This is a genomic window from Burkholderia sp. KCJ3K979, from assembly GCF_016759955.1.
GTDB lineage: Bacteria > Pseudomonadota > Gammaproteobacteria > Burkholderiales > Burkholderiaceae > Burkholderia > Burkholderia orbicola.
Genome location: NZ_JACFYV010000007.1, coordinates 1 through 84,333 on the forward strand (window position 1 = coordinate 1; position 84,333 = coordinate 84,333).

At 65.2% G+C, this 84,333-nt stretch carries 70 protein-coding genes; 44 read left to right on the top strand and 26 right to left on the bottom strand.

Translation table 11 applies throughout. The features are described from left to right. Positions 1 to 729: 729 nt before the first annotated feature. The 5 genes from H3O04_RS03070 (at position 730) to H3O04_RS03090 (ending at position 8,869) form a co-directional block, all read left to right on the top strand. Complete coding sequence (locus tag H3O04_RS03070; RefSeq protein ID WP_202587116.1) at positions 730 to 1,731, top strand: FHA domain-containing protein; 1,002 nt, start codon at positions 730 to 732, stop codon at positions 1,729 to 1,731. Then, positions 1,728 to 5,777, top strand: coding sequence for a TOMM system kinase/cyclase fusion protein (locus tag H3O04_RS03075; protein WP_202587117.1), 4,050 nt, complete (start codon positions 1,728 to 1,730; stop codon positions 5,775 to 5,777). The genes H3O04_RS03070 and H3O04_RS03075 overlap by 4 nt, the downstream gene beginning before the upstream one ends. Before the next feature lie 33 nt (positions 5,778 to 5,810). Then, positions 5,811 to 6,155 (top strand): BMA_0021/BMA_0022 family TOMM bacteriocin, encoded by a 345-nt coding sequence (locus H3O04_RS03080; RefSeq protein ID WP_124477385.1) that lies wholly within the window; start codon positions 5,811 to 5,813, stop codon positions 6,153 to 6,155. 16 nt (positions 6,156 to 6,171) lie between these two features. Further along, complete coding sequence (locus tag H3O04_RS03085) at positions 6,172 to 6,534, top strand: BMA_0021/BMA_0022 family TOMM bacteriocin (RefSeq protein WP_023474948.1); 363 nt, start codon at positions 6,172 to 6,174, stop codon at positions 6,532 to 6,534. A 94-nt stretch (positions 6,535 to 6,628) separates the two neighbouring features. Then, complete coding sequence (locus H3O04_RS03090; protein WP_124477386.1) at positions 6,629 to 8,869, top strand: TOMM precursor leader peptide-binding protein; 2,241 nt, start codon at positions 6,629 to 6,631, stop codon at positions 8,867 to 8,869. A 67-nt stretch (positions 8,870 to 8,936) separates the two neighbouring features. On the opposite strand, the gene H3O04_RS03095 is transcribed toward H3O04_RS03090, so the two are convergent. From H3O04_RS03095 to H3O04_RS03115, 5 genes are all read right to left on the bottom strand, one after another. Beyond that, positions 8,937 to 10,028, bottom strand: a complete 1,092-nt coding sequence (locus H3O04_RS03095) for a porin (RefSeq protein ID WP_124477387.1) — start codon at positions 10,026 to 10,028, stop codon at positions 8,937 to 8,939. A gap of 182 nt (positions 10,029 to 10,210) precedes the next feature. After that, positions 10,211 to 10,933 carry an SDR family NAD(P)-dependent oxidoreductase gene (locus tag H3O04_RS03100; protein WP_124477388.1) on the bottom strand — a complete coding sequence of 241 codons (723 nt, stop codon included), beginning with the start codon at positions 10,931 to 10,933 and terminating at the stop codon, positions 10,211 to 10,213. Then, positions 10,911 to 12,032, bottom strand: coding sequence for a 2,3-butanediol dehydrogenase (locus H3O04_RS03105; RefSeq protein ID WP_202587118.1), 1,122 nt, complete (start codon positions 12,030 to 12,032; stop codon positions 10,911 to 10,913). The genes H3O04_RS03100 and H3O04_RS03105 overlap by 23 nt, the downstream gene beginning before the upstream one ends. Position 12,033: 1 nt before the next feature. Continuing rightward, a complete protein-coding gene (locus tag H3O04_RS03110) occupies positions 12,034 to 13,338 on the bottom strand; it encodes an MFS transporter (RefSeq protein ID WP_202587119.1) in 1,305 nt (434 codons plus the stop codon). A 16-nt stretch (positions 13,339 to 13,354) separates the two neighbouring features. Then, a complete protein-coding gene (locus tag H3O04_RS03115; RefSeq protein WP_006480150.1) occupies positions 13,355 to 13,888 on the bottom strand; it encodes a 2,4'-dihydroxyacetophenone dioxygenase family protein in 534 nt (177 codons plus the stop codon). 175 nt (positions 13,889 to 14,063) lie between these two features. Between H3O04_RS03115 and H3O04_RS03120 the strand changes: the two genes are divergently transcribed. Beyond that, on the top strand, positions 14,064 to 15,044 hold the full coding sequence (locus tag H3O04_RS03120; RefSeq protein WP_202587120.1) for a helix-turn-helix domain-containing protein: 981 nt from the start codon (positions 14,064 to 14,066) through the stop codon (positions 15,042 to 15,044). 216 nt (positions 15,045 to 15,260) lie between these two features. On the opposite strand, the gene H3O04_RS03125 is transcribed toward H3O04_RS03120, so the two are convergent. Next, positions 15,261 to 16,208 (bottom strand): aldo/keto reductase, encoded by a 948-nt coding sequence (locus tag H3O04_RS03125; RefSeq protein ID WP_124477391.1) that lies wholly within the window; start codon positions 16,206 to 16,208, stop codon positions 15,261 to 15,263. A gap of 355 nt (positions 16,209 to 16,563) precedes the next feature. Between H3O04_RS03125 and H3O04_RS03130 the strand changes: the two genes are divergently transcribed. The 4 genes from H3O04_RS03130 (at position 16,564) to H3O04_RS03145 (ending at position 22,491) form a co-directional block, all read left to right on the top strand. After that, positions 16,564 to 19,068, top strand: coding sequence for a type VI secretion system Vgr family protein (locus tag H3O04_RS03130; RefSeq protein ID WP_202587121.1), 2,505 nt, complete (start codon positions 16,564 to 16,566; stop codon positions 19,066 to 19,068). 13 nt (positions 19,069 to 19,081) lie between these two features. Then, positions 19,082 to 19,987, top strand: coding sequence for a DUF4123 domain-containing protein (locus tag H3O04_RS03135; RefSeq protein WP_124592190.1), 906 nt, complete (start codon positions 19,082 to 19,084; stop codon positions 19,985 to 19,987). Positions 19,988 to 20,109: 122 nt separating this feature from the next. Continuing rightward, positions 20,110 to 20,721, top strand: a complete 612-nt coding sequence (locus H3O04_RS03140; protein ID WP_337249611.1) for a DUF3304 domain-containing protein — start codon at positions 20,110 to 20,112, stop codon at positions 20,719 to 20,721. Positions 20,722 to 20,757: 36 nt separating this feature from the next. Then, positions 20,758 to 22,491 (top strand): T6SS phospholipase effector Tle1-like catalytic domain-containing protein, encoded by a 1,734-nt coding sequence (locus tag H3O04_RS03145; RefSeq protein ID WP_023474936.1) that lies wholly within the window; start codon positions 20,758 to 20,760, stop codon positions 22,489 to 22,491. Between the two features lie 79 nt (positions 22,492 to 22,570). Here the strand turns inward: H3O04_RS03145 and H3O04_RS03150 are convergent, their stop codons facing one another. Beyond that, positions 22,571 to 23,191, bottom strand: a complete 621-nt coding sequence (locus tag H3O04_RS03150; RefSeq protein ID WP_124477394.1) for a LysE/ArgO family amino acid transporter — start codon at positions 23,189 to 23,191, stop codon at positions 22,571 to 22,573. Between the two features lie 109 nt (positions 23,192 to 23,300). Between H3O04_RS03150 and H3O04_RS03155 the strand changes: the two genes are divergently transcribed. Beyond that, positions 23,301 to 24,194: a LysR family transcriptional regulator ArgP gene (locus H3O04_RS03155; RefSeq protein ID WP_006480142.1), complete on the top strand. Its 894-nt coding sequence runs from the start codon at positions 23,301 to 23,303 to the stop codon at positions 24,192 to 24,194. A gap of 48 nt (positions 24,195 to 24,242) precedes the next feature. Here the strand turns inward: H3O04_RS03155 and fnr are convergent, their stop codons facing one another. The 3 genes from fnr to H3O04_RS03170 form a co-directional block, all read right to left on the bottom strand. Further along, the gene (gene fnr / locus H3O04_RS03160; protein ID WP_027809557.1) at positions 24,243 to 24,989 is read right to left on the bottom strand and encodes a fumarate/nitrate reduction transcriptional regulator Fnr; all 747 of its coding nucleotides are present in this window, start codon (positions 24,987 to 24,989) and stop codon (positions 24,243 to 24,245) included. A gap of 103 nt (positions 24,990 to 25,092) precedes the next feature. Beyond that, positions 25,093 to 25,560, bottom strand: coding sequence for a universal stress protein (locus H3O04_RS03165; protein ID WP_006480140.1), 468 nt, complete (start codon positions 25,558 to 25,560; stop codon positions 25,093 to 25,095). Between the two features lie 528 nt (positions 25,561 to 26,088). Further along, positions 26,089 to 26,496, bottom strand: a complete 408-nt coding sequence (locus tag H3O04_RS03170; RefSeq protein ID WP_043886575.1) for a DUF3005 domain-containing protein — start codon at positions 26,494 to 26,496, stop codon at positions 26,089 to 26,091. 278 nt (positions 26,497 to 26,774) lie between these two features. Between H3O04_RS03170 and H3O04_RS03175 the strand changes: the two genes are divergently transcribed. Both H3O04_RS03175 and epsC read left to right on the top strand, forming a co-directional pair. Further along, positions 26,775 to 27,008, top strand: a complete 234-nt coding sequence (locus H3O04_RS03175) for a hypothetical protein (protein ID WP_043886573.1) — start codon at positions 26,775 to 26,777, stop codon at positions 27,006 to 27,008. A 137-nt stretch (positions 27,009 to 27,145) separates the two neighbouring features. Further along, entirely contained in the window at positions 27,146 to 28,066 is a 921-nt protein-coding gene (epsC, locus tag H3O04_RS03180) for a serine O-acetyltransferase EpsC (protein WP_023474928.1), read from the top strand. 163 nt (positions 28,067 to 28,229) lie between these two features. Here epsC and H3O04_RS03185 read toward each other — a convergent pair whose 3' ends face one another. The 3 genes from H3O04_RS03185 to H3O04_RS03195 all read right to left on the bottom strand — a co-directional run bounded on the left by H3O04_RS03185 (position 28,230) and on the right by H3O04_RS03195 (position 30,691). Continuing rightward, positions 28,230 to 29,033: an SDR family oxidoreductase gene (locus H3O04_RS03185; protein ID WP_202587123.1), complete on the bottom strand. Its 804-nt coding sequence runs from the start codon at positions 29,031 to 29,033 to the stop codon at positions 28,230 to 28,232. Further along, entirely contained in the window at positions 29,033 to 29,668 is a 636-nt protein-coding gene (folE, locus tag H3O04_RS03190) for a GTP cyclohydrolase I FolE (protein WP_011548713.1), read from the bottom strand. Before folE ends, H3O04_RS03185 begins: the two co-directional genes overlap by 1 nt. A gap of 96 nt (positions 29,669 to 29,764) precedes the next feature. Then, positions 29,765 to 30,691 (bottom strand): LysR family transcriptional regulator, encoded by a 927-nt coding sequence (locus H3O04_RS03195; protein WP_202587124.1) that lies wholly within the window; start codon positions 30,689 to 30,691, stop codon positions 29,765 to 29,767. A 116-nt stretch (positions 30,692 to 30,807) separates the two neighbouring features. Here H3O04_RS03195 and pobA point away from each other — a divergent pair, with 116 nt between their 5' ends. From pobA to H3O04_RS03230, 7 genes are all read left to right on the top strand, one after another. Then, complete coding sequence (gene pobA, locus H3O04_RS03200) at positions 30,808 to 32,040, top strand: 4-hydroxybenzoate 3-monooxygenase (RefSeq protein ID WP_202587125.1); 1,233 nt, start codon at positions 30,808 to 30,810, stop codon at positions 32,038 to 32,040. A gap of 144 nt (positions 32,041 to 32,184) precedes the next feature. Then, positions 32,185 to 32,901: a 3-oxoacid CoA-transferase subunit A gene (locus H3O04_RS03205; protein ID WP_124592193.1), complete on the top strand. Its 717-nt coding sequence runs from the start codon at positions 32,185 to 32,187 to the stop codon at positions 32,899 to 32,901. Positions 32,902 to 32,921: 20 nt separating this feature from the next. Continuing rightward, positions 32,922 to 33,578 carry a CoA transferase subunit B gene (locus H3O04_RS03210; RefSeq protein ID WP_006482308.1) on the top strand — a complete coding sequence of 219 codons (657 nt, stop codon included), beginning with the start codon at positions 32,922 to 32,924 and terminating at the stop codon, positions 33,576 to 33,578. 88 nt (positions 33,579 to 33,666) lie between these two features. Beyond that, positions 33,667 to 35,025 (top strand): 3-carboxy-cis,cis-muconate cycloisomerase, encoded by a 1,359-nt coding sequence (locus tag H3O04_RS03215; RefSeq protein WP_202587126.1) that lies wholly within the window; start codon positions 33,667 to 33,669, stop codon positions 35,023 to 35,025. Between the two features lie 16 nt (positions 35,026 to 35,041). Beyond that, entirely contained in the window at positions 35,042 to 35,827 is a 786-nt protein-coding gene (gene pcaD / locus H3O04_RS03220; protein WP_011548708.1) for a 3-oxoadipate enol-lactonase, read from the top strand. Positions 35,828 to 35,837: 10 nt separating this feature from the next. Next, positions 35,838 to 36,227 carry a 4-carboxymuconolactone decarboxylase gene (gene pcaC, locus H3O04_RS03225; RefSeq protein ID WP_011356714.1) on the top strand — a complete coding sequence of 130 codons (390 nt, stop codon included), beginning with the start codon at positions 35,838 to 35,840 and terminating at the stop codon, positions 36,225 to 36,227. A gap of 193 nt (positions 36,228 to 36,420) precedes the next feature. Further along, positions 36,421 to 37,779, top strand: a complete 1,359-nt coding sequence (locus tag H3O04_RS03230) for an MFS transporter (RefSeq protein WP_023474922.1) — start codon at positions 36,421 to 36,423, stop codon at positions 37,777 to 37,779. 132 nt (positions 37,780 to 37,911) lie between these two features. Here the strand turns inward: H3O04_RS03230 and H3O04_RS03235 are convergent, their stop codons facing one another. From H3O04_RS03235 to H3O04_RS03245, 3 genes are all read right to left on the bottom strand, one after another. Beyond that, positions 37,912 to 38,160: a hypothetical protein gene (locus H3O04_RS03235; RefSeq protein WP_011548706.1), complete on the bottom strand. Its 249-nt coding sequence runs from the start codon at positions 38,158 to 38,160 to the stop codon at positions 37,912 to 37,914. A 108-nt stretch (positions 38,161 to 38,268) separates the two neighbouring features. Continuing rightward, a complete protein-coding gene (locus tag H3O04_RS03240) occupies positions 38,269 to 38,886 on the bottom strand; it encodes a LysE family translocator (RefSeq protein WP_124592195.1) in 618 nt (205 codons plus the stop codon). A gap of 521 nt (positions 38,887 to 39,407) precedes the next feature. Next, entirely contained in the window at positions 39,408 to 41,693 is a 2,286-nt protein-coding gene (locus H3O04_RS03245) for a TonB-dependent receptor (RefSeq protein WP_124477400.1), read from the bottom strand. 338 nt (positions 41,694 to 42,031) lie between these two features. Here H3O04_RS03245 and H3O04_RS03250 point away from each other — a divergent pair, with 338 nt between their 5' ends. From H3O04_RS03250 to H3O04_RS03265, 4 genes are all read left to right on the top strand, one after another. After that, positions 42,032 to 43,180, top strand: coding sequence for an efflux RND transporter periplasmic adaptor subunit (locus H3O04_RS03250; RefSeq protein WP_124477401.1), 1,149 nt, complete (start codon positions 42,032 to 42,034; stop codon positions 43,178 to 43,180). Between the two features lie 13 nt (positions 43,181 to 43,193). Beyond that, the gene (locus H3O04_RS03255; protein ID WP_124477402.1) at positions 43,194 to 46,286 is read left to right on the top strand and encodes an efflux RND transporter permease subunit; all 3,093 of its coding nucleotides are present in this window, start codon (positions 43,194 to 43,196) and stop codon (positions 46,284 to 46,286) included. Next, positions 46,273 to 47,742, top strand: coding sequence for an efflux transporter outer membrane subunit (locus H3O04_RS03260; RefSeq protein ID WP_226240849.1), 1,470 nt, complete (start codon positions 46,273 to 46,275; stop codon positions 47,740 to 47,742). Before H3O04_RS03255 ends, H3O04_RS03260 begins: the two co-directional genes overlap by 14 nt. A gap of 124 nt (positions 47,743 to 47,866) precedes the next feature. Then, on the top strand, positions 47,867 to 48,439 hold the full coding sequence (locus tag H3O04_RS03265; RefSeq protein WP_124477403.1) for a Fur family transcriptional regulator: 573 nt from the start codon (positions 47,867 to 47,869) through the stop codon (positions 48,437 to 48,439). A gap of 103 nt (positions 48,440 to 48,542) precedes the next feature. Here the strand turns inward: H3O04_RS03265 and H3O04_RS03270 are convergent, their stop codons facing one another. Next, entirely contained in the window at positions 48,543 to 49,382 is an 840-nt protein-coding gene (locus tag H3O04_RS03270; RefSeq protein WP_059559890.1) for an AraC family transcriptional regulator, read from the bottom strand. Positions 49,383 to 49,608: 226 nt separating this feature from the next. On the opposite strand from H3O04_RS03270, the gene H3O04_RS03275 reads away from it, so the two are divergent. From H3O04_RS03275 to H3O04_RS03300, 6 genes are all read left to right on the top strand, one after another. Next, positions 49,609 to 50,019, top strand: coding sequence for a hypothetical protein (locus tag H3O04_RS03275; RefSeq protein WP_124477404.1), 411 nt, complete (start codon positions 49,609 to 49,611; stop codon positions 50,017 to 50,019). A gap of 81 nt (positions 50,020 to 50,100) precedes the next feature. After that, a complete protein-coding gene (locus H3O04_RS03280) occupies positions 50,101 to 50,673 on the top strand; it encodes a cupin domain-containing protein (RefSeq protein ID WP_124477405.1) in 573 nt (190 codons plus the stop codon). 1,623 nt (positions 50,674 to 52,296) lie between these two features. After that, entirely contained in the window at positions 52,297 to 53,487 is a 1,191-nt protein-coding gene (locus H3O04_RS03285) for a KamA family radical SAM protein (protein ID WP_023474919.1), read from the top strand. 47 nt (positions 53,488 to 53,534) lie between these two features. Continuing rightward, the gene (locus tag H3O04_RS03290) at positions 53,535 to 54,896 is read left to right on the top strand and encodes an ATP-grasp domain-containing protein (protein ID WP_202587127.1); all 1,362 of its coding nucleotides are present in this window, start codon (positions 53,535 to 53,537) and stop codon (positions 54,894 to 54,896) included. 28 nt (positions 54,897 to 54,924) lie between these two features. Beyond that, complete coding sequence (locus H3O04_RS03295; protein WP_226240853.1) at positions 54,925 to 55,629, top strand: 2OG-Fe dioxygenase family protein; 705 nt, start codon at positions 54,925 to 54,927, stop codon at positions 55,627 to 55,629. Positions 55,630 to 55,635: 6 nt separating this feature from the next. Further along, the gene (locus H3O04_RS03300; protein WP_124477406.1) at positions 55,636 to 56,895 is read left to right on the top strand and encodes an MFS transporter; all 1,260 of its coding nucleotides are present in this window, start codon (positions 55,636 to 55,638) and stop codon (positions 56,893 to 56,895) included. 232 nt (positions 56,896 to 57,127) lie between these two features. Here H3O04_RS03300 and H3O04_RS03305 read toward each other — a convergent pair whose 3' ends face one another. Further along, the gene (locus H3O04_RS03305) at positions 57,128 to 57,907 is read right to left on the bottom strand and encodes a TetR/AcrR family transcriptional regulator (RefSeq protein WP_043886556.1); all 780 of its coding nucleotides are present in this window, start codon (positions 57,905 to 57,907) and stop codon (positions 57,128 to 57,130) included. A gap of 118 nt (positions 57,908 to 58,025) precedes the next feature. On the opposite strand from H3O04_RS03305, the gene H3O04_RS03310 reads away from it, so the two are divergent. The 8 genes from H3O04_RS03310 to H3O04_RS03345 all read left to right on the top strand — a co-directional run bounded on the left by H3O04_RS03310 (position 58,026) and on the right by H3O04_RS03345 (position 68,143). Continuing rightward, the gene (locus H3O04_RS03310) at positions 58,026 to 59,720 is read left to right on the top strand and encodes a bifunctional 3-(3-hydroxy-phenyl)propionate/3-hydroxycinnamic acid hydroxylase (protein WP_337249612.1); all 1,695 of its coding nucleotides are present in this window, start codon (positions 58,026 to 58,028) and stop codon (positions 59,718 to 59,720) included. A 7-nt stretch (positions 59,721 to 59,727) separates the two neighbouring features. Further along, the gene (locus tag H3O04_RS03315) at positions 59,728 to 60,798 is read left to right on the top strand and encodes a VOC family protein (protein ID WP_124477409.1); all 1,071 of its coding nucleotides are present in this window, start codon (positions 59,728 to 59,730) and stop codon (positions 60,796 to 60,798) included. A 36-nt stretch (positions 60,799 to 60,834) separates the two neighbouring features. Further along, positions 60,835 to 61,791: a fumarylacetoacetate hydrolase family protein gene (locus H3O04_RS03320; RefSeq protein ID WP_124592197.1), complete on the top strand. Its 957-nt coding sequence runs from the start codon at positions 60,835 to 60,837 to the stop codon at positions 61,789 to 61,791. Beyond that, positions 61,788 to 63,749, top strand: a complete 1,962-nt coding sequence (locus H3O04_RS03325) for an acyl-CoA synthetase (protein ID WP_124477450.1) — start codon at positions 61,788 to 61,790, stop codon at positions 63,747 to 63,749. The genes H3O04_RS03320 and H3O04_RS03325 overlap by 4 nt, the downstream gene beginning before the upstream one ends. 101 nt (positions 63,750 to 63,850) lie before the next feature. Continuing rightward, on the top strand, positions 63,851 to 64,576 hold the full coding sequence (locus H3O04_RS03330; RefSeq protein WP_124592198.1) for an OmpW/AlkL family protein: 726 nt from the start codon (positions 63,851 to 63,853) through the stop codon (positions 64,574 to 64,576). Between the two features lie 501 nt (positions 64,577 to 65,077). After that, positions 65,078 to 66,100: an IS110 family transposase gene (locus tag H3O04_RS03335; RefSeq protein ID WP_062884173.1), complete on the top strand. Its 1,023-nt coding sequence runs from the start codon at positions 65,078 to 65,080 to the stop codon at positions 66,098 to 66,100. A 280-nt stretch (positions 66,101 to 66,380) separates the two neighbouring features. Continuing rightward, positions 66,381 to 66,890 carry a DUF2844 domain-containing protein gene (locus H3O04_RS03340; protein WP_237666158.1) on the top strand — a complete coding sequence of 170 codons (510 nt, stop codon included), beginning with the start codon at positions 66,381 to 66,383 and terminating at the stop codon, positions 66,888 to 66,890. A gap of 17 nt (positions 66,891 to 66,907) precedes the next feature. Then, a complete protein-coding gene (locus tag H3O04_RS03345) occupies positions 66,908 to 68,143 on the top strand; it encodes a DUF3443 domain-containing protein (RefSeq protein ID WP_202587128.1) in 1,236 nt (411 codons plus the stop codon). A 120-nt stretch (positions 68,144 to 68,263) separates the two neighbouring features. Here H3O04_RS03345 and H3O04_RS03350 read toward each other — a convergent pair whose 3' ends face one another. Genes H3O04_RS03350 through H3O04_RS03360 form a run of 3 tightly spaced genes read right to left on the bottom strand, consistent with a single transcriptional unit; the run spans position 68,264 to position 70,734 of the window. Next, on the bottom strand, positions 68,264 to 68,998 hold the full coding sequence (locus H3O04_RS03350; RefSeq protein WP_202587129.1) for a polysaccharide deacetylase family protein: 735 nt from the start codon (positions 68,996 to 68,998) through the stop codon (positions 68,264 to 68,266). A gap of 24 nt (positions 68,999 to 69,022) precedes the next feature. Then, positions 69,023 to 69,583 (bottom strand): hypothetical protein, encoded by a 561-nt coding sequence (locus H3O04_RS03355; RefSeq protein WP_011548679.1) that lies wholly within the window; start codon positions 69,581 to 69,583, stop codon positions 69,023 to 69,025. Then, the gene (locus H3O04_RS03360; protein WP_023474905.1) at positions 69,580 to 70,734 is read right to left on the bottom strand and encodes a glycosyltransferase; all 1,155 of its coding nucleotides are present in this window, start codon (positions 70,732 to 70,734) and stop codon (positions 69,580 to 69,582) included. The genes H3O04_RS03355 and H3O04_RS03360 overlap by 4 nt, the downstream gene beginning before the upstream one ends. 294 nt (positions 70,735 to 71,028) lie before the next feature. Here H3O04_RS03360 and H3O04_RS03365 point away from each other — a divergent pair, with 294 nt between their 5' ends. The 4 genes from H3O04_RS03365 (at position 71,029) to H3O04_RS03380 (ending at position 76,839) form a co-directional block, all read left to right on the top strand. Beyond that, positions 71,029 to 71,685, top strand: a complete 657-nt coding sequence (locus H3O04_RS03365; protein WP_237666159.1) for a TetR/AcrR family transcriptional regulator — start codon at positions 71,029 to 71,031, stop codon at positions 71,683 to 71,685. Between the two features lie 350 nt (positions 71,686 to 72,035). Next, a complete protein-coding gene (locus H3O04_RS03370) occupies positions 72,036 to 73,334 on the top strand; it encodes a dicarboxylate/amino acid:cation symporter (protein WP_023474903.1) in 1,299 nt (432 codons plus the stop codon). 455 nt (positions 73,335 to 73,789) lie between these two features. After that, on the top strand, positions 73,790 to 75,724 hold the full coding sequence (locus H3O04_RS03375; RefSeq protein ID WP_202587130.1) for an SMP-30/gluconolactonase/LRE family protein: 1,935 nt from the start codon (positions 73,790 to 73,792) through the stop codon (positions 75,722 to 75,724). A gap of 284 nt (positions 75,725 to 76,008) precedes the next feature. Further along, the gene (locus H3O04_RS03380) at positions 76,009 to 76,839 is read left to right on the top strand and encodes a peptidylprolyl isomerase (protein WP_011548674.1); all 831 of its coding nucleotides are present in this window, start codon (positions 76,009 to 76,011) and stop codon (positions 76,837 to 76,839) included. Positions 76,840 to 76,870: 31 nt separating this feature from the next. Here H3O04_RS03380 and H3O04_RS03385 read toward each other — a convergent pair whose 3' ends face one another. Then, positions 76,871 to 77,308 (bottom strand): GNAT family N-acetyltransferase, encoded by a 438-nt coding sequence (locus H3O04_RS03385; RefSeq protein WP_023474900.1) that lies wholly within the window; start codon positions 77,306 to 77,308, stop codon positions 76,871 to 76,873. Positions 77,309 to 77,350: 42 nt separating this feature from the next. Continuing rightward, a complete protein-coding gene (locus H3O04_RS03390) occupies positions 77,351 to 78,307 on the bottom strand; it encodes a hypothetical protein (RefSeq protein ID WP_202587131.1) in 957 nt (318 codons plus the stop codon). A 305-nt stretch (positions 78,308 to 78,612) separates the two neighbouring features. Here H3O04_RS03390 and H3O04_RS03395 point away from each other — a divergent pair, with 305 nt between their 5' ends. Together H3O04_RS03395 and H3O04_RS03400 are read left to right on the top strand one after the other, a co-directional pair. Continuing rightward, a complete protein-coding gene (locus tag H3O04_RS03395; protein WP_202587132.1) occupies positions 78,613 to 79,905 on the top strand; it encodes an MASE1 domain-containing protein in 1,293 nt (430 codons plus the stop codon). A 13-nt stretch (positions 79,906 to 79,918) separates the two neighbouring features. Then, positions 79,919 to 80,734, top strand: coding sequence for an alpha/beta hydrolase (locus tag H3O04_RS03400; protein WP_078041182.1), 816 nt, complete (start codon positions 79,919 to 79,921; stop codon positions 80,732 to 80,734). Positions 80,735 to 80,741: 7 nt separating this feature from the next. On the opposite strand, the gene H3O04_RS03405 is transcribed toward H3O04_RS03400, so the two are convergent. From H3O04_RS03405 to H3O04_RS03415, 3 genes are all read right to left on the bottom strand, one after another. Then, positions 80,742 to 81,764 (bottom strand): MerR family transcriptional regulator, encoded by a 1,023-nt coding sequence (locus H3O04_RS03405; RefSeq protein WP_124477418.1) that lies wholly within the window; start codon positions 81,762 to 81,764, stop codon positions 80,742 to 80,744. 88 nt (positions 81,765 to 81,852) lie between these two features. Next, a complete protein-coding gene (gene xylB / locus H3O04_RS03410; RefSeq protein WP_202587133.1) occupies positions 81,853 to 83,319 on the bottom strand; it encodes a xylulokinase in 1,467 nt (488 codons plus the stop codon). Further along, the gene (locus tag H3O04_RS03415; protein ID WP_124467244.1) at positions 83,316 to 84,257 is read right to left on the bottom strand and encodes an AraC family transcriptional regulator; all 942 of its coding nucleotides are present in this window, start codon (positions 84,255 to 84,257) and stop codon (positions 83,316 to 83,318) included. The genes xylB and H3O04_RS03415 overlap by 4 nt, the downstream gene beginning before the upstream one ends. Between the last annotated feature and the right edge of the window lie 76 nt (positions 84,258 to 84,333).

The following is an 84,333-nucleotide window of genomic DNA, read 5'->3' on the forward strand; positions in this document are numbered from 1 at the left end:
CTGTAGTGGAGGGCTTGTGCTGGCGTGGTTCGTGGGCGCGCTCCGTCGAGGGCGTCGGTGGATGGCTCCTCGACAAACAGAGGGCGCGATGCCGCATCACGTGTCGCTGCGGTCGGGTGACCATTCGCGATGCACGATCGTGCCGACACCCCCTGCGTTCGCCGACTATATCGCGGGATATTTGCTGCGGCACGACGTGATTCATGAATAAGTTAAACGGCGGCGATTATAAAAACACCAGAGAAAATTATTTATAAAATCGAAACGGTTTTATTTTATTTTCGACCGGCCAAACAAAACTTCCGCGCGTGCAAAGATCAATTATCCCGCTCCGTCGTTCAATGTCGTCATGCCGGCGTTGCGCATGAATGGCGGCATCTCGCCCGGCGATGAAGAATTTCGACCCTTTATTCGCACCCCGAAAATTCATCGAAAAGGTAAAGCATTGCAATATAAAATCGTTATCCAGGTATGCCGGTTGCGGTGCGTGATTTTATTTGTCAGGATTTTCATCGAGGCGCTCGGTTTTAAAACAACAAAGTAATCGACCATTCAATTTACTGAAATGACGCGCGGCGCGCGGGTAACACCCGGCAAGGCAACTGACCAGAAAAACAGGTAACGAGGCGGCGAACGGGCGGCACTGTTCGCGATCATCGAATCAATCGCTTGCCCGGCAGCGTCGATGCGTCACTCGAACGATCCGGGCGAATCCGACACGGGGCGGCCATGGCGATACTCAAGAACGACGCTTCCGGAGACGCATGCCTGCTCCGCGCGTATCACGTGTTCGGCCGCGACGACGCGCGCTGCGACACGGTCATCCGGGACGGCTCGGTGTCCCGCGTCCATGCCCATATCCGCTGGGTCGGCGGGCTCTGGGAACTCCACGATCACAGCAGCAACGGCACGTCGGTATCGGGCGTATCGTTGCGCGACGGCGAGCATGCGGTGCTGCAGCAAGGCGACGTGATCCGCTTCGGCAGGGCCGGCACCGCGCCGTGGCGGGTCGAGTCGCTCGACGATCCGGCCGATACGCTGTGGCCGATTCGCGGTGCCGCCGCGCCGATCGTGCTGGCGCCGCGCCAGATCCTGCCGGTCCCTGCCGCGCAGCCGGTCACGATCGTCCGTTCGCCGGCCGGCGAATGGCTGTGCGACGACACGTTGCCGCCGCGCGCGCTCCATGACGGCGACGAAGTGTCGACCGGCGACTTCGCGTGGCGCCTCGCCCTCGCGCGCCATGGCTCGACGGTGATGCTTGCCGCCCCCGCCGATCCGGCCGCGCCGGCGCCATTGCTCGAATTCCTCGTCAGCCGCAACGAGGAGCACGTGCGCATGCTGCTGCATGTCCGCGGCGGCGCGGTCGACCTCGGCGAGCGCGCCCATCACTACAGCCTCGTCACGCTCGCCCGCGCCCGCTCGGCCGACATGCAGGCCGGCTACGACGCCGCCACGCAAGGGTGGATCGAACTCGACCGGCTCGCGCGCATGCTCGGCATCGATGCGTCCCATGTCAACGTGCAGATTCATCGCGCGCGGAGCCAGTTCGCGGCGCTCCCGGGGCTCGGTGCGAGCCAGCTCGTCGAGCGCCGACGCGGCAGCGTCCGTTTCGGCGATGTGCCGTTCCGGGTCATGCGCGGCGAGCATCTCGAATGCGAGTCGGTGCCGGCCGCCGGGCCGCGTATCGGCGTGCCGCGCGCGGCGCCGGGCCCGATCGTTCATTGCCCGTGAACGCGGAAGAACCGGCCGTGCTGCCGACCGTATCCCGCGCCCTCGCCCGGCCGGATGCACCTGAACCACCGAAGTACGCGGCGCCTTTTGCGACGCTCGCCGGCAAATGGCATTACCGGCTCGGCCCGCTGCTCGGCGAAGGCGGCAACGGCGTGGTGTTTCGGGCGACCTGCGACGAGACGGGGCACGCCGTCGCCATCAAGCTGATGCGCGACGATGCCGCGCTGACCGCGCCGGAGCGCATGCACCAACGTGCGCGCTTCCGGCGCGAGACGAGCCTGTGCGAGGCGCTGCGGCATCCGAACATCGTGGCGCTGCTGGACCGCGGCGAAGCGCCCGACGGCCGGCTGTTCGCCGTATTCGAACTGGTCGAGGGCCGGACGGTGCGCGACCGGCTCGCGGCGGACGGGCCGCTGTCGGCCATCGACACGGGGCGGCTGATGACGCAGGTGCTCGACGCGCTCGCGGCCGCCCATCGGCGCGGCATCGTGCATCGCGATCTGAAGCCGCAAAACATCGTGATCGCGATCGCCGACGACGGGCCGCACGCGAAGCTGCTCGATTTCGGCATCGGCGCGTTGCTGCCCGGTACCGAAGACATCGCGCGCCGGACCGCGACGCTCGCGACCGAGGTACTCGGCTCGCCGCCGTACTGCGCGCCGGAGCAACTGCGCAACGAGCCGCCGACGCCCGCCAGCGACCTGTATGCGTGGGGCCTGATCGTGCTCGAATGCCTGACGGGCGAGGTCGTCATGCAGGGCGCCAGCGTGGCCGAGATCCTCTATCAGCAACTGAGCCCGGTGGATGTCGCGCTTCCGCCGTCGATCGCGGCGCTGCCGCTCGGCGCGGTACTGCGGCATGCGCTGAACAAGAATCCGCGGCAGCGTGCCGCGTCGGCCGAGGCGCTCGCGGCGCAGTTTCGTGCGCTCAACTTCGCCGCGCTGGTCGGCCAGTTCGACGCCCGTCGCGCCGGCCGGCAGGCGCGTTCGCACCCGCTTGCGCCGCGCGGAGAAACGCTCGCCGAAGTGGGCGAGTACCGGCAGATCACCACGCTGTGCTGCTGCGTGACGATCGCTGGAGAGGGCCGCCAGCGCCATGCCGGCACCGAGCATGGCGTGGCGCTCGACGGCTACGAGGAACAGTGGCTGACGAAGTGCGCCGATATCGCGGTCGGTTACGGCGCACACACGGGCGGACGGCTCGGCGACACGCTGCTGTTCCATTTCGGCCTACAAGGCGACATCGACCGGCCCGCCCGCCGCGCGGTGCGGGCGGCGCTCGACATGGTGCGCGTCGCCGGGCGCGCGCGGTTGCCGGCGCCGCCGGCCGCCGGCGGCCGTGCTGCCGAGGGCGAAGAGGGCTGGCGGGTCGAAGTGGCCGCCGCGATTCACGTCGGGCAGGTGCTCGCGCATGCGTCGCACATGTCGGGCGTGTCGACGCCCGCCGCGGCGTCGCGGCTGCTGCGGCTGGCCGGCCCAGGACAGATTCTGATCAGCGACGATGCGCGGCTCGTGCTCGAACGGCATGCCGATTCGCGGCCGACCGCGTTGCGGCTCGCGCGGGCGGGCCTGGTGTCGCAGCCGGTTCATGAATTGCTCGGCGAGCGGCACGCCGATACGCCGTTCGATTCGCTCGACGCCGGCCGACGGACGCCCATGGTTGGCCGCGCGCGTGAGTTCGACGCACTGCTGCGCGCGTGGCAGGACACGCTCGGGCGGCATCGTCGCGCGCTGCGCGGCGAGCCGGCGCCGCTCGGCGTGCCGCGGCTCGTCGTCGGCGATGCGGGCTTCGGCAAGTCGCGGCTCGTGCACGAGCTGTGCGAGACCGTGCGGACCCGCGGCCACGCGTTCGCGCAGTGCGGCTGTCTGCCAGAACGCGAGAATCATGCGCTGTTTCCGGTCCTGCGGTTCATCGCCGCGCACTGGCACGTCGATGCCGATCGCGCGCCGGGCGTGGCGCTCGCGGCGATCGACGCGATGATCGCGCCGCTCGATTGCGACCATGCGGCGGCGCGTGTCGCGCTCGCGACCTGGCTCGGGCTGCCCTGCGACGCGAACGGGCTCCTGTGGTCGAGCGCGCGCGAACAGCACGCGCTGTTCGACGTCCTCGAGCAACTGCTCGTATCGCTCGGCAACGGCGCGCCGGTGCTGCTCGTGATCGAGGACGTTCAGTGGCTCGATCGTTCGACCGAGGAGTTTCTCGCGTATCTGCGGCGCTCGCCGCGCGCGGCGGCCCTGTGCATCGTGCTCACGTCGCGCCCCGACAAGCTCGCGCGCTGGCGCGGCGCGGCCGACCGCGTGGTGCTGCGCCGCCTGCCGCGCGACGACGCGCAACGCCTGATGTCGGCGCATCTCGGCCCGGGCGCGTTCGATCCGGCGTGGCTCGACCGGCTCGCGGATCGCACCGCGGGCATCCCGCTGTTCATCGAGGCCGTCGCGCGAGAACTGACGGTGAGCGGCGCGGACGGTCCGCTTGCCGGGCCATCGGCAACGGACCCTTATCCGCTGCCGCTCAGTCTTGGCGGCATGCTCGGTCTGGCCTTCGACCGGATCGACGACGCACGCGACACCGCGCAGCTTGCCGCGACCATCGGGCTCGAAGTGGATGCGCAACTGCTCGCCGATGCATCGCCGCATGATCGTGCCACGCTCGATGCCCATCTGCGGCTGCTGCTCGAAGAGCGGATCGTGTACGCGCAACATCGGCGCGATCGCGTGTTCTATGCGTTCCGCCATGCGCTGATTCGCGACGCCGCATACGAATCGATGCCGCCTGCGGTGCGGCGCGGCAACCACGCGCGCGTCGGCCGTGCGTTGCTCGCGCGGGCCGATCGCGGCGCCGGTGCGCACGCGTTCGGCGTCGCCGGGCACTTCGCGCGCGCCGGCGCGTGCGCGGACGCGATCGCCCAGGGCATCGATGCGGCGCGTCGCGCGCTCGAACGTTCGCGATACGACGACGCGATCCGCTACGGGCAGGCCGTATTCGACTGGCTCGCGACCGCCGATCACGCGCAGCGCGAGCACGACAGTGCGCGCATTCGCGCCACGTTGACGCACGCGACGATGGCGCGATTCGGCTGGGCCGATCCGCAGGTACGCGAGCATGCGGAGCAGTTGTTGCGGCAGACCCGGACGCTCGACGACCCGGAGCTCGAGATCAGCGCGTTGTGGACGCTGTCGACCTACTACCACGTCGCCGGCGATCGCTCGACCGTGCGCCGGATCGGCAAGCGGCTCGACACGCTCGCGACCGAGCGCGGCGAGGCGGGCGTGCAGGTCGCGGCGGACGCGATGCGCGGCATGAGCCTGTGGGTCGACGGCGACTATGCGCGCGCCCGTGCCGCGTTCGACGCGGTGCTGGCCGGCTACGACGCGCGACGCGACGCGGGCCACCGGCGCATCCTGGGGCTCGATACGCGCGCGTGGACGATGGCGTCGCTCGCCAGCGTGCGCTGGTGCATGGACGACGATCCGCAACCGTCGCTCGCGATGGCGCGCGAAGCCGTGTATTGCGCGACCTGCCTCGACCATCTGCCGACGCTCGGCGTCACGATGATGTACCTCGCGCGCACGCATCAGCTCGCGGGCGACCGCGACGCGGCGCGAGCCGTGTCGGAGGCGATTCTCCGGCTGGCGGATGCGCACCGGCTGCGCGCGGTCGGGCACTACGCCGCGATCATTCATGCATGGACGCAACGCGATCGCGCGGGCGTCGTCGCGCATCTCGACGCACAGCGGCAGTCGGGCGGCCTGCTCGGACTCACCTACTACGCGTCGCTGCTTGCCGAGCTGGATGCCGAACGCGGCGACTACGACGCGGCGCTCGCGCAGGTCGGGCAGTGCCTCGCCTGGTGCGAAACGAGCGGCGAACGGTATTACGAAGCCCAGCTGTTGCTCAAGCAGGGCGAGTACTTGCGCCGCGCCGATCCGCGTTGCGGCGGCGTGGCCGCGCTGGACGCATGCCGGCGCGCAGTCGAAATTGCAACGACGGCGGGCATGGGCCGGATCGCCAGGCTCGCCGAAGCGACGTTGCAGTCGTTGCCGTAAGCAGTTCAAACCGTCATTCAGGAGAGCATAAAGATGAGCAAGGATCTTCGATTACCGACGTACGAACAGTTTCTCGAATACCGCGCGACCGTCATCCGGGCAATCGCCCTCGCCTGGCATTCGCCGGCGTTTCTCGACAAGCTCGAAGCCGATCCGGTCCACGCATTGCGCGAGCAGTTCGACTATCACTTTCCGTTCAAGCTCGACCTGAAGGTGCAGCTCAAATCGTCGGAGTGGACACCGACCGTCAACGGCGACTGGACAGCCGGCCAGAAAAACAGGCTCACGCTGTACCTGCCGCCCGCGCCGGCGGACGAGGCGCAGTTCGCGCAGGCGCTGGCCGCGTACAACGCGGACCACATCACCATCATGGAATGACTCCGGGGAAACCGACATGGCAAAGGACAACGCTAATCCGACGCTCGAATCGATGCTGGAGTTTCAGAAGGTCTATCTGCGCGCGATCGCGCTCTCGTGGCGCGACCCGGCGTTCAAGGCCGAACTGCTGGACCGGCCGCTGGATACGCTCGCGAAATACTTCGGCTATCAGTGCCCGTGGATCATCGACATCGATATCGAGAAGACGGGCGGCGATCATGGCTGGACGAGCGACGGGAAAGGCGGCGGGAGCTGGAACCTGCCGCGCAACGTGATGACGGTCGGCATACCGGAGCAGCCGGCGCACCTGGACGAGGAGGCCGTGGCGCTCGCGGCCTACTGCGACGCGGGGCCGTGTTACCTGTTCACCTGCTGTTGAGCGGGCGCGGCCGACCCGCGCACCGTCGCATGGCCTTGGGCGGTTGCCCGGGGCCGCGCGACGTTCGTCCGACCCGTCGCACGGAACCCGACGCATGCTCGATGACCTTTCGCGCGTATTGCGCTTCAAGCCGCACCTGCTCGTGCTCGATGCCGGGCCCGATACGCTGTTCGTCGTCGACGAATTCAGGCGCGCGATGCTGTCCGGAGCGATCTTCGTGCGGATCGCAGCATGTCTGCGGGCGCGCATGACGATTGCCGAGATCGTGACGTCGCTGGCCGGCACGTTCGGCGAATGGGACGTGCTCGCGCGGCTCGATCACCTGGTGCGGCGCGGCTACGTACGCGCCGATCCGCCGCACGGCGACGATGCGGCGCGCGGCTTCTTCGAACGGGCCGGGCTCGACGGCGACGCCGCGTGCGCGCGCATGGCCCAACTGCGGGTCGCGGTGGAGACGTTCGGTGCGGACGGTACGGCGCTCCGGCGCGCGCTCGACGCGGCCGGTATCGGCATCGCAAAGGAGGCCGAACTGACGGTCGCGATCGTCGATACGCACGACCGCGACGATCTCGCCGCGTGCGCCGCCCGCGTGGCGGCGCGCGGCGGTGCGCTGCTCGTCGTGGCGACCGGCGGCGTGCAGACGCTGATCGGACCGTTGCTGACCGGCGGCGCCGACGCGCTTGCCGAGGCGCCGTGCATCGAATGCGTGCGCTACTGGATGCGCGTCAACCGGCCGGTCGAGGCGTTGCTGGCGCGCCATCACGGCAGCGACGCGACGCGTGTACCGGTGGCCGCCTCGCGTGCGGCCGCCGCCGCCGCGGCCGCGCTCGTGGCCGCGACGGTCGAGCAGCTCGCGGTCAACCGCGTGGTCGCGGAACGTGCGCAAACGCACATCGTCGCGCATCGACTCGACACGCTGGCCGTCGAACGTCACCGTGTGGTCAGGCGGCCGCAATGCCCGTGCTGCGGGAATCCCGCGTGGATGCGCGAGCAGGCGGCGCGCGCGCCGCGGCTCGCCGGGGATGCGCCGCTGGCGCGGACGGACGGCGGCTACCGGAGCGCCGATCCGCAACGGGTGTTCGCGCGTCATGCGCATCTGATTTCGCCGGTCAGCGGCGCGATCGCGTATCTGCATCCGATGCCGAAGCGGCACGCGGGCCTGCGCAAGGTCTACGCGTCGGGCTTTCTCGTATGCCCGGCCGCCGTGCCGGACAGCAACCGGTTCGACCGGCTCTGCTCCGGCAAGGGCCGCACCGACGAGCAGGCCCGCACCAGCGCGCTGTGCGAGGCGCTCGAACGCTTCAGCAGCGTGTATCAGGGCGACGAGGCGACGGTGACCGGCAGCCTCGACAGCCTGCGCGCCGATCCGGCCTGCGACGCCGAACCGATTCATGTGAACGCGCTTCAGCAGTTCAGCGAACGGCAATTCGACGCGCGCGACGCGATCAACGCGTTGAGCCGCGATGTCCGCAAGCAGGTGCCGCCGCGCTTCACGTCGCGCGACGTCATCGACTGGACGCCTGCGTGGTCGCTCGTGAACGGCCGGCGTCGCCTCGTGCCGCTGAGCTACTGCTACGCGGAAACGCCCGACAGCGCGCAGGCCATGGCCGCCTGCGTGCACAACCCGAACGGCTGCGCCGCCGGCTCGAGCCTCGACGAGGCGATTCTGCAAGGCATGCTCGAGCTGATCGAGCGCGATGCGGTCGCGATCTGGTGGTACAACCGGATCGCGCGCCCCGGCATCGATCTCGCGGCTTTCGACGATCCGTATTTCGACGCGCTCGTGCACGAATACGCGACGTTCGGATGGCGCGTATGGGCGCTCGACATCACGACCGATCTCGCGGTGCCGACCGTGGTCGCGCTCGCGGAGAATCCGCGGGACGGGCGTTTCTCGATTGGCTTCGGCTGTCATCCCGATGGCCGGATCGCGGTGCAGCGGGCGCTGACCGAAGTCAACCAGTTGCTCGATATCGCGGCGGATGCGCCGCATCCGTGGGATCGCGACACGCTTTCGTCGACCGGATTTCTGTATCCGGCGGCAGGTATGCCGGCAACGACGCCTTCGACGTGGCGGCGGGCCGATGCCGCGTCGTTACCGGCGGTGATCGCGGAGTGTGTCGGGCGCATCGCGGCAGCCGGCATGGACGTGCTCGTCGTCGACAAGACGCGGCCCGACATCGGCTTGTCCGTGGTGCAGGTGATCGCACCGGGGCTGTGCCATTTCTGGCCGCGCTTCGGCGCGCGGCGACTGTATTCGGTGCCGGTGGCGCTGGGTTGGCGCGCGCAGCCGTGCGACGAAACGGCGTTGAATCCGGCGCTGCTGTTTCTGTGACCTGCGCGCGCAATCGCGTTGTCGGCGAACAGCGCGGGTTGCCGGAACGCCGACAGCCCGCGCCGCATCAGAACCGCGTACTGAACCCCACCCGCGCGATCGACTGCAACGCGCCGCTCGACGCGCCGTTCGCGTCCATCACGCCGTTGATTTGCGCGTTGCCGCCGTGGCTCGCGCGTTGATGCACACCCGCCACGTACACCATCGTGCGCTTCGACAGCCAGTACTGGATGGCGGCGAGCAACTGGTGCGCGTGCGCGTCGTCGAGCGTGTCGTTGCCTTTCATGTACGTGTAGCTCGCGCCGATCACCCATACCGGCGACGGCCGCCACGCCGCACCGGCTTCCGCCGACCACGCGCCCGCGCCGTTGCGCGCGTTGTGCACGGTCGTGAAGAGCGCCTTGCCCGTGACCGTACCGACCGTGTAGTGCACGCCCGCGCCCCAGTTGCGCACGCTGGTGGGCGGCAGTCCGTCGGCCGCGCCGTATTTCTGGTTCGTATAGGCGGCGCCCGCGCCGAACGGGCCATGATCGTAGCTCGCGCCGATGCTGACCGTGTTGTTCGCGCCGATCGATTCCGCGACGTTGCCGAAGCCGTACAGCGCGCCGATGGTCAGGCCCGACAGCGACGGGCTCGTGTACTTGACCGAATTCGCGACGCGATTGCTGCCCGCGACGCGGTCCCAGTCGAATGCGCCGGTCGGGTTGTTCGGCAGCGCGAGCCGATCGAACGGCCCGTTACGAAAGCCGTACAGGCCGACAAGATCCTGCGCGATCTCGTTGCCGCCGGCGGCCAGCGCATCGACCATGAATTCGTACTGGTTGCCGAGCGTCAGCGTGCCGTACCGGTCGTTCTGCAACCCGACATAGGCGGTGCGCGAGAACAGTCCGCCGCCGATGATCGAGCCGTTGCCGAGCGAATACTGGTCGACGAGCCGGAAGATCGCACGCGTGCCCGCGCCGAGATCCTCCTTGCCCTCGAAGCCGAGCAGGTTCGGAAAGAAGATGTTGTCGTCGAATTTAGCGGCGCCGTGGCCGCCTTGATTGCTGACGTAGCTGATGCCGGTATCCATCAGCCCGAACATCGTCACGCTGCTCTGCGCAAACGCCGCGGCCGGAAGCGCGCAGGCCGCGAACGCCAGAAAGGTCTTTTTCGTCATCTCCAAAGTGCTCCTCACATGATCCGGTCGAGCCGGATATTTTTAATTGGACTACTGATTGATATGAAGAAAAATGAACCGGGCGAACCCGGTTCGGCGACGGTCAAAGGGAGCGGTGGCGCGCAACGGGCATCGGCAGGTCGCGTCGATCCGGCGACCTTCCGCGGCTCGCGCGCCGCGCGCTAGACCGTCGAATACCCGCCATCCACCGGCACGACCGCGCCGGTGACGAACGACGCGCCGGGCGAGCACAGGAACAGGATCACTTCCGCGATTTCGTCGGCCGTGCCCCAGCGCCCGAGCGGCGTGCGCTCGAGGATGCGGCGCGATGCCAGTGTGTCGGCCATCAGAGCGCTGCTGAGCGGCGTGTCGATCCAGCCCGGCGCGACCGCGTTCACGCGGATACCGTGATCGGCCCACGCTTGCGCGAGCGAACGCGTGAGCTGTGCGATACCGCCCTTGCTCGCGCTGTACGCGGGCCGGTCCTTGCTGCCGAAGTACGTGTACATCGACGCGATATTGACGATGCTGCCGCCGTTGGCCGCCAGCGCGGGCCGCGCCGCGTCGGATGCCCGCATCACCGACGTCAGGTTCACGTTCAGCACGTGCTCGAACTGGTCCATCCGGTATTCGCCCGCGTGCCGGCTGATGCCGACGCCGTTGACGAGCACGTCGAGCCGCGGCAGCGCGGCGATCGTGCGCGTCAGCGCCGCGCCGTCGGCCACGTCGAGTTCCACGCATCGGACACCGGCATGCACGGGCGCATGCGGGCCGGTGGCGTCGAGCCCGAGCGCGACGACCGATGCGCCGGCCTGCGCGAACCGCAGCGCGGTGCGCGCGCCGATGCCCGATGTGCCGCCCGTCACCACGACGGACTGCCCGTCAAACGCCCACTGACGACTCATGCTCGACGCTCCCGGTGGCGGACGCGCGACGGGCCGGCCGTTGCGTGGGCGAAACGAGGATCTTGATCTGCGCGCGATCGGCGAGCAGCGTGTCGAAGCCGTCGGCGACGGCATCCTCGAGCGACACGGTGCGCGTGACGATCGACGTGAGGTCGAGCGCGCCCGACGCGACGATGCGCAGCAGATCTTCGTACGCATGCCGGTAGCCGACGCTCGTGGTGACGGTCAGCTCGTCGTTGACCGCGCGGAACGCGTCGAAACCCGCGTGCGGCATCAGGCCGACCATCACGACGCGGCCGCCCTTGCGCAGTGCCCGCATCGCCGATTCGAACGTAGCCTGCAACCCGGCCGCCTCGAAACTCGTATCGACGCCGAGCCCGCCCGTGGCCGCGCGAATCGCGTCGTGCAACGCGGCGGCATCGAGCGTGCAGGCATCCAACGCATGCGTCGCACCGAACCGCGTGGCGGCCGCAAGCCGTTCGGGCGACACGTCGACGGCCACGATCGTGGTCGCGCCCTGCAGCTTCGCGAGCATGATCAGCAGCAGGCCGATCGGCCCGAGCCCGAACACCGCGCAGGTCTCGCCGAGCCGCAGTTCGCCGCGCCGCAGCGCGTGCAGTGCAACGGCGGCCGGCTCCATCACCGCGGCCTGTTCGAGGCTCACGCCGTCGGGCAGCCGATGCAGCATGTAGGCCGGCACGACCGCGAAGTCGGCCATCCCGCCGTCGCCCATCAGCCCGGCGAAGCCCATCGACACGCACAGGTTGTACGACCCCGAACGGCAGTACGCGCACTGGCTGCAGCGATACTCGGGCTCGACCGCGACGCGGTCGCCCGCGCGCAGCGTCATCACGCCCGCGCCGACTTCGACGACGGTGCCGCAGAACTCGTGGCCAAGCGTCAGCGGCGCAGTGCGGCGCGACAGCGGATGCGGCGCATCGACCGGAATCGCGTGCGGGCCGTCCGCGTATTCATGCAGGTCGCTGCCGCAGATCCCGCAATACGCGACCGCGATGCGCACGTCGCCGGGGCCGACGCGCGGCGTGTCGATTTCCACGAGACGGACGTCGCGCGGGCCATGCCATTGAAGTGCGCGCATGTCAGCGTCCTCCGAGGTTGTGCGTATCGAGGCGGCCGGCCGCGGCGCCTGCGAGCGCGCGCTTGCGCAGCACGGCCGGCGCGGTTTCGACGAGGCCGAACGACAGCACGCATGCGAGGATCGCGCCGGTAGTCGAGGTCCACATCGCGAATTGCAGGCCGTACCTGTCCGCCGCGAAGCCGGCGACGGTCGGCGCGACGAAGCCGCCGATCAGCTCGCCGGCGCCCATGATCAGCCCGAGCGCGCTCGCGATCGCTCGCGGCGGCACCGTTTCGGCCGGGATCGTCGCCATGAACAGCGTGAAGCAGCCGAGGCCCGTGTACGTGACGAACACGATCGCGCCGAGCGCCCAGACCGAGCCGACGTGGATCAGCGCGACCGGGCACATGGCCGCGATCAGCGCGAACCCGATCATCGTCGGCTTGCGGCCGATCCGGTCGGAGATCGCCGGCACCGCGAAGCCCCAGAACACCCACGCGGCGCCGAGGCAGGTCATCACGACGCCCATGTCGGACGGCGCCAGGTGGCGGCTTTCCACAAGGAACACCGGCGCGAACGAGATGATCACGACGAACCACGTGAGGAAGAAGCAGCTGATCAGCACGCAGAGCAGGATGTTGCGCTCCTTCAGCAATGTCCAGCGGCTGAACTCGGCGCCGCTTGCGGCCGGTACCGCGGCGGTATCGGCCTGCACGTGGCGCACGCCGCCGGGCGGCACTTCGCGCACCCAGCGCCAGATGCAGAACGCGATCAGGAAGCCCGGAATGCACGACACGTAGAACGCCTCGCGCCAGCCGTACGCGGTGGCGATGCCGATCACGACCGGCGGGCCGATCATCGCGCCGAGCAGGCCGGCGGCCGAGCCTTGCAGCAGGCCCATGTTCAGCCCGCGGCGGCTCGGCGTCGAACTCTCGACCATCAGCGATTGCGACAGCGGCAGCACGGGGCCTTCGGCGATGCCCATCAGCGCGCGAAACGCGAGCAGGCTCGCGAAGCCGCCGACGAGCCCCGACAGCGCCGAGCACACGGAAAAGCCGAGCACGGCCGCGACCAGCAGCGGCTTGCGGGTGCCGCGTGCGTCGGACCACGCGCCGGTCGCGGCGCCCGACAGCGCCCACGTGAGCGCGAGCGCGGACGACACCATGCCGAGCTGCGTGTTCGTCAGGTGCAGCTCGGCCGACATGAACGGGAACAGGAACGACAGCGCGAGGCGGTCGAAGAACACGAAGCCGAACGTCATGAACAGGATCAGCAGCAGCCTGTTCTCGTACGTCCAGGCGCGCCGGAAGGAGGAAGGGGACGTCATCGTGAGCCTCGCCGCGTCAGCGGAACAGCTTCTCGACTGCTTGCGCGCCGAGGCCGACCTTCTCGTAATGCGCCTTGCACATCGCGATGTACGAATGCACGTCGAAGTAGCCGTCGGGATTGCCTGCGTCGTCGAGCCAGATCAGCGGGCCCTTGACGATGAAGAACGCGCGCATCGGCTCGGGGTGATCGAACGCGACGAGCGTGTGGCCCTCGCCCGGCGTCTCGTACACGAAATCGCCGCGCGTCGCTGTCCATTCGTGTTCGAGGTAACCCCATTTCCCCGACAGCGTGTACGCGAACACCTCGTGCGGGTGATAGTGCCGGTTCACCAGCCCGGCTTCCTTCGCCATCAGGATGTCGCACCATTTGTTCTGCGACGGCGAGATCCACAGCGGCCGCGACGAAACCGTTTCGGTGAACGGAACGTAATAGCGCTCGTCGTCGGTGGCCGCGTTCGGGATGTAGGCCTCGGGCAGCGCATCGGGCTTGAACGGATTGGCAATCGCCGGAATGTTTTGCCAGAATTCGGATACGGCTTTGTCGACCACGGGGTGTCTCCTTCATGGGTTGTCGTGGGCTCGACTTTAGCCAGCCGGCGCGCGCCGCTCTTGACTGGGCGGGACGCATTGCTTGACCGCGCCGGACATTGCATCGCACCAGAATCCAGACGAACCATCCCCCAATCCGTGCCGCTCCGCACGACAGGCGCCAGCAGGAGGCGACGTGACGAATTCGACCGTTTTTTCACGCACGCGAGGCTCGACGGCCGACGTGCCGGCGCGCGACCGGATGGCGTACTGGGATGCGTTCAACGCGGCGACGCTGGTCGGCCTGCGCTGCTCGTCGCTGTCGCCGGCCGGGCTGGAAGCCGAGAAGACCGATATCGCGCTGCCGGGCCTCGGCATCGCCGACATCAGCGGGCAGGATCACGTGATCGAGCGCAGCCCCGCGCTGGTGCGCCAGTTGCCGAAGGAGTCGCTGTTCGCTTGCCAGATCCTGAGCGGGCGCGCGTATTTCATCCAGCACGACCGGTGCCTGCTCGCGGAGGCCGGCGATCTCGTCGTGTACGACACCCGCGTGCCGTATCTGTTCGGATTCCTCACGCCGATGCGGCAGTTGCTGATCGATATCCCGATCACGACGTTCGACGACCGTCTCGATGCCGAACTGTCCGCGCTGCCGCTGCGGATCGCGCCGAAGCCGGGGGCGGGCGCGATGCTCGGCGCGACGTTGCGCGCGAGCGTCGAGCGGTTCATGAAGGCGCCGGTGGAGCGCGACGCCGCGCGGTTCGCCGAGCACACGCGCACGCTGATCGCGGAACTCATCGACGCGGAAGTGAACGGTGCGGGCGCGTCGCGCGCGTCGTTGTCGTACCTGCTGACCGCGAAGCAGTACATCGCGACGCATCTGGGCGAGCCGGAGCTCGGGCCGCAGGCCGTCGCCGACGCGGTCGGGCTGTCGCTGCGGCATCTGGGCCGCCTCTTCGCGGCCGAAGGCGAGTCGATCACGCAGCACATCTGGTCGGAACGGCTGTCGCACGCGCATCGCGAGCTGACGGATGCGCGGCTGCGCAAGACGAGCATCGGCGAGATCGCATTTCGCTGGGGGTTTTCGAGCCAGGCGCACTTCAGTCGCGCGATCCGCGAGCGCTACGGCGCGTCGCCGATGGCGCTGCGCGATGCGGCGCGCGAGGCCGCGGGCTGACGACGGTTCGCGGATGGTTCGGCGGCGGCGCGTGCATCACGCGCCGTTTTCGTTTGCGGTGCGGCGAGGGTGTGGTCAGGTTCGGCGCGAGGAAGCGCGGTCGAACCGCGCGGCCATCGGCTGCCCGCCATTGCATTCGTTCACCTGGCGCGCATCGCAGGCAGGCCGTGGAACCGCGATGCGGTTCCACGGCCTGCGCTGCCAGTGCCACGGACTTCAGGGCGCGCTGGCTTCGTCGATCTGGCGGACGTCGTCCTGATCGAGCGTGACGCGGATCGCTTCACCGAGCAGCGCGAGCTGCTCGAGCGACGTCGCGCTCGCGATCGGCGCGGTGATCGTCGGCCGCGCGATCTGCCAGGCGAGCGCGATCGCGGCCGGCTGCGTGCCGTGCTTCGCCGACACGGCGTCGAGCGTCGCGAGGATGCGCAGCCCGCGTTCGTTCAGATAGCCGGCGACGCGATCGCCGCGCACGCTCTTCTTCAGGTCGGCTTCACTGCGGTACTTGCCCGACAGGAACCCACTCGCGAGCGCGTAGTAGTTGACGACGCCGAGCTTCAGCTCGCGCACGACCGGCTCGAGATCGCGTTCGTAGTCGGCGCGGTCGAGCAGGTTGTATTCGGGCTGGATGACCTGGTAGGCGGGCAGTCCGTCGCGCGCGCTGATGGCGGCGGCTTCGCGCAGGCGTGCGCCGCTGTAGTTCGACGCGCCGATGATGCGCACCTTGCCCGCGTCGATCAGCGTTTGATACGCGCCGAGCGTTTCTTCGAGCGGGGCCGTGTCGGCGAGATCGCGGTGCGAGAAATACAGGTCGATGTAGTCGGTCTGCAGGCGGCGCAGCGAATCGTCGACGGCCTTCAGGATGTTGTCTTTCGACAGCCCGGCGCGCGTGCCGAGGAGCCCGACCTTGGTCGCGATCACGACCTGCTCGCGCTTGCCGGAGCGCTTCAGCCACTTGCCGATGATCGTTTCCGATTCGCCGCCGTGGTTGCCGGGAACCCAGGCCGAATAGACGTCGGCCGTGTCGATGAAGTTGATGCCGGTATCGGCGAGCGCGTCGAGCAACGCGAACGATGCGTTTTCGTCGACGGTCCAGCCGAAGACGTTGCCGCCGAACGCGAGCGGCGAAACCTGGATGCTGGATGTACCGAGGGTGCGATGTGCCATGTTCTGCTCCGTAAGCTGCGGGTGACGGGAGGGGACTGCGGGACGTGAAGCCGGTCGCGTTGAGACGGCGAGCACGTGGCGAGGTTCCGCCGCCGGTGCACCAACCGGCGGGTTTCGCGCGCGTGCGCCGGCATGCCGGACGCGGTGACGTCATCACGGCGGCGACCTCCGTTCGAGCGCTGGTCCCGCCGCGCGCAAGACACTGTATTTATTACCGATTTTCCGTGCCAGGTTAGGGAAATGACGCATGGCGTCAACGTTGTCGCGGCGCGTTGTCTACGATATCCTTTCATCCCAAAATTAAGGGAGGCAGCGGGCCGCTGCCACACGAACGAAAAATCATTCTGAGGCGGTCATGGCTGATCTGGCGGCATTCATTCGAACCCCGTTTTTCCTGCAGGACAAACGCCTGCTCGCGCTGTCCTTTCCTCACGACGACGCGCCATCGGTGACCGACGCGTACGGGCGGCAACGTCCGGCGCGGCTGGTCGCCGAGCGACTCGTCGCGCACGAAGGGCTCGGGATCGATTTCACGTTCGAGGTGACGCTGTTGTCGGGCGAGGCGGGCGTCACGCTGGCCGACATGCTGGGCAAGCTGCTCGCGGTGTCGATGGTGCGCCCCGACGGCGGCCTGCGTTATTTCACCGGTTACTGCACCGAGTTTTCGCTGGTCCGCAACGACGATTCGATTGCGGAATATCGCGCGGTGCTGCGCCCGTGGAGTCACTTCCTGCGGACCCGCGTGAACAACCGCCTGTTCCTCGGCCAATCGCTGCAGCAGCAAATCGGCACGCTGCTCGCCGACTACCAGGGGCTCGCGCCGTCGTGGGAGTGGCGCGTGCGCGGCGACGATCCGGCGCGCACGATGAACGTCCAGGGCGGCGGGCTCGGCGAAAGCGACTGGAACTACATCGTTCGCCATCTGGAAGCCGTCGGGTTCCTGTACTGGTGGGAGCACGACGAGAAAGGCCTGAAGCTGATCGTCGGCGACGACAGCACGGTGCAGTGCCCGGCCGTCGACGGCCGCTCGCCGCAGATCCGCTTCCAGACGCACGACGGCCCGATGGCCGCCGACGCCATTTCGCAATGGTCCGCGGTACGGTCGCTGTCCGCCGGCAGTTACAGCGCGACGGCGTTCGACTTCAAGGCGCCGCATGCGGCCAACGCGCAGATTCCGACGCTGCATCCGCCGGGCGTCGCGCCGCAGGTCGAGCATCACGAATACGTGGGGCACTACGGCTTCGCGAAGCAGACGCGCGCCGGCGACGCGCTCGCGCGCGTGCGGATGGAAGAGATCGAGGCGGCCGCGACGCGTTTCGACGCGGCCGGCAATCATCACGGCATCCTGCCCGGGCGCTGGTTCCAGCTGTCCGATCACTTCAGCGTGGCGTCGGGCAGCCCGCAGGATCACGAGTACCTGATTCTCGAAGCCCGTCACGAAGCGGCGAACAATTACCTGCAGGCCGACGGCAAGCCCGAGTATCGCAACCGCTTCGTCGCGGGCCATCGACGTACGCCGTGGCGACCGGGGCGCGGGTTCAACAGCGAACCGGTGCGCGTGCTGGCGCCGCAAACCGCGACCGTTGCCGGCGCGAAGGGAGCCGGCAGCGTCGACGTCGACGAGTACGGCCGCGTCTGCATCGTCTATCACTGGGATCGTGCGGCGCAGATCAGCGCGCGGATTCGCGTGGCCGCCGGCTGGGCGGGTGGCGAGAAGGGCATGATCGCGCATCCGCGCGTGGGCAGCGAGGTGCTCGTGATGTGCCTCGACGGCAATCCCGACCGGCCCGTCGTGTCGGGCACCACGTACAACGCGGAACGGATGCCGCCGTGGGCGCTGCCCGACCAGCACGTGCTGACCGGCCTGCGCAGTCGCGAGCTGTCGGGCGACAGCGGCAATGCGGCGGGCGGACGCTCGAACCACGTGCTGCTCGACGACACGCCGCAGCAGCTCCAGCTGAAGCTGCGCAGCGATACCGACGCGAGCGAACTGACGCTCGGGCACAACGTCCGCATCGACGCGACCCAAGGGCGCACCGATCAGCGCGCCCGCGGCTTCGAATTGCGGACCGACGCGCATGGCGCGGTACGGGCGGCCAAGGGCCTGCTCGTGACCAGCGAGGCGCGCTACGACGCGCGTGCCCATGCGACCGACATCGGCGAGACCGTCGCGCGCCTCGACAAGGCGCACGACCTGCACGAATCGTTGTCGGGGTCCGCGCATGACGTGAAGGCGCAGGAGTCCGGCGATCAGGATGCCGTTCATCAGGCGCTCAGGACGCAGAACGACGGCCTGAGGGGCAGCGGCGGCAATCCGCAGCAGGGCGAGTTTCCGGAGTTCGCGCAGCCGTTCCTCGCGCTCGCGAGCCCGGCGGGGATTCTGGCGACGACGACGGGGTCGACCCATGTCGCGAGCGACCAGCACGTCGCGTTGACGAGCGGCGCCCACACGAGCATCGGCGCGGGCAAGAGCATGCTGGTCAGCGCGCAGGAGGCGGTGCGCGTCGCCGCGTTCGAGAAGGGCATCCGGCTCGTGGCCGCTGCCGCCGATATCGACATCCAGGCGCTCAAGGACAGCGTCAACGTGCTCGCCAAGCTGGACGTGAAGGTCGATGCGAACCGCATCACCATCACCGCGAAGGAAGAAGTCCTGATCAACGGCGGGACCAGCTATACGCGCTGGAACGGCAGCGGCATCGTGCACGGGACCAAGGGTGAATTCACCGCGCATGCCGCGTCGCATACGTTCATCGGGCCGGACAGCCTGCCCGTGCCCGCGCGCGCGTTCCCCGGCACGGCGTGCGCGCCATGCATGATCAACGCGGCATCGATGGCGTCGCCGTTCGCGGCCAAGGCGTGAGGCAGGGCCGCGCATGACGAATGACCTGATCGCCGCGCAGACGGCCGACGCGCTGCAGGCGGCGCTGTCGTCGCAGGACGGGCTGCGCGCTTACGTCCTGATCGACGGCGCATTGCTGGATACCTTGCCCGACGATGACAAGGCGTCGTGGCCCGCGTTCGTCGCGGCCTCGCTGCTCGGCGACGACACCGACGACGAGGCGAGAGTCGTCGGGCCGCTGCTGTTCGAATGGCAGCCCGCCGCCGACAGCGCCGAGGCTGCGGACGCGATCGAGCCGCGCAGCATTCCGTGGCCGGCGGCGAGCGTGCTCGTATCGCCGCTGTCGCTCGAGCGACTGGCCGCGCATCTGGCGCCGATGGTCGATGTCCAGCTCGAGCAGATGGAGAGCGTGATGCTGATGCGCTTCTTCGATCCGCGCGTGCTGCCGTTCTGGCTCGACATGCTGCCCGCCGCCCATCGCGCGTATCTGGCGCAGGGCGTGCGGCACTGGATTCACCGCGATACCGCGCTGCAGCTCCGGACGGCGGACATCGCCGCGCCCGCCAACGTCAGGCAGGCCGCCGAGTTTCCGCTGCAGTTGACCCAGGCGCAGGAAGACGATCTGCTCGCCGCCTGCTATCCGTACACGATGCTCGAGCGGCTGCGTGTCGAAAAGCCCGCGCTGCTGGCGTCATTGCCGGCCGCGCAGCACTACGGCTTCGTGCGCGATCAACTGGCGCGCTGCCAGGCGCACGGCGCCGAAAGTGCGGCGTCGCTGCTGATCTATTGCGAACTGGCGTTACGCTACGGCGCGCGCTTCGACGAGGATCCGGCGATGGCCGCCGTGTTCGACGCGGTGGCGCAGGGAGAGGCGTTCCCGGAGGCGCTGGCTCGGGTGCCGGCGGAGGACTGGCGGCGGATGCAGGAAGCAGCCGGGTGATGGCGCGTGCGCGACGTGACTCGAATGAAATCGACTGGAAGAGAAGGAAGTTCAATATGAACCGCTGCTGGATCACTTTGCTGTCCGTGATGGTTTTTTCCACGGCTGCGTGCAGCAAGAGCGTGAACGATGCCGAAAAGGACAGCCTGGCGCCGGGCGAAGTGAATAAATGGAACGACCCGAACTACGACGTCATCACGGCCGGGTCCTTCAACTATACGGATTACGACATCTACGGCGTCTATCTGCTGCCGCCCGACAAGAACAGCCTCGACGAAGCGGCGAGCGCCGACGGCGCGCACGCCACGCCGCGGAGCGCGAAATACTGGTCCGGTGGCGGCGGCTCGCGCCCGAGTCTCGCGTGGGATTTCCGCTGGAAGACCCCGAAGACGTTCAAGGTGTGGTGGGAGCGTGTGGTCGACAAACGCGCGATGGAAGCGTCGTCCGCGAACTACGACCCGTACACGCACCGGGAAACCCAGCCGGGTATGGCGTGGTGCGAAGGCGAGATCACGATCACGCGCCCGCCCGTCAAGGACAAGAGCGGCGGTATCGTGCTGCACTTCTTCCCCGATGGCCGCGTGGAAGGCGACATGGATTTCGGCGCCGACGGCCCGGACCCGAAGGTGGCCCTGTCGAAGCGCGACGCGCAGCGCAAGCTGACCGACCGCGCGTGCCTGAAGGAAATTCCCAATCCGTTCTATGGGCGCAAGAAGCCGGCCCAGTGGAATTGACGCTGGACGCGTGACCGGAACAGGAGCGTAACCGCCATGAGCAATCCCCCCCTCATTCGACGCATCACCGATATCACGCCGGTCGAGGACTCGATCCGCAACGGGCATCGCGAGGCGCTCGATCCGCTGCGGGTCGAGCAATGCAAGGAGTGTCCGAAACCCGTGTGGTTCACGGCCTTCTTCGACGGCACGGGCAACAACTACGGCGAGGACGGCAACGGTTCGACAGACGTCGCGAAGACCAAGTACAGCAACATCGCCAAGCTTGCGATGTTTGCCCATGTCCCGTTCAACAAGGCCAATCCGCGCACGATGGGCCGGTACGTCGAGGGCGTCGGCACCCCCTGCAGCAAGGTCGGCGATTCGGGCAAGGGTATCGACGGTGCGCTCGGCATGGCGGCCGCGAGCAAGGGCGAGGCGCGCATCCGCTGGATGCTCCGCGAGCTCGAAAAACACGTGGCGAACCACATGCCGGCCGTGAGCCAGATCAACGTGGCCGCGTTCGGCTTTTCGCGCGGCGCCACGGAGGCGCGGGCGTTCGTCCGCATGCTGACCGAGCAGCTGGCCGAGAACATCGGCGGCCGGCTCTGGTGGAACAAGAAGAACATGAAGGGGATGCGTCCCGAAGTGGTCGTCTACTTCATGGGCATCCTCGATACGGTGGCGTCGACAGGCTTCGGCGGCAGCCGCCTGGAGAAGGCGGCGCCCTACATCGTCGGCGCGATCCTCGGGCCGGTCTATGGCGGTATGCTCCACAGCATCGACAAGGGCGGCCATGCGGAATGGGCGAACGACATCCGCATTCCGGACTACGTGCGGGAGTGTGTTCACTATGTCGCATCGCATGAAGTCCGGGAGAAATTCCCCGGCGACTCGGTGCGTGAGGATCAGAAGCTTCCCTCGAACTGTCGCGAGGTGTATTACCCCGGCATGCACTCGGACGTGGGCGGCGGCTACGAGCGCAACTATCAGGAAGGGCGCACCAACGAGCTGGCCAACGTCGCGTTGAACAATCTCTATATCGACGCGTGGAAGGCCGGCGTGCCGTTTCGCGAGCCGAAGGAGATCGTGGAATCGGCCGGCGGGCTGTTCGCGATTTCCGCCGAGCTGGAGACGGCCTGGAACGTGTACATGGGGCAGGGCAACGAGCGGCGCGCGGGCGTGGCGTCGAACAGCGGCCGGCTCGAGTCGCAGATCATCTGGCACATGAACCGCTACTACCAGTGGCGCGCCAGCCGCAGCCGGCGCCTGCACGACGGCCGGCTGAAGCCGCCGGGCGGCGTGAATTCCTACATGGCGATTACCGACCGCGAATGGAACGAGGATGCGGATCTCATCCGTCGCGCCAACGGGGGCGTCCTGACGCGGACCATCTCGGAGCAGTACAAGGCGATCGACGCGGCCACGCGGGTCACCGGCAACTGGCTGGGGGGCATCGATCCGGCGGCGCGCGCGACGTTCGACCGGTTCTTCGATCACTACGTGCACGACTCGATCGCGGGTTTCAAGAAGCAGATGGAAGACGGTCACGTCGGCTTCGCCGAATCGAGCCGCTGGTCGGTCAACCGTCAGTACTTCATGGGCAAGCGCGGCAAGAAGTTCCTGTACTGGCGCTACGAGGGCGACAAGGCCGAGCAGGCCGCCACGCAACTCGCCAAGGTCGATCCGGCGAAGCAGCAGGACCCGACGGCAGCCAACGAACCGCAACTGGCGAGCAACCAGCCCGCGGCGATCGGCGGCGCGCTGCCCGACGCGACCTCGACGGCCTGACGCCGACCCCATACCGGTCGCGACCGCGGCCGACTGCCTGACGTCGCGGCAGACAGGATCTGCCGCGACACATCCCTCTCTACCGCAACTGCACGGCCGCGAGAAACAGCACCATGCTGCCGATCGCGCCGTCCAGCACGCGCCACGCGACCGCCTTGCGAAACCACGGCGCCAGCAATCGCGCGCCATAGCCGAGCCCGAGGAACCACACGACGCTGACCGTCATCGCGCCGATCGCGAACGCGAGCCGCGCGCCTTCCGGCTCGCGCGCGCCGGCCGTGCCGATCAGCAGGAACGTGTCGAGATACACGTGCGGGTTGAGCCACGTGAATGCGAGCGTCATCAGCACGATCGCGAGTGCGCTCTGCGGCGGCGGGGCGACCGCGTCGCCGCGCACGTCGAGCGCGTCGTGGCCCGGCTTGAACGCACGGCGCAGCGCGTTGATGCCGAACCACGCGAGATACGCGAGGCCCACGTACAGCACCGCATGGACGAAGGTCGGATAGCGCTCGACCAGTACCGATGCGCCGCCGACGCCCGCGCCGATCAGGATCATGTCGGACACCGCGCACAGCAGCACGATCTTGCCGACGTGCGAGCGCATGATGCCCTGGCGCAGCACGAATGCGTTCTGTGCGCCGATGGTGACGATGAGCGACGCGCACAGTGCGGCGCCGTGGGAAAAAGCGAGCCAGTTCATGATGGGGACAGCCGTGGAAGCAGTAGACGGATGAATCGGGTAGCGCTAGTCTGCGATCGGGGCGGGAATAAGAGAAGCTAAATCACCTAATGCAGATTAAGGAAATCTAATGCTCGACTACGCGTTGCTCGATGCCCTCGCGGCCGTGATCCGGCACGGCTCGTTCGAGCGGGCGGCCAAGGAGCTGAACGTCACGCCGTCGGCGGTGTCGCAGCGCGTGAAGCTGCTGGAGGAGCGGGTCGGCAGCGTGCTCGTCAAGCGCGGGCAGCCGTGCGTCGCGACCACGTCGGGCGCGCTGCTGTGCCGGCATACCGAACGCGTGCAGCTGCTGGAGGCCGAACTGGGCGGCCGGATGCCCGCGTTGCCGGGCCAGATCGCGAGCGCCTGGCCGACGCTGCGCGTGGCCGTCAACGACGACAGCGTCGCGACGTGGTTCATCGACGCGGTCGGGCCGTTCTGTACGGAGCGCGAGACGCTGCTCGACCTCGTGATCGACGATCAGGATTACACGGCCTCGCGCATTCGCGACGGCAGCGTGCAGGGCGCGGTGACCGCGCAGGCCGAGCCGATCCAGGGATGCCGGTCGGAGCGGCTCGGGCGAATCCGCTATCGCGCGGTGTGCTCGCCGGCGTTTTACGCGCGTTATTTCGATGCGGGGATCACGCGCGATGCGCTGCGCCGCGCGCCGTGCGTGATGTTCAATCCGAAGGACGGGTTGCAGGCGCGTTTCATCCGGCGCGTGACGCGCGCGGATCTCGATCCGCCGCAGCACTGGATACCGCACGTCGCAGGCTATCTGCGCGCGTGCGAAACGGGATTGGGATGGGGGATGTGCCCCGACCGGATGGTCGACCGGCAACTGGCGGCGGGCGAGCTGATCGACATGTCGCGTGGCCGAACCATCGACATCGATCTGTACTGGCAGAGCTGGCGTCTGTCGATCGGCTGGCTCGACGATTTCAGCGCGGCGCTGAAGGCGCGTGCCGCGCTGTTTCTCGATTGACCGGCGACGCCACGCGGGCGGCGCGCACGCGGTGCGCGCCGTGCGACGTCAGAGGTGTTGCAGGCCGTCGAAGTCGACGATCTGCACGTGGCGGCCCTGCATTTCGATCAGGCCGCGCTTCTGGAATTTCGACAGCGTGCGGCTGACCGTTTCGAGCGTCATGCCGAGATAGCTGCCGATGTCCTCGCGCGTCATCCGCAGGTTGAATTCCGACGGCGAGTAGCCGCGCTTCAGGTAGCGCGACGAGACGTCGAGCAGGAAAGCGGCGACGCGCTCCTCCGCATTCAGCGAGCCGAGCAGCATCGTTTGCGACGTTTCGCGCACGATCTGTTCGCTCATCAGCTTGTGCATGCGCAACTGCATCGAGCCGGCTTCCGAGCACAGCGCCTTGAGCGCGCTGTACGGAATCACGCAGACGGAACTGTCTTCCAGCGCGACCGCGGTGCGCGGGTGCGTATCGTCGCAGATGCCGTCGAGGCCGAGAGCCTCGCCGGCGAGGTGCAGGCCCGTGACCTGTTCGCGGCCGTCGTGGCGTGTCGCGACGGTCTTCAGCGAACCCGAGCGCACCGCGTACAGGTTGTCGAATGCGTCGCCTTCGCGGAACAGCGCTTCGCCGCGCTTGACCGGGCGTGCCGCGCAGATGACCGACTCGAGGCGACTGAGCGCTTCGGGCGCCAGGCCCTGCGGCATGCACAGGTGCCGCATCGCGCACGACGAGCAGTGCGGGGCCTGACGGGGAGCCCAGCTACCGGCATGGGGCGTGGCGGCGGGGCGGGTGGCGACGGGCGTCAGCATGATCGTTTACTCCGGCGTTGAATCGACGAAATCATTGTCCCACCGCAAGTTGCCGCTGTCGGGTGACAAAACGTCGCGACCGGGCGCACGTGCCGAACGCCGCTCAGGCAGCCGGTTCGTCCGCGTTGGCGGCGGCCGGAATCAGCAGCACCGGCAGCGTTGCGTGGCGCACGCATTGTTCGGCGATGCTGCCGAGCACGAGGCGGCGGAAGCCGCGGCGGCCGTGCGTGCCGAGTACGAGCAGATCGGCGCCGAACGCTTTCGCGCCGTCGAGGATCAGCGACGACACGTCGTTGAGCGACGTCGCTTCGTTCAGCTGCGTTTCGCCCTTCACGCCGGCGGCCTGCATCAGCTTCGCGAAATCCTGCGCGAGCGCGTTGCCCTGCGCGAGGAGCTGATCGCGCAGCACGGACGGATCGTAGCCGGGCACGTTGTAGTAGATCGCGGCGTTCTCGACGACGTAGAACGGCTGCAGCTCCGCGCCGTGTGCTTTCGCGAGCGCCAGTGCGGCATCGAACGCATGGCGGGACGTGTCGCTGCCGTCGACGGCAACCAGAATACGCTTGTACATAGTGTCTCCGAGTGGCGGGTTGAAACGAAGTCGGCCGGATGGCCGAGCGGGCCGGGCAATGCTGCGAGGCAGAGTAAACCAACGGGCACGATCGTGCAGCGAGGTACCCGCCGTGCCGCGCGGCCGCGTGGTTCCTGTCGCTGTCGCGCATGGCCATGCGCGCGACGCATGCTGCGCCGCGCGACGCGTGTCGTGGGATGCGGCATGCGTCGCGCCGCACCGCCGGCGCAAACGCATGCGCACGCATCGATCCGGCGCGGCTGCAACCCTGCCGATGCGCTGCACGCACCACCATTCAATCGCAATCGCGCTGTGGCGCCATGACTTCGGTCAATGCCTGTGCGTCGATGCGATGCGCGGCATGCATGACTGCGAAGCCGATGCCAGGGCGCGGAGTCGTTCGTTGTGACAACGTGCGAGCGGGTATCGGCGTGCAGTTCGATCGCACGCGCCGGTTCATCGCCATCGATCATCGTGACCGGCCGATAGCGCCTCTCAAACGAACGACCGATTCAAACGCCGCGCCGGCTATCTCGGCACGACCGTCAGCTCGATGACGCGCTCCGGCCGGCGGCTGTGGCCGGGCCAGTATGCGCTGCCGTACATCCGGTGAACGGGGCCGAACGGCGCGTCGCCCGCGGGCGGCGTGTCGAAGCCTTTCTCGATCACCGTGTAGCCGGCGCGCAGCGCAAACGCCGGATGGTTGCCGTCGGGGCGGCTGTCGAAACCGGCGAAGCCGTCGCCGGCCTCCGGCATCGCATTGACGAGCGACGCATTGCTGCGCGTGATCTCGTCGGGCGAGATCGGCCCGACCCCGGCGAGCCGCGACGCTTCGCGGTGCTTGCCGTCGGTGTCGACCGTGCTGTCGTGCGTGTCGTCGTTGTCGAGTTCGATGCTGCGCGGATGCGCACGACCTGTTTGAGCGGAGGATTCCATCGCGGCTCTCCTGGCGGCGACACGCTCCGGATCGAAGCAAATCCCGTTCCGGGCACGACGGGAAAAGGCGCGCGGGCGATCGCCGCGGTCGCGCGACGCGCACTGATTTGTCATGATTTATTTCAGCTAGAAGACGCGTTTTCTACAGAGTATGATTCTTTTCCTGCGAAGCGGCGACAGGGGATGAAGTCTCGCCGCCTCTGCCCGCGCCGGGGCGCCGCAGCACCCTTAAAGACGGGTAGCGAACAACAAAGCAAGGGACTAGAGGTGGCGGATTCATGCAAGCGACTACTGCTTTCACGCACCGCGGTTATCTGTTGAATTGCGCGCCCGCACGCGCCAGTGACGGTTCATTCAAGCCCTACGTCGTGATCTCCCGATCGAGCGACGGGGAGCTCGTGGCGAACCGGTTTTTTCCGATCGAGCTCCAGTTCAACGACGAAGGCGACGCGATCGCGCACGCGCGCGACTGGGCCGTGCGCTGGATCGACGCGAGCAGCGTCTCGATGTGACGCCGTCGCACGCGTGCGGCGCTGGCCGTCCGGCCGATCCCCGGGGTGCCGCTCCCGGACAAAAAACGCGGTAATCTTGCGGAACCCGTCACTTTATTAGCGGCCGCGCATCCGCGCGCGGCTGCCCGCATTAGCTTATGTCGACATCACCCGCCCGTCAGTGGGGCCTCGAAGAAATCGTCGCCGGCTTGCGCGAGTCGCGCGAGGAACTCCATCGCACGCGCCATCCGCGCGGCATCCGCGAACTGCCGTCGCGCGATGCGATCTGCAAGATTGTGACCGGCCTGCGCGCGTCGATGTTTCCGACGCACTACGGCGCGCCCGACCTGACCGACGAAAGCGTCGACTTCTACGTCGGCCACACGCTCGAAAGCACGCTGCGCATCCTGTCCGAGCAGATCCGCCGTGCGCTGCCGTTCCTGCCCGAGCATGTCGATACGCCGTTCGCCGAGCTCGACGAACGCGCGTTCGAGATCGCGCGCGAGTTCGGCCGGCAGTTGCCGGCGATCCGCGCGCTGCTCGTCAGCGACATCCAGGCCGCGTACGCGGGCGATCCGGCCGCGCAGCACATCACCGAGATCCTGCTGTGCTACCCCGGCGTGTTCGCGATGATGCACCATCGGCTCGCACACGCGCTGCACCAGCTCGGCGTGCCGCTGCTCGCGCGGTTCATCAATGAAATCGCGCACTCGGCCACCGGCATCGACATCCACCCCGGCGCGCAGATCGGCCCGAGCTTCTTCATCGATCACGGCACCGGCGTCGTGATCGGCGAAACCGCGATCATCGGCGAGCGCGTGCGCGTGTACCAGGCCGTCACGCTCGGCGCGAAGAGTTTCCCGGCCGATGGCGAAGGCGCGCTGGTGAAGGGCAATGCACGGCACCCGATCGTCGAGGACGACGTGGTGATCTATGCGGGCGCGACGATCCTCGGTCGCGTGACGATCGGGCGCGGCTCGGTGATCGGCGGCAACGTGTGGCTCACCCACAGCGTGCCGCCCGGCACGAGCGTCGCGCAGGGCAAGGTCCGCGAAGGCGGGAGCGCCGAGAAGCCGTAACGCGGTGGGCGAATGCGCGGGCGTCGTTCCGCGCAACGCGGCGGATGACGCGCAATGGTTCGGCGGCCGGGCCGCCGTCGCGCGCGCTCGGGCGTGAGCGGCGCGAAGCCGGCTCGTCCCGGCGCACGAAGGCGGCGTGCAGCCGCCTGCGTTCATCGAAGCCTCAGTGCTTGCCGTCCGGCGAGCGGTGCTTGTACAGCACGTCCTGATCGACGCGGATCAGGTTCTGGCCCGCATCGACGACGAAATCCACGCCGTTGTACGCATTGCCCGTGAGCAGCAGGATCGCGCTGGCGACGTCGTCGGGGCCCGCGATGCGCGCGAGCGGCGTCGATGCGCGGCTCGCGTGTTCGAAGTCGGCCTGCGTCTGGTCGTCGCTCGGCAGCATCAGCCCCGGGAACACCGCATTCACGCGCAGCACCGGCGCGGACGACAGCGCGAGCATCTGCGTCAGGTTGCCGAGCGCGGCCTTCGCGACCGTGTAGCTGAAATGGTCGCGGTGGAAGTTTTCCTTGATCTTCTGGTCGACCACGTTCACGACGACGCCCTGCGTGCCGGCCGCGCGAGCCCGCTCGTAGAACGCGCGCGTGAGCAGGATCGGCGCGCGGCAGTTGACGGCCCACGCCTGGTCGAACGCGGCGAGATCGAAGCTCGGGAAATGGTCCTGCCAGAATACCGACGCGTTGTTGACCAGCACGTCGAGGCGGCCGAAGCGCGCATAGACCGCATCGATCAGCGCGGTGATCTGCGCGGCATCGGACAGGTCGGCCTGCAGCGCCACCGAATCGTGCCCGCGTTCGGCAATCGCGCGGGCGGCGGCGTGCGCGGCATCGGCCGAACGGTCGTAATGCACCGCGGTGCGATAGCCGTGCGCGGCGAAATACTCGGCGAACGCGCGCCCGGCCCGGCGCGCGGCGCCGGTCACGAGCACGACGGGCGCGTGCGCCGTTTGCTTCGTCTGCTCCATCAGGTATTCGTCAGGTTGACCGAGGAAGGATTCGCGACGATCGACAGGAATTCGCGACGCGTCGACGGATCGGTGCGGAACGTGCCGAGCATGCGCGACGTGACCATCTCGACGCCCGGCTTGTGCACGCCGCGCGTGGAGATGCACTGGTGTGCGGCTTCGAGGATCACGCCGACGCCCTTCGGCTGCAGTACGTCGAACAGCGTGTCGGCGATCTGCACGGTCATCTTTTCCTGGATCTGCAGGCGCTTCGCGAACGCGTCGACGAGGCGCGCGAGCTTCGAGATGCCGACGACGCGATGGTTCGGCAGATACGCGACGTGCGCGCGGCCGATGATCGGCACCATATGGTGCTCGCAGTAGCTCTCGAAGCGGATGTCCTTCAGCACGATCATTTCGTCGTAGCCGTCGACTTCGCTGAACGTGCGCGCGAGGATGTCGCGCGGCTCCAGCGCATAGCCGGCGAAGAACTGCTCGTATGCGCGCACCACGCGCGCGGGCGTGTCGAGCAGGCCTTCACGCGCGGGATCGTCGCCGGCCCAGCGCAACAGCACGCGGACGGCGTCTTCGGCTTCTTCACGGCTCGGCCGCGAGGCGACCGGCTGGGGCTGTGTGGTTTTCTTTCCCTTACCCATGTAGTGGCTCCATCGAAGGCCGCCTGCGGCGGCCGATATCCGGCCATTGTTTCATGCTTTCGCCGCTCGTGCGTGCGTGCCGCCGCGCCTCCTTCCTCACTTCGGCCATTCGTCCTGTTCGTCGTTGAACAGCGACGCGACGACGCCACGCAGCCACGCGGTGCGCGGGTCGTTGTGGTACTTGCGATGCCAGTGCTGTTTCAGGTCGAAGCGCGGCAACGCGAGCGGCGGCTCGACGGGCACGATGAACGCGTGCTCGGCCGCATACGCATAGCCGATCGCGTGCGGCACCGTCGCGATCAGGTCGGTGCGGCTCAGGATGAACGGCAGGCTCATGAAGTGCGGCGTTTCGAGCACCGCGCGGCGCTGCATGCGCTGCTTGGCCAGATATTTCTCGAGCACCTCCTGGCTGCGGCCTTCGGCGCGCACCACCGCGTGCCCGCACGCGAGGAACTGCTCGACCGTGAACGGCGGCGTCTGCTCGAACGGATGGCCGCGTCGCATCAGGCAGACGAACCGGTGCGTGAACAGCCGCTGCTGGAAGAAGTTGTTGCCGTCGAGATCGGGGAAGTAGCCGACTGCAAGATCGATCGACCCGGCTTCGAGGCCGCGTCCGACTTCGTCGTGCGCGAGCGAGACCGAACGCAGGTTCGCGTGCGGCGTGTGCATCGCGAACGCCTGCAACAGCTTCGGCAGGAACACGATCTCGCCGACGTCCGACAGCGCGATCGAGAACGTATGCGTGCTCGCGGCCGGATCGAAGTCGTGCGGCGCGACGAGGCCGCGCTCGATCTGCGCGAGCGCGTCGCGGGCGGCCGGCAGCAGCGCCAGCGCGCGCGGCGTCGGTTCCATGCCGCGCGACGTGCGCACGAACAGCGGATCGCCGAAGTATTCGCGCAGCCGGCCGAGCGCCGTGCTCACGCGCGGCTGGCTCACGCCGAGCAGGTCGCCCGCCCGGCTCACGTTGCGCGTGTCGTCGAGCGCGACGAGGTAGGGAATCAGATTCAGATCGAGCGTTTCCATGGCCGGGCCGGTATCTCCAAAACGTATACAACATATCTCCTGAATCGCGTTGCCGCATAGTCGGGAAAGCGCTCAAATGTGTTCCACGATTCGAATTAATGTTCTGGAGACGAACAATGCGCACCCAAGTCGCGATCATCGGCGCCGGTCCGTCCGGCCTTCTGCTTTCCCACCTGCTGCGCCTGCAAGGCGTCGATTCCATCCTCGTCGAGGCGCGTTCCCGCGAATACTGCGAGAACCGCATCCGCGCCGGTGTACTCGAGCAGGGCACGGTCGACACGCTGAACGAAGCCGGCCTCGGCGACCGGATGCGCCGCGAGGGGCTCGAACATCACGGTATCGAGCTGCTGTTCGACGGCCAGCGCCACCGTATCGACCTGTCCGAACTGACCGGCGGGCGCGCGATCACCGTCTATAGCCAGCACGAAGTCGTGCGCGACCTGATCGCGGCCGGCATCGAGCACGGCCATCGGATGCACTTCGAAGTGAGCGACGTCGCGCTGCACGACGTCGAAAGCGAGCATCCGTTCGTCACGTTCAAGCACGCGGATGGCCGCGCGGACCGCATCGACTGCGATTACATCGCCGGCTGCGACGGCTTCCACGGCATCGCGCGCCAGACGATTCCCGCCGAGCGGCTGAACACGTTCGAGCGCGTCTACCCGTTCGCATGGCTCGGCATCCTCGCGGACGCGGCGCCGTCGCTCGACGAGCTCGTGTACGCACATCACGACAACGGTTTCGCGCTGTTCTCGATGCGCTCGCCGACGGTCACGCGCCTGTACCTGCAATGCAAGCCGGATGAAGACCTCGCCGAATGGTCCGACGCACGGATCTGGGACGAACTGCACACGCGCTTCTCGAACGACACCGGCTGGACGCCGACCGAGGGCCGGATCACGCAGAAGAGCGTGACGCCGATGCGCAGCTTCGTGTCGGAGACGATGCAGCACGGCCGCCTGTTCCTCGCCGGCGATGCCGCGCACATCGTGCCGCCGACCGGCGCGAAGGGGATGAACCTCGCGGTGGCCGACGTCCGCGCGCTGTCCCGCGCGCTCGGCGCGCGCTACCGGACGGGCGACGCGACGCCGCTCGAGCGCTATTCGGCGACCTGCCTCGAACGCGTGTGGCGCGCCGAGCACTTCTCGTACTTCATGACGAACATGCTGCATGCGTCGCCGGACGACTCGCCGTTCGTCAATCGCCTGAAGGTTGCGGAGCTGAAATACGTGACGCGTTCGCGAGCGGCCGCGCAGTCGCTCGCCGAAAACTACGTCGGTTTGCCGTTCGACGACGCGACGGCCCCCGAGGGAACCCGCCTTGACAACGCGCTGTGCGCGACTCTATGATCGGCCCATCGTTCGCTAATCGAATCTAGGTTCGAATAGCGAACAAAAGCCGAGGGTCGACGACGGCCTCCGGCGCGGCACGCGACACGCGCGTGTCCCCTCGACAGGCCGCGCACGAGCCGCGGGTTCGCATCAGGAAGAGACATGGTCAACAAGATTTTCGAATCGCTTCAGTCGGCGGTTGCCGACGTCCACGATGGCGCGACAATCATGATCGGCGGCTTCGGCACGGCCGGCATGCCGTCCGAACTGATCGACGCGCTGATCGAACAGGGCGCGCGCGACCTGACGATCGTCAACAACAACGCGGGCAACGGCGAGACGGGTCTCGCAGCGCTGCTGAAGGCGAAAAAGGTGCGCAAGATCATCTGTTCGTTCCCGCGCCAGAGCGACTCGCAGGTGTTCGACGCGCTGTACCGCGCGGGCGAGATCGAGCTGGAGCTCGTGCCGCAGGGCAACCTCGCCGAGCGCATCCGCGCGGCGGGCGCCGGCATCGGCGGCTTTTTCACGCCGACCGGCTACGGCACCAAGCTCGCCGAAGGCAAGGAAACGCGCGTGATCGACGGCAAGCCGTATGTGTTCGAGACGCCGATCCACGCCGATTTCGCGCTGGTGAAGGCGTACAAGGGCGATCGCTGGGGCAATCTCGTGTATCGCAAGACCGCGCGCAACTTCGGGCCGATCATGGCCAGCGCCGCGAAGGTCGCGATCGTCCAGGTGTCGGAAGTCGTGCCGCTCGGCGCGCTGAACCCGGAACACATCGTGACGCCGGGCATTTTCGTGCAGCGCATCGTCGAGGTGCCGCAGGCCGCGCACGCGACCGAGCTGGCCGCCGAGCACGCTGCATCGCAAGCCGCCTGACCCACCTGGAGCAAACCGACATGAAACGACTGACTCGCGATGAAATGGCCAAGCGCGTCGCCCAGGACATCCCCGAAGGCGCGTACGTGAACCTCGGCATCGGCGTGCCGACGCTGGTGGCGAACCACCTCGACCCGAGCAAGGAGATCTTCCTGCACAGCGAGAACGGCCTGCTCGGCATGGGCCCGGCGCCCGCGCCCGGCGAGGAAGACGACGAACTGATCAACGCCGGCAAGCAGCACGTGACGCTGCTCACCGGCGGCGCGTATTTCCACCACTCGGATTCGTTCGCGATGATGCGCGGCGGCCACCTCGACTACTGCGTGCTCGGTGCGTTCCAGGTGTCGGCGAACGGCGACCTCGCGAACTGGCATACGGGCGCGCCCGATGCGATTCCGGCCGTCGGCGGCGCGATGGACCTCGCGATCGGCGCGAAGCAGGTGTTCGTGATGATGGAGCACCTGACGAAGCAGGGCGAGAGCAAGATCGTCGCGCAGTGCTCGTATCCGGTCACCGGCGTGCAATGCGTGAGCCGCATCTATACGGATCTCGCCGTGCTCGACGTGACGGCCGACGGCCTCGCGGTGAGCGAGATCTTCACCGACCTGTCGTTCGACGAGCTGCAGAAGCTGACCGGCGTGCCGCTGATCGACGCGACGCAAAAGGCCGCCGCCTGAACGGCAAGCATGCCGGTGCGCGCATTCGAGCGCACGCCGGCACGCTTGGGTAGACAATAGGCGCACGCCGTTTCCCCATTCCGATGCCATGCTCGAAGACAGCGCCCGCCTGACCTCCCTGATTTGCGGCACCGAGCCGCTCAACCGGATCTGGTCGCCCCGCGCGACGATCCAGCGGATGCTCGACGTCGAGGCCGCCCTCGCGCGCGCGCTCGCCGCGCAGCAGGTGATTCCCGCCGCCGCGGTCGAGCCGATCGAACGTGCGTGCGACGCCGGTCGGCTCGACGCCGAGGCCCTCGCGCACGGCGCGGCGCTCGGCGGCAATCTCGCGATTCCGCTCGTCAAGCAACTCACCGCGCAAGTGAAGGCCGACGACCCCGAGGCCGCGAAGTTCGTGCACTGGGGCGCGACGAGCCAGGACATCATCGATACCGCGACCGTGCTGCAGTTGCGCGACACGCTCGACGTGCTCGAGCCGCTGCTCGACGAAGCCTGTGCATCGCTCGCGGCGCTCGCGCGCACCCATCGCGCGACGCCGATGATCGGCCGCACGTGGCTGCAACAAGCGCTGCCGATCACGCTCGGCCTCAAATTCGCCCAATGGCTCGATGCGCTGCTGCGCCATCGCGCGCGTTTTGCCGAGCTGCGCGAGCGCGCGCTCGTGCTGCAGTTCGGCGGCGCGGCCGGCACGCTCGCGAGCCTGCGCGAGCATGCGGCCGGCGTGAGCGCCGCGCTCGCGGCCGACCTGAAGCTCGCGCTGCCGGCCGTACCGTGGCATACGCAGCGCGACCGCATCGCGGAAGCCGCGTCGTGCTTCGGGATGCTGACCGGCACGCTCGGCAAGATCGCGCGCGACGTGTCGCTGCAGATGCAGACCGAAGTCGGCGAGCTCGGCGAACCGGCGGCTGCCGGCAAGGGTGGCTCGTCGACGATGCCGCACAAGCGCAACCCGGTCGGCTGCGCGGCCGTGCTGACGGCCGCCGTGCGTGCGCCGAACCTCGTCGCGACCGTGTTCGCGGGGATGGTGCAGGAGCATGAGCGCGCCCTCGGCGGCTGGCAGGCCGAATGGGATGCGTTGCCCGATCTCGCGCGCCTGACCGGCGGCGCGCTCGCGCAGATCGCGCAGATCGTCGCGGGCCTCGACGTGAACACCGACCGCCTCGCCGCGAACCTCGACCTCACGCACGGGCTGATCCTCGGCGAAGCGGTGATGCTCGCGCTCGGTGATCGTATCGGCCGGCTCGATGCGCATCACGTCGTCGAGCATGCGTCGAAGGAAGCCGTGCGCACCGGGGCGACGCTGTTCGACGTACTCGCCGCCGATGCGACCGTGTCGGCGCACCTGTCGCGCGACGCGCTGGCGCGGCTGCTCGATCCCGCACATTACGTCGGCGAGGCGCAGGCCTATGTCGACGCCGTGCTCGCGCTGCACGCGGGTGCGAAATAACCAGGAGAACCTTGAGATGCCTTTCGCCACTGTCAACGGCGTGAAACTGCATTACCGGATCGACCGTGCCGCACGCGACGACGCGCCGTGGCTCGTTTTCTCGAACTCGCTCGGCGCCGATCTGCAGATGTGGGCGCCGCAGATCCGCCCGCTCACGCAGCACTTCAACATCCTGCGCTACGACACGCGTGGCCACGGCCATTCCGACGCGCCGGCCGGTTCGTACACGATCGAGCAACTGGCGGGTGACGTGATCGGCCTGCTCGACCACGTCGGCATCGACTGCGCGCATTTCTGCGGCATCTCGATGGGCGGGTTGACGGGCGCCGCGCTTGCCGCGCGCTACCCGTCGCGCATCGTGCGCGCGGTGCTGTCGAATACCGCCGCGAAGATCGGCTCGCCGGAAGTGTGGGCGCCGCGTGCGCAGAAGGCGCGCGCCGAAGGGATGGCCGCGCTCGCCGACGCCGTGCTGCCGCGCTGGTTCACCGACGCATTCGTCGAACGCGAACCGCGCCTGTTCGATGCGATCCGCGATACCTTCGTGCATACCGACAAGGACGGCTATGCGGCGAACTGCGACGCGCTCAACGCGGCCGACCTGCGCGAGGAAGTGAAGGGCATCGCGTTGCCGGTGCTCGTCGTGACCGGCGCGAAGGACATGTCGACGCCGCCCGACCAGGGCCGCGCGCTTGCCGCCGCGATTCCCGGTGCGCTGCACGTCGAATTCGACGCCGCGCACATTTCGAACATCGAGTGCACCAGCGGTTTCAACCGCGCGTTGCTCGATTTCCTGACTGCGTGAGGCACCGGCGATGGACGACCAGGAACGTTATGAAGCAGGAATGAAGGTGCGCCGCGCGGTGCTCGGCGACGCGCACGTCGACCGTTCGATCGAGAACCGCACCGAGGTGACCGACGAATTCCAGAATCTGATCACGCGCTATGCATGGGGCGAGATCTGGACCCGCGACGGGCTGCCGCGTCATACGCGCAGCCTGCTGACCATCGCGATGATGGTGGCGCTGAACCGCGGCGAGGAATTGGCGCTGCACCTGCGCGCCGCGCGCAACAATGGCGTGACGCGCGACGAGATCAAGGAAGTGCTGCTGCAGACCGCAATCTATTGCGGCGTGCCGGCCGCGAATTCCGCGTTCCATCTCGCGGACAAGATCTTCAAGGAACAGGATGGCGCTGCTGGTTAAGCGCCGGCAGTGATCCGATCGCGCGGCCCGCTGATGCTGGCGAGCCGTGACGATCAACGAGCGCACCGGCAGCGAATCGGTGTGTGAACGAAGGAAAGGCGCGGCCATGAGGCCGCGCTTCTTGCATATATCAATGTTGGATGCGACCGATCGAGCGCTGACGCGCCCACTTCGGCCGACAAGGAGACTAGCGATGAATCGCACACCCGTGGTCGATGTCCAGACCTTCATCAACGAGCAGCCGTTCGGCGGCTTTCAGTGGCTCGTGTTCCTCATGTGTTTCGTGATCGTGCTGCTCGACGGCTTCGATACGGCCGCGATCGGCTTCATCGCACCGTCGTTGCTGGGCGAATGGAACCTCACCAAGCCCGATCTCGCGCCCGTGTTGAGCGCCGCGCTGTTCGGCCTCGCGTGCGGCGCGCTCGTGTCGGGCCCGCTGTCCGACCGCCTCGGCCGCCGCTCGCTGCTGCTCGGCTCGGTGTTCCTGTTCGGCGTCGCGTGCCTGATGTCGGCGTTCTCGAACACGATCGGACACCTGACCATCCTGCGCTTCATCACGGGCGTTGGGCTCGGCGCGGCGATGCCGAACGCGGTCACGATGATGGGCGAATTCTGCCCGGACAAGCGTCGCGCGACCGTGATCAACCTGATGTTCTGCGGCTTCCCGCTGGGCGCCGCGTTCGGCGGGTTCCTCGCTGCGTGGATGATTCCGCATTTCGGCTGGCGCAGCGTGCTGATGCTGGGCGGCGTGACGCCGCTGCTGCTCGGCGTGTTGTTGCTGCTGAAGATGCCGGAATCGGTGCGCTTCATGGTCGCGAGCGGCCAGTCCATCGACAAGATCCGCGCCACGCTCGCGCGCATCTCGCGCGACGCGCTGAACGCCGGCTCGTTCGCATTGACCGAAGCCGCGCCGCAGACGGGCGGCAAGGGCCTCGGCGTCGTGCTGTCGCGTTCGTACATCGTCGGCTCGGTGATGCTGTGGCTCGCGTACTTCATGGGCCTCGTGATCTTCTACGCGTCGATCAACTGGATGCCGATTCTGCTGAAAGATGCGGGGCTGACGCCGAAGAGCGCGACGCTGATCTCCGCGCTGTTCCCGCTCGGCGGCGTGGGCGCCGTGCTGTGCGGCGTGCTGATGGACCGCTTCAACGCGAACCGCGTGATCGCCGTGTGCTATGCATTGACGGCGGTGAGCGTGTATGCGATCGGGCAGGCGGCCGGCAACGTCGGCTTGCTGGTGCTGGTCGTGTTCGTGGCCGGCGTGCTGATGAATACCGCACAATCGTCGATGCCGGCGCTGGCCGCCGCGTTCTATCCGACCGAAGGGCGCGGCACGGGTGTCGCGTGGATGCTCGGCGTCGGCCGTTTCGGCGGGATCGCCGGGTCGTTCCTCGTCGCCGAACTGACGCGCCGGCACTTCTCGTTTGCGGGTGTGTTCGCGACGATCGCCGTCGCGGGCGTGCTCGCGTGTGTCGCGCTGTTGATCAAACAAATGGCGCGGCCGCATGGCGTGGCGCACCCGGCAGGCAAGATCGAGTCGCTCGGGCATTGAGCGACGGGCGGGCCGGTGCGTGGCGCCGGCCCCGTGCATGATCGATTCAGGCTGGTCGCGAGCAGATCGACCGGCGGACGACAGCAGACCGGGCCGCTTTCGCGGCCCGTCGACATTTCGGCCGTCGTACCGTTACTCCTCCGCGTCGTGTTCCTTGACGAAGTTGCGCAGATACGCGCGCAGCGCGGCTTCCCGGCCGCGATGATCGTCGTGGTTCGCGGCGCCCATGCCTTCCTCGTCGCCGAACAGCGTCGGTGGCGCGCAGTAAGTGCCGACTTCGATGTTCTCGCGCAGCACGCGGATATCGTGCGTGAGCGGGTGATATTCGGCGATCCAGTGCATGCCTTCGATGTGCTCGCCCGCTCTCAGCATTGGCTTCATCAGCAATCTCCATGCAGAGCAGCGGTGCAACCGCCGAAGCGGCTGCACGCGCCCGTACCGAAAGGGTACGCCTGCATCACGTGAAGCTCAACGGGCGCTTGTGAGCGCTCACTGCGGCAGCAAATGGGCGACGAGCGGATACAGCGACAGAATCAGCAGCACGGCCATCGTCACGTTGAAGAGGTGCAGCGCGCGGGGATTCGACAGGAAGCGCCGCAGGCCGAGGCCGAACGCGGCCCACAGGCAGATGCACGGGAAGCCGATCAGGATGAACACGACGGACATCCATGCGGCATTCATCCCGTAATCGGCGGACAGCCGGATTGTCGTCGCGGCGGTCAGCACCATCATCCACGCCTTCGGATTGACCCACTGGAACGCGGCGGCTTCGATGAACGTCATCGGCCGCGGCTTGGCGCCGTGCGCCTTCACTTCGCCCGACGTGCCGATGCGCCACGCGAGGTACAACAGGTACGCGACGCTCGCGGCTTCGAGGATCGTGTACAGCAGCGGCAGGCGCTTGAACGCTTCGCCGAGGCCGAAGCCGACGCACAGCATCAGGATCGCGACGCCGATGCTGATGCCGAACAGGTGCGGCATCGTGCGGCGGAACCCGAAGTTGACGCCGGATGCGAGCAACATCGTGTTGTTCGGGCCGGGCGTGATCGACGTGACGAGCGCGAACAGCATGCCGGCGGGCAGCGCGCTGAGGGTGAGGAATTCCATCGCGGATTCTCCATTCGGTTCGAGGCTGGGATGGAGATCAGTGTAGCGATGGTTTTCTGTACAGTACCGGTACAGTTGTGTTGTCGATTGCCGGTACGGGGATGTTGAATCCCTTTGTGTGTACGAAAGGGGTGTTGTTTCTCAGAAAAGATGTCCGCAGTCTCAATAGGTTGTCTTCGAATAATTGGCCGCCTTCTGCACATTAAGGGTGTAACCTACCTCCCTATGCGGGAATGATCGTGGAAAATTTTCCAATATCGGATTTTTCATGCATGTTTGGCCGAACTCGCCCTGTTGTTGTTTTCGTATTGGAGGCGCTTACCTGCCCGTTTAACGTTTGAAGTTCGTCCGCGCAAACTTACGGAGAAATCGATGCTCCGGCACGTTGAGTCGGATGTAGCATGCAATTGTCCTTCGAGTGTTTCGCTCGGCATCACGGGGGGGATGGCATCGGCTCCCGCAATCGTGTGAATCTTGTGGAGAAGCGAAGGTAGATGACAAGATGCCCATACTGACGGCAATCAAAAGCTTTTGGTCAGACCTACCCCCAAAGTACGGCCGCGACCGACCGAAACCAGCTGCATGCCCGAGTACAGGCTGCCGAAGGTTTCATAGCGCTTGTCGAAAAGATTGCGGCCGAACAGATAGACTTCGAGATCCTTGTTTTTCCATCCAATCTGGGCATTCACAAGGCTATAGGCATCAAGGTAATAAGATTTGTCGATATCCGCGGTGCGCTTGCCTGTGTATTGGTATTGAAGGTCGGCAGAGAGCTTGCCGGGCAAATGAATCGCCTTGGCTGAGGTTTCGTATTGCAGCCCGGCCGTCGCCGTCCATTTCGGTGTGTTCGGAACAGGATTGCCAGTGACCGTATTGACCGCGGCGCCGTTGGCTCCGAGTTCGCTATGGATGTAGCCGACGCCCCCGGAGAAGCTCAAGCCTTCAGCGATGAGCGCGCGCGCCTGCAATTCGAAACCACTGGTCTTGTAGTCCTGGTATGTCGTCCGAAAGGCGCCAAGCGACGGATCGAGATAGGACATGACACCGTTCTTGATGTCGTTGTGATAGACGCTGGCATCGATCTGAAGACGATGGCTGAGAAGATCGGCCTTGACGCCCGCTTCGTAAGTCCACCCCAAAGCGGCCGGATAGGGGTTGCCCACGATGCCATCGACCGGATAGCTAAAGAGCGGGTACACCCGTGACGCGTGACCACGAGCCACCGACACGTAGCTTTGAATGTCGTTCGTCCACTTGAAGGACAGTGCTACCCGACCTGTCGGATAGGTTTGCGACGTTGAATTGGAGCCGGTCAGCGAAGCGAGGCCCAGGGAGTTGTCCTGCTTCATCTCGATATTGTCATGGCTTACCCGACCGCCGATCGAGAACTCCCAGCGGTTCGCAAAGGGGATCGAAACGTCCCCGAACAGTCCTAGATTGGTCGTGTCGAGATTGCTTTTCATCGCGACTGAGCCGGAATACGGAGGCGGCGCGCACTGCGTACTGCTGCACCAGCGTATGCCGTTGGTTCGCATGGCACTGGCACCGACGACCCAGCGAACCGGGGCACCCTCGAGTGAATTCAGCCGAATCTCCTGGCTGAAGATGTTCTCCTGATCCGTCGAGTGGCCCACGTTACTGGATGCGGGGAACCCGATCGCGTCATAGACAAGTTTGTCCACGAGATCGAGTTCGCTTTCCAGCTTGTTGTGCTGGTAGGAACTGATGGAAGTGAGCTGGAAATTCTTGAAAAAATGCTCGACGGTCACGGTGGCGCCCGCTTGCGTTGTCTTCAAGTCCGGCTCGGTCAGGATGCCACTGGTCGGAAACTGACTGGCGCTACGCAGGACATAGAGCGGGGAGTTAGCCTGATCATGCAAATAGTTACCCGTCACTGTGATGAGCGTGTCGTCCAGCCCCGTGAAGCGTAGTCCTCCACGGAATGCGCCTATGTCGCGCTTGCCCAGCTTGTCGGTGTAACGGCTACTGATATCGCCATTCTCATGGCCATAACGGATCGCCATCCGTCCATCAAGTTGTCCGGGCACGATATTGCCGCCAAGAACTGCCTCGCCCATGCGATAGCCGTGATCGCCGACCTCGGTTGTCACGTGAACATCCCGAGTTCCGTCAGGCTGCTTCGTGACAACGTTGATGGCGCCGCCCAGCGCATTGGTTCCCCATAGCGTGCCTTGGGGACCGCGCAGCACTTCGATATGGTCGACGTCGAGCAACATGTTCGACGCGCTCATCATGCTGTTCGGCACACCATCGACATTGAATGCGATCGTGCCATCGGAGTAGTTGGCAGGCGTCCCAAGTGAACTGACACCGCGAATCGAGAACCACTGGGAGCCTGTGGCGCGGCTGACCCATTGCACATTGGGCGCATGGCCGGCGATAGCCACACCTGGGTCGAAGGGCGATTCCTTCAAGGTCTTCGCCTGCAGAACCGTGATGCTTTCAGGCACATCCTGAAGGCGTTCGGTTGTTTTCCGGGCGGTGACCGTGACGGGCTCAAGGACAGTGCTCTCTGCGCTCGATGCCGACGTGCCGCTATCCGGCGACTCAGTGGTTGATTGCGCTTGCTTTCCTTCGGTAGCGAACACGTCTGGAGCAGCGACGGCGACGGCTGCGGCAATCGTTGCGTTGAGCAATGTATGTCGGACGGTACGGACGACACGCAAGCCACACGCCGGGAGCCCTTCGCGCATCGCATCGATCGAGCCTGAACTTCTGCCAAGGGATTGATGAAAGGGAGAGCGATGTACCGCGCATTGCCCTTCAATATGAGGCGTGTTAGACATTAAACGAGACTCATTTGCATTATCGGGATCATCAATTTACCGATTCGCCGACACACCTCCGTAGCGAGATTTGGCCAATTCCTTGTTCAATCAGGCCAAGTGTATGTCTTTCCATCGAGATGGCCGTATTGCGAAATAAATTGACTAGATTTCGCAGTGTAGAAGTGTGGTTGCACGGGTAGGCTGCGCCTCATCGTGGCCTGCCATGCCTGTTCTCTGGCCGGCCGAGTACTTCGTCCTACCCGAGGAATACCCGTGCACTCACATATCATCGGTAGATCGGCCATGCGTGGCCGTTCAAGCGCCATCTCGATCCCCTTTGCTCAAGCGGGGCGCGCATGAGCACCGCCGCTATCTCCCGTACCAAACCCATTGTCATAAGCGTTGTTGGGCTGGTCATTGTCTTCGGCCTGCTGTATGCCTGGCGCGCTGTTCGAAGCGGCGGCGCAGAACAACAGGCCATGCCGCCGATGCCTGTCTCGACGATCCGCGCAGAGCCTCGCAGTGTGGCCGACGAGTGGCAGGCCGTTGGCAGCCTGCAAGCCGTGCATGAAGTGCTGCTGGCTCCCGATACCTCGGGGCGAGTGACCGCCGTCAATTTCGACGCAGGCCAGTCCGTGAAGGAAGGGGCGGTGCTGATTCAGCTCTACGATGCCCCCGAACAAGCAGATCGTGCCGCTGCCGTGGCCAAAGCCGATTTCGCCCAGTTGCAACTCAGGCGTTCGCAAGCGTTGGCGCCTACCGGTGCGGAACCGCGCGAATTGCTCGAACAACATATGGCGGACGCTGCCCAGACTGCGGCGGCAGTCCGGCAACTGGACGCACGCATTCAGCAAAAGTCGATTCGCGCGCCGTTCTCCGGTCGGTTAGGTATCCGACGGATCAACCTGGGTCAGTATCTCAATGCCGGTGACGCGATCGCCACGCTGACCCAGCTCGATCCGCTCTATGTCAACTTCACGTTGCCGCAGCAGGATATGTCCAGGCTGACGTCGGGCGCACCTGTTCAGGTAACGGTGGATGCTGTGCCGGGGAGGGTATTCACCGCCAGGATCAGCGCCATCGAACCGCGTATCGATGGAGAAACCCGCAATGTGGCCGTTCAGGCGCTGTTGCCCAATACCGACCGGTTGCTGAAACCCGGCATGTATGTGACGGCGCGGCTGGTATTGCCCGCCACGACGGACAATATCGTATTGCCGCTGACGGCGATCCAGACTTCGGCCTCTGGTGACAGTGTGGTGGTCGTGAAAGGGGCCGACGCGCAGGGAGTCGGCAAGGCGGTTGCCGTGCCGGTCATCACCGGCCGCCGGCTCGGGGAGGAGGTTCTCGTATCCCAAGGCGTCAAGCCTGGCGACATCGTGGTGATGGCTGGCCAGAACCGTCTTCCGCTCGGTGCGATCGTAAAAATCAACAGCACGCCCCCTTCGGCAACGGCGACACCTGACGCCCCGGCCGTTGTGTCCTCCAGCGCCAGCGCGCGGTAAAGGAAACCACGCCATGCGCTTTACAGACATCTTCATCCGTCGGCCCATCCTGGCACTGGTCGTCAGCCTGCTCATTCTGCTGATGGGCGCCACGTCGATTTTCCTGTTGCCGGTGCGGCAATACCCCTATCTCGAAAACGCCACCATCACGGTCAGTACCACGCTGCCTGGGGCAACCCAGGACGTGATGCAGGGTTTCGTGACCACGCCGATCGCGCAGTCCATCGCCACGGCCAGCGGTATTGAATACCTGAGTTCGACCACCACGCAAGGCAAGAGCGAGATCAAGGCGCGATTGGTGCTCAACGCCAACGCCGATCGCGCGATGACCGAGATCCTTGCCAAGGTGCAGCAGGTCAAGTACCAGTTGCCGGCGGGCATCACCGATCCGGTCATCAGCAAGTCCACCGAGGGCGGTACAGCGGTGCAATACATCGCCTTCTACAGCAAGACGCTGTCGATCCCGCAAGTGACGGATTTCGCATCGCGGGTTGCACAGCCTCTGCTCACCAGCATTCCGGGGGTGGCCTCGGCGGACGTCTATGGCGGCCAGACGCTGGCCATGCGCATCTGGATCGACCCGGTGCGGTTGGCCGCGCGCGGGCTGTCGGCCGGCGAGATATCGGCCGCGCTGCGCGCCAACAACGTGCAGGCCGCGCCGGGCCAGCTCAAGAGCGCGCTGACCGTCACCAACATTAGCGCCGCCACCGATTTGCGCAGCGTCGAGGACTTCCGCCAGATGGTCGTGAAGTCGAGCCCCGGCGGAGGCGTAGTGCGGTTGTCGGATGTCGCCACCGTGGAAATAGGCGGCCAAAACTACAATAGCCTCTCGTTCGCCACCGGCATACCCGCGATCTTCGTCGCTATCCAGCCCACGCCGGCCGGGAACCCACTGGAGATCGTCAAGCAGGCCAACGAACTGCTGACCAGGATTCGTGCAATGGCGCCCCCAGGACTGACGGTAGCGCCTAACTACAACGTAGCGCGCTTCGTCAATGCTTCGATCGAGGAAGTAAAACACACGCTGGTGGAAGCCATCGTGATCGTGATCGCGGTGATCTTCCTGTTCCTCGGCACTTTCCGCGCGGTGATCATTCCGGTCGTCACCATTCCGTTGTCGCTGGTCGGTACCGCTGCGTTGATGCTGGTCTGCGGTTTTTCGATCAACCTGTTGACACTGCTGGCGATGGTGCTGGCGATCGGTCTGGTGGTGGACGATGCCATCGTCGTGGTGGAGAACATCCATCGACACATTGAGGAGGGGCTGACACCTGTGCGCGCGGCCCTGCTCGGCGCACGCGAAATCGTCGGGCCGGTGATCGCCATGACTATCACGTTGGCGGCGGTCTATGCGCCAATCGGCATGATGGGTGGACTGACCGGCGCGCTGTTCAAGGAGTTCGCCTTCACATTGGCGGGCTCGGTCATCGTCTCGGGAGTGGTCGCGCTGACGCTCTCGCCGGTGATGAGCTCGATGCTGCTCAGTTCCAGGCAGGGCGAGGGACGGCTGGCGAAGCGGGTCGAGCACTACATGGAAGGGCTGACGGCATTCTATGGGCGCCTGCTGGCCCGCACGCTAGCCGCTCGCGGTGCGGTGCTGCTGGTCGGTGTGGCCGTGCTGGCCGCCATCGCGGTGCTGTTCACCGGCACTCGCCGCGAACTGGCGCCGACCGAGGATCAAGGCGCCGTCATCGTCGTCACCAAGGCCCCGCAATATGCGGGCGTCGGCTACACCGCCCGCTATGCTCAGCAGATCGAAAAGCTGTTCGAGCAGATTCCCGAGTTCGACAGCAGTTTCATGAATATCGGTGACTCCGCCGGTGGCCAGAACATGATGCTCGGTGGCGCGATCCTCAAGGACTGGTCGAAACGCAAGCGGTCGGCCACCGAGATCCAGGGGCAGATTCAAGCCGCCGGCGGCGCCATCGACGGCGAGACGTTGACCGCCGTGCAGTTGCCCCCGCTACCGGGTTCCAGCGGCGGCCTGCCGGTGCAGATGGTGCTGCGCTCGCCCGACGACTTCAGGACGCTGTACGAGACAGGCGAAAAGATCAAGGCAGCGGCATATGCCAGCGGTCTGTTCCTCTACGTGCAGAACGACCTGTCCTACGACAGCCCGCAGGCGCACATCACGATCGACAATGCGAAGGCCAGCGAAATGGGGGTAACCATGCAGTCTGTCGCCGATACCCTTGCCGTGCTGGTCGGCGAAAACTACGTCAATCGCTTCAACTTCCACGACCGCTCCTACGACGTGATCCCGCAAGTGCGCGGCGCCGAGCGTATGACACCGGAAGACCTCGGGCGTTTCTATGTCAAAACGACCTCCGGCGCGCTGGTGCCATTGTCAACCGTGACGCATGTCGAGATGCGCCCGCAAGCGAACCAGCTCACCCAGTTCGGCCAGATGAATTCGACCACGCTCGAAATGCTGCCGGCGCCGGGCGTGAGCATGGGCGAGGCCGTGAAGTTCCTGCAATCGCAGCCGCTGCCGCCCGGCACCAGTGTGGACTGGCTCAGCGACAGCCGCCAGTTCGTGCAGGAAGGCAACCGTCTGCTTGTCTCATTCTGCTTCGCGCTGGTGGTGATCTTCCTGGTGCTGGCGGCGCAATTCGAGAGCCTGCGCGATCCGCTGGTGATCCTGGTGACCGTGCCGCTGGCAGTCTGCGGTGCGCTGGTGCCGCTGTGGCTGGGCTTTGCCACGCTCAATATCTACACCCAGATCGGATTGGTCACCTTGATCGGCCTGATCTCCAAGCACGGCATCCTGATGGTCACTTTCGCCAACCATATCCAGCACCATGAAAACCTGAGCCGCATCGAGGCGATCGAGAAGGCGGCGGCGGTGCGGATGCGTCCTGTCTTGATGACCACCGCGGCAATGGTTGCCGGCCTTGTGCCGCTGTTGTTCGCAGACGGCGCAGGCTCGGCCAGCCGGTTCTCCATCGGAATCGTGGTGGTGATGGGCATGATGGTCGGTACCTTCTTCACACTGTTCGTACTCCCAACCATCTACAGCTTCATCGCCAAGGATCACCGGGTAACGGCGGAAAGTTCTCGCGCCCGCGAACTCGCTACTGCGGAGGCTCCCGATGTCGCCCTTTAAACCGGTTCCTGCGATGCGTATTGTGTCGCGTCCGGCGACGCTTCCCTCTCCGCGCGCTGCCTTCATGGCGGTGGCCGTCGCCGTGATCACCGCAGGTTGCGCCAGCGGCCCCGATTACCACGCGCCGGCCTTACCAGAAACCGCAGCAGGCCCCTTCGTCAGTCACCCGTCCAATACGGCTGTTGCCGAAGCGCTGCCCGCGAACTGGTGGAAGCTGTATGACGACCCCGCGCTCGACAAGCTGGTGCAGGAAGCCTTGTCGGCCAATACCAACCTGCGCGTGGCGATGGCCAACCTCGATCGCGCGCGGGCCATCTACACGGAAGCGCGCAGCGGGCAATTCCCTTCGACCAGTATGTCAGGCGGCGTGGGATACGGGCGCGATCAGACCACGTGGTCCGGCACCGGCCAGGTCCCCGCGCAATGGAGCTACAGCGCAGGCCTCGACGTCTCCTATGAACTCGACCTGTTCGGTCGGGTCAGGCGCGACATCGAGGCTGCTCGCGACGACACCGATGCAGTCGCCGCCGCCTACGATGCCGCCAGGGTAGTGGTTGTTGCGGAGACGACGCGGGCCTATGTGGACGCCTGCAGCTACGGTGAGTCCGTCGGCGTGGCGCACTCGTCCGTCGAGCTGGCACAGCGCAGCCTGGATCTCATCGACAGCCAGGCGCACGCTGGCTCGGCGTCGCATCTGGATGTCGAACGGGCTGGCGTCACGCTGGCTCAGGCCCAGGCCGCATTGCCGCCCTTGCAAGGCCAGCGCGAAGCCGCACTGTTCGAGCTGGCCGCGTTGACGGGGCGCACGCCCTCGCAAGTGCCTGAACCGGCGCGTGCCTGCACCAAGGCTCCCGAGATTTCCGGTGCGTTGCCGGTTGGTGATGGCACTGCGCTGCTGCGTCGTCGCCCCGACGTGCGTCAGGCCGAGCGCCAACTGGCGGCGGATACCGCCCGCATCGGCGTGGCCGTGGCGGATCTCTATCCGCGTGTCACGCTGGGCACCTCGGGTAACTACCTGCGCAACGACTACCTGAAAGGCAATCGCACCTTGTCCTTCTCTTTCGGGCCGCTCATCTCGTGGACGTTCCCCAACATGATGGTGGCTCGCAGTCGCATTGCGCAGGCGAAGGCACAAAGCGCGGCGTCGCTGGCCAGCTTCGACGGTGCCGTGCTGAATGCACTGAAGGAGTCGGAGCAATCGTTGAGCGCCTATGGCGCGGCGATGCAACAGCGCGATGCGCTGGTAGAGGCGCGTGACCGGGCCGAGAATGCCTTCCGGCTGGCCGACCAGCGTTACCGCGCCGGCTCCATCAGCTATCTCGACGTGATCGTCGCACAGACCAGTCTGATCGACGCGAAAGCCCAGGTGGCCGCTGCTGACCAGCGAGTCGGTTCTGCGCGAGTCAGCGTATTCAAGGCGCTTGGTGGTGGCTGGGACCAGGCCAGTACGCAGTAATGCTTGAGGGCATCGGCGCGTGGGCGATCTCACCGTCGCGCCGATGTCTGATGCCAACCATTGGCCACGCGGCTCCGCGTTGTCGCGAACAACCGGAAGTTCTGCATAACGAAGGAATACGGATATGGACTCGCACGACGACCCGCCTCGGATCATTGACCTGATTACATCATTCGGTGGCAAGCGCCTGCCGTCTGGCAAACACACGATGAAGCACACCACGGCAGTCTGTCCGGCGACCACACCGCCGATGTCGTCCCAGGAACAACGATTGGCGGCCAGCCGACTGCGACCGACGATCGCTCGTACCCGTGTCCTGTCCGTACTGGAACAGGCGGCGCCGCGCTGTCTCGATGCCAGTCAAATGTATCGCATCCTCTGCACGCAACTCGACAGCCTCAAACCGGCCTCCATCTACCGTGCGCTGAATGATTTATGGACCTCCGGCTTGCTGGTCCGTACGGAGGGCGCTCAAGGCCGCGCACTCTACGCGCTCAAGCCGGACAGCAAGAACCTTCAGAACGACACCGTGCGCTGCCGCTGTGGCGCGCGGTTGGTTTTTATCGAGGATCGGGCATTGCACGAGCATCTCCGATCACTGGCGACCAAGGAAGGCTTCGATCTCGACAACGAGCCAGCCTTTACCATCACCGTGACGTGTGCGGAATGTCGGTCGTCCCGCAGGGGAAGAGCGTAGGTGACCTTAAAACAAGGTCGCCCGATCTGACAGCGGCTCGCCGCTTTTTGCCGCCAGGCTTCCATGCTCGGTGGACGACGGCACGCTCCACTCGAGGTGAGACTCATTCGGGAAGCACGATGCCGCGTACGGCATCAGACTGCGCGTTTGTCGTTCGATCGGAAAGGTATCGTGCTGGCGGCTTGCCTACCGCCTTGCGGAACATGGTGATGAACCCGCTGGCATTTTCGTAGCCCAGTTCCAGCGCCACCGTTTGCACGCTTTCGCCGATGGTCAGGCGTTGAAGCGCCAGGATCACATGCAGTTGCCGGCGCCAGCGTCCGAAGCTCATGCCGATTTCGTGCAGCAGAAGCCGGCTCATGCTTCGCTCGCTCATGCCAATGCGGGTGGCCCAATCGCCCTTTGAGGTTTTGTCGGTAGGATCGGCCAACAGCATTTCCGCGAGTCGGCGCAATCGCGGATCACGCGGCATCGGCAAATGCAGGTCTTCTACCGGAGCCGCCGCCAACTCATCCAGCAACGCGGCAATCAGCCGGTCTTCCCGGCCTCCCGACGGGTATAACGCGGGGAAGCCGGCCACCTTCAGAAGCAACTCGCGCAGCAATGGCGAGACCGAGATCGTGCAGCAGGTTTTCGGAAGATCCGGTGCGGCATCAGGCTCCACGAACAGGCAATGACATTCGGTTTCACCGGATCCGCGTGCCGAGTGGGGCAAGTCTCCCGGTATCCATACCGCACATTGCGGCGGCACGATCCAGACACCGTTTTCGATTTCGCAGTTGAGGATGCCGCGGACGGAGTAAAGCAGTTGCGCTCTGCGGTGCCGATGCCTCGCATGTTCCCAGCCCTTGGCTACCGACATGGCACTCAGGGCGACAACGGGCCGGGGCAGGTTATCCACGTCCTTGGCCGCGGTCGGATCGGTGATGGCAATGCTTGACATGATGCGTATCCGGCTTCGGATCCAAGATGAGGCGCTGGCCTAATTGAAAAATATTATGGCCAACTTGTGCAATGACGTCCAGTCATTCCGTCGGTATCGTGTGATTGACCATGCTGGTCGTTCTGCTCGCCAGGGCTATTGTGCTTCCGGCCCGGAGGGGTATCCCGTTTTCTTGACGAAGTGGGGCTGCCAGCTATTTTCCGTGATGCGCCGAAGGAGTATTGGCATGTTGATTGACGCCTCGAAGTTCCCCCTGGTCTGGATGCGACTAAACGCGCCAGGCACCGAGCCCACAGCCTCGCCTTTTGCCGAGTTCGAGGGATTGCTCGCACGGAAGGAAGTTTTCGTCTTACTCAACGACGAGGGGCTTGATACAGGCGAACACGAACATTCGCCGGAAGAAAGGAAGCAAACCTCGCTTTGGATGAAACGCCACAAGAGCGAATTGCAGACCTTCGTCAAGGCAGGGATCTACATCGAACCGAATGCCGCCAAGCGACTGGCGACCAAGGCGTTCGCTCTGGTGTACGAAAAATTTTGGGGCTATCCCATGCTCACGGTTGCGACGAAAGACGAGGCACTGGCCCTGGCGCGGAGGTTGTTGCTGGGCGAGCAAACGGATGCATGGTCACACTAGACCCGACTAATGAGGTCGGTCGGAATCTGGAGGCCGGCGCGTTAAGAGGCGGTACGCGCACCGAAGAAATGAGGCAGGTCAATGGCATCGAAAACGGTCGAAACCCAGCGCTCCGTCTCCGTCGGCAGCAAGATTCGCTTGCTGCGCCAGCGCCAGGGTCGCACGTTGGACGACGTTGCGACCGTCTCGCAGCTTTCCAAGCCCTTTCTTTCGCAGGTCGAGCGAGATCACGCCAGCCCGTCGATCACTTCGCTCGCGAGCATCGCGAAAGCGCTGGGCGTGTCAGCCAGCTATTTCATCGATACGCCGACCGAGGAAAGTTGCGTGCGACGCCGTGAGGATCTGCGGTACTTCGCCTTCGCCGATTCCGCCGATCTGCTCGCGCGCCTGTCGATTCGGCCGGGCGACCGCCAACTCGAAGCGATTCTCGTGCGCATGTCGCCCGGCGAGCGACCAGGCAAAGCAACCACGCACGCGTGCGAGGAATTCGTGCATGTGCTCAGCGGTGAAGTGACGATCACGCTGGAAGGCAAAACGTTCGTGCTCGGTGTGGGCGACAGCGCGCACTATGAATCGACAATTCCGCCTATCTGGACCAACACGCGCGACGACGAGGCCGTGCTGGTCTGGGTGGGCACGCCGCGGCTGCTTTGACCGGCGCGCGGCGCGCACATGGACGCGCGGCGACTTTTGCGGGGCCGTAGACGCCTTTTTGTGCCCCCGCCGTCGCTTCCGGCCCCCCCTCCGATCCGTACCTCGACTCCTTTCCCCCGCGAATGGCGTTTCCGGCAGACCCAAGCCATGATGGTTGAGCGAGATCATGTTGCTTTCTGGGTCACGGGAGAGATCCACAAGAGTTGATGGGTGATGCGTCGCGCGTGTTCAGCGGCCGGCGTCGTAAGGCGAACGGCGCCGGCGCCGCGTGGTGGGGCAGAGGGAAATTCGCTGATGTCACGATACACGGAACTTGTGCTCAATTCCGGCGATATGCTGGCGCCCCCATCATCGCGCCAGTTACGCCGCCATCGACATACAATTCGGCGGCTTGCACGTAAGACGATTCATCCGAGCATATAGCACGAGGAGTGCTGACTGCGCTTGCCGCTGAAACGCTCATTCATTGCGCTGCTGGTTGCCCAGTTCCGTCGAGACACCTAGGCAGGGCCGCGACATTCCCAAGGACGACTTTTCTGAGAATTCCCAGGGCCACGGACATCTTTTCTGAGAAGAGAGGCATGTAAATTTCTCAAAAAAGATGTCCAAGCCCTTGATCTGTCTAGGGGACCAACGACACGTTTTCTGAGAGCCCACAGGGGGGCGCGCAGCAGGGATACTTCCTCTTCATTTGGGACGGACATCTCTACATTTCCGGCGCGTTGCGACACGCGTCCGGCCTATCCACGCACACCCGCATTCAGAAAGGTGGGCAACTTGCCTATCAAATTGTAAGAAATGATGCCCGGATGAGCTCGATATTGGGCTTATTCAAAGCCGCATCGACGAGGGGTATTTTCAAAATTTGGGAGAAGCTGAATATTCTATTTTCTAGGCGGGCGTTAAACCTGATGTTTTTACGAGGTGCGCAATTCCTTGAGTATCGAATGATGTCGATTGGTAATTGTAAAAATGCGAGCTGTATGTGCGTTTCCAAATTGAAAGCACGACAGAGGCGTCCGGCAAAGTAGACGTGTGGGAAGGGACTGTTATGGATGGCTAGTGAAATTCTTCTTGCGCTACTTAAATTTGTTAACTTAGGATTGAGACTCGTCGAATCAGGAATGCTTATATCCAGAACGGGAAATCTTTCAAATTCCTTTGGCTTGGCCGCCGCGAGAAATGGTCTTGCACGGACGTAATAGCTCGCATGAATCACGATCGGACGGGGAGCGGGAACTGTCGTTTTCGCATGCTGAAGCGAAAGCAAATAAATTTCTTCGAAATATTTAATCGATGCCTCTCCATGTTCGTGAGTAGGCTGAGCAGAGTTGCGTCCATATTTCTTTGTTGGGCGGTACTGTGGCTTAGGCTTTCTGCATCGCGTAACTATATCGACGATATGGCTCGATGGGATATTTCAGATGTCAGTTTGTGTATGTCCCGTGATCGATGCTTTCATGGTTTGATGGATTTGCAGTTTGCAGTGTTGTATGGGCCATATTCCGGTTGAGTGTAGTGTCGATGGTTTTCTATCCGGCGCTCGGATCATGGGTCGTGTTGAATTCATGAGCGTAACGATACGTTGATCGCATTTCGTTGGTCTAGAGAGGGCTGAATAAAATGTTGATTGGAAATTCTGATGGCAAAAAAAAATATTCGGACAACTATCGGATTTTTGATGTCGCGTCGGCCGAATGGCGCGACTGGCGCTGGCAGCAACGGAACACCATCCGGGAAGAAGCATCGCTACGCGAGGCCTGCGGGGGCTGGTCCGACGAACTGAGTTCGCACATTCAAAGCAATCTGAACGGCCGCAAGCTACAGATCACGCCCTATTACCTCCGCTTGATTCGCGAATCGCAGGGCGACACCGACGCCGACATCGTCCGGAATCCGCTATGGCGTCAGGTCGTTCCGTTCTGGAGTGACGAAATCGTCGGAGGATACGATGGCGAATCGGAAAACTGGGAACTGGCGCATGAAATGAAGACGCCGATTTGTCAGCACAAGTACGACAATCGCGTCATTTTGCGCATGGTAAACACGTGCAATTCGTATTGCCAGTTCTGCTTCGAGGCGCTCCGCACGCTTGAAGTCAATAGCGAAAAGACCAACGCCAGCCGGGACACGTTCGGCGAAAGCGTGGCCTATATCAAGCAGAATCCGGCAATCGAGGAAGTTATTCTGAGCGGCGGCGACCCGTTGATGCTCTCCGACGCCAAGCTCGACGAGCATCTGTCCGCCCTGCGCGACGTCGGACGCGATCTCCTGATCCGAATTCACTCCAGATCGCTCACCTTCAATCCGTACAGGGTCACCGATCAGTTGGTCGCAATGCTCGATCGGCATCGGGTGAACGCATTCGGCGTTCACGTTTGCCATCCGGACGAACTCAGTCCGGCCTTCACGGACGCAGTGAAGCGGATTCGGTCGGCGGTGCCGATCGTATTTTCCAACATGCCATTCCTGCGCGGCATCAACGACGACGAGGAGACGCTGCATCGGCTCTTCATCGAACTGTATCGCCGCGGCGTCAAACCGTACTACCTGTATCACTTCATGCCGTTTTCGCCGGGCGCGTCGGTCTACAAGGCCTCGATCCGCGACGCCATCCGCATCATGAACCGACTGAAGCGGCGCGTTTCGAACGTTGCGATGCCCGAGTATGTGCTGCCTCATGCGAAAGGAAAGTTTACGGTGCCGCTGTTCGAAGGCCAGGGCGACATCCCGCAGTTTGTAGAAACCGGCGAACAACGCATCTACCGGTTCGTCAACTGGCAGGGCGAAACGTGCGACTGGATCGACAACTGAACGGGCGCTGAGCGGTGTGCGGACTGATTTCTCATCCAGGTGAAAACATGCGACAAGACGCGGTTTTGTTTGTGCAAATCGAGGGCTCCTTGCTGTCGTTGACCAGCTATCGGGATTATCACTTCGAGGTCGCTCGCAAGATGGGTCTCGCGTGCCTGACGGCCGTCGTGCGCCGGCACGTGCCGACGGACGGCGATGCACGCGCGGCGCGCGACGACACGTGGTGGCTCGATTCGCTTTCCGTCGAGTCGCTGCTGAGATTGCTCGAGCGTCTGGACGCGCACTATGAAGTGAAGGCCGTCTTTTGCTATGCGGGGCAGGCGTCGGCCTATGGGGAAGTGGGCGCGGTGGTCGCCGAGATTTGCCGGATGACCGGCCGAGTCCATTCTCCGTCGGCGGCCGTCGCCGCCTGCAACAACAAATTCCTGATGCGTGCGGCGCTGGAGGAACGGGGGGTACGGTCGATTCGACACGCAATGTGCAGCGATGTCGACGCATTGCGAGAAGCCGCCGACACAGTGGGCTATCCGCTGATCGCGAAACCGCCTTACGGCGCGGGCTCAGCCTTTACCGCGAAGTGTCGCGACTGGAACGAATTGCGCGATCACTATCAGCGATTCACCGCGCAACATGGTCAGGCAGTGGTTTCGGACTACTACGGCATGCCGCACGACGTCCACGCCCGTGACGGCGCCCCGGTTCACTATGAGCCGGGCAAGAGCATTCTGCTTGAACAGTACATCGACGGCGTCGAAGGCAGCGTCGAATGCGTGATCGTCGACGATCAGGTTTATCCGGTGCTGATCAACGAAAAGCTGATCCTGACGGAGAAGCGCGGCACGGTGCTGGAAAACCTGCTGATCTCGCCGCCGGTGTCCTTTCCGGCGCCCGCGATTGCCGAGATCAATCGGTATGCGATCGATTGTCTCGAAGCGATCGGCCTGCGCAACGCGATCGTCCACCTCGAGTTCCGTCTGTCGCCGACCGGCCCGATCGTCATCGAGATCAATCCGCGGCTCGGCGGCCTTTATGTGAACGCGGCGCTCAAGGACATCGCGGGCCTCGACCCGTACGAGCTCTATCTGCTGATGCTGACACGGGCTTCCGGGCTGCACGAACGCTTGCGAAGCGCCTGCGAACGCGCGGCGGACGGGCGCCAGCATTACTCGATGTTCGCGCTGTTTCCAGAGGCTAGCGGAACATTCAACGGAATCCGCGGGCTCGATTCCGTCGTCGGCGATCCGGCGATCATCGAATGCAAGGTCGCCTGCCCGGTCGGTAGCGAGGTCCGGGCGGACATCGAGGAAAATTATCTGCTGAAGGGCTGGGCGGCAGTGAATGGGCGCGATCATGCGATCGATCTCTATGACCGGATCGTTCGCGATCTCGAGCCGGAAATCGTTTCCTGAACGAATGGCCCGACTCACGGGAGACACGATGTCCATCGATACCATCATTGACGCGTTGAATCGCAACGGCTATTGCCATGCACCACGCTTCCACGGCGTGATCCGCTGCGATGATGACGAGGTCGTTGCGTTCAAGCGCCACTGGGAGCGCCTTGTCGTCGACGAGAACTATAAGCGCTACACGCGACGCGAACGGCGCTTCCTGCTGTATCGCTTCAAGCCGGGCCAACCGTTGGAAATTGACCGGAACACGAATTTCGAGCCAACCGCGACCTACGATGTGGACTACGTGTCGGGCGTCAATCGCTTGACCTATGCCGAGGACTCCTTCATAGAAAGTGCGATTCTCCGCCAGTTGCTGGACGTCGACATCGCTATCCTGGGGGAGCGGCTGGTTGCGGGGTGGGAGTACAAGATCGATGTCCATCTGTTCCGGATCATTGCGGAACAAGGTGAGGTCAGTCCGACCACATCGGGGATTCACCAGGACGGGTTGGAATGGGTCTTCATGCATTTCATCGACAGTCGCAATATCCGGCCGGTCGTATCGGAGATCCACGCGTCGAAAGTTTCCACCGTTCCCTTGTTCGCACGGCCGCTGACGGATTTCCTCGATACCGTGATCGTGAACGATGCCGTGCTGTACCACAGTGCCAATGCTGTTCAGCAAGCCAACCCGGACGAACTCGCGTTCCGGGACATGTTGCTGATTTCCTTTTCCTCAGCGAGATGAGCTGCCATGAAATCCGAGCTGGTTCTAGAAAAACGCGCTTCGTCTTCGTTGGCGCAGTTGTACGTCTGGTTGTCGTTCAAGACGATCTCGGACATCAGTTCGACGATGATCAGCATCGTTCTGGCGACCTATGCGCTCGAGGTCACGGGCTCCGCCGCGCTGCTCGGCTTGACGATGGCGTCGCGCCTGCTGGGTGCGGTCGCGGGCGGCGCCGCGGTGCCGCGGCTGAGCCGGTTCTCCCGCCGTACCCTGATCTTCGCCGCGGAAGCGGGCAGTGCACTGGCGATCGGCGTGCTGGCGATGTCGTCGCGTGCCGCCGACGCGTCGCTCATCTATTTCGTGCCGTTCTTCATCGGCCTTTTCCAGGGGATCTACCGGGTGTCCATCATGTCCGAGGTGCCGGAAATGGTCGGGCAGGAGGGGCGGCATCGTTTCAATGCGGTCCTCAGTGCGACCGATGGGGTGTCGGTGGTCGGCGGTAGCCTGCTCGCATCGGTGATTACGCAGTACCTGGCCTACAAGAGCGTATTCCTGATCGATTCGATCACGTTCGCGATCTCCGCCATCGCATTTCTGATGCTGGTGGGCAACATGCCGCGCCGGCATCGACCGGCCGAGGAGACACACGCTGCGGCCGAGGCCGGTGCACTGCCGCGCGGGGCGCGTTATCTGTCGGTCATCGTGATGCTGGTGATCTGCGCGCGCTTCGTCGAAGCGTTCGGCTCGGGTACGCACAATGTCGGCTTCCCGATCAGGTCGCAGCTGTTCGACCCGAATCAGCCCGCGTTTCTGTACGGCTGGCTGATGGCGGTGTGGGGCGTCGGACGGCTCGTTTCCGCGGCAGTGACGCCGCGCTTGCTGGAGCGTCTCGAATCGCGTCACCAGCCACTCGAGCCGTATTTCATCGCGTTGCTGATCCTGACCTTCGCGTGCTTCCTCGGCGTCTTCGAGGTGCGTGGCATGTCGGGGATGTTGGGCTTCGTCTTGCTGGCGGGCATTTTCGACGCCGCCACGGAGACGATCTACTATTCGCTCCTGCAATCGACGCCGGCCGCGTCGCGCGATCGCGTGATCGGTATCTCGTACGTTGCCGAGCGCACCGGCCTCGGATTGGGCATGCTGGCGGTCGGGTTCGTGTTCTCCCGGCTCGGAACGGACGTGACGGCACTGCTGTTCTACGGTGGCTCCATTGCGCTGGCCGGCGTGGCGTTCGTGGGCGTCAAAAGACGGCTGGCGCAGGGGGCAGCGGTCGGGCAGGTCGACTGATTCCGGATGTGTTCCCTGGTTCGTCAAGGCGACCCGAGACATCTTCTCCGAGCGCCCGCAACGGGCGGACGAGCGTCAAACAATCAAAGAGGCTTCCGCCGCTGCCCTGCCGTCGGCGAGGTCATGAGCCTGCATGCCCCCGCGCTGCGCAGCCGGCACAGGGTGACGACGGCCGTCAGCGCTACGCAGGTACCCGGCAGGGTTCTACCTATCCCAGACGAACGATAGATCGCTAGCGCTCCGGCGACTCCTCGGGCGCAGACGTCACGGCGGGCGGCAATGGGCGATTCGCAATCTCTGTCGCTTCAGTTCGCGGCACACCCAAGGTCTGCAACAGGGATGAAGCTGCCCGCTCGGCAAAGCCGTTCTGACTGTACCCGATCATGTTCAACATGTCGGTAACCGGCTTCTCGTCCGCATCGAATCGGAGCTCGATCGCAATGGCGGTCAGTACCGCGCCCCCGACCGTGATCACGCTCATCAGCGGGTCACTGGCCGAGAATCTCCCCGCGAGGATGCCTTTCTGAATATCCCTCAACAACCGCGGTCCGAGGCCGCGGCTGAGCGCTCGCATGGACAACCCTTCGCGCAGGAGAAATTGTCCCCAGACCGGCTCGCTTCTGGCTCGCAGCAATGTATGGCGCAGCGACACGGAAATGATCTCGGCCGGGTCGGTGAGGCTGCCTGCGATACGGTCCAGGGTATCCGCGAACTCCTCGAACACGATTTCCAGAACCGCGGCATGAATCGCTTCTTTCGATTCGAAGTGGTTGTAGAACGACCCGAAGCCCACGTCCGCGGCTTCCGTGATTTCATTGATCGCGACGCCTTCCATCCCCTTTTGCGCCATGAGTACGAAGGCGGCGTCCAGCAGGCGCGCCCGCGTCTCGCGCTTTCGGCGCGCGCCTCGCGGCTCACGAACCTCGGGGCTCGACGGCGCTTGCCCGTTCGGGGCGGCCGGCGACGGTGTTCTGGTGCGACGGGAGGTAGTGTTGGGCATCGGCATGCGCATGGGTTCGATGTTCGAGTATACGTTCGAACGTCAAAATTGACAAAGTTATCAGTTATGACTCTAATGTCATCGAGACGGCCTGCAGCGGCCAGTCCGAAGAATTGGAGGCAGAACGGTGGTGGAGACAAAACTGACGTGCGAGCCGGGCGTCCATGAAGGCAACGACAACGCGAGCTGTGCCAGCGGCCGCGACTTGCCATCGGATGTAGACGTGCTTGTGGTGGGCTGCGGCCCCGTCGGCGCGGCGATCGGCGCGCTTCTTGGCCGGGATGGCGTGCGTGTGCTTGTCGTCGACCGGGCGGCGGAGATCTTCATGGCGCCGCGTGCGATCGCGCTCGACAACGACGCGCTTCGCATCCTGCAGTACATCGGGGTGAGCGAAGCCGACCTCGATACGGTGGCGATCCCGTACGTCCGGATGCGCTCTCCCTGGTTCGGCGAGTTCGGGCGCATCAATACGCTGGGGAGCGTGGATGGCCATCCGAAGCTCGTGACGTTCTATCAACCGGACCTGGAGCGATGCTTGCGTGCCCGACTGGCCGCGCACCGCACCGCCCGAATGGCGCTGGGTGTGACGCTCGTCTCGCTCGACGAGCACGCCGATCACCTCGCCGCCACGCTCGACGGCGGGCAGGGCGCGCGGCACGTCGTGCGCGCTCGCTACGTCGTCGGTGCCGATGGTGCCAGCTCGATCGTGCGCCAGTTGATCGGACAGGATTTCAAGGGCAAGACGTTCGCGGAAGACTGGTTGATCGTCGACGCGCGAAACGTGCGCCGACCCATCGACCATGTCGAGTTCATCTGTGACCACCGGCGGCCGACGCCTCATATGACCGCTCCCGGTGGGCGTGAGCGTTGGGAATTCATGCTCCATCCCGGCGAGACGCGAGAGGAAATGGAATCCGACGAACGCATCCGCGAGCTGCTCGCGCCGTGGGGCGGCATCGAGGACATCGTGATCGAACGCAAGGCCGTGTACCGCTTTCATGCCCGAACCGTCAGGGCCTTCAGCAAAGGACGCGTTTTTCTTGCAGGCGACGCCGCTCATATCACTCCGCCGTTCGCTGGCCAGGGGCTCGTCGCCGGTCTGCGCGATGCCGCAAATCTCGGCTGGAAACTGGCGTGGGTCGTCAAAGGCCACGCAACCCAGAAAATTCTGGACTCCTACGATAGGGAACGCCGGCCGCACGCGAAGGCGATGATCGGCGTCGCGAAATTCATGGGCAAGCTCGTGATGCCGCGAAATGCCGGGATCGCGTTGTTCACGCATGGTCTGATGCGATTGACACGGCTCGTTCCGCCGCTGCGGAATCACTTCGACGAGCTCGGAATCAAGCCGAAGAATGCGTTCCGGAGCGGTCTGTTCGTCCCCGGCCATTCATCCACGCGGCTCGTACGCGGCGCGGCGCTGCCGCAGGGATGGCTGCGCAAGCACGATGGCGCGATCCGCCTGAGCGACGACGTGTTCGGTAGCGGTCTCGCGTTGATCGGATTCGGACGGGACCCAGGCGTCGAACTCGACGCCGGCGCGCGAGCCGCGTTCATTGCGGCGGGGGGCGTCGTGGTGCGGGTCGTGCACCGCGGGCAACGCCTTCATCGCATCGACAACGACGGATGGGAAGACCTGGACGGTACGTTCATGCCGGGTGTCGTGCGGTTTGGCTGGGCGGCCGTGATTCGGCCGGACAAAACGGTCCTGCACGAAGGCCCGGTAGCCGATTCGACCCGTCTCGTTCTCGAATCCCTGCGATTGCTTGGTGCGCGCACGTCGTTGTCGTCGCTGACTGATCACATTGCCCAGCCGATCACCTGAGGCCCCCATGAAGCTCACTACTGCACAACCCGCACGGAGCCCCCAGCCGACGACGAAGGCCCGGGCGCTTTCCTATCTGATGTTCGAGCGTCCCGATCTCGAACGGGCCGAACGATTTCTCAACGATTTCGGCCTGCGGACGGTATCCCGTGACGGCGACCATCTGTTCCTTCGGGGCACGGCCGCCACGCCGTTCTGCTACGTCGTCCGGCGGGCTGAAAAAAACAGCTTCGTCGGCTTCGGGCTCGAAGTCGACGGCATCGATGCACTGCGAAAGCTTGCCGACGTACCGGGCGCGTCGGACGTGGAGCCGTCGCCGTGGCCCGGTGGCGGGCATCGCGTCACGCTCGTCGATCCGTCGGGTTTTCGTGTCGACGCAGTCGCGGGACAAGCGCGGGCCGGCGCCCTGCCGCACCGGTCGGCGTTACCGTTCAACTCGCCCGATTCCATCGTTCGCGTGAACGATACCCAGCGTCCGCCGCTGGAAGTGCCGGAAGTGATTCGCCTCGGTCATGTCGTGCTCGAACTCGCCGATTTCCAGGCGACCTGCGCGTGGTACACGTCTCACTTCGGCTTCATCCCGAGCGACGTTCAGGTGTTGCCGGATGGCTCGCCCGCCGTCGCGTTCCTGCGACTCGATCGCGGGGCGACACCCGCCGATCACCATACCCTGGCATTGGCACAGGGATTCGCAGCGCTATACAGCCACTCGGCATTCGAGCTGGTTGACGCGGATGCCGTGGGGGTCGGGCAGCGTGTGCTGAGCGAAAGAGGATGGACGCACGCATGGGGAATGGGGCGCCACATTCTCGGAAGCCAGGTCTTCGACTATTGGCAGGACCCGTGGGGCGACAAGCACGAACACTATTGCGATGGGGACATGTTCACGGCGGACGTGGCGACGGGCATCCACGAAGTCAGCCGTGAAGCGATGTCGCAGTGGGGCCCGCGGATGCCGCGCAGCTTCACCAAACCGAAGATCACCGCGGCGAGCATCGCATCGCTCATCCGAAACCTCCGGACCAGTCCGGACGTCACGTTCGCGAAGCTGCGCACGCTCGCGAAGCTGTTTGCGTGACCTTCATCTTCACTCAGACCTGTTCGAGGCATCTTCATGGCATTGCACGTCTTGCACTACCGGCATCAGGGGCGCGCCCAATGGGGCGTGGTGAGGCATCACCGGATCACACCGATACCGGGCGACTACTCGACCACTGGCGAATTCGTGCGAGCCCATCGGATCGATGAACTCGCCGCGCTCGGTGGAGAAACGATTTCCGAGTCGGACGTCGAGTGGCTGTCGCCGGTCACGCGCAATCAACGGTTCGTTTGCCAGGGCGCGAACTATCGTCAGCACATGATCGAGTCCGGCATGAACCCGGATGCGAAGTCATTCAACATGATCTTCACGAAGGCGACGAGCTGCATCGTCGCCGCCGATTCCGACGTCATCCGGCCGCAACATGTGCGGTTTCTGGACTACGAGATCGAACTGGGGCTCGTGCTTCGCCGCGATATCACGTCCCGGCAAGCCATCACGGACAAGAACCTGCACGAGTACGTGGCCGGCCTCGTGATCGTCAACGACTATTCCGCACGCGATATCCAGATTCCCCAAATGCAGTTTTACAAGGGAAAAAGCTATCGGACGTTCGGGCCGGTCGGGCCGTATCTGTGCCTGCTGGAGGCCAGCGATATCGCGCGGCTGCGCGCGCTGACACTGACACTGACCGTGAACGGGGAAGTGCGGCAGAGCGATTCGACCGGGAACCTCGTATACGGTCCGGCCGAAACGCTCACGGAGCTTTCGGGTGTTCACGATCTGAACGCCGGTGACTTGCTTGCAACGGGCACGCCGTCCGGATGCGCGCTCAGCATTCCGTCGCCGGCGAAGCAACGGATTGCCGCGTTGCTGCCGGAGCACATGAAGTGGCGGATGTTCACGAAGGTTCAGGTCGCGCGCCCGCAGTACCTGAAGGCCGGGGATCTGGTCGAAGCACGGATCCGGAGCAGGGACGGGGCGATCGACCTCGGTGTGCAACGCAACCGAATCGTGGACGAGCGCGCATGAACGCCATCGCAACCGAAGCGGACGTGCTTCGGATCGAAAACCAGGGGCCGCCCGACGACCTCCCGGCCAGCACTTACGAGATGATCGGCCGCGGTGCGGCGATCGACCCGAGCGCGCCGGCCTTGTCGTTTTTCCTGCGCGCGGACGATCATCGCAAGCCATTGCGCTGGACCTATTCGGCGCTTCTGCGGGATATCACCCGCGCCGCGAACCTGTTTTCGCGCCTGGGCATCGATCGCCACTCGGTGGTCGCCTACGTGCTGCCGAACTTGCCGGAGACGCATTTCGTCATCTGGGGCGGCGAAGCGGCCGGGATCGTATGCGCAATCAATCCGTTGCTGGAGGGACCGGCGATCGCATCGCTGCTCAAGGCCGCAAACGCAAAAGTGCTGGTGACGCTGGCACCCTTTCCGGGAACGGATATCTGGTCGAAGATCCATCCCGTCCTGAGCCAGGTGCCGTCGCTGCAAAGCCTCGTCCTGATCGATCTGGCCGAGCGCGTGCAGGGGTGGCGCCGAATGGCCGCACGCGCGATGCAGCGTCGCGAATGCAAGCGGTTGCACGGGCGCGCGGGCGTGCGCGGCGCCGTTCCGCGCCACATCGAGATCCACGATTTCGACCGTGCGATGTCGCGTGAATCCGGCGATTCGCTGCTGATCCCCCGGCGTTTCGAAGCCGACGACATATCGTCCTACTTCTGCACGGGCGGCACGACGGGATTGCCGAAAATCGCGATTCGCCGGCACGGCAACGAGGTGGCCAATGCGTGGAGCGTCGGGCAGGTCGTCGGCGCCGGGATGGGTCCGGGGAAGACCGTTTTCTGCGGACTGCCGCTGTTCCATGTCAATGCCGTGCTGGCAACGGGCCTGGTGCCGTTCTCGCGCGGCGCACATGTGGTGCTGGGCACGCCACAGGGCTATCGCGGCGACGGCGTCGTCAAACGATTCTGGGAAATCGTCGAGCACCACAGGATCAACTTCTTCAGCGCGGTGCCGACCTTGTATTCGGCATTGCTCGACGTGCCCGTCGACGGTCGGAATATCGACTCGCTCGAGTATGGGCTCTGCGGCGCCGCGCCGATGCCCGTGGAAGTATTCCGCACGTTCCAGGATCGCACCGGGGTCCGGATTCTCGAAGGTTACGGGCTCACCGAGGGCGCATGCGTGAGCAGCGTCAATCCGCCAGGCGGCGAACGGCGTCTCGGTTCGATCGGTTTGCGCATCCCTGGCCAGATGATGAAGGCGGTGATGCTCGACGACGCCGGCCGCTACGTGCGCGATTGCGTCGAGAACGAAGTCGGTGTGCTGACGATTTCCGGGCCGAACGTGTTCGCGGGCTATCTTCAGGAAGATCAGAACAAGAGCCTGTGGCTCGATCTCGGCGACGGCCGGCAGTGGCTCAACACCGGGGATCTCGCGCGGCGCGATGCGCAGGGATACTTTTGGCTCACGGGGCGCCGCAAGGAGCTCATCATCCGGGGCGGGCACAACATCGATCCGGCGACGATCGAAGAACCGCTGCACCGCCACCCGGCAGTGCAGATCGCCGCAGCGGTCGGACGTCCCGACGTGCATGCAGGCGAGCTGCCGGTCGCCTACGTGCAGTTGAAAGCCGGCGCAACGGCAACCGAGACGGAGCTCGACACGTTCATACGCAGCTCGATCGGCGAGCGCGCCGCGATTCCGAAGCGGATTCATATCGTCGATGCGATGCCGCTCACGGCGGTCGGCAAGATCTTCAAGCCCGAACTCAAACGATGGGAGACGTTCGACGCGCTGATCTCCGCGCTGAAGGATGCCGGCGTCGAGGGTGCGCGGGTGAGCATGGTGGACGACCCGTCGCGCGGGCTCGCGTTGCATGTGGCGCTGAGCGATCGCGCGCAGATAGAGAAGACCAATACGGTGCTGGGGCGCTTCCCGTTTGCCTTTTCGACTTCTGTCGAACCCGAACATCACTGATTGTCGATGCTCGGAGCGTTTGGGGTTGAAGTAAGCAAATAAATTCGGAATACGAAGTGAATAAAAGCGGGATTTTTCTTGTCCAAAATCTGGAGACAATCATGAAGCGAATCAGCGCAGGAACCGTCGTACTGGTCGCGGCCATCTCTGGCGCGCATGCTCAATCAGCCGGTCAGTGGGTGGTCAATGCCGGCTGGTCCCATTTCGCGCCGCAGGGGTCGGCTGATCCGCTGACCGTCAATGCGCTCGGCCAGTCACAAGTGATGACCGGCAGCGGTGGGGAGATCGCAAGCGGCGATACGTTCGGACTGACCGCGGCGTACTTCCTGACCGACCATATCGCGGCGACGACGGTCATGGGTTTTCCGCCGACATGGCACTTGAACGGCGCAGGTACGCTCAGCGGTTTCGGCGAGCTGGGGACCGCGCGGGCCTGGAGTCCGGCGATCATCTTCAACTACTACTTCGGCCAGCCGAATGCACGGTTCAGGCCGTATCTGGGCGCCGGCGTCACCTACACGTGGTTCAGCAACATCAAGCTCAGCAACCCCGTTTCCACCGGCCAGATCTATTTCTCGCCGACCGTCGGGACAGCGCTCGAGGGGCCGACATCCGTGTCACTCAGCAATTCCTTCGCGCCCGTCGTCAACGGCGGCCTGACCTACAACATCGATTCTCACTGGTCGATCAACGCGTCGGTGGCGTATTCGTGGGTATCGACACGCGCCACGCTCACTACCCGGTCATCCGTCGGCACGATCACGAGCACCAGCAAATTCCGGGTCAATCCGATCGTGACGTTCCTGTCGGTCGGATACCGCTTCTGAACCGCATCGGTCAGGACACGTCGCACGCATGTTGCAGTGCCGCCCTGCGGGCGACGTGACGATCGCCGTCGAGTTTCAGCGGCGCATGGCCTGACCGCGGACGTCTCGTGATCGTTGCTCGCGACATGCGCCGAGTGCGGCCGGAACATTGAGGAGGACTAACCCGAACGATGGATATGACCCACGTGGTGCCGATGATGAATGTGACACCGACGTTAGGAATGTTCGAGCACGCGCTCTATCGGCATAAGTGACAAAAATATCAGTATTGAGTTTAATGTCACAAAATGTTGTGGCCGGCCCCCACGGGGCGTGGTTACCGCTCTCGGCGACGACGGCGTTGGGGGTGACTTGATCCCAAGGGAGCGATCTCGCAGCGGGGGCGCCCCGAACCGTCTTACGCGGGTGTTACCCAATGGGATGGACGCCCCCACTCGTAACGGCATCAATGTGCCAAAGTGGAAGTGTCGAGCAACCACTTGAACCGAGGGGAGCGTCATCATGCAGATTACGACGATAGGCATCGATCTGGCAAAGAACGTATTCCAAGTTCACGGCGTAGATGTTCGAGGCAAGGCGGTGCTGAAGAGGCAGCTCAAGCGCAGTCAAATGGTGACCTTCTTCGCGAATCTGCCTGCGTGCCTGATCGGTATGGAAGCGTGTGGCAGCGCCCACTACTGGGCGCGCAAGCTCCAGACGCTCGGGCACACCGTGAAGTTGATGGCTCCCCAATTCGTGAAGCCGTATGTAAAGACCAACAAGCACGATGCGGCTGACGCGGAAGCCATCTGCGAAGCGGTCAGCCGGCCGAACATGCGATTCGTACCGCTCAAGCATGTCGAGCAACAAGCGGTGCTCGCGCAGCATCGTGTTCGGCAAGGGTTCGTCAAGGCTCGGACCGCGCAGGCCAATCAGATTCGGGGGCTATTGGGCGAGTTTGGCTTGGTCGTGCCGCAAGGCATCGTGCGCCTCTTCGAGCTTGTGCCGGCGTTGCTGGAACAGGAGACGGACCAGTTGCCAGGCACGTTTCGCGAATTGATCCATCGCTTGCTCGACCATCTGAAGGAGTTGGACCGGCAGGTCGGCGAGTTGGAGGCCCAGATTCAAGCATGGCACCGTGCCAATGCGCTGTCGCGGAAGTTGGAGCGCATTCCAGGCATTGGGCCGATTACGGCGAGCGCGCTGGTGGCATCGATCGGTGATGCCAAGAACTTTACAAACGGCAGGCAATTGGCAGCGTGGCTCGGGCTGGTGCCCAAACAGCACTCGAGCGGCGGCAAGACGAACCTGCAGGGCATTAGCAAGCGAGGGGACACGTATTTGCGCACGTTGCTCATTCATGGAGCGCGGGCGGTGATCCGACATGCGGAGCACAAGCTGCAGGCGCACCAGTGGCTGCACAAACTCATCGCCCGACGTAACAAGAATGTGGCAGTCGTTGCACTGGCCAACAAGAACGCCCGTATCGTATGGGCGCTGTTGGCACGCGATAGTGAATTCCGATCCGATCACGCCGCAGCGTGATCGGATCAGCTTGCAGGAAGAGCAACAGAAGGCTTCATGGCAGCAGGCAGAACTCCACCGATTGCACGAGCGATCAGGCAGTGATGGCAAACAGGTTAGACCGTGGTTGGCTAAGCCCGCGTCTCCCCAGGCACTTCGAGTGCGATTACCCGATTGCGGCGCCAACCAGCACATCCCATCAGGGACCGTGGCCGAAGGCCACAATCAGAGTCCGAATGTACGGGTGCAATCTTTACCTCGCGTCGTCACGTACTGAGAGCTTGGCAAGCCGGGGGCGTCCATGTACGGGGAGGGAGAGGTGAGGTCGATTAACTGTGTTTACGCCGCCGCGCTCATCGCGGGATGGGCAGCGCCCCATGCGCATGCCGAACTGGGCGGCGCACCGATATCGCTGGCCGCCGCCGATCATGCCGCGAAAGTGCGTGTGATGCGGCCTGCGAATCGGGCGGCCGATGGCCTGACGGCGAGTCCAGCCGTGTACATCGTCCGTGAATCCACGCTCGAATCTGGAACCGTGATCCGCGAATACACATCGGGCGACGGAATCGTCTTCGGCGTCGCGTGGCAAGGGCCGACGGTTCCCGATCTCGCGTCGGTGTTCGGCAATTATCTTCGCGATTACAGGGCGGGCGTGGAAGCCGCGCATGCAAGTCGTGGCTGGCGTACGCCGGTATCTGTTTCGACGCGCAATCTCGTGATCAAGACAGGAGGGCACATGGGCGCATTTTCCGGGCAAGCCTGGTTGCCGCCCGCGCTTCCGTCCGGCCTGACCGGTAACGATATCCTGTAACTCCGATGAAAATGATCATGAGCATTTTTCGTACGGTCGTCCGGTGGTTCGGCATATTCAGCTTGATGATCGTTTCGACAGCTTTCCTGGTCGCGTGCGGCGGCGGCGATTCCGGTTCCGGCGAAACGGGCGCCAGTAGTTCTGGCACATCGGACGGCAACACCGGGAATACCGCCATCATTACGGTTGCGCGAGGCGTTGCACGCGTCGTCAACATTCCGACCGTCAACATCAAGATTTGTGCGCCCGGAACGTCAAGTTGCCAGGTGGTGTCCAATGTGCTCGTCGACACGGCATCGTATGGCTTGCGGATCGTACGTGATGCCATTCCGAGCGTTATCGACAGTCTGCCTAAAACAACCACGAGCGACGGAGCGACGCTTTCCGAGTGCGGCAAGTTCGTTTCGAGTTATACGTGGGGCACGGTTCGAACGATCGACCTTGCCATTGGCGATGAACGTGCGCGTTCCTTGCCGGTGCAGATCATCGGCGATCTCGGAACGGATAACGTGCCAAGTTCCTGTACAAACGGGAATGAATCGGCGAACTCGGCCACGGCGCTTGGTGCAAACGGCATTCTTGGAATTGGCCCGGCGCCCTATGATTGCGGCGCACCCTGTGTGAAGGTCGCGTCGTTGAGCAACTACTACGCGTGCGCGGACGGAAACTCGAGTTGCGAACAAGTCACCGTGCCGCTATCGCAACAGATCAGCAATCCTGTCGGTCAATTTGCCGTAGACAACAACGGCGTGATTGTACAAATGCCGCAGATTTCAGAAGACGGTCGGGAAAGCGCGACGGGCTCGTTGATTTTTGGCATCGGCACGCAAAGCAACAATGCATTCGGTGCCACCACGAAGCTGATGTCGACGACGACGGGTGATGTGCCGGGAGCATTCCTTTCCAGAAAGGTCACCGCGTTCTTCGATACCGGATCAAATGCGAATTTCTTCGATGACTCGTCGCAGATTACGTGTACCAGGAACACGCAATTCTATTGCCCGTCAACGACGACCACTTATGCCGCGACCCTGGTTGGGCTCGACGGCACGGTGAGCATGATTTCCCTGTCCGTTGCAAACGCAGATACGTTGTTCTCGAGGAGTTCGACATATGCATTCAATGACGTCGCGGGTCACTTCGGATCGTCATCCTGGCTAGATCTCGGGCTGCCCTATTTTTACGGTCGGACAATCTATTTTGGTCTGGATCGTTCGGCGGAAGGCGGGTCTGCGCCTTACGTCGCATACTGATGCCTCGAGCAGGGCCGGATACTTGTCATTGATCTTCAATCGGTCGGAAATTGCGTCACCGAAGGCGATGGGGATTGGATCGGGGTGAGACCGGCCCGTCCAGTCGGTCTGCTCAAGCGCTTATCGGCACGCGGCCATTCGCCCCTTCATGCACTTGAACCACAGCCTCACGGCCCCGACCCCGCCCGCCACCGGGATGCGCGGCAACAGAAACGGATCGTCGGTCGCACCGGCGCATCCGCGCCGGGTCGTCGTCGCGTTGCCGTAACCGGCAGCGATGACTTGATCGCGCACGCGCGCGTCGAGATCACCGTACGGATAGCAGAACGATTCGACGCATTGCCCGCTCAGCATTTCGAGTTGCCGCTTCGATTCGGTAAGCTGAAAGTCCGAAACAGGCGCCGGCACATACGACAGCGCGACGTGATCGAGCGTATGCGAGCCGATTTCATGGCCGTGATCGCGCCACGCGAGCATGTCCTCGCAGGTCATCAGCGGCGAGCGCGTGGTCGGCGCGCCAGCATCCCAGTCGTTCGCGCCGCCGAACCGTCCGGCGACGAAGTAGCAGGTCGCGGTGAATCCGAGTGCGTCCAGCACGGGCATCGCATGCGTCAGCACGTTGAGAAAGCCGTCGTCGAACGAAATACCGAAGACCTTGCCCTGCCGCTCCCCGCGCAGGTACGGCTGCAGTTCGCGCACGCTCAGGCCGCGGTAGCCGAGCTGCCGGAACAGCGTCATCTGGCGGCGGAACGCGTCGGGGGCGACGCTCAGGCTGCGCAGCCGGTCGGTCGGCGGCGGCAGCGGGCGGATCTGGTGATACATCAGGATCGGATAGCGTGGAGTGCGCGCAAGCATCGGGCGGATCGCAGGAAAGCGGCATTACGCGGCCTTGCGGAAAATCCGCAGGGTCTTGAAGTCGCCGACCTCGGCGAAATCGGCACGAGCGGCCCATTGCGCGATGATCGGCTCGGCCTTCCGGTAGGCCGACGAGCCCTTGTAGAACAGTAGATGGCCATTGGGCGCGGTATGGCGCGCGAACAGGTCGAGCACCGCTTCGTCGGTCTTCGCGCCATAGCGGCTGTTCGCTTCGTCGCGGAATTCGCACAGATGAAACAGCGTGACGACGTCGAACGTCGGCAGCAGGTTCGAATTGCTCGTATAGATGTCGCCGAAATACGCGAGGTAGGTCTTGCTCACCTCGGGCTGCCGCGTGACGAGATCGACGTACGACTTGTATTCCTTCGGCGATGCCGTCACGCCGAAGACGGTGTTGTTCAGATGCGGCCGTGCGCATTCGACGCCGACATGGTGATGCCCGCCGGTACCGAAGTGATAGATGCGGATGCCCTTGAGGCGCACGGATTCCAGCCATTCGACGAAGTGCACGTCGCACGGACATTCCTGCGTGCGCAGGTCCCAGTACTTCTTCCAGATATTCATTGCCATTTCGTGGATCTCAAGGAGGTCACCCAGCGATAGGGGTTGTGTCGAATCGATTTGTGATAGACGGACAAGGTCGCGTCGACGAACGCGTCGAACGAGAATTCGCGCTTGCCTTTCAGCCGCGCGCTGCGCCCCATCGCACGGATGCAGCCGGGCTCCTGCACGATCGCGCGCAGGATCGCTTCGATTGCCGCGGGCTCGCGCGGCGGGACGACCCAGCCGTCCACGCCCGGTTCGACGTTTTCGGGCAGCCCGCCCACGCGCGTCACGATCGCGGGGCAGCCGAGCGACATCGCTTCGCGGCACGCATACGACAGGCTCTCGTGGTACGACAGCACGAACGACACGTCGATGATCGAGAACGGCGCCCGCACATCGTCGAGGCGCCCGGTGAACGCGGTGCGCGACGCCATGCCATGCCGCGCGAGTTGCGCGCGCTGCTCGCCGGACGGCTCCGCGCCGACCAGCAGCACGCGAAACCGCTCGCGCTCGGTTTCGGGCAGGCGGCCGAGCGCGGCGATCAGGTCCATCCAGCCTTTTTCGGGCGCGGTGCCGGCGCTGCTGCCCAGCACGATCGCATCCGCGCCGGACGTGCCGAACAGCGCGATCTTGCGGCGGCGGATCTCGTCGGCCGCGAGTCGTTCGGCAGCGGGCCGGCGCACGCCGTGCTTGACGACCGTGACGTTGCCGTACGGCGAGCGCAGCGCGAGCATGCTGGCGACGTAGTCGCTGACCGCGATCGTGTGGTCGGTGGCCAGCCGGGCGCGCAGCAGGTTGCCGAAGCTGTCGGCGCGATAGGTGTTGTGCTTGGTCAGCACGACCGCTGGCCGATACCGGCAGCCGAGCAGCGCCAGCATCACCTGCCGATGATCGGCGGACCCGTTCACGTGGATCACATCGAAGCGCTCGGCGGCGATCCGCTGGCGCAGCCTGAGAATCTCCCGGCACAGCTGGTTCCAGCGCGGCTTGAATTCCATGTCGAAGATCGCCACGCGGGGACTGTCCTTCAGCAGTCGCGACAGGCGGCTGCCTTCCGGCGACGCCACGGTCACGCGGTGATGGCGGCTCATCGCGACGGCGAGATCGCGGACGTAGGTGTCCTGGCCGCCGCCGTAATCGCCGTGGAAGTTGGTGTACAGAATGTTCATCACGATGCCACTTTTTTTATCGATCCGTCATTTAAGAGGAATACTGATGAAATGCCGGACTCGATCTGATGGAAGCCATGGCGCGAACGCGGTGCCGCGTTTCCGGCCCGGGATTGCGCGTTGACGTCGGCGCACGGCGTCAATGCGAATCATTTCCAAATATTACAGATCGTTTACGTGCCGTAGTGTCGAGGTCTGCGCATCTTTGTGAGAATGTGTCGCGATCGCTGAATCGTGTCGCCCCGGGCGTGACGATCTCTCGCGGGACCGCGACCTGCAACGGCGGCGCCGGATTTGATCCCGACAGGTACCTTCCCTATAATGCGACGATTTAGTCCGGTTATTTCGGGAAGCATGGCGCGCACACGAAACGAAAACCTTCACCAGCAACGCCGCGAGCAGATCCTCACCGCGGCCGCCCGGGTCTTCAAGGCAAAGGGGTTCCACGGCGCGCGTACGGAAGATATCTGTGCGGCGGCCGACATGAGCGCGGGCGCGGTGTTCCGGTATTTCGCCGACAAGCGCGAGATGATCGACGCGATCATCGCGGTCGAGGTCGAGCGTTATACGCAGGACTTCGATCGCATCCTCAGCAAGGACGGGTTGCGTTGGCTGGCCAACATCACGGCCGACGAACTGACCGGGATGCTGGCGCAGGGCGATGACGGCCTGGGTGTCGACAGCTGGCTCGAACTCGCGCGCGATGCCGAGCGCCGCCCCGATATCGTCGGGCTCGACCGGAAGATGCGCGCGGATCTCGCGGACTTGCTGGCGAGCGGCCAGGCCGAAGGCTGGGTCCGGCCATCGCTGGATCCGGCAGGCACGACGAACATCGTCTTCGCGATGTTCAACGGCCTGTGGCTCGACCGCAGCCTCGGCACGTCCGTCGACATGGCACGGACGGCCGCCGCGCTCGGCGATTTCTTCCGCACCTACGTACTGGTTGCCTGATGCCCGACATGGCCGGCGCGCCGCGTTGACGCATTCGCCCGCCCGCCGTGCCTTTCCGGGCAAGCTGCGTCCTACCTGATCCGCTGACATTCCCCGGCATCCGGCCGCACCGGAAGCCGGCCGGACCGCGACACCGGCCGTTTCCCGACGACATCAGGACGCAAATCAACTCGCGGGGCTTTCAGATTTGAAAGCCGGTGCACCATTTGCGTTAGAATGCCCCCCTTGTCCGTCCTGGCGACCGCCCGACGCGGACAGGTACCCGCATGGAGACACAGGTTTCGATTCGCAGCCGGACGCGAATGATCGACCCGCCGTCAGCAACATACGCCTTGTAATTTGGACCACTAATGAAGAAGAAGCACAACATTACCAAGTACATCGTTGTCGCGATGATGCTTGGTATCGCCGTGGGTTACGCCTGCCATAGCGCGTTTCCCGACCCGAAGATGGCGAAGGAAGTCGCCGGCTACGTGTCGTTGCTGTCCGATGTATTCCTGCGCTTGATCAAGATGATCATCGCGCCGCTGGTGTTCGCGACGCTGACCGTCGGCATCGCGCAGATGGGCGACGGCGGCGCGGTGGGCCGCGTGGGCGTCAAGGCGTTCGGCTGGTTCTTCATCGCGTCGTTCACGTCGCTGCTGCTCGGTCTGCTGACCGCGACGCTCCTGCAGCCTGGCAGCCACCTGAGCCTGCCGCTGCCGCCGTCCGATGCGGCGCTCAACCTGAAGACGGGCGCGTTCACGCTGAAGGATTTCGTGGTGCACCTGGTGCCGAAGTCGATCGCCGAGGCGATGGCGAACAACGAAATCCTGCAGATCGTCGTGTTCTCGATCTTCTTCGGCACCGCGCTGTCCGCGCTCGGCGAATCGGGCAAACGCCTGACCGGCGTGATCGACGATCTCGCGCAGGTGATGCTGAAGGTCACGGGGGCGGTGATGGGGTTCGCGCCGGTCGCGGTGTTCGCGGCACTCGCGTCGACGATCACGACCGAAGGGCTCGGCATCCTGCTCACGTTCGCGAAGTTCATGGCGAGCTTCTATCTGGCGCTCGCGCTGCTGTGGGCCGTGCTGACGCTGGCCGGCGTGACGTTCCTCGGCAAGCGCGCGTTCACGCTGATCCGGCTGATCCGCGAGCCGTTCCTGCTGTCGTTCGCGACGGCCAGCTCCGAGGCCGCGTATCCGAAGCTGCTGGACGCGCTCGATCGCTTCGGCGTGAACCGCAAGATCTCGAGCTTCGTGCTGCCGATCGGCTATTCGTTCAACCTCGACGGCTCGATGATGTACTGCACGTTCGCGGTGCTGTTCATCGCGCAGGTATACGGCATCCATCTGCCGCTCGGCACGCAGATCACGATGCTGCTGATGCTGATGGTGACGTCGAAGGGAATGGCCGGCGTGCCGCGCGCGTCGCTGGTCGTGATCGCGGCGACGCTCAACCAGTTCAACCTGCCCGAAGCCGGCTTGCTGCTGATCATGGGCGTCGACATGTTCCTCGACATGGGGCGCTCGGCCACCAATGCCGTCGGCAACTCGATCGCCGCGGCCGTGGTCGCGAAGTGGGAAGGGCAGCTCGACGCGCCGCGCGACGACGACGATTCGGACGGTGCGCGCGTCGCCGAGGTGAAGGTGCGGGAAACGTCGGCATGATGCGTGGCAAATGCGGCAGTGCAACGCCGCGTTGCCCGACCCGCGGCAAATGACATTCGCCGGCCCGGATTCGATACGGATTCAGGCCGGCGACGTGTTTTGGGGCAGTGGCTTTTCCCGATGTTTCCGAAATGGCATTCGCCGTTTCAATTGATCGCCGTCGAATCGGCGGCGATATTCCGGCAGGCGCTTGCCTGATTTTCCCGATTCCCGGTTCGGCGCGTAAGTGACCATTCACTGACGCGCGGCGGGCGCTCGCCAAAAGCGCGGGCGATTCGCAATTTTTTTCGATTTATATAACGCTATTCTCGCCCTGCGCATTATCGAATGCATGCCGTATGTCATACCGACTGCGCCGGATGATTCGGGGAAGAATTGACATCTCGCGGGCTTCAAGCCATCTGGCCGGCCGATCCCTCATGTGAATGACTACCCTGTTCAGGAGAGCATCCGTCATGGTCGCCAGAAAACGCATCCACGCCGCGCTCGTTGCCGCGGCGATCGCCGCATTTGCGCCCGCCACTCATTCAGCCAACACCACCGACTGGATCGCGAACACGTACGGCACGCTCGCCGCGCACGTCGGCAACGTCGCGCGCGCGATGTGGGTCGCCCCCGAAGGCGTGATCTACACGGCGTCGATGTGGGACGAGGATGAAGGCGGCGTCGCGATCTACCAGAACGGCAAGAGCATCGGCTCGATCGGCGCGCATTCGGAATTCCAGGGCAGCGCGATCACGGGCAACGCGACGTCGCTGTTCGTCGCGCTGCAGCCTGGCAAGACGTACGGCAGCGGCGCGGTGGGGCGCTACAACCGTGCGACGAAGGTTCGCGACCGCGTGATCCAGATCAGCGCGGCGACCAACCAGCCGCGCATCGACGTCGTCACTGGGCTCGCGACGGCCGGCTCGCTGCTCTATGCGAGCGACTTCTACGGCAATCGCGTGCGCGTGTTCACGACCGATGGCGTGTGGCAACGGGATATCGCCGTGTCGGCGCCGGGCGCACTCGCGGTGGACGGTGCGGGCAACGTGTGGGTCGCGCAGAAAAGCGCCGGCTCGATCGTCGGCTTCAACCCGGCCGGCGCGCTGCTCGATACGATCCGGATGCCGACCGGCTCGCATCCGTCGGCGCTGTATGTCGATGCGGCGGCCGGGCAACTGCTGGTGGGCGACGAAGGGCCAGACCAGAACATCAAGCGCTATTCGATCTCGGGCCGGCCGGCACTGGCCGGCACGTTCGGCGTGCGCGGCGGTTATCTCGACACGACGACGGGCATCAAGGGGCAGGTCGGCCCGCAACGCTTCACGCGCATCGTCGGGATCGGCAAGGACACCGGCGGCAATCTCTATGTGCTCAACAACCCGTGGGGCGGCAGCTGGGATCTCGGCCGCAACGGCGCGACCGACATTCATGCGTACGGCAGCAACGGCAACCTGCGCTGGACGCTGCAGTCGCTGAACTTCGAGGGCATCGCCGCGCCGGACCCGGTCACGGACGGCGCGCTGTTCTACGGCGCCACGCATATCTACAGCGGCAGCGCGGGCGGCAAGTTCGTCGCGAACACCGTCGATCCGTTCACGTATCCGTCGGACCCGCGGATCAACATGAACGATACGCAGCGCGACGAACACTTCGGGCTGCTCACGTCGGTCGGCGCGAACCGGATTCTCGTCGCGGCCGGCCAGAACCCGCCGGTCTTCTACTTCTATCACTTCAACGCGGCGAACGGTTACGTCGCGATTCCGGACGGCTCGATTCCGGGCCCCGCGTTCAATACCACGCAGCGCGTGACGGGCGGCTTCAGCCTCGACAGCCAGGGCGGCGTATGGGCCGGGCTCGACAAGACGGGGGCGATCACGCATTACCCGCTGACCGGCTTCGACGCGAACGGCAAGCCGTCGTGGGGGCCGGGTGTCGCGACCCGCATTCCGGCCAGCGTCGTGCCGCTGACGCGCATCGTCTATCTCGCGGACAGCGACACGATGGTGCTCGCGCAGGGCGCGATCGGCAGCAACGACTGGACGTCGATCGGCACGCGCATCGAGGTGTATCACGGCTGGCGCGCGGGCAATACGACGAAGCCGGACCCGGTGATCACGCTGCCGCACAGCGGCGCGAAATCGATCGACGCGGCGGGTAACCATCTGTTCGTCGGCTACTGGTTCAGCAGCAGCGGGCCGCTGTGGCCGAACGTCGACGCGTTCAACCTCACCACCGGCAATCTCGACACGACGCTGGTCAATGCGAGCCCCGCGACGGTCGACACCAGCAGCGCGATCGACGCGATGTACAGCATCCGCGCGTACCGCCGGTCGAACGGCGAGTACGTGGTGATGAAGAACAACGTGAAGGGGAACAGCATCACCGTGTACCGGTGGACGCCCTGACGGGCTGAAGGTGCCGAACGTGCGGCCGCGTCGGGCAGCGGCCGTACTCGCGAAGTCGTGAAAGCAATCGTGAGCATTTTCGCGGGATTGTTGCGCAATGCGCATGCAATGCACCGCGGGCACGCTGCGCGCCGCGCCGTGCCGGTCCCGCTTCCCGAACCTCCCGACGTGGAAATGCGGTTCCGTGCACAATGGCGGCGGCTCCCGCAGACGTTGTGCGGGCGTGCACGATGAACGAGCGCGGCGGTCCCTGCCGCGTTTCTTATGCTTGAAGCGACCCAACGATGAAGAAGAAAACGATCCCGAATCGCCTGTTGACGATCGTCGCGCTGGCCGGCGCACTGAGCGGCCCGGTCCATGCGCAGACGGCGGAGACGGTCGCGACCGTCAACGGCACGCCGATCACGCAGGCCGACGTCGATACGCTGCTGCGCGCGTCCGGGCAGCCCGATTCGCCGCAGATCCGCCAGGCGATCAAGAACCAGCTGATCACGCGCGTGCTGGTTCAGCAGGCAGCCGAGAAGGCGAACTATGCGGACAAGCCCGAGGTCAAGGCGGCGATGCAGCAGGCGAAGGTGACGGCCGAGGTGCAACTGTACCTGCGCGACCACGTGAAGCCGGAGCCGGTGACCGACGAGCAGGTCAAGGCGCGCTACGACGAACTGGTCGCCGCGCTCGGCAAGAACGAATACAAGCCGCGCGTGATCGTCGTCAAGGACCCGGTCGCGGCGGCGACCGTGCTGAGCGAGCTGAAGGCGGGCAAGTCGTTCGACGGGCTGGCACGCCAGTACAGCCTGGCGCCGAGCCGCGATACCGGCGGCGAGCTGCCGTGGGTGAGCTTCAACACGCCGGCGGCGGAAGGCAAGACGGCCGGGTTGCCGCTGCCGGTTGCGCAGGCGCTCGAGAAGCTGACGGTCGGCGCGACGACGAAGGATTCGATTCCGGTCGATGGCGTGCGGGCGATCGTGAAGCTGGATGCGAAGCGGCCGACGCAGGTGCCGGGTTTCGAAACCGCGAAGCCGACGCTTCAGCAGCAACTGCAGGCGATCGCGGCCGAGAAGGCGAGCGCGCAGATGATCGGCAATCTGCTGAAGGACGCGAAGATCACGCAGTAAGGGCCACGCGATGGCGTCGACATGACGCGCGTCACGCGTGCCAGACCATGCTCGCGCTCGTGTCGGTTGCCGACGCGACGCGAAAGCCGAGCCGTTCGTAGAGCCGCCGCGCCGGATTGCCGTGCAGCACGCTGAGCGACACGGGCACGCGCGCGTGCGCCGCATCGGTCAGCAATGCGTGCAGCACGGCTTCGCCGATTCCCTGGCCCTGGCGCGCGGGGAGAATCTGGATCTGATGGACGTGCCATTCGCTGGCGGCGCGTGTCACCTTCAGCAGGCCAATGGCATCGGCGCCTTCACAGACGATCATCGCGTCGTCGAAGTTCGCGCGGATGCGGCGGTCGTGCGCTTCATCGTCGGTCGGCGCGCCGACGCGCTGCAGATGCTCGGTCATCGTGAGTCGACGGAGCGTCAGCAGGAACGGGAGATCTTCCTGAGACGCAGCACGCAGATGGATCGCGGGTTTCATCAGTGATGAGAGGTTGCGTCGGGCGCGACGCTTCGGTGCGGATCACATGCCCGGCAACCGAATTTGCAGGCCGGCCGGGCGATGTTCGAGGACATCCGTGACCTCGTATTCGGTTTTTGCCCCGTCCGAAGTTTGCCACTGCTGCATACGGACATTGCACAAGAGCACGTCTCCCTTGCTGAAACTGATCTGGCTGTTGTTCACGCGCGACAGGAAGCCGGCATCGGTGATCGTCGCGTGAATCGTCGACGTGCCGTCGTACAGGCGCCACTTGTTGTCGTCCTTGAACGCGAGCGACACGATCGAGAACGCCATCTTGCGATGCTCGTCGAGCAGGAGCGAATCGGTTGGCTCCGGCGCGTGAAACCATGCGATCTCGTTGTGGGCGACCGTCTCGTATACCTCGGTATCGGTGCCGGCAGCGAAAATCTCGATGCCTTCGCGAGCGAGCGGCGCAAGCACTTGCGCGATGGCTTGGCGAACGCGGACGTCACTCAGCAGCGTGAGCACGGGCAGGTCGATTTCGAGTTCGTCACCGTCGACGTCCAGCACCGCAGTGTTGTTCTGCATCCGCACGTGCGTGATCTCGCGCCCACGCAGCCATTTGAGGACGGCGAAAAGCCCCTTCCTCGCCCTGGGCGCGGCGATGCCGAGCGCGGTCAGGATCGTCACCGCATTGGCGAGCGCCGTGCCTTCGCTGCCGCTCAGCATGTCGCGCATGCGGCCGAGCAGCGAGGTCGCGAGCGTGAAGTCGATGCCGAAGCTGCCGGTCTTGAAGCTGCCGCGCACGTTCACCTGCGGCCGGACCTGAGCGCCGCACAGTGCGCGCGTCGACGCGTCGAGCAAATCGCCGAATGCCAGCAGCGCGGGCGCGAGTTCGCGTACGTCCATCTCGGACGAATCGAGCGTGGGCCCGTCGTACGTGATGCGAAATCGGCTCATGGTGTCGAAGGGGCCGATATCGGCCGGGCCGGTACGGTTTTCATCGTGTGCGGTCATGTCGAGTGCTGGCAAGAGAGCTGGACGATACCCGAAACGAACGCTTTCGGATGCCTTTCATCGTAGGGCCGAATGACCGGCCGCAGGCGATTCTGGCCATCAGGACAAGACGACTTGCAGACATGTCCCGATAGCGCCCGGCAAGCAGCGAACTTTTCCGATACTTTCCCGGTCACAACCGCCAGCTTGCGGGGTCGCGCCGGCGCCCCGAACGGGCTGTCGCCTTCCGGTATTCCGCCGTTCCACCCGCCCGCCTATCATGCGCACATCGCTCGCACGCACGGCGCAATACACAGGGATTCTCGATGGACACCAAACGATCGCGGCCGGGGCTCGTCGCCGCGCTGCTCTGGGCGGCGCTGTATCTCGCGACCGGCTACATCTCGCACGAATTCAACGGCCCCGTCCGGCTGACGGGCTACATCTGGCTGCCAGCCGGTGTGACGGTCGGAGCATTCATGCTGCGGCCGATGCGCGAATGGCTGACGCTGGCCGGCGCATTCCTGGTCGGGCAGCTCGCGCTGTCCAGCATCGAGCACGGCAGCCTCGTCAACGCGGTGCTGTTCACGGTCGACGAGGTCGGCGCGGCCGCACTCGCGGTCTGGCTCGTGCAGCGCGTGCGCTTCTCGCTCGAAGGGCTGTATTTCCTGCGCTCGGTGATTCTGGCCGGCTTGATCGCGGGCGTCGTCGGCGCGATCGGCGGCGCGGCGTGGTACACGACGCTCAAGGGTGCGCCGTTCTTCGACGTGTGGTCGGTGTGGGCCGCGTCCGATTTCGTCGGCGTGCTGCTGGTCACGCCGGTGCTCGCGTCGTGGTCGCGCTTTCGCGCGCATCGCTCGGGCGACCACGAGCGCTTCGACCTGGTGCTCGGCATCGTCGCGTTCGCGCTGCTCGCGGTCGTCGCGCTCGTGATCTTCGACGGCGATACGTCGCGGAAATTCGGCACGGGCGCCGGCTTCGCGCTCACCTATGTGCCGCTGTTCCTGACGGTCGCGGTGACGTTGCTGCTCGGCGGCCGTGCGGGCTCGTCGTCGGTGCTGGTGCTCGCGCTGATCGTGATCGAGCAGACCGCGCAGGGCGACGGCCCGTTCGCGTCGCTCCACGAGCATTACGGAAGCGCGCTGCTCGAAGCGCAGCTCTATCTGGCGGTCGCGTCGCTGCTGGTGCTGACGGTGAGCACGCTGAAGACGACGCGCGAGCGCGTCCACGAGCACGCGGCGGTGCTGCAGAACAACATGGAGCTCGCGCTCGCGAGCGCCGGCCAGATCGCGTACGTGCTCGATCCCGAGTCGGGCCGCATCGAGTGGAGCGGCGACGTCGAGCGTGTGTTCGGTGTCGGCGTCGATGCCGCGCAGATCGCGAGCGTGCCGCTCGTGCTCGAACGCGTGCAGCCGGGCGACCGCGACGCGTTGCGCGACTACTGGAATGCGGAGATCGCGGGCGAGGACCGCGCGTCGCTGTCGCTGCGCATCGTGCTGCGCGACGGCGGCACGCGGACGATCACCGACCACGGCGCGCCATTGCTCGATTCGAACGTCGACGTGACGGTGGTGGCGGGCGTGTGGCAGATCGAACGCGTGTGGCCGGCGGACGAATGAGCGGGCACGCGTCATGACGGGCCGCACGGGCGTGCTGCTGATCCACGGGCTCGGCGGCACGCAATACGATCTCGGTTCGCTGCACAAGGCGATGCGGCGCGCGGGCGCCGACCCGCACATGATCACGCTGCCGGGGCACGGCACGCGCCCGGAGGATCTGGTCGGCGTGCGCGCGGAGGCGTGGCTCGACGCGGTGACCGAGCAGTACCGCGCGCTGGAACGCGAGTACGACACGCTGCACGTCGCGGGGATGTGCATGGGCGCGCTCGTCGCGCTGCTGCTGTGTCATCGTGTGCAGCATGCGCGCGGCCGGCTCGCGTTGCTGGCCGCGCCGGTATTCATCGATGGTTGGTCGACGCCGTGGTACCGGTCGCTGCGGCACGTGCTGTATCGCGTGCCGGGGGTGGCCGAACGAATGCGCGTGGAAGAAGGCGATCCGTTCGGCATCAAGAACGCGACGATCCGCGCGATCGTGAAGAAGAAGTTCGAGCGGCAGGACAGTTTCCACTATGCGTGGGTGCCGCTCGCGTGCGTGCGGCAGGTGGACCGGATGCGCGACTGGGTACGCGATGCCGCACCCGGCACGCCGTGCCCGACGCTCGTGCTGCATGCGCGCGAGGACGAGCTGACGAGCCTGCGCTCGGCCGATTTCCTGCTGGAGAAGCTGCCCGACGCGCGCGGGATCGTGCTGGAGAACAGCTATCACATGATCTGCGCGGACAACGATCGCGACGACGTCGCGCGGCACGTGCTCGAGTTCTTCGGCTTCGATCCCGTGCATGCGGTGAGTCCGGCGATGGCGCGGAGAATGGGGCGGCCGGCGCCGTGACGGCGGCTCACGCCGTCATCGGCCGCCGTGCAATCCGCTCGCGGACCTCAGGCGCCGCCAGGCACGTAGCCACGGCTTCATACCCCGGCGCGCCGGGGTAAGGCGCCACGCGCGCAGGCGGGCTGTGATTGGCCGGGCACAACAGGATGGTTTCGTCGGGACCGACCGCCGCGAGATCGAGGATCGCCGTCGAGCGCGTCAGCAGGAACAGCGGCCGCATGCCGGCGGCCGCGCCTTCGCGCAGATGCGCGATCAATGCCAACTGCGTGGCCCGGTCGAGGCCCTGTTCGATCATGTCGACGACGCGCACGCGCGGGCCTTGCGCTTCGAGGCTGACGAGGAGGGCCGTCAGCGCCGGCGATGGCGTCGCGCCTTTGGCGGCGAGCAACGCCGACGTGCGATCGACGCGCGACTTCAATTCCGGATCGGCGCGCAGTGCGTCGGATGCCGCGGCACAATCGTCGTCCAGCCGATCGAGACCGACGAACACCGCGCCGGGCAGCGCTTCGGCCAGCCGAAGCGCGAGCCGCGTCTTGCCGCTCCCCAGCGAACCGATGATGTAGTTCAACGGCCGGATATCGCGACACTCGAACCATTCGCCATCCCACGGCCACGGCAGGCTGAACGCGACACCGGCGCTGCCTGGGTCGACCAGCCGCGCGAGTTCTCCGTCCGTCGGCATCCGCCCCCGTGCCAGCCCGGCACGCATCGCGCGCACGCTGTCGAGCTTGCCGACGAAATCCTGAATCCCGCGATCGAGCGCCGCTTCGTGAGCGGCCAGCGCTGCGTCGAGACCGCGCGCATCGCCGTCGAGCACGCTCGCGACCTGCGCGAGACCGAGGCCGAGCTTGCGCAGCGCCGCGATGTCGGCGGCGCGTGCGAGGTCGGCCGGGCCGTACGCGCGGTATCCGGCCGGCGTGCGTTCGGGCGTGACGAGGCCGTGCCGCTCGTACAGCCGCAGTGCCTTGATCGAGACGCCGAGCCGCGCGGCGGCGGCCGATGCGTTCAAACGGGGCGTGTCGGTACCCATCCGTCACCTCTTTGCTGTCGATTCGTTGCGGTCAGCATAAAGGCGATCCCAAGGGCCGGGTCAAGCGCGATTGCGCGGCCGTTCCCGTTCAGTCGGCGGCCGCGAACTCGTCCCGCAGCGCGCGATACAACCGTCGGTAGCGCGCGAGCCGCCCCGCCAGCAGATCGACCGACGCTGCATCGGGCGCGACCGTCTCCGTGACGGGCGGCGCGACGCAGACTTCCTCCAGCGTATCGTCCGTCGCCGCCAGCCGTGCGAGCCGCGCGGCGCCGAGTGCCGCGCCGACCGCGCCGTCCGCATGGCGCTGCATCGAGAGCCCGGTCGCATTCGCGCATAGCCTTGCCCAGAACGCGCTCTTCGAGCCGCCGCCGATGAACGACACCGCGTCGAGCGTCGTGCCGGCCGCGCGCAGCGCGTCGTAGCCGTCGGCCATCGCGAACGCGACGCCTTCCATCACCGCATACGCGAGATCGTCGGCGTCGTGTTGGTTCGACAACCCGAAGAACACGCCGCGTGCATGCGCGTCGTTGTGCGGCGTGCGCTCGCCGCCGAGATACGGCAGGAACAGCGGCGCGCGGGCCGGATCGGCGCGTTCGGCGCGCGGGGCGAGCACGCCGGCGGTCGTGCCGTGCGCACGCGCGAGCCAGTCGAGGCTCGCCGCGGCCGACAGGATCACGCTCATCTGGTGCCAGCGCCCTTCGACGCAGTGGCAGAACGCGTGCACGGCGGCGTCCGGGTTCGGCGCGAAGCGGTCGTTGCCGGCGAACAGCACTCCCGACGTGCCGAGCGACAGGAAGCCGCTGCCGGCACCCGTGACGCCCATGCCGATCGCGGATGCCGCGTTGTCGCCGGCGCCGCCGGCGATCGTCACGGGCCCGTCGATGCCCCATTCGCGCCGCAGCGCGTCGCGCAATTGCGCGGCGGGCGCGTTGCCTTCGACGAGGCGCGGCATCTGCGCGCGCGACAGCTCGGTCGCGGCGAGCATCCGGTCGGACCAGTCGCGGCGCGCGCAGTCGAGCCACAACGTGCCCGACGCGTCGGACATGTCGGACACGAATTCGCCGGACAGGCGCCAGATCAGGTAGTCCTTCGGCAGCAGTACCTTGTGCACCGCGCGAAACACGGCGGGCTCGTATTTCGCGAGCCACAGCAGCTTCGGTGCGGTGAAGCCGGGCATCGCCATGTTGCCGGTGATCGCGCGCGATTCCGGCACCAGCGCTTCCAGCTCGACGCATTCGGTGCCGGCGCGCGTGTCGTTCCACAGGATCGCGGGGCGCAGCACCTGGTCCGCGCGGTCGATCAGCGTCGCGCCGTGCATCTGGCCGGACAGCGCGATGCCGCGCAGCGCGGCGAAGCCGGCCGGGTGCGCGGCGCGCACCGACGCGATCGCGTCGAGCATCGCGTGCCACCACGCCTGCGGGCTTTGTTCGGACCAGTGCGGATGCGGCCGGCTGATCGACAGCGTGGCCGCGCCGGTCGCGAGGGGGACCGATCGGGAATCGGTGAGCAGAACCTTGACCTCGGACGTGCCGAGATCGATGCCGAGGAATGTCACGTGTGAAGCGTCCTGTCTGGGGTGCGCGGCGGCGGCGGCGCGCGTCGCGCGGGCGGTGCGTCGTCGCGGCCGTGCGGTTCGTTGAGCCGGTGCAGCGCGCGGAACTTCGACGGCGGCACCTGCTTCATCGCGAGAAACTGACGGTTGAAGTTCGACAGGTTGTTGAAGCCAACCCGGTAGCAGATGTCGGTCACCGTCAGGTCGGAAAACATCAGCAGCTCGCACGCCTCGTTGATGCGCAGCCGGTTCAGGTAGCGCACGAACGACGAGCCGGTGTGACGCCGGAAAAACCGCGTGAAGGTGCTGACGCTCATGCCGGCGAACGCGGCGACGTCGGTTTCGCGCAGCATGCCGGGCAGGTTCTGCTGGAGGTACGACAGCACCTGGTTGATGGTCGACGACATGTAGTGCTGCGCGTCGCTGCGGTAGCCGGGCCCCGCGAGCACACGCCGCTCGCGGCACGACGACAGCCGGTCGAACAGCGACATCAGGATCTCGACGCGCCGGCAGCCGTGCGCGTTCGCGAGCTCGAGCATCAGCGGCGCGACCTCGACGCCCACGCGGTCGGGAAACTGCACGCCGCGCGCCGCGTCGTCGATCAGGTCGATCACCGGCTGCAGCTCGCTGAACGCGCCGACCATCTTCTCGATCGCATCGCGCGAGAATTGCAGCACGACGTCGCGCGACGGCACGCGTTCGCCGTCGGCCAGCTCGCTGACCCAGTTGTGCGGCAGGTTCGGCCCGGTGACGATCAGGTTGCCCGGGCCGAAATCGCCGATGTGGTCGCCGACGAACACCTTGCCGCGCGACGCCTGGATCAGGTGAATCTCGTACTCCGGATGGAAGTGCCACTTCGCGACCGAATGCGGATAGTCGTGGACCCACGCGCGAAACGATTCGTCGCGGTGAGTGGGAACGATCTCGAGATCCGGGTTCATCGTGTGCTCCGTCGGGGCGTGCCGGCGTGCTACGGACGGGACATCGACCAGCCCGTCGCGGCGGGCGGCGTGGCGC

What these genes read in the sequence shown, in the direction of transcription:
- H3O04_RS03070 (WP_202587116.1), top strand. Translation starts at nt 730, where the DNA reads ATGGCGATACTCAAGAACGACGCTTCCGGAGACGCATGCCTGCTCCGC.
- H3O04_RS03080 (WP_124477385.1), top strand. Translation starts at nt 5,811, where the DNA reads ATGAGCAAGGATCTTCGATTACCGACGTACGAACAGTTTCTCGAATAC.
- H3O04_RS03085 (WP_023474948.1), top strand. Translation starts at nt 6,172, where the DNA reads ATGGCAAAGGACAACGCTAATCCGACGCTCGAATCGATGCTGGAGTTT.
- H3O04_RS03090 (WP_124477386.1), top strand. Translation starts at nt 6,629, where the DNA reads ATGCTCGATGACCTTTCGCGCGTATTGCGCTTCAAGCCGCACCTGCTC.
- H3O04_RS03095 (WP_124477387.1), bottom strand. Translation starts at nt 10,028, where the DNA reads ATGACGAAAAAGACCTTTCTGGCGTTCGCGGCCTGCGCGCTTCCGGCC.
- H3O04_RS03100 (WP_124477388.1), bottom strand. Translation starts at nt 10,933, where the DNA reads ATGAGTCGTCAGTGGGCGTTTGACGGGCAGTCCGTCGTGGTGACGGGC.
- H3O04_RS03105 (WP_202587118.1), bottom strand. Translation starts at nt 12,032, where the DNA reads ATGCGCGCACTTCAATGGCATGGCCCGCGCGACGTCCGTCTCGTGGAA.
- H3O04_RS03110 (WP_202587119.1), bottom strand. Translation starts at nt 13,338, where the DNA reads ATGACGTCCCCTTCCTCCTTCCGGCGCGCCTGGACGTACGAGAACAGG.
- H3O04_RS03125 (WP_124477391.1), bottom strand. Translation starts at nt 16,208, where the DNA reads ATGGCACATCGCACCCTCGGTACATCCAGCATCCAGGTTTCGCCGCTC.
- H3O04_RS03130 (WP_202587121.1), top strand. Translation starts at nt 16,564, where the DNA reads ATGGCTGATCTGGCGGCATTCATTCGAACCCCGTTTTTCCTGCAGGAC.
- H3O04_RS03135 (WP_124592190.1), top strand. Translation starts at nt 19,082, where the DNA reads ATGACGAATGACCTGATCGCCGCGCAGACGGCCGACGCGCTGCAGGCG.
- H3O04_RS03145 (WP_023474936.1), top strand. Translation starts at nt 20,758, where the DNA reads ATGAGCAATCCCCCCCTCATTCGACGCATCACCGATATCACGCCGGTC.
- H3O04_RS03150 (WP_124477394.1), bottom strand. Translation starts at nt 23,191, where the DNA reads ATGAACTGGCTCGCTTTTTCCCACGGCGCCGCACTGTGCGCGTCGCTC.
- H3O04_RS03155 (WP_006480142.1), top strand. Translation starts at nt 23,301, where the DNA reads ATGCTCGACTACGCGTTGCTCGATGCCCTCGCGGCCGTGATCCGGCAC.
- fnr (WP_027809557.1), bottom strand. Translation starts at nt 24,989, where the DNA reads ATGCTGACGCCCGTCGCCACCCGCCCCGCCGCCACGCCCCATGCCGGT.
- H3O04_RS03165 (WP_006480140.1), bottom strand. Translation starts at nt 25,560, where the DNA reads ATGTACAAGCGTATTCTGGTTGCCGTCGACGGCAGCGACACGTCCCGC.
- H3O04_RS03170 (WP_043886575.1), bottom strand. Translation starts at nt 26,496, where the DNA reads ATGGAATCCTCCGCTCAAACAGGTCGTGCGCATCCGCGCAGCATCGAA.
- H3O04_RS03175 (WP_043886573.1), top strand. Translation starts at nt 26,775, where the DNA reads ATGCAAGCGACTACTGCTTTCACGCACCGCGGTTATCTGTTGAATTGC.
- epsC (WP_023474928.1), top strand. Translation starts at nt 27,146, where the DNA reads ATGTCGACATCACCCGCCCGTCAGTGGGGCCTCGAAGAAATCGTCGCC.
- H3O04_RS03185 (WP_202587123.1), bottom strand. Translation starts at nt 29,033, where the DNA reads ATGGAGCAGACGAAGCAAACGGCGCACGCGCCCGTCGTGCTCGTGACC.
- folE (WP_011548713.1), bottom strand. Translation starts at nt 29,668, where the DNA reads ATGGGTAAGGGAAAGAAAACCACACAGCCCCAGCCGGTCGCCTCGCGG.
- H3O04_RS03195 (WP_202587124.1), bottom strand. Translation starts at nt 30,691, where the DNA reads ATGGAAACGCTCGATCTGAATCTGATTCCCTACCTCGTCGCGCTCGAC.
- pobA (WP_202587125.1), top strand. Translation starts at nt 30,808, where the DNA reads ATGCGCACCCAAGTCGCGATCATCGGCGCCGGTCCGTCCGGCCTTCTG.
- H3O04_RS03205 (WP_124592193.1), top strand. Translation starts at nt 32,185, where the DNA reads ATGGTCAACAAGATTTTCGAATCGCTTCAGTCGGCGGTTGCCGACGTC.
- H3O04_RS03210 (WP_006482308.1), top strand. Translation starts at nt 32,922, where the DNA reads ATGAAACGACTGACTCGCGATGAAATGGCCAAGCGCGTCGCCCAGGAC.
- H3O04_RS03215 (WP_202587126.1), top strand. Translation starts at nt 33,667, where the DNA reads ATGCTCGAAGACAGCGCCCGCCTGACCTCCCTGATTTGCGGCACCGAG.
- pcaD (WP_011548708.1), top strand. Translation starts at nt 35,042, where the DNA reads ATGCCTTTCGCCACTGTCAACGGCGTGAAACTGCATTACCGGATCGAC.
- pcaC (WP_011356714.1), top strand. Translation starts at nt 35,838, where the DNA reads ATGGACGACCAGGAACGTTATGAAGCAGGAATGAAGGTGCGCCGCGCG.
- H3O04_RS03230 (WP_023474922.1), top strand. Translation starts at nt 36,421, where the DNA reads ATGAATCGCACACCCGTGGTCGATGTCCAGACCTTCATCAACGAGCAG.
- H3O04_RS03235 (WP_011548706.1), bottom strand. Translation starts at nt 38,160, where the DNA reads ATGAAGCCAATGCTGAGAGCGGGCGAGCACATCGAAGGCATGCACTGG.
- H3O04_RS03240 (WP_124592195.1), bottom strand. Translation starts at nt 38,886, where the DNA reads ATGGAATTCCTCACCCTCAGCGCGCTGCCCGCCGGCATGCTGTTCGCG.
- H3O04_RS03245 (WP_124477400.1), bottom strand. Translation starts at nt 41,693, where the DNA reads ATGTCTAACACGCCTCATATTGAAGGGCAATGCGCGGTACATCGCTCT.
- H3O04_RS03250 (WP_124477401.1), top strand. Translation starts at nt 42,032, where the DNA reads ATGAGCACCGCCGCTATCTCCCGTACCAAACCCATTGTCATAAGCGTT.
- H3O04_RS03255 (WP_124477402.1), top strand. Translation starts at nt 43,194, where the DNA reads ATGCGCTTTACAGACATCTTCATCCGTCGGCCCATCCTGGCACTGGTC.
- H3O04_RS03260 (WP_226240849.1), top strand. Translation starts at nt 46,273, where the DNA reads ATGTCGCCCTTTAAACCGGTTCCTGCGATGCGTATTGTGTCGCGTCCG.
- H3O04_RS03265 (WP_124477403.1), top strand. Translation starts at nt 47,867, where the DNA reads ATGGACTCGCACGACGACCCGCCTCGGATCATTGACCTGATTACATCA.
- H3O04_RS03270 (WP_059559890.1), bottom strand. Translation starts at nt 49,382, where the DNA reads ATGTCAAGCATTGCCATCACCGATCCGACCGCGGCCAAGGACGTGGAT.
- H3O04_RS03275 (WP_124477404.1), top strand. Translation starts at nt 49,609, where the DNA reads ATGTTGATTGACGCCTCGAAGTTCCCCCTGGTCTGGATGCGACTAAAC.
- H3O04_RS03280 (WP_124477405.1), top strand. Translation starts at nt 50,101, where the DNA reads ATGGCATCGAAAACGGTCGAAACCCAGCGCTCCGTCTCCGTCGGCAGC.
- H3O04_RS03285 (WP_023474919.1), top strand. Translation starts at nt 52,297, where the DNA reads ATGTTGATTGGAAATTCTGATGGCAAAAAAAAATATTCGGACAACTAT.
- H3O04_RS03290 (WP_202587127.1), top strand. Translation starts at nt 53,535, where the DNA reads ATGCGACAAGACGCGGTTTTGTTTGTGCAAATCGAGGGCTCCTTGCTG.
- H3O04_RS03295 (WP_226240853.1), top strand. Translation starts at nt 54,925, where the DNA reads ATGTCCATCGATACCATCATTGACGCGTTGAATCGCAACGGCTATTGC.
- H3O04_RS03300 (WP_124477406.1), top strand. Translation starts at nt 55,636, where the DNA reads ATGAAATCCGAGCTGGTTCTAGAAAAACGCGCTTCGTCTTCGTTGGCG.
- H3O04_RS03305 (WP_043886556.1), bottom strand. Translation starts at nt 57,907, where the DNA reads ATGCGCATGCCGATGCCCAACACTACCTCCCGTCGCACCAGAACACCG.
- H3O04_RS03315 (WP_124477409.1), top strand. Translation starts at nt 59,728, where the DNA reads ATGAAGCTCACTACTGCACAACCCGCACGGAGCCCCCAGCCGACGACG.
- H3O04_RS03320 (WP_124592197.1), top strand. Translation starts at nt 60,835, where the DNA reads ATGGCATTGCACGTCTTGCACTACCGGCATCAGGGGCGCGCCCAATGG.
- H3O04_RS03325 (WP_124477450.1), top strand. Translation starts at nt 61,788, where the DNA reads ATGAACGCCATCGCAACCGAAGCGGACGTGCTTCGGATCGAAAACCAG.
- H3O04_RS03330 (WP_124592198.1), top strand. Translation starts at nt 63,851, where the DNA reads ATGAAGCGAATCAGCGCAGGAACCGTCGTACTGGTCGCGGCCATCTCT.
- H3O04_RS03335 (WP_062884173.1), top strand. Translation starts at nt 65,078, where the DNA reads ATGCAGATTACGACGATAGGCATCGATCTGGCAAAGAACGTATTCCAA.
- H3O04_RS03340 (WP_237666158.1), top strand. Translation starts at nt 66,381, where the DNA reads ATGTACGGGGAGGGAGAGGTGAGGTCGATTAACTGTGTTTACGCCGCC.
- H3O04_RS03345 (WP_202587128.1), top strand. Translation starts at nt 66,908, where the DNA reads ATGAGCATTTTTCGTACGGTCGTCCGGTGGTTCGGCATATTCAGCTTG.
- H3O04_RS03350 (WP_202587129.1), bottom strand. Translation starts at nt 68,998, where the DNA reads ATGCTTGCGCGCACTCCACGCTATCCGATCCTGATGTATCACCAGATC.
- H3O04_RS03355 (WP_011548679.1), bottom strand. Translation starts at nt 69,583, where the DNA reads ATGAATATCTGGAAGAAGTACTGGGACCTGCGCACGCAGGAATGTCCG.
- H3O04_RS03360 (WP_023474905.1), bottom strand. Translation starts at nt 70,734, where the DNA reads ATGAACATTCTGTACACCAACTTCCACGGCGATTACGGCGGCGGCCAG.
- H3O04_RS03370 (WP_023474903.1), top strand. Translation starts at nt 72,036, where the DNA reads ATGAAGAAGAAGCACAACATTACCAAGTACATCGTTGTCGCGATGATG.
- H3O04_RS03375 (WP_202587130.1), top strand. Translation starts at nt 73,790, where the DNA reads ATGGTCGCCAGAAAACGCATCCACGCCGCGCTCGTTGCCGCGGCGATC.
- H3O04_RS03380 (WP_011548674.1), top strand. Translation starts at nt 76,009, where the DNA reads ATGAAGAAGAAAACGATCCCGAATCGCCTGTTGACGATCGTCGCGCTG.
- H3O04_RS03385 (WP_023474900.1), bottom strand. Translation starts at nt 77,308, where the DNA reads ATGAAACCCGCGATCCATCTGCGTGCTGCGTCTCAGGAAGATCTCCCG.
- H3O04_RS03390 (WP_202587131.1), bottom strand. Translation starts at nt 78,307, where the DNA reads ATGACCGCACACGATGAAAACCGTACCGGCCCGGCCGATATCGGCCCC.
- H3O04_RS03395 (WP_202587132.1), top strand. Translation starts at nt 78,613, where the DNA reads ATGGACACCAAACGATCGCGGCCGGGGCTCGTCGCCGCGCTGCTCTGG.
- H3O04_RS03400 (WP_078041182.1), top strand. Translation starts at nt 79,919, where the DNA reads ATGACGGGCCGCACGGGCGTGCTGCTGATCCACGGGCTCGGCGGCACG.
- H3O04_RS03405 (WP_124477418.1), bottom strand. Translation starts at nt 81,764, where the DNA reads ATGGGTACCGACACGCCCCGTTTGAACGCATCGGCCGCCGCCGCGCGG.
- H3O04_RS03415 (WP_124467244.1), bottom strand. Translation starts at nt 84,257, where the DNA reads ATGAACCCGGATCTCGAGATCGTTCCCACTCACCGCGACGAATCGTTT.